96 protein-coding genes, 2 tRNA genes, 2 pseudogenes and 1 riboswitch (1 of these 101 running past the window's edge) are annotated in these 115,343 nt (G+C 62.5%); of the genes and pseudogenes, 33 read left to right on the top strand and 67 right to left on the bottom strand.

The features are described 5' to 3' along the window. On the bottom strand, window positions 1–52 hold the 5' end (the start) of the coding sequence (gene azu, locus FW789_RS15965) for an azurin (RefSeq protein WP_103435862.1). It extends 398 nt beyond the left edge of the window; only the first 52 of its 450 coding nucleotides appear in the window; the start codon lies at window positions 50–52; its stop codon lies off the left edge, out of view. A 346-nt stretch (window positions 53–398) separates the two neighbouring features. Here azu and FW789_RS15960 point away from each other — a divergent pair, with 346 nt between their 5' ends. Continuing rightward, window positions 399–986, top strand: a complete 588-nt coding sequence (locus FW789_RS15960; RefSeq protein WP_446431732.1) for an LOG family protein — start codon at window positions 399–401, stop codon at window positions 984–986. Between the two features lie 43 nt (window positions 987–1,029). On the opposite strand, the gene FW789_RS15955 is transcribed toward FW789_RS15960, so the two are convergent. The 8 genes from FW789_RS15955 to rnr form a co-directional block, all read right to left on the bottom strand. Continuing rightward, the gene (locus FW789_RS15955) at window positions 1,030–3,324 is read right to left on the bottom strand and encodes a YgiQ family radical SAM protein (protein WP_103435860.1); all 2,295 of its coding nucleotides are present in this window, start codon (window positions 3,322–3,324) and stop codon (window positions 1,030–1,032) included. 128 nt (window positions 3,325–3,452) lie between these two features. Then, complete coding sequence (dnaB, locus tag FW789_RS15950) at window positions 3,453–4,850, bottom strand: replicative DNA helicase (RefSeq protein WP_101315971.1); 1,398 nt, start codon at window positions 4,848–4,850, stop codon at window positions 3,453–3,455. 111 nt (window positions 4,851–4,961) lie between these two features. Next, window positions 4,962–5,408 (bottom strand): 50S ribosomal protein L9, encoded by a 447-nt coding sequence (gene rplI, locus FW789_RS15945; RefSeq protein WP_103435859.1) that lies wholly within the window; start codon window positions 5,406–5,408, stop codon window positions 4,962–4,964. Window positions 5,409–5,428: 20 nt separating this feature from the next. After that, on the bottom strand, window positions 5,429–6,319 hold the full coding sequence (locus tag FW789_RS15940; protein ID WP_103435858.1) for a hypothetical protein: 891 nt from the start codon (window positions 6,317–6,319) through the stop codon (window positions 5,429–5,431). A 33-nt stretch (window positions 6,320–6,352) separates the two neighbouring features. Beyond that, window positions 6,353–6,583 (bottom strand): 30S ribosomal protein S18, encoded by a 231-nt coding sequence (rpsR, locus tag FW789_RS15935; RefSeq protein ID WP_101315965.1) that lies wholly within the window; start codon window positions 6,581–6,583, stop codon window positions 6,353–6,355. 28 nt (window positions 6,584–6,611) lie between these two features. Continuing rightward, window positions 6,612–7,034: a 30S ribosomal protein S6 gene (rpsF, locus tag FW789_RS15930; protein WP_101315962.1), complete on the bottom strand. Its 423-nt coding sequence runs from the start codon at window positions 7,032–7,034 to the stop codon at window positions 6,612–6,614. A 256-nt stretch (window positions 7,035–7,290) separates the two neighbouring features. Next, complete coding sequence (gene rlmB, locus FW789_RS15925) at window positions 7,291–8,037, bottom strand: 23S rRNA (guanosine(2251)-2'-O)-methyltransferase RlmB (protein WP_101315960.1); 747 nt, start codon at window positions 8,035–8,037, stop codon at window positions 7,291–7,293. Continuing rightward, on the bottom strand, window positions 8,034–10,688 hold the full coding sequence (rnr, locus tag FW789_RS15920; RefSeq protein ID WP_103435857.1) for a ribonuclease R: 2,655 nt from the start codon (window positions 10,686–10,688) through the stop codon (window positions 8,034–8,036). Before rnr ends, rlmB begins: the two co-directional genes overlap by 4 nt. A 269-nt stretch (window positions 10,689–10,957) precedes the next feature. Between rnr and FW789_RS15915 the strand changes: the two genes are divergently transcribed. The 4 genes from FW789_RS15915 to FW789_RS15900 all read left to right on the top strand — a co-directional run bounded on the left by FW789_RS15915 (window position 10,958) and on the right by FW789_RS15900 (window position 13,972). Continuing rightward, window positions 10,958–11,044 (top strand) — tRNA-Leu (locus FW789_RS15915). An 80-nt stretch (window positions 11,045–11,124) separates the two neighbouring features. Beyond that, window positions 11,125–11,211 (top strand) — tRNA-Leu (locus tag FW789_RS15910). 182 nt (window positions 11,212–11,393) lie between these two features. Then, on the top strand, window positions 11,394–12,407 hold the full coding sequence (locus FW789_RS15905; protein ID WP_186700644.1) for an extracellular solute-binding protein: 1,014 nt from the start codon (window positions 11,394–11,396) through the stop codon (window positions 12,405–12,407). Then, window positions 12,407–13,972, top strand: coding sequence for an ABC transporter permease (locus FW789_RS15900; RefSeq protein WP_446431731.1), 1,566 nt, complete (start codon window positions 12,407–12,409; stop codon window positions 13,970–13,972). Before FW789_RS15905 ends, FW789_RS15900 begins: the two co-directional genes overlap by 1 nt. Before the next feature lie 48 nt (window positions 13,973–14,020). Here FW789_RS15900 and FW789_RS15895 read toward each other — a convergent pair. The 13 genes and pseudogenes from FW789_RS15895 to FW789_RS15835 form a co-directional block, all read right to left on the bottom strand. After that, a pseudogene (locus FW789_RS15895) lies at window positions 14,021–14,536 on the bottom strand (methyl-accepting chemotaxis protein); the annotation flags it as partial. A 390-nt stretch (window positions 14,537–14,926) separates the two neighbouring features. Next, window positions 14,927–15,139 (bottom strand): annotated as a pseudogene (locus tag FW789_RS15890) (methyl-accepting chemotaxis protein); the annotation flags it as partial. Between the two features lie 998 nt (window positions 15,140–16,137). Continuing rightward, window positions 16,138–17,430 carry an adenylosuccinate synthase gene (locus FW789_RS15885; protein WP_103435853.1) on the bottom strand — a complete coding sequence of 431 codons (1,293 nt, stop codon included), beginning with the start codon at window positions 17,428–17,430 and terminating at the stop codon, window positions 16,138–16,140. A 62-nt stretch (window positions 17,431–17,492) separates the two neighbouring features. Further along, window positions 17,493–18,680, bottom strand: a complete 1,188-nt coding sequence (locus FW789_RS15880; RefSeq protein ID WP_101315915.1) for an ATP phosphoribosyltransferase regulatory subunit — start codon at window positions 18,678–18,680, stop codon at window positions 17,493–17,495. Between the two features lie 267 nt (window positions 18,681–18,947). Beyond that, the gene (gene hflC / locus FW789_RS15875) at window positions 18,948–19,817 is read right to left on the bottom strand and encodes a protease modulator HflC (RefSeq protein ID WP_103435852.1); all 870 of its coding nucleotides are present in this window, start codon (window positions 19,815–19,817) and stop codon (window positions 18,948–18,950) included. Continuing rightward, complete coding sequence (hflK, locus tag FW789_RS15870; RefSeq protein ID WP_186700650.1) at window positions 19,817–21,007, bottom strand: FtsH protease activity modulator HflK; 1,191 nt, start codon at window positions 21,005–21,007, stop codon at window positions 19,817–19,819. Before hflK ends, hflC begins: the two co-directional genes overlap by 1 nt. 96 nt (window positions 21,008–21,103) lie before the next feature. Further along, window positions 21,104–22,405, bottom strand: a complete 1,302-nt coding sequence (gene hflX, locus FW789_RS15865) for a ribosome rescue GTPase HflX (RefSeq protein WP_101315909.1) — start codon at window positions 22,403–22,405, stop codon at window positions 21,104–21,106. Between the two features lie 13 nt (window positions 22,406–22,418). Then, window positions 22,419–22,679 (bottom strand): RNA chaperone Hfq, encoded by a 261-nt coding sequence (gene hfq / locus FW789_RS15860; RefSeq protein WP_060480687.1) that lies wholly within the window; start codon window positions 22,677–22,679, stop codon window positions 22,419–22,421. 93 nt (window positions 22,680–22,772) lie between these two features. Then, the gene (miaA, locus tag FW789_RS15855) at window positions 22,773–23,744 is read right to left on the bottom strand and encodes a tRNA (adenosine(37)-N6)-dimethylallyltransferase MiaA (RefSeq protein WP_446431730.1); all 972 of its coding nucleotides are present in this window, start codon (window positions 23,742–23,744) and stop codon (window positions 22,773–22,775) included. 1 nt (window position 23,745) lies between these two features. Then, window positions 23,746–25,629 (bottom strand): DNA mismatch repair endonuclease MutL, encoded by a 1,884-nt coding sequence (gene mutL, locus FW789_RS15850; RefSeq protein ID WP_186700654.1) that lies wholly within the window; start codon window positions 25,627–25,629, stop codon window positions 23,746–23,748. Continuing rightward, window positions 25,626–27,071 carry an N-acetylmuramoyl-L-alanine amidase gene (locus tag FW789_RS15845; RefSeq protein WP_181003766.1) on the bottom strand — a complete coding sequence of 482 codons (1,446 nt, stop codon included), beginning with the start codon at window positions 27,069–27,071 and terminating at the stop codon, window positions 25,626–25,628. Before FW789_RS15845 ends, mutL begins: the two co-directional genes overlap by 4 nt. Next, complete coding sequence (gene tsaE, locus FW789_RS15840; protein WP_101315901.1) at window positions 27,072–27,545, bottom strand: tRNA (adenosine(37)-N6)-threonylcarbamoyltransferase complex ATPase subunit type 1 TsaE; 474 nt, start codon at window positions 27,543–27,545, stop codon at window positions 27,072–27,074. After that, complete coding sequence (locus FW789_RS15835) at window positions 27,533–28,393, bottom strand: NAD(P)H-hydrate dehydratase (RefSeq protein WP_225913052.1); 861 nt, start codon at window positions 28,391–28,393, stop codon at window positions 27,533–27,535. The genes tsaE and FW789_RS15835 overlap by 13 nt, the downstream gene beginning before the upstream one ends. A 65-nt stretch (window positions 28,394–28,458) precedes the next feature. Between FW789_RS15835 and queG the strand changes: the two genes are divergently transcribed. Next, on the top strand, window positions 28,459–29,541 hold the full coding sequence (gene queG / locus FW789_RS15830) for a tRNA epoxyqueuosine(34) reductase QueG (RefSeq protein WP_103435847.1): 1,083 nt from the start codon (window positions 28,459–28,461) through the stop codon (window positions 29,539–29,541). A gap of 4 nt (window positions 29,542–29,545) precedes the next feature. Here the strand turns inward: queG and FW789_RS15825 are convergent, their stop codons facing one another. Beyond that, window positions 29,546–30,157: a trimeric intracellular cation channel family protein gene (locus FW789_RS15825; protein ID WP_101315895.1), complete on the bottom strand. Its 612-nt coding sequence runs from the start codon at window positions 30,155–30,157 to the stop codon at window positions 29,546–29,548. Between the two features lie 94 nt (window positions 30,158–30,251). After that, entirely contained in the window at window positions 30,252–30,794 is a 543-nt protein-coding gene (gene orn, locus FW789_RS15820) for an oligoribonuclease (RefSeq protein WP_103435846.1), read from the bottom strand. Window positions 30,795–30,980: 186 nt separating this feature from the next. Here orn and rsgA point away from each other — a divergent pair, with 186 nt between their 5' ends. Next, window positions 30,981–32,012 carry a small ribosomal subunit biogenesis GTPase RsgA gene (gene rsgA, locus FW789_RS15815; protein ID WP_181107304.1) on the top strand — a complete coding sequence of 344 codons (1,032 nt, stop codon included), beginning with the start codon at window positions 30,981–30,983 and terminating at the stop codon, window positions 32,010–32,012. Window positions 32,013–32,110: 98 nt separating this feature from the next. Here the strand turns inward: rsgA and motB are convergent, their stop codons facing one another. Together motB and motA are read right to left on the bottom strand one after the other, a co-directional pair. Next, window positions 32,111–33,133, bottom strand: a complete 1,023-nt coding sequence (motB, locus tag FW789_RS15810; RefSeq protein ID WP_186700658.1) for a flagellar motor protein MotB — start codon at window positions 33,131–33,133, stop codon at window positions 32,111–32,113. A 3-nt stretch (window positions 33,134–33,136) separates the two neighbouring features. Then, window positions 33,137–33,988, bottom strand: coding sequence for a flagellar motor stator protein MotA (motA, locus tag FW789_RS15805; protein ID WP_101315887.1), 852 nt, complete (start codon window positions 33,986–33,988; stop codon window positions 33,137–33,139). Between the two features lie 130 nt (window positions 33,989–34,118). Here motA and FW789_RS15800 point away from each other — a divergent pair, with 130 nt between their 5' ends. The 3 genes from FW789_RS15800 to asd are packed head-to-tail and all read left to right on the top strand — an operon-like array spanning window position 34,119 to window position 37,382. Further along, entirely contained in the window at window positions 34,119–35,654 is a 1,536-nt protein-coding gene (locus FW789_RS15800; protein ID WP_446431729.1) for an HDOD domain-containing protein, read from the top strand. A gap of 45 nt (window positions 35,655–35,699) precedes the next feature. Continuing rightward, window positions 35,700–36,509: a rhodanese-like domain-containing protein gene (locus tag FW789_RS15795; RefSeq protein WP_186700660.1), complete on the top strand. Its 810-nt coding sequence runs from the start codon at window positions 35,700–35,702 to the stop codon at window positions 36,507–36,509. 9 nt (window positions 36,510–36,518) lie between these two features. Next, window positions 36,519–37,382, top strand: a complete 864-nt coding sequence (gene asd / locus FW789_RS15790) for an archaetidylserine decarboxylase (RefSeq protein WP_186700664.1) — start codon at window positions 36,519–36,521, stop codon at window positions 37,380–37,382. A 91-nt stretch (window positions 37,383–37,473) separates the two neighbouring features. Here the strand turns inward: asd and serB are convergent, their stop codons facing one another. Continuing rightward, complete coding sequence (gene serB / locus FW789_RS15785) at window positions 37,474–38,688, bottom strand: phosphoserine phosphatase SerB (RefSeq protein ID WP_411562269.1); 1,215 nt, start codon at window positions 38,686–38,688, stop codon at window positions 37,474–37,476. A 135-nt stretch (window positions 38,689–38,823) separates the two neighbouring features. Between serB and FW789_RS15780 the strand changes: the two genes are divergently transcribed. Beyond that, the gene (locus FW789_RS15780; protein ID WP_103435841.1) at window positions 38,824–40,296 is read left to right on the top strand and encodes a histidine kinase; all 1,473 of its coding nucleotides are present in this window, start codon (window positions 38,824–38,826) and stop codon (window positions 40,294–40,296) included. Window positions 40,297–40,530: 234 nt separating this feature from the next. On the opposite strand, the gene FW789_RS15775 is transcribed toward FW789_RS15780, so the two are convergent. The 9 genes from FW789_RS15775 to FW789_RS15735 form a co-directional block, all read right to left on the bottom strand. After that, a complete protein-coding gene (locus FW789_RS15775) occupies window positions 40,531–41,241 on the bottom strand; it encodes a PqiC family protein (protein WP_186700666.1) in 711 nt (236 codons plus the stop codon). 173 nt (window positions 41,242–41,414) lie between these two features. Further along, window positions 41,415–43,673: a DNA topoisomerase IV subunit A gene (parC, locus tag FW789_RS15770; RefSeq protein ID WP_446431728.1), complete on the bottom strand. Its 2,259-nt coding sequence runs from the start codon at window positions 43,671–43,673 to the stop codon at window positions 41,415–41,417. A gap of 10 nt (window positions 43,674–43,683) precedes the next feature. Continuing rightward, window positions 43,684–44,202, bottom strand: coding sequence for a retropepsin-like aspartic protease family protein (locus tag FW789_RS15765; protein WP_103435839.1), 519 nt, complete (start codon window positions 44,200–44,202; stop codon window positions 43,684–43,686). Beyond that, a complete protein-coding gene (locus FW789_RS15760) occupies window positions 44,199–45,182 on the bottom strand; it encodes an esterase-like activity of phytase family protein (protein WP_446431764.1) in 984 nt (327 codons plus the stop codon). The genes FW789_RS15765 and FW789_RS15760 overlap by 4 nt, the downstream gene beginning before the upstream one ends. Beyond that, a complete protein-coding gene (gene parE, locus FW789_RS15755; RefSeq protein WP_101315871.1) occupies window positions 45,182–47,086 on the bottom strand; it encodes a DNA topoisomerase IV subunit B in 1,905 nt (634 codons plus the stop codon). Before parE ends, FW789_RS15760 begins: the two co-directional genes overlap by 1 nt. Before the next feature lie 35 nt (window positions 47,087–47,121). After that, window positions 47,122–47,730 (bottom strand): YqiA/YcfP family alpha/beta fold hydrolase, encoded by a 609-nt coding sequence (locus FW789_RS15750; RefSeq protein WP_207073748.1) that lies wholly within the window; start codon window positions 47,728–47,730, stop codon window positions 47,122–47,124. Window positions 47,731–47,864: 134 nt separating this feature from the next. Beyond that, window positions 47,865–48,674 carry a 3',5'-cyclic-AMP phosphodiesterase gene (cpdA, locus tag FW789_RS15745; protein WP_103435836.1) on the bottom strand — a complete coding sequence of 270 codons (810 nt, stop codon included), beginning with the start codon at window positions 48,672–48,674 and terminating at the stop codon, window positions 47,865–47,867. 85 nt (window positions 48,675–48,759) lie between these two features. Next, window positions 48,760–49,212, bottom strand: coding sequence for a DUF1249 domain-containing protein (locus FW789_RS15740; protein ID WP_101315865.1), 453 nt, complete (start codon window positions 49,210–49,212; stop codon window positions 48,760–48,762). Continuing rightward, on the bottom strand, window positions 49,203–49,820 hold the full coding sequence (locus FW789_RS15735; RefSeq protein WP_186700670.1) for an NUDIX domain-containing protein: 618 nt from the start codon (window positions 49,818–49,820) through the stop codon (window positions 49,203–49,205). The genes FW789_RS15740 and FW789_RS15735 overlap by 10 nt, the downstream gene beginning before the upstream one ends. 184 nt (window positions 49,821–50,004) lie before the next feature. Here FW789_RS15735 and FW789_RS15730 point away from each other — a divergent pair, with 184 nt between their 5' ends. Next, window positions 50,005–50,751, top strand: coding sequence for an RsiV family protein (locus FW789_RS15730; RefSeq protein WP_446431727.1), 747 nt, complete (start codon window positions 50,005–50,007; stop codon window positions 50,749–50,751). Here the strand turns inward: FW789_RS15730 and cytX are convergent. Continuing rightward, window positions 50,720–52,003 carry a putative hydroxymethylpyrimidine transporter CytX gene (gene cytX, locus FW789_RS15725; RefSeq protein WP_411562272.1) on the bottom strand — a complete coding sequence of 428 codons (1,284 nt, stop codon included), beginning with the start codon at window positions 52,001–52,003 and terminating at the stop codon, window positions 50,720–50,722. The two genes, FW789_RS15730 and cytX, sit on opposite strands and share 32 nt — an antisense overlap. A gap of 161 nt (window positions 52,004–52,164) precedes the next feature. After that, on the bottom strand, window positions 52,165–54,051 hold the full coding sequence (thiC, locus tag FW789_RS15720; RefSeq protein WP_446431726.1) for a phosphomethylpyrimidine synthase ThiC: 1,887 nt from the start codon (window positions 54,049–54,051) through the stop codon (window positions 52,165–52,167). A 155-nt stretch (window positions 54,052–54,206) separates the two neighbouring features. Beyond that, a riboswitch (TPP riboswitch) is annotated at window positions 54,207–54,313 on the bottom strand. 156 nt (window positions 54,314–54,469) lie between these two features. On the opposite strand from thiC, the gene FW789_RS15715 reads away from it, so the two are divergent. After that, on the top strand, window positions 54,470–55,906 hold the full coding sequence (locus tag FW789_RS15715; RefSeq protein ID WP_186700672.1) for a TolC family outer membrane protein: 1,437 nt from the start codon (window positions 54,470–54,472) through the stop codon (window positions 55,904–55,906). 43 nt (window positions 55,907–55,949) lie between these two features. Here FW789_RS15715 and waaA read toward each other — a convergent pair whose 3' ends face one another. Next, window positions 55,950–57,221 (bottom strand): lipid IV(A) 3-deoxy-D-manno-octulosonic acid transferase, encoded by a 1,272-nt coding sequence (gene waaA / locus FW789_RS15710; RefSeq protein WP_186700673.1) that lies wholly within the window; start codon window positions 57,219–57,221, stop codon window positions 55,950–55,952. A 133-nt stretch (window positions 57,222–57,354) separates the two neighbouring features. Here waaA and FW789_RS15705 point away from each other — a divergent pair, with 133 nt between their 5' ends. The 4 genes from FW789_RS15705 to FW789_RS15690 all read left to right on the top strand — a co-directional run bounded on the left by FW789_RS15705 (window position 57,355) and on the right by FW789_RS15690 (window position 60,750). After that, window positions 57,355–57,687 carry a DMT family transporter gene (locus FW789_RS15705; RefSeq protein ID WP_103435831.1) on the top strand — a complete coding sequence of 111 codons (333 nt, stop codon included), beginning with the start codon at window positions 57,355–57,357 and terminating at the stop codon, window positions 57,685–57,687. Between the two features lie 76 nt (window positions 57,688–57,763). Continuing rightward, on the top strand, window positions 57,764–58,939 hold the full coding sequence (locus FW789_RS15700) for an FAD-dependent oxidoreductase (protein WP_207073744.1): 1,176 nt from the start codon (window positions 57,764–57,766) through the stop codon (window positions 58,937–58,939). Next, entirely contained in the window at window positions 58,936–59,748 is an 813-nt protein-coding gene (locus FW789_RS15695; RefSeq protein ID WP_411562277.1) for an aldo/keto reductase, read from the top strand. The genes FW789_RS15700 and FW789_RS15695 overlap by 4 nt, the downstream gene beginning before the upstream one ends. Window positions 59,749–59,787: 39 nt before the next feature. Then, on the top strand, window positions 59,788–60,750 hold the full coding sequence (locus FW789_RS15690; RefSeq protein WP_446431725.1) for a metal ABC transporter ATPase: 963 nt from the start codon (window positions 59,788–59,790) through the stop codon (window positions 60,748–60,750). A gap of 182 nt (window positions 60,751–60,932) precedes the next feature. Here the strand turns inward: FW789_RS15690 and hldE are convergent, their stop codons facing one another. Together hldE and msbA are read right to left on the bottom strand one after the other, a co-directional pair. Next, the gene (hldE, locus tag FW789_RS15685) at window positions 60,933–62,354 is read right to left on the bottom strand and encodes a bifunctional D-glycero-beta-D-manno-heptose-7-phosphate kinase/D-glycero-beta-D-manno-heptose 1-phosphate adenylyltransferase HldE (RefSeq protein ID WP_207073798.1); all 1,422 of its coding nucleotides are present in this window, start codon (window positions 62,352–62,354) and stop codon (window positions 60,933–60,935) included. Window positions 62,355–62,481: 127 nt separating this feature from the next. After that, on the bottom strand, window positions 62,482–64,284 hold the full coding sequence (gene msbA / locus FW789_RS15680) for a lipid A export permease/ATP-binding protein MsbA (protein WP_103435826.1): 1,803 nt from the start codon (window positions 64,282–64,284) through the stop codon (window positions 62,482–62,484). A 113-nt stretch (window positions 64,285–64,397) separates the two neighbouring features. Here msbA and FW789_RS15675 point away from each other — a divergent pair, with 113 nt between their 5' ends. After that, the gene (locus tag FW789_RS15675) at window positions 64,398–65,036 is read left to right on the top strand and encodes a toluene tolerance protein (protein ID WP_186700677.1); all 639 of its coding nucleotides are present in this window, start codon (window positions 64,398–64,400) and stop codon (window positions 65,034–65,036) included. Window positions 65,037–65,189: 153 nt separating this feature from the next. Here the strand turns inward: FW789_RS15675 and FW789_RS15670 are convergent, their stop codons facing one another. The 9 genes from FW789_RS15670 to putP all read right to left on the bottom strand — a co-directional run bounded on the left by FW789_RS15670 (window position 65,190) and on the right by putP (window position 76,023). Then, window positions 65,190–66,353 (bottom strand): O-antigen ligase domain-containing protein, encoded by a 1,164-nt coding sequence (locus tag FW789_RS15670; RefSeq protein WP_446431724.1) that lies wholly within the window; start codon window positions 66,351–66,353, stop codon window positions 65,190–65,192. Then, window positions 66,346–67,113: a hypothetical protein gene (locus FW789_RS15665; protein ID WP_103435823.1), complete on the bottom strand. Its 768-nt coding sequence runs from the start codon at window positions 67,111–67,113 to the stop codon at window positions 66,346–66,348. Before FW789_RS15665 ends, FW789_RS15670 begins: the two co-directional genes overlap by 8 nt. Before the next feature lie 29 nt (window positions 67,114–67,142). Continuing rightward, on the bottom strand, window positions 67,143–68,099 hold the full coding sequence (locus FW789_RS15660) for a glycosyltransferase family protein (RefSeq protein ID WP_446431723.1): 957 nt from the start codon (window positions 68,097–68,099) through the stop codon (window positions 67,143–67,145). Continuing rightward, window positions 68,096–69,523 carry a PIG-L deacetylase family protein gene (locus tag FW789_RS15655; protein ID WP_446431722.1) on the bottom strand — a complete coding sequence of 476 codons (1,428 nt, stop codon included), beginning with the start codon at window positions 69,521–69,523 and terminating at the stop codon, window positions 68,096–68,098. Before FW789_RS15655 ends, FW789_RS15660 begins: the two co-directional genes overlap by 4 nt. 2 nt (window positions 69,524–69,525) lie before the next feature. Beyond that, window positions 69,526–70,422, bottom strand: a complete 897-nt coding sequence (locus FW789_RS15650) for an antimicrobial resistance protein Mig-14 (protein ID WP_103438682.1) — start codon at window positions 70,420–70,422, stop codon at window positions 69,526–69,528. Continuing rightward, window positions 70,422–71,552 (bottom strand): glycosyltransferase, encoded by a 1,131-nt coding sequence (locus tag FW789_RS15645; RefSeq protein WP_446431721.1) that lies wholly within the window; start codon window positions 71,550–71,552, stop codon window positions 70,422–70,424. The genes FW789_RS15650 and FW789_RS15645 overlap by 1 nt, the downstream gene beginning before the upstream one ends. Beyond that, window positions 71,536–73,293, bottom strand: a complete 1,758-nt coding sequence (locus FW789_RS15640) for a carbamoyltransferase family protein (protein WP_101315830.1) — start codon at window positions 73,291–73,293, stop codon at window positions 71,536–71,538. The genes FW789_RS15645 and FW789_RS15640 overlap by 17 nt, the downstream gene beginning before the upstream one ends. Window positions 73,294–73,556: 263 nt before the next feature. Continuing rightward, a complete protein-coding gene (locus tag FW789_RS15635; RefSeq protein WP_103435820.1) occupies window positions 73,557–74,393 on the bottom strand; it encodes a 23S rRNA (adenine(2030)-N(6))-methyltransferase RlmJ in 837 nt (278 codons plus the stop codon). 154 nt (window positions 74,394–74,547) lie between these two features. Further along, window positions 74,548–76,023 (bottom strand): sodium/proline symporter PutP, encoded by a 1,476-nt coding sequence (putP, locus tag FW789_RS15630; protein WP_103435819.1) that lies wholly within the window; start codon window positions 76,021–76,023, stop codon window positions 74,548–74,550. A 357-nt stretch (window positions 76,024–76,380) separates the two neighbouring features. Between putP and putA the strand changes: the two genes are divergently transcribed. Then, entirely contained in the window at window positions 76,381–80,334 is a 3,954-nt protein-coding gene (gene putA, locus FW789_RS15625; protein ID WP_411562281.1) for a trifunctional transcriptional regulator/proline dehydrogenase/L-glutamate gamma-semialdehyde dehydrogenase, read from the top strand. An 85-nt stretch (window positions 80,335–80,419) separates the two neighbouring features. Here the strand turns inward: putA and FW789_RS15620 are convergent, their stop codons facing one another. After that, the gene (locus FW789_RS15620) at window positions 80,420–81,316 is read right to left on the bottom strand and encodes a LysR family transcriptional regulator (RefSeq protein ID WP_446431720.1); all 897 of its coding nucleotides are present in this window, start codon (window positions 81,314–81,316) and stop codon (window positions 80,420–80,422) included. A gap of 105 nt (window positions 81,317–81,421) precedes the next feature. Here FW789_RS15620 and FW789_RS15615 point away from each other — a divergent pair, with 105 nt between their 5' ends. Then, window positions 81,422–82,294, top strand: a complete 873-nt coding sequence (locus FW789_RS15615) for an aspartyl/asparaginyl beta-hydroxylase domain-containing protein (protein WP_186700690.1) — start codon at window positions 81,422–81,424, stop codon at window positions 82,292–82,294. A 14-nt stretch (window positions 82,295–82,308) separates the two neighbouring features. Continuing rightward, a complete protein-coding gene (locus tag FW789_RS15610; protein ID WP_146047315.1) occupies window positions 82,309–83,202 on the top strand; it encodes a DMT family transporter in 894 nt (297 codons plus the stop codon). Between the two features lie 428 nt (window positions 83,203–83,630). Here FW789_RS15610 and FW789_RS15605 read toward each other — a convergent pair whose 3' ends face one another. Beyond that, window positions 83,631–84,002, bottom strand: a complete 372-nt coding sequence (locus FW789_RS15605) for a hypothetical protein (protein ID WP_146047314.1) — start codon at window positions 84,000–84,002, stop codon at window positions 83,631–83,633. Between the two features lie 62 nt (window positions 84,003–84,064). Continuing rightward, complete coding sequence (locus tag FW789_RS15600; RefSeq protein ID WP_146047313.1) at window positions 84,065–84,436, bottom strand: hypothetical protein; 372 nt, start codon at window positions 84,434–84,436, stop codon at window positions 84,065–84,067. A 224-nt stretch (window positions 84,437–84,660) separates the two neighbouring features. On the opposite strand from FW789_RS15600, the gene FW789_RS15595 reads away from it, so the two are divergent. The 7 genes from FW789_RS15595 to yccS all read left to right on the top strand — a co-directional run bounded on the left by FW789_RS15595 (window position 84,661) and on the right by yccS (window position 95,674). Next, a complete protein-coding gene (locus tag FW789_RS15595) occupies window positions 84,661–86,463 on the top strand; it encodes an acyl-CoA dehydrogenase (protein ID WP_446431719.1) in 1,803 nt (600 codons plus the stop codon). A 31-nt stretch (window positions 86,464–86,494) separates the two neighbouring features. Next, window positions 86,495–87,937 (top strand): TldD/PmbA family protein, encoded by a 1,443-nt coding sequence (locus FW789_RS15590; RefSeq protein WP_446431718.1) that lies wholly within the window; start codon window positions 86,495–86,497, stop codon window positions 87,935–87,937. Next, the gene (locus tag FW789_RS15585) at window positions 87,937–89,268 is read left to right on the top strand and encodes a TldD/PmbA family protein (protein WP_446431717.1); all 1,332 of its coding nucleotides are present in this window, start codon (window positions 87,937–87,939) and stop codon (window positions 89,266–89,268) included. The genes FW789_RS15590 and FW789_RS15585 overlap by 1 nt, the downstream gene beginning before the upstream one ends. Window positions 89,269–89,298: 30 nt before the next feature. Beyond that, entirely contained in the window at window positions 89,299–90,726 is a 1,428-nt protein-coding gene (gene mdtD, locus FW789_RS15580; protein WP_103435809.1) for a multidrug transporter subunit MdtD, read from the top strand. A 64-nt stretch (window positions 90,727–90,790) separates the two neighbouring features. Continuing rightward, window positions 90,791–92,176 carry an ATP-dependent RNA helicase DbpA gene (dbpA, locus tag FW789_RS15575; protein ID WP_103435808.1) on the top strand — a complete coding sequence of 462 codons (1,386 nt, stop codon included), beginning with the start codon at window positions 90,791–90,793 and terminating at the stop codon, window positions 92,174–92,176. A 72-nt stretch (window positions 92,177–92,248) separates the two neighbouring features. Next, complete coding sequence (locus tag FW789_RS15570) at window positions 92,249–93,430, top strand: NAD(P)/FAD-dependent oxidoreductase (protein ID WP_103435807.1); 1,182 nt, start codon at window positions 92,249–92,251, stop codon at window positions 93,428–93,430. A gap of 60 nt (window positions 93,431–93,490) precedes the next feature. Next, window positions 93,491–95,674: a YccS family putative transporter gene (gene yccS, locus FW789_RS15565; protein ID WP_340612615.1), complete on the top strand. Its 2,184-nt coding sequence runs from the start codon at window positions 93,491–93,493 to the stop codon at window positions 95,672–95,674. A 9-nt stretch (window positions 95,675–95,683) separates the two neighbouring features. On the opposite strand, the gene FW789_RS15560 is transcribed toward yccS, so the two are convergent. The 13 genes from FW789_RS15560 to tkt all read right to left on the bottom strand — a co-directional run bounded on the left by FW789_RS15560 (window position 95,684) and on the right by tkt (window position 108,846). Beyond that, complete coding sequence (locus FW789_RS15560; protein WP_186700700.1) at window positions 95,684–96,421, bottom strand: substrate-binding periplasmic protein; 738 nt, start codon at window positions 96,419–96,421, stop codon at window positions 95,684–95,686. Between the two features lie 187 nt (window positions 96,422–96,608). Further along, window positions 96,609–97,556, bottom strand: coding sequence for an ornithine cyclodeaminase family protein (locus tag FW789_RS15555; protein WP_340612616.1), 948 nt, complete (start codon window positions 97,554–97,556; stop codon window positions 96,609–96,611). After that, a complete protein-coding gene (locus FW789_RS15550) occupies window positions 97,553–98,527 on the bottom strand; it encodes a threonine/serine dehydratase (RefSeq protein WP_446431716.1) in 975 nt (324 codons plus the stop codon). Before FW789_RS15550 ends, FW789_RS15555 begins: the two co-directional genes overlap by 4 nt. A 116-nt stretch (window positions 98,528–98,643) precedes the next feature. Beyond that, window positions 98,644–99,279 (bottom strand): helix-turn-helix transcriptional regulator, encoded by a 636-nt coding sequence (locus tag FW789_RS15545; RefSeq protein ID WP_103435802.1) that lies wholly within the window; start codon window positions 99,277–99,279, stop codon window positions 98,644–98,646. A gap of 94 nt (window positions 99,280–99,373) precedes the next feature. Further along, entirely contained in the window at window positions 99,374–99,670 is a 297-nt protein-coding gene (locus FW789_RS15540; RefSeq protein WP_446431715.1) for a winged helix-turn-helix domain-containing protein, read from the bottom strand. An 11-nt stretch (window positions 99,671–99,681) separates the two neighbouring features. Next, window positions 99,682–100,182, bottom strand: coding sequence for a M48 metallopeptidase family protein (locus FW789_RS15535; RefSeq protein ID WP_101315795.1), 501 nt, complete (start codon window positions 100,180–100,182; stop codon window positions 99,682–99,684). Between the two features lie 39 nt (window positions 100,183–100,221). Further along, complete coding sequence (locus FW789_RS15530; protein ID WP_207073809.1) at window positions 100,222–102,342, bottom strand: putative bifunctional diguanylate cyclase/phosphodiesterase; 2,121 nt, start codon at window positions 102,340–102,342, stop codon at window positions 100,222–100,224. A 177-nt stretch (window positions 102,343–102,519) separates the two neighbouring features. After that, window positions 102,520–103,584, bottom strand: coding sequence for a class II fructose-bisphosphate aldolase (gene fba / locus FW789_RS15525; protein ID WP_101315791.1), 1,065 nt, complete (start codon window positions 103,582–103,584; stop codon window positions 102,520–102,522). Between the two features lie 97 nt (window positions 103,585–103,681). Next, the gene (locus FW789_RS15520) at window positions 103,682–104,011 is read right to left on the bottom strand and encodes an MliC family protein (protein WP_186700708.1); all 330 of its coding nucleotides are present in this window, start codon (window positions 104,009–104,011) and stop codon (window positions 103,682–103,684) included. A gap of 158 nt (window positions 104,012–104,169) precedes the next feature. After that, window positions 104,170–104,388 carry a hypothetical protein gene (locus FW789_RS15515; protein WP_103438681.1) on the bottom strand — a complete coding sequence of 73 codons (219 nt, stop codon included), beginning with the start codon at window positions 104,386–104,388 and terminating at the stop codon, window positions 104,170–104,172. A 32-nt stretch (window positions 104,389–104,420) separates the two neighbouring features. Further along, complete coding sequence (locus FW789_RS15510) at window positions 104,421–105,584, bottom strand: phosphoglycerate kinase (protein ID WP_207073810.1); 1,164 nt, start codon at window positions 105,582–105,584, stop codon at window positions 104,421–104,423. A gap of 12 nt (window positions 105,585–105,596) precedes the next feature. Beyond that, complete coding sequence (epd, locus tag FW789_RS15505) at window positions 105,597–106,655, bottom strand: erythrose-4-phosphate dehydrogenase (RefSeq protein ID WP_103435798.1); 1,059 nt, start codon at window positions 106,653–106,655, stop codon at window positions 105,597–105,599. Between the two features lie 193 nt (window positions 106,656–106,848). Continuing rightward, window positions 106,849–108,846: a transketolase gene (gene tkt / locus FW789_RS15500; RefSeq protein WP_446431714.1), complete on the bottom strand. Its 1,998-nt coding sequence runs from the start codon at window positions 108,844–108,846 to the stop codon at window positions 106,849–106,851. 239 nt (window positions 108,847–109,085) lie between these two features. On the opposite strand from tkt, the gene FW789_RS15495 reads away from it, so the two are divergent. The 4 genes from FW789_RS15495 (at window position 109,086) to FW789_RS15480 (ending at window position 113,562) form a co-directional block, all read left to right on the top strand. Next, entirely contained in the window at window positions 109,086–110,087 is a 1,002-nt protein-coding gene (locus tag FW789_RS15495) for an ArsR/SmtB family transcription factor (protein WP_446431713.1), read from the top strand. 12 nt (window positions 110,088–110,099) lie between these two features. Then, window positions 110,100–111,290 (top strand): methionine adenosyltransferase, encoded by a 1,191-nt coding sequence (metK, locus tag FW789_RS15490; protein ID WP_103435795.1) that lies wholly within the window; start codon window positions 110,100–110,102, stop codon window positions 111,288–111,290. 145 nt (window positions 111,291–111,435) lie between these two features. Then, a complete protein-coding gene (gene ligB, locus FW789_RS15485; RefSeq protein ID WP_446431712.1) occupies window positions 111,436–113,109 on the top strand; it encodes an NAD-dependent DNA ligase LigB in 1,674 nt (557 codons plus the stop codon). A gap of 60 nt (window positions 113,110–113,169) precedes the next feature. After that, a complete protein-coding gene (locus FW789_RS15480) occupies window positions 113,170–113,562 on the top strand; it encodes a DUF1090 domain-containing protein (protein ID WP_186700714.1) in 393 nt (130 codons plus the stop codon). Window positions 113,563–113,613: 51 nt separating this feature from the next. Here FW789_RS15480 and FW789_RS15475 read toward each other — a convergent pair whose 3' ends face one another. Then, window positions 113,614–114,060 carry a c-type cytochrome gene (locus FW789_RS15475; RefSeq protein WP_446431711.1) on the bottom strand — a complete coding sequence of 149 codons (447 nt, stop codon included), beginning with the start codon at window positions 114,058–114,060 and terminating at the stop codon, window positions 113,614–113,616. A gap of 115 nt (window positions 114,061–114,175) precedes the next feature. Here FW789_RS15475 and mltA point away from each other — a divergent pair, with 115 nt between their 5' ends. Further along, window positions 114,176–115,327 carry a murein transglycosylase A gene (gene mltA, locus FW789_RS15470; RefSeq protein WP_446431710.1) on the top strand — a complete coding sequence of 384 codons (1,152 nt, stop codon included), beginning with the start codon at window positions 114,176–114,178 and terminating at the stop codon, window positions 115,325–115,327. Window positions 115,328–115,343 lie beyond the last annotated feature (16 nt).

Genomic DNA, 115,343 nt, shown 5'->3' with positions numbered 1-115,343 from the left:
CAGAAGCGCTGGCGAGGGTCAGCAGGGATACCGCTACAGCTTTCGCAAACATCGTGAATCTCCTTGGCAGGGTTTATCAATTGCGAGTCTGCCTGAAAGCGGAACGAGCGTGCCTGATATGCATCAAGGCAGTGTTCGGCCGGCAGCCAGTAAATTTGTTCTATGGATTGTATACAACCAATCTAAGTGCACATCATGCCTGCATAACCGACGATGGGACAACCTCTCATTTAGGAGCAAACGACATGTCCCTTGGTAGCCTGATGAATAGCCTGCTCGCCGCTTACGCCCATGGCGCCACTGGCGCGGCCTGCGAGTTTTCCCGTCCCGAGTAAATCTGATCTTGGAAGCGACAGGCATGCGCTTTACCCTTGGACGTCTGTAAAGGGAGAGAAGCAATGCCTGTACGTTCAGTTTGTGTGTTCTGCGGCGCCAGTATCGGCGCCAACCCCGCCTACCGCGCAGCGGCCGTTGCCCTCGGCGAAGCGATTGCCCGGCGTGGCCTACGCCTGGTCTACGGCGGCGGCGCGGTCGGCCTGATGGGCGTGGTTGCCGACGCGGCGATGGCGGCCGGCGGTGAGGTGGTCGGGATCATCCCGCAGAGCCTGCTGGACGCCGAGGTTGGCCACAAGGCCCTGAGCCGCCTGGAAGTGGTCGACGGCATGCACGCGCGCAAGGCGCGCATGGCCGAGCTCAGCGATGCCTTCATCGCCCTGCCGGGTGGCCTGGGTACGCTGGAAGAGTTGTTCGAAGTGTGGACCTGGGGGCAATTGGGCTATCACGCCAAGCCGCTGGGGCTGCTCGATGTGAACGGCTTTTATACAAAGCTGGGCGACTTCCTCGACCATATCGTCGAAGAGGGTTTTGTCCGCCCACAGCATCGGGCGATGCTGTTGCTCGAGCAGCAGGCCGATGCACTGCTGGATGGCATGGAGCAGTTCGTCGCGCCGGTGGTGCCGAAGTGGGTCGACAAAGCGCCTGATTGACCTTGGTGCTTATTGGGGCCGCTTTGCGGCCCCATTCACCAAGTCAGCGCGGAACGGCTGGCTGACGCGGCTTCTTGACGCCGCCTTTGGCCGCTTCCTTACGCTCTTTGGCGGCCTGCTGGTTACGCGCAAATGCCTCGGCCTTGGCCTTCTCGCGCTTGTCCCAGGGCTTGCTTCCATCGCTGGCGCGTGGCGGCAAGCCGTTGTGCTGAGTCAGGATCTTCTGCTCTTTGCCGACCTTGTGGCTGCCGCTCGGCGTGGAGTTCTTGCGCCGTGCACTCTGGTAGCCGTCGGTCTGCGGCTGATGCAGCGGGATCAACTGGTGCTTGCCCGGGCCGATCAGGTCGGCGCGGCCCATGCGCTCCAGTGCTTCACGCAGCATCGGCCAGCCTTTCGGGTCGTGGTAGCGCAAGAATGCCTTGTGCAGCCGACGCTGCTCGTCGCTCTTGACGATCTCGACGCCTTCGCTCTTGTAGGTGACCTTGCGCAGCGGGTTCTTGCCCGAGTGGTACATCGCCGTGGCCGAGGCCATTGGCGACGGGTAGAACGCTTGCACCTGGTCGGCACGGAAGCCGTTGCCCTTGAGCCACAGGGCGAGGTTCATCATGTCCTCGTCGGTTGTGCCCGGGTGCGCGGCGATGAAGTACGGGATCAGGTACTGCTCTTTGCCCGCTTCTTTCGAATACTTCTCGAACATGCGCTTGAAGCGGTCGTAGCTGCCGATACCCGGCTTCATCATCTTGTCCAGCGGGCCACGCTCGGTATGCTCCGGGGCAATCTTCAAGTAACCGCCGACGTGGTGGGTGACCAGTTCCTTGACGTACTCCGGCGACTCGACCGCGAGGTCGTAGCGCAGGCCCGAAGCGATCAGGATCTTCTTCACCCCCGGCAAGGCACGGGCCTTGCGGTACAGTTCGATCAGCGAAGTGTGGTCGGTATTGAGGTTCTCGCAGATGCCCGGGAACACGCACGACGGCTTGCGGCAGTGCTTCTCGATCTCGGTGCTTTTGCAGGCGATGCGGTACATGTTGGCGGTCGGCCCGCCAAGGTCGGAGACCACGCCGGTGAAGCCCGGCACCTTGTCGCGCATCTCCTCGATCTCGTTGAGGATCGACTCGTGCGAACGGTTCTGGATGATGCGGCCTTCATGCTCGGTGATCGAGCAGAAGGTGCAGCCGCCAAAGCAGCCACGCATGATGTTCACCGAGAAGCGAATCATCTCGTAGGCCGGGATGCGCTCCTTGCCGTAGGCCGGGTGCGGCACACGGGCATACGGCATGCCGAACACGTAGTCCATTTCTTCGGTGGTCATCGGAATCGGCGGCTGGTTGAACCAGACATCCACGTCGCCGTGCTTCTGCACCAGCGCACGGGCGTTGCCCGGGTTGGTTTCAAGGTGCAGAACGCGGTTGGCATGGGCGTACAGCACCGGGTCATTGCGTACCTTCTCGAACGAGGGCAGACGCAGCACGGTCTTGTCGCGGGTCATGCCCGGGCTGTCGAGGATCTGCACCACCTTGGCTTCGTTCGGATCTTCGACCTCGCCCTTGGCTTGCTCGATGGCGCAGGCCTGGGTGTCTTGAGTATTCACGTACGGATTGATGATCTTGTCGACCTTGCCCGGCCGGTCGATGCGCGTCGAGTCGATTTCGAACCAGCCAGCCGGGGTGTCGCGGCGCACGAAGGCGGTGCCGCGCACGTCAGTGATCTGCTCGATGGTTTCGCCGTTGGACAGGCGCTGCGCGACTTCAACTACCGCACGCTCGGCGTTGCCGAACAGGAGGATGTCGGCGCAGGCGTCGATCAGGATCGAATGGCGGACCTTGTCCTGCCAGTAATCGTAGTGGGCGATGCGGCGCAGCGAAGCCTCGATGCCGCCGAGCACGATCGGCACATTCTTGTAGGCTTCCTTGCAGCGCTGGCTGTACACCAGGCTGGCACGGTCAGGGCGCTTGCCGGCCAGGCCACCAGGGGTGTAGGCATCGTCGGAGCGCATCTTCTTGTCAGCGGTGTAGCGGTTGATCATCGAGTCCATGTTGCCAGCCGCGACGCCGAAGAACAGGTTCGGCTCGCCAAGTTTCATGAAGTCGTCTTTGGACTGCCAGTTCGGCTGGGCAATGATGCCGACCCGGAAGCCCTGGGCTTCGAGCAGGCGGCCGATGATGGCCATGCCAAACGACGGATGGTCGACGTAGGCATCACCGGTCACGATGATGATGTCGCAGGAATCCCAGCCGAGCTGATCCATCTCCTCCCTGCTCATCGGCAGGAAAGGCGCTGGCCCGAAGCATTCGGCCCAGTACTTGGGATAGTCGTAAAGTGGTTTGGCTGCGTGCATGTCAGTGACCGGTTCTTGGTGTGCAGGGAAATCGCGGGCGCGGAATATAGCACAAATTTTGATCAAATCCGACGGTAATGGTCGGATTCATGATGAGGGCTCGGGCGGCGCAGCAGCACCGCCGGCTGTTACTCGTCGTCGTCGAAGTTGTACGCACCCGGGGCGAGGTTCTCGAAGCGGGTGTACTTGCCGATGAACGCCAGGCGGACAAAACCGATCGGGCCGTTCCGCTGCTTGCCGATGATGATCTCGGCGACGCCCTTGTGCTCGGTCTCGGGGTGATAGACCTCATCCCGGTAGACAAACATGATCACGTCGGCGTCCTGCTCGATTGCACCCGATTCACGCAAGTCGGAGTTGACCGGGCGCTTGTTCGGGCGCTGTTCCAGCGAGCGGTTCAACTGCGACAGGGCAATGACCGGGCAGTTGAATTCCTTGGCCAGGGCTTTCAACGAGCGGGAAATCTCCGAAATCTCGTTGGTACGGTTGTCACCACTGGAGCCCGGGATCTGCATCAGCTGCAGGTAGTCGACCATGATCATGCCGATCTCGCCGTGTTCGCGGGCCAGGCGGCGGGTCCGCGCGCGCATCTCCGAAGGGCTGATGCCGGCGGTATCGTCGATGAACAGCTTGCGGTCGTTGAGCAAGTTGACCGCCGAGGTCAACCGCGGCCAGTCGTCATCATCAAGCTGACCGGAACGCACCTTGGTCTGGTCGATGCGACCCAGTGACGAGAGCATCCGCATGATCAGCGATTCGCCTGGCATCTCGAGGGAGAACACCAGCACTGCCTTGTCGCTGCGCAGCACGGCGTTTTCCACCAGGTTCATGGCGAAGGTGGTTTTCCCCATCGACGGTCGGCCTGCAACGATGATCAGGTCGGCCGCCTGCAAACCGCTGGTCTTGCCGTCCAGGTCGGTATAGCCGGTGGAGATACCGGTGATGTCGCTGTCGGAGTTGAACAGCGTGTCGATGCGGTCGATGGCCTTGGCCAGCAGGTCGTTGACCCCGACCGGGCCGCCGGTCTTGGGCCGCGCCTCGGCGATCTGGAAGATCTGCCGCTCGGCATCGTCAAGAATCTCGGCGGCGTTGCGCCCTTGCGGGTTGAAGGCGTTGTCGGCGATATCGGTGCTGATGCTGATCAGCTGGCGCAGCGTGGCGCGCTCACGGATGATCGCCGCATAGGCCTTGATGTTGGCAACCGACGGGGTGTTCTTGGCCAGCTCGGCCAGATACGCCAGGCCGCCGACCTGGCTCGACTGGCCTTCGCGGTCTAGCTGTTCGTGCAGGGTGACCACGTCGAACGGCTGGTTGAGGTCAACCAGCTTGTGGATGGCACGGAAGATCAGGCGGTGGTCATGCCGATAGAAGTCGCCATCCGAAACCTGATCCAGCACCCGCTCCCAGGCTTCGTTGTCCAGCATCAGACCACCGAGCACGGCCTGTTCGGCCTCGATGGAATGCGGCGGCACTTTCAGCGCAGCGGTTTGCAGGTCGAGCTGTTCTGGATGGGTGATCTCGTTCATGGCCACAATAGAATTCTGGGTGATGAGAAAAACAAAGGGCACGGCCTGCAAAGCAGAGCCGCGCCCAATGTTAACCGGCTAGCCCACAGGGAGCCAGCCGAGTGCTACAGCTTAGGCTGCAACGACAACCACGCGAACGGTGGCTTCAACGTCGCTGTGCAGGTGCACGGCTACGTCGTATTCGCCAACGTTACGGATGGTGCCGTTCGGCAGACGAACTTCAGCTTTAGCCACTTCAACGCCGGAGGCGGTCAGGGCATCAGCGATGTCGTGGGTGCCGATCGAACCGAACAGCTTGCCTTCGTCGCCAGCGGTGGCAGTGATAGTCACTTCCAGCTCGGCCAGTTGGGCAGCACGGCTTTCAGCCGAAGTTTTCTTGTCGGCTGCAGCTTTTTCCAGCTCGGCGCGACGTTCTTCGAACGCAGCGACGTTGGCGGCATTGGCAACAGTGGCCTTGCCGAACGGCAGCAGGAAGTTACGGCCGTAACCGGCTTTAACTTTAACTTTGTCGCCCAGGTTGCCCAGGTTAGCGACTTTTTCCAGCAGGATCAGTTCCATTTGGTAAAACCTCTTAACTTTTAACCTTCACCGTTCGCGGAATCGTCACCCTGAGGCGACTTGCGACCGCGAAAATCAACCAGGCTATCGACAATGGCCAGGACCACGAGCAGCGGATAAGTCAGCTGCATGAACAGCACCAGCGTCACGTACAACCCGACCAGCCAGAATCTGCCCAGACGTTTCTGTGCCACCAACCCGTGCAGCAGGGCAAGCCCGGCAAACATGAGCGGTACGCTGCAAAGCGGCGTGAGCAGCGCCAGGGCAGAACCGAGGTTCGGACCCAACACCATGCACCCCAGCAATACCAGCGTTGGCACCAAGGGAATCCGTACCGCTTGAAACTCGCGGCCGAAACCTCCCGGGTTGTACAACGAGGCCTGCCAGTAGCGCCCCAACATCAGGGACAACACACTGACAACCTGCAGCAACGCCGCAATCAGGCCGTTGAGCACCGGTACGACAAGACTCCCAAGGCGTGCCTGCTCCTCTACCGATAACTGCTGGTAGAGACCGTCGAGCATCTGCGGCAGGGCTTTTTCAAGCGCTCGCGCCAGAGCTTCAATCGGTTCACGGAACACCGAACTGAGAATCAGGCCATACAACAGGCCCAGTGCAATGCTGGTCAACAGCACCCGGTTCCAGGAGTGCCCGGCGCGCAACAGCGCAGCCAGCCCCAGCGTACCCAGCAACACCATCAAGGTGCGCGGCTCGCCGAAGACCCACCAGACCAACGCCGGCAAAATGCCCCAGACGATGACCGAGGAAGCGTCCTTGAAGCCGCGCCGCAGGAACACCAGGCTCCCAGCGGCGGCACACAACCAGAACAACAGCGGCAATGCCGCACAACCGGCCACTACTACAGCGGCCTGCACGCGACCGCGCATGATGAAATCAGCTAACGCCCGCATGCTTATCCCTTGCTACTTGTCGAAAGCCAGGCCTCAGCGGCCGTGGCTGTCGGTGTAGGCAAGCAGGGCCAGGAAGCGGGCGCGCTTGATAGCGGTAGCCAGCTGACGCTGATAACGAGCTTTGGTACCGGTGATACGGCTTGGAACGATCTTGCCGGTTTCGGATACGTAAGCTTTCAGGGTGTTGAGATCTTTGAAGTCGATCTCTTTCACGTCTTCAGCAGTGAAGCGGCAGAATTTACGACGACGGAAGAAACGTGCCATGTAATAGGCTCCTCAAAAGGTCCGTGGATTACTCGTCAGCGCTATCGCTGGCGTCGCTGTCATTGCTGTCGTCGCCATCGGCGCCATCAGCTTCAGGACGTTCACGACGCTCACGGCGCTCGCTGCGGTTCTCTTCGGCCTTGAGCATCTCGGACGGGCCAGTAACGGCTTCGTCGCGACGGATGACCAGGTTACGGATCACGGCATCGTTGTAACGGAAGTTGTCTTCCAGCTCGGCCAGGGCCTTGCCAGTGCACTCAACGTTCAGCATCACGTAGTGAGCCTTGTGAACATTGTTGATTGCGTAGGCCAGTTGACGACGACCCCAATCTTCCAGACGGTGGATTTTGCCACCATCTTCTTCGATCAGCTTGGTGTAACGCTCAACCATGCCGCCGACTTGCTCGCTCTGATCCGGGTGGACCAGAAAGATGATTTCGTAATGACGCATGAATGCTCCTTACGGGTTAGAAGCCTGCCAGGGAATCTGGTCAGACAAGGAGTGAATGACACTGTATGACTTGCCTTGTGCAGAAGGCACATGCGTGCCTGCCTGCTGGGCAAGGGGCGCAATTGTAGAGAAGGCGGGACGCACAAGCAAGGTGATTGGCGATTATTTGAACAGGTAGAAACATATCCATAATAGATGCCAACTGAGCCGGCCTCTTCGCGGGTAAACCCGCGAAGAGGCCGGCTCAGGCAACAGCTCAGCGCTTCAGTTGGCGCTGACGTACGGCTTCGAACAGGCACACACCGGTAGCCACCGACACGTTCAGGCTGCTGACGCTGCCAGCCATCGGCAGCTTCACGAGGAAGTCGCAATGGTCACGGGTCAGACGACGCATGCCCTTGCCTTCAGCACCCATGACCACCACCAGCGGACCGGTCAGGTCCTGTTGGTAGATCTCCTTGTCGGCTTCGCCGGCAGTGCCGACCACCCACAGGCCGCGCTGCTGGAGCTTCTCCAGGGTACGCGCCAGGTTGGTCACGGCGACCAGCGGTATCACCTCGGCAGCGCCGCAAGCAACCTTGCGCACAGCCGGGGTCAGGGTCGCCGACTTGTCCTTGGGCACCACCACCGCAGTGGCACCGGCAGCATCGGCGGTGCGCAGGCACGCGCCGAGGTTGTGCGGGTCGGTAACACCATCGAGCACGAGAATCAGCGGCGGGGTTTCGGTGCGCTCGAGCAACTCCTCGAGCATCAATTCGCCCCACACCTGCGCCGGGCTGACTTCAGCCACCACGCCCTGATGCACGCCTTCAACCCAGGCGTCCATCTCGCGACGCTCGGCCTGGCCGACCGCTACGCGGTTTTCTGCGGCCAGAGCCAGCAGGGTTTGCAGACGCGGCTCACTGCGCCCTTCCGACAACCAGATCTGCTTGACCCGCTTGGGGTGGTGCTGCAGCAGCGCCTGCACAGCGTGCACGCCGTAGATTTTTTCCAACTGACTCATGACTTGTTCTTGCTCTTGCGTGGCGCGCCGGACTTGGGCGGCCCTTTACGGTGTTTGCTTGGCTTGTCGCTGGCGGACTTGCTCGAACTCTTGCCGGACTTGCTTGCCGTCGGCGCATTGCGGGCTTCGCCCATCAGCGCCTTTTTCACTTCACGGCTCTTGCGTACTTCGGCGTTGCGCTGCACGGCATCGCTCGGGAAGTAGGCATCCGAACTTTCGTTCTTGCGCCGACGCGGTGCTGGCTCGGCCTTGGCTTCTGGCTTGGCTTGCGACGTGGCCTCGCGCTTGCTGTCCTGCTTCACGTCACGCTTGCCGGTGCCTGCACCTTTGCCTGCCGGCGCGGACTTGCCCGCCGGAGCCGTGTCGGCGGCGCCTCGCTGCTTGCGGCCAACCGGCGCATTGACGGTGGTTTCGGACATTTCAAAGTCGATCTTGCGCTCGTCGAGGTCGACCCGCATGACCTTGACTTCAACCGTGTCGCCCAGGCGGAAGCTGCGGCCGGTGCGTTCGCCCGACAGGCGATGATGCACGGCGTCATAGTGGTAATAGTCGCCCGGCAGCGCGCTGACGTGGACCAGGCCTTCGACGTAGATGTCGGTCAGCTCGATGAACAGACCAAAACCGGTCACCGCGGTGATCACGCCCGGGAAGATTTCGCCCACACGGTCTTTCATGTACTCGCACTTGAGCCAGTTGACCACGTCGCGGGTGGCCTCGTCGGCGCGCCGCTCAGTCATCGAGCACTGCTCGCCCATCTGCTCCAGGGTGGCAACGTCATATGGGTAGATGCGCGCTTTGGGGATGGCCACGGCACCGGCACGCTTGACGTGCGGGGTGTCGATCTTGGAGCGGATCACGCTGCGAATGGCGCGGTGCACCAGCAGATCCGGGTAACGGCGGATCGGCGAGGTGAAGTGGGTGTACGCCTCGTAGTTCAGACCAAAGTGGCCATTGTTGTCGGTGCTGTACACCGCCTGGCTCAACGAGCGCAGCATCACCGTCTGGATCAGGTGGAAGTCCGGACGCCCGGAGATGCTCGCCAGCAGGGCCTGGTAGTCCTTCGGCGAAGGTTCCTTGCCCTTGTGCAGCGACAAGCCCAGCTCACCGAGGAAGGCGCGCAGTTTTTCCAGACGCTCCGGTGGCGGGCCGTCGTGCACACGGTACAACGACGGCACTTCGTGCTTCTGCATGAACGCAGCGGTCGCAACGTTGGCCGCGAGCATGCACTCTTCGATCAGCTTGTGCGCTTCGTTACGCACAGTCGGGCGAATTTCTTCGATCTTGCGGTTATCACCGAAGATGATCCGGGTTTCCTGGGTCTCGAAGTCGATCGCGCCACGGGTATGGCGCGCCGCCAGCAGGACCTTGTACAGGGCGTGCAGGTTCTTCAGGTGCGGCACGACCTCGCTGTACTCATCGCGCAGGGCCTTGCCTTCACGGGTGCGCGAGTGCTCGAGCATGCTGCTGACCTTGTTGTAGGTCAGCCGTGCATGGGAGTGGATCACCGCCTCGCAGAACTGGTAATCGACCATCTGCCCGGACTTGTTGATGGTCATTTCACAGACCATGGCCAGGCGATCGACGTGCGGATTCAACGAGCACAGGCCGTTGGACAGCTCCTCGGGCAGCATCGGGATCACCCGCTCAGGGAAATACACCGAGTTGCCGCGCTGCTGCGCTTCGATATCCAGGGCCGAGCCCAGGCGCACGTAGCTGGACACGTCGGCAATCGCCACGTACAGGCGCCAGCCGCCGGAGAACAGCCGCAGCTTGCCTTGCGGCTCACAATAGACGGCGTCGTCGAAGTCACGGGCGTCTTCGCCGTCAATAGTGACGAACGGCAGGTGACGCAGGTCGATGCGGCGTTCCTTGTCCTTTTCTTCGACTTCGGAGCGGAACTTGCGCGCTTCCTTGACCACTTCCTGCGGCCACACGTGCGGGATGTCGTAGCTGCGCAGGGCAACGTCGATTTCCATGCCCGGCGCCATGTAGTTGCCGATCACCTCGACCACATCACCCTGCGGCTGGAACCGCGGCGTTGGCCAGTGGGTGATCTTGATTTCGACGAACTGGCCGATCTTGGCGCCACCGTTACGCCCGGCAGTGACCAGCACTTCCTGCTGGATCTTCGGGTTGTCCGGGGTTACGTAGCCGATGCCGCCTTCTTCGAAGTAACGGCCAACCACGCTCTCATGGGCGCGGGAGATGATCTCGACCAGCACACCTTCGCGGCGACCACGTCGGTCAGTACCGGAAACCCGTGCCAGGGCACGGTCACCGTCGAACGCCAGACGCATCTGCGACGGGCTGAGGAACAGGTCAGCGCTGCCATCATCCGGGATGAGGAAGCCGAAACCATCACGGTGGCCAGACACGCGGCCGCAGATCAGGTCCAGTTTGTCTACCGGGGCATATGTGCCACGCCGGGTATAGATCAGCTGACCGTCACGTTCCATGGCGCGCAGGCGGCGGCGCAGGGCTTCGATCTGGTCTTCTTCGAGCAGGCCGAACTCTGCGGCCAGCTCCTCGCGCGCGGCTGGCTCGCCACGATCGGCAAGGCGCTGCAGGATCAGCTCACGGCTGGGAATAGGGTTGTCGTATTTATCCGCTTCGCGAGCGGCCTCTGGATCGAGGGATTGCCAATCGGCCATCAGGAGGGGTTCACCTTGGTATATATAGAGTAGAAGTTTGGCATAGGCCTATTGAAACCGGAAATGTCGTCGTTGGACAGCCCCCGTCTGACAGTCTTGTTGGCGAGGGAAGCTCAACAGAATCAACGTGTTGAGTTTTTTACTTTTTTTTTGATACGAGGGCTTTACAGCCCCCAATGGCGTCCGTATAGTGCGCACCACAACGACGGACACCGCCGTTGTAGTTGAGATAAGCGATGTTGTAAAGCATCCTTTAATCTTGACAGTGTGCCCAGGTGGCGGAATTGGTAGACGCGCTGGTTTCAGGTATCAGTGACCGCAAGGTCGTGGAAGTTCGAGTCTTCTCCTGGGCACCAAATATTTCGAAGCATAGATAGCAGGTCTGTCTGTGATTCAGCAAGAGATTCATCGCAGTACGCTGTAGATGTAAAGCTTTGCCCAGGTGGCGGAATTGGTAGACGCGCTGGTTTCAGGTATCAGTGACCGCAAGGTCGTGGAAGTTCGAGTCTTCTCCTGGGCACCAAATTAAAAACCCACTAGCTTGCTAGTGGGTTTTTTCTTGCCTGCGATTTGGTATGCCCCGCCACTCCCCCTGCTCCGCGGCTCGATAGCTGACTTATGAATTTCTCGTAATGCGGCCACATGAGAAACGATTTCGTTTACCATTGTTTCCAAATATGTAGCCGTAAGCGAGGAAGTACCCGCATGACGATCCGTCCGCAACCGCTGATGCGCACCCTGGCCGCCGCTGTTCTGAGCCTGGTGATTGGCGCACCGGCCGCCATGGCAGACGCGCCGGTCAGCCTGACCCTGTACAACGGTCAGCACAAGGAAATCGGCGAAGCCATCGCCAAGGCCTACGAGGCCAAGACTGGCATCCATATCAATATCCGCAAGGGCAGCAGCAACCAGCTGGCCAGCCAGATCATCGAAGAAGGCGACCGCTCGCCCGCCGATGTCATCTATACCGAAGAGTCGCCACCGCTGAACAACCTCGGCGAGCTCGGCCTGCTGGCCAAGATCGACGACGCCACCCTGAACATGCTGCCCAAGGAATACGTGGCCAGCAACGGCACCTGGATGGGCGTGACTGCGCGCACCCGCGTGGTGGTGTTCAACCCGAAGAAAATCGACGAAAAAGACCTGCCGCAATCGGTCATGGACTTCGCTGACCCTGAGTGGGATGGTCGCATCGGCTTCGTGCCTACCAGCGGCGCGTTCCAGGAGCAGGCGGTCGCCATCCTGAAAATGCACGGCCGTGAAGCGGCCGAAGAATGGCTGACCGGCCTCAAGGCGTTCGGCAAGACCTACACCAACAACATGGTTGCGTTGAAGGCCGTGGAAAAAGGCGAAGTCGCCGCGGTGCTGGTCAACAACTACTACTGGTACGCGCTTGAGCGCGAGCGCGGCAAGCTCGACTCCAAGCTGTACTACCTGGCCGATGGCGATGCCGGCGGCCTGGTGACCATTTCGGGCGCTGCCGCGGTGAAAGCCAGCAAGCATCCCAAGGAAGCCCAGGCACTGCTCAACTGGATGGCCAGCGAAGAAGGCCAGCGCGTGATCACCCAGACCACCGCCGAATACCCGCTGCACAAAGGCATGGTCTCGGACCGCGGCCTGAAGCCGTTCGAAGAGCTGCGCCCGCCGCAGATCACCCCCGCCGACCTGGGCAATGCCGAGGAAGCGCTGGAGCTGGAACGTGAGGTCGGTCTGCTCTGATGACTGCCGCCCTGCCCCAAGCGGCCCAGGCGCGTTTCGTGCCTCGCCGCAAGCGCCCGTCGATCTGGGTGCTGCTGCCGGTTCTGTTTCTGGTGGCGATGAGCTTGCTGCCGTTGCTGTACGTCGCCATGAAAGCCTGGGAAGCCGGTTGGCAGGAGGCATTGCATCTGCTTTGGCGGCCTTTCGTCTGGGGCTTGCTGCGCAACACCCTGTTGCTGATGGTTGGGGTCACGGCCTTGTGCATGGTGCTCGGCCTGGCGCTGGCCTGGCTGCTTGAGCGCAGTGACCTGCCGGGGCGGCGCATGTGGGGCGTGGTGCTGTGCCTGCCGTTTGCCGTGCCGTCGTTTGTCAGCAGCTTTACCTGGGTATCGCTGAGCTCGGACTTCGAGGGCCTCGGCGGGGCAATCATGGTCATGGCACTGTCCAAGTACCCGCTAATCTTCTTGCCGGTCGCGGCGACCTTGCGCAATGTCGACAGCTCGCTGGAAGAGTCGGCGAGGACCCTCGGCTGCAGCCGCTGGGGGGTGTATCGCAAGGTCACCCTGCCGCTGCTGTGGCCGGCGATGCTCGGTGGCGCCTTGCTGATCGCGCTGCACATGCTGGTCGAGTTCGGCGCCCTGTCGATTCTTGGCCTACAGACCTTCACCACGGCGATCTATCAGCAGTTCGAACTGGAGTTCAGCAACGCCAACGCGGCGATGCTCTCGGCAGTGCTGCTGGCGCTGTGCCTGATCATGCTCACGCTGGAACTTCGCGTGCGCGGCAAGGCGCGCCATGTGCGCATTGGCCAGGGTGTGGCGCGGCGCGCGCAGCCGATCAAGCTGGGCAACTTCACGGCTGTCGGCCAGTTGTTCTGCCTGGCGTTGGCGGTGCTCGGTAGTGGTATTCCATTGGCGATGCTCGGCTACTGGCTGAGTGTCGGCTCGTCGGCAGCGTTTCCTGTGGGCGAGATCAGCCAGGCGCTGCTCACCTCGCTGTCAGTGTCGCTGGGCGGCGCCGGGTTCTGCGTCGTGCTGGCACTGCCGATCAGTTTCCTGGTGGTGCGCTACAAGGGCCGCCTGGCGATCTGGGCCGAGCGCCTACCGTACCTGCTGCATGCCCTGCCGGGCTTGGTGATTGCCCTGACGCTGGTGTTCTTTGCCCTGCACTACGTACCGGCGCTGTACCAGACCACGGCGTTGTTGCTGCTGGCGTATGCCTTGCTGTTCCTGCCACTGGCCCAGGCGCCAGTGCGCACGGCGCTGAACAAGGCCTCGCCAACGCTTGAAGAGGCGGCTCGGACCTTGGGCGCGAGCAGCTTCAGCGCATTTTGTCGGGTCACCCTGCCGATCATCTTTCCGGCGCTGGCCGCAGCCTTTGCCCTGGTGTTCCTGGATGCCATGAAAGAGCTAACCGCGACCTTGTTGCTCAGCCCGACCGGGATGACCACCCTGGCCACCGAGGTGTGGGCGCACACGGCCAACGTCGAGTTCGCCGCGGCGGCGCCCTATGCCGCGCTGTTGATCGTAGTATCAGGCCTGCCGGTGTACCTGCTGACCACGCGGATGTACCTGAACCGGGCCTGAGCCCTGGATGGGCTGCGCAGGCAGCCCAGCCCCTCCCCTATAACCCCCTCACGCCCGGAACTGGCCAAGGCTGGCGCGCAGCTGCGCCGCCAGATCATCCAGCACCTTGCCGCTGGCGGTCGTCTGCATCACCACCTCGGCCGAGCGCTCGGCCTGGGCATGAATCGTCTCGACCCTGCCGCGCACCGCTTGCGCACCGTGCGCCTGCTGCTCGGCAGCGCGGGTCGCCAGGCCAATCGCTGCATGCACCTGCTCGACTGCCGCTTGCACCGACTGCTGGCGGCGCTCGCTATCACGCAGCACCAGCAAGCCTTCGCTGGCCTGGCGCCCAGCCTGGCTGATGGTTGCCACCGCCTGCTTGGCGCCTTGCTGCAGGGCAACGATATGCGCCTGAATGTCCCCGGTCGAACTCTGGGTCTTGCTTGCCAGCGCCCGCACCTCGTCGGCCACCACCGCAAAGCCACGACCGGTCTCACCGGCGCGGGCGGCTTCGATTGCCGCGTTGAGGGCGAGCAGGTTGGTTTGCTCGGCAATGCCGTGGATCACCGTCAGCACCACTTCGATCTGCTCGCTCTGCTTGGCCAGCCGCTCGATCACCTGCGAGCCGGCATCGACCTGGCCCGCGAGGTTTTCGATCAAGCCAGCAAGCTGGGTCGAGGTGCGGCTGTTTTCGTCAGTGGCCTGGCGGATGTCGACCACCTGCTGCAAGGCAGCCTGCATCGCATGGCTCTCAGCCTGGGCTTGGTCGGCCATGCCGGACAGGTCGCGCAAGCTGGCCGCCACTGCGTCACGCTGCAAGGCTGCGGCAGCGTCGGCACCGGCGCTGCGCTGGGTCATGACACCGATTTCGACGCCGGTGCGCTGGGCGACTTCACCCGCCTCGCGGACGATCGGCTGCAGCTTGTCGACAAAGCGGTTGACCGCTGCCGCCATGTCGCCGATTTCATCACGGCTGTCGAGACTGACCCGTTTGGTCAGGTCACCGTCGCCTGCGGCCAGGTCATTGAGTGCCGCGATCAGCAGGCGCAGCTTGTTGACCACGCGCCGGCCGAGTACCACTGCCACTACCAGCAGTACGCCAAGCCCCACCAGCACCAGGCCCAGGCCAATCCGCCAGCGCAGCTCGGCGGCCGCATCGCGGACGGTTTCGGCGGTGTTGGCCTGCATCGCAGTGGCGCTGTTCTGCGCAGCTTCCAGACGCGCACGCAGGGCCTTGCCGCTGTCTGCGGCGGCCGCCCCGAGGCTGTCGCCGACCAACTGCTCGCTGCTGCCGATCAATGCCGCGAAGCGTTCATCGAGGGCCTTCAATTCCTGTTCGACGGATGCGGTGGAAACGCCCATCAGCACCTTGCCGATCTCGGCACCGTTGGGGCTGATCGGTGCTTCGACGAAGTACACCGAAGGGTCCTTGCGCGCAGCGTTGAGCACTTTGTCCAGCGCCCGCTCACCTTCGCCCTTGTCCATCAGCGCCTGGTTGATCGGGTTTTGCCGGTTGAGGTAGCGCGTCAGGTGCTGGCCCTGAGCATCGTCATAGATCACGAACAATACATTGGGATTGCGCTGGGCACGGCGGGCAAAGTCGGAGAGCACCGGCACGTCGTTGTCCCAGATCGCTCGCGGGGCAACCGAGGCGAGCAACTCGGCCATGTCGTTGGCCGAGTCCCTGAGGTTCTTCTCCAGGGTGGCGCGCAATTGCTGCTGTTCGCTTTGCAGGCGCGTCGACAAACCGCTGCTCAAACGCTGCCGAGTGCTGCTGGAGAGGCTTTCAAGGCCGGCGCGGACGTCCTGCCCGGCTAATTCCAGTTCACCCGCAAGCTTGCGACTGTCGCTGCCCAGACGCTCGCCAAGATCAGCCTCAAGGGCCGTCACTGTGCTCCGGGTCAGCGCAACGGCCACCAGCACCTGCACCAAAAGGGCGATACCCAAGGCAACAAACACAGGCCGCAACAGGCGGCTTCGTAACAATGAAAGAATGGCAGACACGGTGAACCCTCGTGTTTCTGGCGCCACTATTTTGATGGCATCGACAAGGGCATTCTTACAGCAAGGGTTGTGCCGTCGCAGCAGGCATAAACGCCAAGTTTATTCACCGGCGATACAACGTGTGCAAAAAAACGCCGCGCTCCCTTGCGGGAACGCGGCGCTGGATCAGCCTGGCAGGCTAATCAGGCAAACGGATGACGCAGCACGATGGTCTCGTTGCGATCCGGGCCGGTCGAAATGATATCGATCGGCGCGCCGGTCAGCTCCTCGATGCGCTTGATGTAAGCGCGAGCCGCTTCTGGCAGCTCTTCGAGGGTCTTGGCGCCCAGGGTCGACTCGCTCCAACCTGGCATTTCTTCGTACACCGGCTCTAGGCCGATGTAGCTGTCGGCGTCGGAAGGCGCTTCGAGCACTGCGCCATTCTCGTTCTTGTAACCCACACAGATGTTGATGGTTTCAAGACCGTCGAGCACGTCCAGCTTGGTCAGGCAGATGCCCGAAATGCTGTTGACGTCGATGGCGCGACGCAGGATGACCGCATCGAACCAGCCGCAACGACGGGCACGGCCGGTAGTCGAGCCGAACTCGTGGCCACGCTTGGCCAGGGTTGCGCCAGTGTCATCGAACAGTTCGGTCGGGAACGGACCGGAACCGACACGGGTGGTGTACGCCTTGGTGATGCCGAGGATGTAATCCAGGTACATCGGGCCAACGCCGGAACCGGTGGAGATGCCGCCGGCGGTGGTGTTGGAACTGGTCACGTACGGGTAGGTACCGTGGTCGATGTCCAGCAACGAGCCCTGGGCGCCTTCGAACATGATGTCCTTGCCGGCGCGGCGCAGGTTGTGCAGCTCGGCGGTGACGTCGAGCATCATCGGCTTGAGCTGCTCGGCGTAGGCCATGCACTCGTCCAAGGTCTGCTGGAAATCGATGGCCGGCTCTTTGTAGTAATTGACCAGCTGGAAGTTGTGGTAGTCCAGCAGCTCACCGAGCTTGGCCGCGAAGCGCTCACGGTGGAACAGGTCACCGATGCGCAGGCCACGACGAGCGACCTTGTCTTCGTAGGCCGGGCCGATACCACGACCAGTGGTACCGATCTTGGCTTCGCCACGGGCCTTCTCGCGAGCCTGGTCCAGTGCTACGTGGTAGGACAGGATCAGCGGCGCAGCCGGGCTGATGCGCAGGCGCTCACGGACCGGTACACCCTTTTCTTCGAGCTTGGTGATTTCCCGCATCAAGGCGTCCGGTGCAACCACTACACCGTTGCCGATCAGGCACTGCACGCCTTCGCGCAGGATGCCCGATGGGATCAGGTGCAGCACGGTTTTTTCACCGTTGATCACCAGCGTGTGGCCGGCGTTGTGACCGCCCTGGTAGCGCACTACGGCGGCAGCATGTTCGGTCAGCAGATCAACGATCTTGCCTTTGCCCTCATCACCCCATTGGGTGCCCAGGACGACGACATTCTTACCCATAACACTTGTCCTCATTCACGCAAACTTGGTTGCCGGCCCTGATGCGGGCCGCGCGAGCTGTCTCAATGGGTCAGAGGCAGGATCTGCCAACGCCCTTCTTGCTGAATCAATTGCCGATCACAATCCGCCTCGAGGGCAGCACTCAGCGGCTGGCCAGGCAATGCCTGGACCACTCGCTGGCCCTCGTTGCGCAACTGGCAGACCATCTGCCAGAGGGCCGCGTCGCCGCTGTCGGGCATCCAGATGCCGCCAGAAGGCAATACGACCTCCGCTCGCCCCAGTGTGACCAGGGTCTTCAAATCCGTGGAGAAACCAGTGGCCGGACGCGCCCGGCCAAAGTCGGCACCGATGTCATCGTAGCGACCGCCCTGAGCGATCGACTGACCGACCCCAGGGACGAACACCGCGAACACCACACCGGTGTGATAGTTGTAGCCGCGCAGCTCGCCGAGGTCGAAGTACAGCGGCAGCTCGGGGAAGCGCGCTGCCAGCCGATCAGCGATCGCCAGCAGGTCATCCAGTGCAGCCAGGACGCTGGCCGGGGCACGGCCAAGACGCACACGCGCCTGAGCCAGCACTTCACGGCCACCGCACAGCTCAACCAGGGCACGCAGCATGCCGCCCAGGTCCTGCGGCAGGTCAGCGGTCAGTGCGTACACTTCATCGCGGGCCTTGCGCTGCAGCGCATCGAACAGCTGCTGCTCGACGTCGCCGGACAACCCGGCAGCACGCGCCAGACCACGGTAGATACCGACGTGGCCGAGATCCATGTGCACGTCCGGCACATCGGCCAGGCGCAGCATGGCCAGCATCAGGCTGATGACTTCGACATCGCTGGTCGGGCTGGCATCGCCATACAGCTCGGCGCCGAGCTGGATCGGGCTGCGCGAAGTAGACAGCTGGCGCGGCTGCGCATGCAGCACGCTACCGGCGTAGCACAGGCGGCTCGGACCTTCACGGCGCAGAGTGTGGGCGTCGATGCGCGCTACCTGCGGGGTGAAGTCGGCACGGAAGCCCATCAGTCGACCGGACTGCGGGTCGACCACCTTGAAGGTATGCAGGTCGAGGTCCTGGCTGGCACCGGTGAGCAGCGATTCCAGGTACTCGATATGCGGAGTAACGACCAGTTCGTAACCCCAACTCTGGAACAGGTCCAACACCTGCCGCCGCGCGACTTCAATGCGCGCAGCTTCAGGTGGCAGTACTTCCTCGATGCCATCTGGCAGCAGCCAGCGGTCTACCGTTGCCATTACGCCTTTTCCCCTTTGGTCCGAGCGGCCAACCCATAGGCGAGCCGTGAATACAGGCATTGGCACACAACAACAGGCAGCACTAATCCCAGCGCTACCGCCGTACCAACACCCTCGAATTACTAGCGTCGGGCTGACCCAATGCGAGCCAATCAACCTTGCAGACGCAAAAAAGCCGGGAAATTTCCCGGCTGACTCATCATACACCCCTTTTCCTTCGGGATGCACCCCGCCGGCAGTTTTACCTGCCAGGCGGGGCCTTGTCGCTTACGGCCGGCTCTTGTCCAGGTACCGGAAGAACTCGTTCTTCGGATCCAGGACCAGCACGTCGCTCTTGCTCGAGAAGCTCGCACGGTACGCTTGCAGGCTACGGTGGAACGAATAGAAATCCGCATCCTGGTTGTAGGCCTTAGCGTAGATGGCGGCCGCCTGGGCGTCACCATCACCGCGGGTTTCCTCGGATTCACGATAGGCTTCGGCCAGCAGTACTCGACGCTGACGGTCGGCATCCGCACGGATACCCTCGGCCAGCTCGTTACCTTTGGCGCGATGCTCACGGGCCTCACGCTCACGCTCGGTGCTCATACGATCGAACACGCTGCGGTTGACTTCCTTCGGCAGGTCGATGGCCTTGACGCGAACGTCGACCACTTCGATACCCAGCTCCTTGTTGGCCATGCGGTTCAGCGATGCAGTGATGTCAGCCATCAGTGCATCACGCTCACCGGATACCACCTCGTGCAGGGTGCGTTTACCAAACTGGTCACGCAGGCCGCTTTCCAGACGTCGCGACAGACGCTCGTCGGCGATCTGCTTCATGCCCGAGGTTGCGGTGTAGAAACGGTCGGAGTCTTTCACCCGCCATTTGGCATAGGCGTCGACCATTACCGCTTTCTTTTCCAGGGTCAGGAAGCGTTGCGTCGGTGCGTCCAGGGTCATCAGCCGCGCGTCGAACTTGCGCACCTGGTTGACGTACGGGATCTTCACATGCAGGCCGGGCTGAACATCAGCCTGAACCACACGACCGAATTGCAGCATTACCGCACGTTCGGTCTGGGACACGATGTAGAAGCTGTTCCAGGCCACGACAGCCAGCACGACTGCGGCGATCAGGGCGATCAGCGATTTATTGCTCATCAGCGGCTCTCCCTAGTACGCAGTGCCTGTTGTTGCTGTTGCAGGTCCTGCGCTGCGCGCACAGCTGCGTCGTTGACCGACGGCGACGCGCTGCTGCCAGCAGACGCCGACGTGTTGCGACCGCCTTCGACCATCTTGTCCAGCGGCAGGTAGAGCAGGTTGTTCTGCCCGTCCTTGGTTGCCACCATGACCTTGCTCGAATTGCTGTAGACCTCTTGCATGGTCTCCAGGTACAGACGCTGACGGGTTACGTCCGGCGCCTTGCGGTACTCGGTGACCAGCTTGGTGAAGCGATCGGCTTCACCCTTGGCGCGGGCAATCACTTCATCGCGGTAGCCGTTGGCGTCTTCGATGATGCGCTGTGCCTGACCACGGGCCTCTGGCACCACGCCGTTGGCGTAGGACTCGGCCTGGTTGCGCGCACGCTGCTCGTCTTCACGGGCACGGATCACGTCGTCGAAGGCTTCCTGCACTTCACGCGGGGCTGCCGCGCTCTGTACGTTGACCTGAGTCACGGTGATACCGGTACGGTAAGTGTCGAGGAAACGCTGCAGACGCTCGCGGATATCCACGGCCATCTGCTCACGACCTTCGGTCAGCACCTGGTCCATCGAGGTCGAGCCGACCACGTGACGCAGGGCACTGTCGGTCGCATGCTGCAAGCTCACTTCCGGCTGGTCGACGTTGAGCACGAAGTCCTGCAGGTTGGTGATCTTGTACTGCACGGTCAGCGGCACTTCAACGATGTTCTCGTCTTCAGTGAGCATCTGCCCCTGTTTGGTGTACGCACGCTCACGCGTCACGTTCTCCATGTACTTGCGATCGATCGGCGGGAAATAGATATTCAGGCCTGGACCCACGGTCTCGTAGTACTTGCCGAAGCGCAGCACAACCGCCTGCTCCTGCTCGTCGACAACGTACACGGCACTGTACAGCCAGATCGCAGCCAACACCGCCAGGCCTATGCCCAGCAGGCCGTAGCCGCCACCCTTGCCGATATTGCGGTCACCACCGCCGCGTTTCTTGCCGCCACCGAACATGCCGTTCAGGCTGTCCTGCAGCTTGCGGAAGGCCTCGTCGAGATCAGGTGGGCCTTTTTTGTCGCCACCGCCACCACTGCCGCCGCCGCCACGGCGACCGCCCCAGGGATCCTGGTCTTTCGAGTTGCCACCCGGCTCATTCCAAGCCATAGCGCTCTCCATCTGATAAAGCAAAGACGCGCCCACGGCGCGCCGTCCAATGCTACAGAATGCCTGTCACGGCTGCCCGGCGACCTCGACGGGCATTTATTGCAAAGTGTGTTGCGCGATAAACGTCTGCGGCTCGATGCCGGCACGGCTGACCAGGCGATTAAGCTCGATCATCGGCAGGCGCACGCTGAGCAGGCTGCTGCCCTCTTCATCATGTTCCTCGCTCTGCACCGCGCCCAGTTCGAACAGCTGCGCGCGCAAGCGAGCGAAACGCTGATCAAGGCGCAGGGTGGCGACAAACAGATCATCCCCCAGCAACTCGGCAATCGCCTGGCCAACCAGCTCCAGGCCACGTCCATCACGTGCCGACACCCAGACCCGTTCCGGCTTGCCATCGGCATCGCGCTGGATCTGTGGCTCGACATCTTCAAGCAGGTCGAGTTTGTTATAGACCTCGAGGATCGGCAAGCCTTCTGCGCCGATCTCGCCCAATACCGCCAGCACCTGCTCGATCTGCTCCATGCGCTCTGGCTCATGGGCGTCGATCACGTGCAGTAGCAGGTCGGAGTTGCTCGACTCTTCGAGCGTAGCCCGAAATGCCTCGACCAGCTTGTGCGGCAGATGGCGAATGAAGCCCACGGTATCGGCCAGCACGATCGGCCCCAGGTCGTCGAGTTGCAGACGGCGCAGGGTCGGGTCGAGGGTGGCGAACAGCTGGTCGGCCGCGTACACGTCGGATTGGGTCAGGGCGTTGAACAGCGTCGACTTGCCGGCGTTGGTATAACCCACCAGCGACACCGACGGGATGTCCGCACGTCTGCGCCCGCGCCGCGCTTGCTCACGCTGGCTGCGGACCTTTTCCAGGCGCGCCTTGATCTGCCGCAGGCGGACCCGCAACAGGCGCCGGTCGGTTTCAAGCTGGGTCTCCCCCGGACCGCGCAGGCCGATACCACCTTTTTGCCGCTCAAGGTGAGTCCAGCCGCGCACCAGCCGCGTGCTCATGTGCTCAAGCTGGGCCAGTTCGACCTGCAGCTTGCCTTCATGGGTACGCGCCCGTTGGGCGAAGATATCGAGGATCAGCCCGGTACGGTCAAGCACGCGACACTCGAACACACGTTCGAGGTTACGCTCCTGACTGGGCGTGAGGGTGTGATTGAAAATCACCAGATCGACATGCTCGGCACTGACCAGATCGCGTAACTCCTCGACCTTGCCACTGCCAATCAGGAATTTGGCACTGGGCTGATGCCGTGTCACCGTAGACAGCAAGACGATTTCAGCACCGGCCGACAGGGCCAGCTCCTGGAACTCCTGCGGGTCTTCGCGCGCCTCAGGGTTCTGACCTTCCAAGTGAACGAGCAACGCTCGTTCACCACCACCGTGGCGCTCAAAGAACAATGCAGGCTCCTAATCAGGCGTTGCCTGGCTCGCTGTCACCGTTCTCGGAATCGGACGGGCTTGGCAGACGAACCGGACGTGCAGGTACGACAGTCGAAATGGCGTGTTTGTAGACCATTTGGCTGACGGTGTTTTTCAGTAGAACTACAAACTGGTCGAAAGATTCGATCGAGCCCTGCAGCTTGATCCCGTTGACCAGATAGATCGAAACCGGGACCTTTTCTTTTCTCAAGGTGTTCAAGTAAGGGTCTTGTAGCGAATGCCCTTTTGACATATGCCGCACTCCTGTAAGGATAAATAATAAAAAACGAGAAAATTCTATGATTACGCCGCCCACTCGCAAGAGTAGACGGCAATTAGCAGGGACTCAGCTCAATATGGAGATGGCCCCAAGGTATTTCAAGGTGCGGGACAGATTGTCGCAGGCCAGGCTGTCCAGCCAGTGCACGTCGGACCAACCGCGCAACCAGGTGAACTGCCGCTTGGCCAGCTGGCGAGTCGCAATGATACCGCGTTCTCGCATCTCATTCTCATCTAGCTTGCCGTCTAGGAAATCCCAGACCTGCCGATAGCCCACTGCCCGTATAGACGGCAGCCCGGCGTGCAAGTCACTTCTGGCTCGCAGCTCTCGGACCTCATCGATGAAGCCCTGTTCCAGCATCTGTGAAAATCGTAACGCAATTCGCTCATGCAGAATGTGACGATCTGCAGGAGCAATCGCCAGACTGGCCACAGTATAGGGCAAATGGCCGGCCGCGCCTGCGTCTGCGCCGCTACTTTCGGCTGATTGGCGCTGGCGGTGGGCAGTCATGTTCTCACCACTCACCCGGTACACCTCCAGCGCACGAATCAAGCGCTGCGGGTCGTTGGGGTGGATGCGCGCCGCCGACACCGGATCGACCTCGGCCAGCTGGCGGTGCAATTCGCCCAGGCCCAGTGCGCTGGCCTGGGCTTCCAGCTCGGCGCGCACGGCCGGGTCAGCCGCCGGCATGTCGGCCAGGCCTTCAAGCAAAGCCTTGTAGTAGAGCATGGTGCCGCCGACCAGCAGCGGGACCTTGCCGCGTGCGGTGATCTCGGCCATGGCCGCCAGGGCATCGCTGCGAAACTGCGCCGCGGAGTAGCTCTCGGCGGGGTCGATGATATCGATCAAGCGGTGCGGGTACGCCGCCAGGATGTCTTTCGACGGTTTGGCGGTGCCGATGTCCATGCCGCGATAGACCAGCGCCGAATCGACGCTGACCAGCTCGCAGGGCAGCACTTTGCTCAACTCGATGGCGAGATCGGTCTTGCCCGCCGCAGTCGGGCCCATGAGAAAGATCGCTGGAGGTTTGCTGCTCATGTCACCGACCGCGCAGGAAGAGTTTGTCCAGATCGTCCAGGCCCATCTGGGTCCAGGTCGGTCGGCCGTGGTTGCACTGGCCGCTGCGCTCGGTGTTTTCCATGTCGCGAAGCAAGGCGTTCATCTCGGGGATGGCCAGGCGCCGGTTGGCGCGCACGGCGCCGTGGCAGGCCATGGTCCCGAGCAGCTCGTTGAGGTGCGCCTGGATGCGGTCGCTGGTTCCGTATTCCATCAGGTCAGCAAGCACGTCCTGCACCAGCCGATTGGCTTCGGCCTGTTTCAGCAACGCCGGGATCTGGCGAATCGCGACCGTCTCCGGGCCTAGCCGCTGCAGCTCGAAGCCGAGGCGCTGGAACCACTGTGCATGCTCTTCGGCGCAATCGGCTTCACGCTGGCTCATCGCCAGAGTTTCCGGCACCAGCAGCGGCTGGCCACTGAGGCCTTCGCTGGCCATGGCCACCTTGAGGCGCTCGTACATGATCCGCTCGTGGGCGGCATGCATGTCGACCAGCACCAGGCCTTGGGCGTTTTCGGCAAGGATGTAGATGCCCTTGAGCTGCGCCATGGCGTAGCCCAGCGGCGGTATATCGCCCTGGCCGTCGGGCAGCGCGACCGGCGCGGCGCTGCTCAGCGGCGCATAGAATTCGCGGTAAGCGGCCTGCGCTTCGGCCACCGGCAGTGGCTGCGAGGGGCGCGGCGTGTACTGGTACTGGTAACCCGCACCAGCGCCGGAGCCGGCTGGTGCAGGCTGCTGCTGTTCGAGCACAGGTGTGGCCAGGCGCATCTCGCCCTGAGGGCCGAACTCGCCAGCCAGCTGGCCACCAGCACGCACCAGCTCGGCGGCTGCGGCAGGCGCGGCCACCTGACCTTCCGGGCGCACATCGGCCAGCGCGCGATGCAGGGTGCCGTAGAGAAAATCGTGAACCGTACGCCCTTCACGGAAGCGTACTTCGTGCTTGGTCGGGTGGACGTTGACGTCGACGCCGTTAGGCTCCAGCTCAAGGAACAACACGAAGGTCGGATGGCGGCCGTTGAACAGCACGTCGCGATACGCCTGGCGTACTGCATGGGCCACCAGCTTGTCGCGCACCGCCCGGCCGTTGACGAAGAAGTACTGCAGGTCAGCCTGGCTGCGCGAGAAGGTCGGCAAGCCGACCCAGCCCCACAGGCGCAGGCCGTTGCGCTCAACGTCGATCGGCAGCGCCTGCTCAAGAAAGCCCGGGCCACAGATGGCGCCGACTCGGCGCGCCCGCGACACATCATCAGCGGCCTCGTGCAGGCTGAGGATGCTCTTGCCGTTGTGACGCAGGTGGAAGCCGACATCGAAGCGTGCCAGTGCCAGGCGACGGATGACTTCCTGCAGGTGATCGAATTCGGTTTTCTCGGCCTTGAGGAACTTACGCCGGGCCGGGGTATTGAAGAACAGGTCGCGCACTTCTACCGAGGTGCCGACCGGGTGCGCCGCAGGCTGTACCCGCGGGGTCATGTCGCGGCCTTCGGTCTCGACCTGCCAGGCTTCGCTGGCATCGGCGGTGCGCGAGGTCAGGGTCAGCCGTGCAACCGAACTGATCGACGCCAGTGCTTCACCGCGAAAGCCCAGGCTGAGTACGCCTTCAAGGTCTTCCAGCTCGCGAATCTTGCTGGTGGCGTGCCGGGCCAGGGCCAGCGGCAGGTCATCCGGGGAGATGCCGCTGCCGTCGTCACGCACACGCAGCAGCTTGGTGCCACCCAGCTCGACCTCGACATCGATGCGCCGGGCACCGGAGTCGAGGCTGTTTTCCAGCAGCTCCTTGGCTACCGACGCAGGTCGCTCGACTACTTCGCCGGCGGCAATCTGGTTAGCCAGCCGCGGGCTGAGCAGCTCGATCCGCGAACCACCGGTCATTGCTGCGACGCCAGGGTGGTACCCGGAATATCCAGATGCTGGCCGACCTTCAGCTCATCGGTTTTCAGGCTATTGCTGCTGCGCAGGGCAGCCACGCTGACCTGGTAACGCACGGCGATCATCGCCAGGGTTTCACCCGGACGCACGGTATGGTCACGCGGGCCTTGGGCAATCTTGCCGGCGTCACGCAGCCAGGCGATGTAAGTGCCAGGCGGCGGGCTCTGTTGGAAGTACTGGCGCAAGCCGGTGTGGATCGAGCGCGCCAGCGCCTGCTGGTGGCTCTTGGTAGCCAGCTTGGCGGCTTCGTTGGCGTTGGAGATAAACCCGGTTTCGACCAGGATCGACGGAATATCCGGCGATTTCAGCACCATGAAGCCCGCTTGCTCGACCCGGCGCTTGTGCAGCGAGGTGATGCGGCCCATGTTGCCCAGCACTTTTTGCCCGACATCCAGACTGGAGCTGAGCGTAGCGGTCATCGACAGGTCGAGCAGAACCCCGGCGAGCATGCGGTCCTTGTCGTCGAGGCTGACGTTGCCGGCACCGCCGATCAGGTCGGAGCGGTTTTCCGTGTCGGCCAGCCAGCGCGCGGTTTCCGAGGTAGCGCCGCGGTCAGACAAGGCGAACACCGAAGCACCAAAGGCGGCCTTCGACGGCGCGGCGTCGGCATGGATCGAAACGAACAGGTCTGCACCCTTCTTGCGGGCGATCTCGGTGCGTTTGCGCAGCGGGATGAAGTAGTCGCCGGTACGGGTCAGCTCGGCGCGGTAGCCTTTCTCGCTGTTGATCTGGCGCTGCAACTCTTGAGCGATCTGCAACACGATGGTTTTTTCGTGCTGACCGCGCGAGCCGGAAGCGCCCGGGTCTTCGCCGCCGTGACCGGCGTCGATGGCAACCACGATATCGCGCTTGCCGCTTGGTGCTGGCGGCAGCTTGATCGCCGGCTGGGTCGGCGTTACCGGGATGGCCGGCGTGGTGGCCGGCGGCTGCACCGGCGTCGGCGGGGGCGTCGGCGTAGTAGCCGCGATGGCGTCGGCTTCCTGATCGTACAGGTCGACCACCAAGCGGTTACCGTACTGGGCGTTGGGGGCCAGAATGAAGCTTTTCGGGGTGACGGCCTTTTTCAGGTCGATGACCACGCGCAGGTCGGTCGGCGTGCGTTGCGCCGAGCGGACACTGCTGATCGGGGTGTTGGAGGTGGCCACGTTGAGCGGCGCGCCGAGAGTGGCACCATTGATATCGATAACCAGCCGATCCGGTGCGCTAAGCGTAAACACGCTGTGCTGCACGGGCCCGGAGAGGTCGAAGACCAGTCGTGTGTTGTCCGGCGCGCGCCACAGACGCATGCTTTTTACTTGTGTGGCGGCCAGAGCGTTGACAGTCACTGCGCTGAGCAGCAGACCGACTACGGCGACCAGTGCGCGTATGCGCATACCTAACCCCATTTACTGTTGAATTTTGTTGGCCAGCGCGGTGCACCAGGCTTGGCCACGAGCGCCCTGCGGCAACAGGTTAAGCGAGCGTCCGCCCGCTTGCGGGCTTATGGTAATGGTCAGGTCGGGCTTTGGCAAAACGCCCGCACCTTTATCGGGCCATTCGAACAGGCACAGGGCGTCGCCTTCGAAGTAATCGCGAATGCCCAGGTACTCCAGCTCTTCCGGATCGACCAGCCGGTACAGGTCGAAGTGAAACGCCCGCACATCGCCGATTTCGTAGGGTTCGACCACGGTAAAGGTAGGGCTCTTGACCGGCCCGGTATGGCCCAGGCCACGGATCAGGCCACGCGACAGGGTGGTCTTGCCGGCGCCGAGGTCACCCTCGAGAAATATCACGCCATGACCGCCGGTCACTTCGGCCAGTCGCGCGCCGAAGGCCACAGTGGCTTCTTCGTCGGGCAGAAACAGGGTTACACCTGACACGCTGAATGCTCCTCCAATAATTCACGAATGACCGGCAGCAGATCACTGGCTGCCAGGCCCCTTCCCTTCACGCCCAGGCGCTCGCCAGCGCAGGCATGCAGCCACACGCCCAGGCATGCCGCCGACCAGCCATCCAGCCCCTGTGCCAGCAATGCGCCAAGCACACCAGTGAGCACATCGCCCAGCCCTGCACCGGCCATCGCCGGGTGGCCTCGCTGGCACAGGGCCAGCTGCCCGTCCGGATCAGCCACCAGAGTACCCGCGCCTTTAAGCACGCAGATGCTGGCGTACCTGCGCGCCAGCTTGCGCGCAGCGCCCGCACGGTCAGCCTGCACCGCCTCGGTGGAAATCCCCAACAAGCGCGCCGCCTCCCCTGGGTGCGGGGTGAGAATGCTCGCGCCGGGCACGGCCAACGGGCTGCTGGCGAGCATGTTCAACGCATCGGCATCCCATACTTGCGGCACATCGCTGTTGGCCACAGCCGACAGCAGGCTGCGCCCCCATGCGGCCTGGCCAAGCCCGGGGCCGACTACCAGCACGCAAGCGCGGGCCAGCACCTCGATCAGCTGATTGGCCGATGACACGCCCAGGCACATGGCCTCGGGCAGCCGGGTCAGCGCCGCTGAAACATGCTCAGGGCGCGTGGCGATGCTGACCAGGCCAGCACCACAGCGCAGCGCGGCCTCGCCACTGAGCAGCGCGGCGCCGCCGGTGCCGAGGTCGCCACCGACCACCAGCACATGGCCGAAGTCGGTCTTGTGCGCGTCTGCACGGCGTGCCGGCAGCCGGGCGAGGTTGCCTCGGCTGAGGGTTTTTACCGCGTTGTCGGGGTGTTTGGTCTGGGGCATGGGGTCAAAGGCTCCGATGTCTGGCAGAATTATACGCACCTGAGCCTGTAATGCCTTGCCCATCCATGTCCGTTTGTATTCCTGACCTCGCCGCGCTGGCCCAATCGATCAAGGATTGGGGCCGCGAACTCGGCTTCGCCCACGTCGGTATCGCTGGTGTAGACCTGGGCGAGCATGAACAGCACCTGGAGCGCTGGCTTGCCGCCGGCTATCACGGCGAGCTGGACTATATGGCCGCGCATGGCAGCAAACGTTCCCACCCCGAGCAGTTGATCCCGGGGACACTGCGGGTGATCTCGCTGCGCATGGACTACCTGCCCGGCGATACGCGCATGGCGCAGGTGCTCGCACAGCCGGAAAAAGCCTACGTGTCGCGCTACGCGCTGGGCCGCGACTATCACAAGCTGGTGCGCAAACGCGTGCAGCACCTGGCCGACCGCATTCAGGCAGACATCGGCCCGTTCGGCTTTCGTGCCTTTGTCGACAGCGCCCCGGTGCTGGAAAAAGCCATCGCGCAGGAGGCCGGGCTGGGCTGGATCGGCAAGAACACCCTGCTGCTCAACCGCAAGGCCGGCAGCTACTTCTTTCTTGCCGAGCTGTTCGTCGACCTGCCGCTGCCGGTGGATGAAGCCCAGACCAGCGAGCACTGCGGCCGCTGCCAGGCGTGCCTGGATGTGTGCCCGACCAATGCCTTCGTCGGCCCGTATGTACTCGACGCTCGGCGCTGTATCTCCTACCTGACTATCGAGCTGAAGCAGGCGATCCCGGTCGAGCTGCGCGCGATGATCGGCAATCGAGTGTTCGGCTGCGATGACTGCCAGATTGTCTGCCCGTGGAACCGCTTCGCCCGCCCCACCCAGGAAAACGACTTCAAGCCGCGTCATGGCCTGGACAATGCCGGCCTGGCCGAACTGTTCATGTGGGATGAGGCGACCTTTCTGGGCAATACCGAAGGCTCGCCGCTGCGCCGCGCCGGCTACGAACGCTGGCTACGCAACCTGGCGGTGGGGCTGGGCAACGCACCGTCGACCATTCCGGTGCTGGAGGCGCTGCAAGCACGCCGCGAGTACCCATCCGAACTGGTCCGCGAGCATGTCGAGTGGGCGCTGGCCCAGCACGCAGAACGGCAGGCGCAGCCAGCGAGCTGAGTGACTACTGCTGGTCGTTGTAGTGAAACTTGGGCATTTCCCAGTGGAAACGGATCGCCAGTAAACGCACCAGAAAACCACCAAACAGAGTCAACAGCGTGGCCTGCTCGGCCGGCAGATTGAAGTGCACGCAGCCCAGATAGAACCACGCCGCCGCAAACGACACGCTGGCATACAGCTCGCGGCGAAACACCAGCGGGATGTCGTTGCAGAAGATATCGCGCAGAATCCCGCCGAACACCCCGGTGATCACCCCACTGATCGACGCCACCAGCAGGCCTTGGCCCATTTCCAGCGCAGTCATGCAGCCAATCAGGGTAAACGCCACCAGCCCCAGCGCATCGAGCACCAGAAACAGCGAGCGCAGATGGCGCATCAGTGGCGCGATAAAGATCGTCAGCAGTGCAGCAAAGCTGGTCAGCACCAGGTACTCGGGGTGCTTCACCCAGGTCAGCGGATAGTGCCCCAGCAACACGTCGCGCACCGAGCCACCACCCAGCGCCGTCACGCAGGCGATCAGCACCACACCGAACCAGTCCATGCCGCGACGGCCGGCGGACAAGGCCCCGGTCATGGCTTCGGCGGTGATAGCGACGAGGTAGAGCATCAGCAACATGGTGCGAGTCCGTGCGAGAAAGGCGCGCAGTCTACCCAGTTGCACCCCGCACCAGAAGGGGGCGCGCCGACTATCGTCAGCCGGCGCAGCAGGCTCAGAACTTGATGAAGTGTTCGCGGTAGTGACGCAGCTCGGCAATCGACTCGCGAATATCGTCCAGCGCCAGGTGGGTGCCACCCTTCTGGAAGCTGTCGCGCACCTCAGGGGCCCAGCGTGCAGCCAATTCCTTGAGGGTAGAAACGTCGAGGTTGCGGTAGTGGAAGTAGCTTTCCAGCGACTTCATGTGGCGGTACAGGAAGCGCCGATCCTGGCAGATGCTGTTGCCACAGATCGGCGACTTGCCCTTCGGCACCCACTGCTGCAGAAACGCGATGGTCTGGGCCTCGGCTTCGGCCATGCTGATACGGCTGTCACGCACACGCTGGGTCAAGCCCGAGCCGCCGTGGGTACGGGTGTTCCACTCATCCATGCGCGCCAGCACTTCATCGCTGTGGTGAATGGCAATCACCGGGCCTTCGGCCAGGGTGTTGAGGTTGCTGTCGGTGACGATGGTCGCCATCTCGATGATGACGTCGCTGTCCGGATCCAGGCCGGTCATTTCCAGATCGATCCAGATCAGGTTCTGTGTGTTGTCCATGAAAGGCTCCTGAGATAGGCCGTCATAGTAGCTTAGTGGCTCGATCGGGTAATTGGCTTTGCTCGCTAATTCACTTTGTTCAACGATCCCACAGACACCGCGTCACCCAAGGTTAACGAATAGCCCACAACAGGAGCATGCTAAACTGTCAGCCGTTTTCCAACCGCAAGCCACCACGGAACATTCATGGCCAAACGCCAGCTCAATCGCCGCCAAAACTGGCGCATCGAAAAAATCCAGGGCGAACGCGCCGACCGCGCCGCCAAACGCGAGCAGCACGTCTTGCAGGAACTGGAAGGCGGCGACCTCGGACCCGAGCAATTCGGCCTGGTCATCGCCCACTTTGGCGTCCAAGTCGAAGTCGAAGCCCAGGACGGCGACACAGTTGGCCAGATCTTCCGCTGCCACCTGCGCGCCAACCTGCCTGCACTGGTCACCGGTGACCGCGTGGTATGGCGAGCAGGCAACCAGGGCATCGGCGTCATCGTCGCGCAACTACCGCGCTCGACCGAGCTGACCCGCCCCAACAACCAGGGCGTGCTCAAGCCGGTAGCCGCCAACGTCGATCTGATCGTGATCGTCTTTGCCCCCGCCCCTGAGCCCCACGCCAACCTGATCGACCGCTACCTGGTCGCCGCCGAGCACGCCGGCATTCGCCCGTTGCTGTTGCTGAACAAGGCCGACCTGATCAACGAGCAAAACGCACCGGCGCTGAATGCCTTGCTCGAGGTCTACCGCGACCTGGGCTACCCCCTGCTGGAGGTGTCGGCGCACCACGGCGACGGCATGCAGCAGCTGCAAAAAATGCTCGATGGCCACGTCAGCGTGTTTGTCGGCCAGTCCGGTGTCGGCAAGTCGTCGCTGGTCAACAGCCTGCTGCCGCAGGCGCACACGCGGGTGGGTGATCTGTCCGAGTGGTCTGGCCAGGGTACCCATACCACCACCACGGCGCGGCTTTATCACTTCCCCAACGGCGGTGACCTGATCGACTCCCCCGGTATCCGTGAATTCGGCCTGGTGCACGTCAGCCGCGATGATGTCGAAGCCGGCTTCATCGAGTTCAGCGAACTGTTCGGCACCTGTCGCTTTCGCGACTGCAAGCACGACCGCGAGCCAGGCTGCGCCTTGCTCAAGGCGCTGGACGAAGGCCGGATCAAGCCACAGCGTATGCACAGCTACCGCTCGATCATCGCCAGCCTGACCGAAGACAGCTATTAACAGCTGGTGCAGGCAAGTTGGGGCTGCTTTGCAGCCCCAATCGGCCTAACTGACCGGCATTACCGCATTGCGGCCATTTTTTGCTGTGCCGCAGGCGGTTATTCCTTCGGCTCGTCCATCTTCAAGGTACCGTCCTCGAAGAGATTGAGCTTCTGTCGCAGCTCGCGCGGCTGCATTGGCGCCTCGCCGGCACCAGCGGGCGCTGCTGCACCTGGCGCTGCCGAGCCTGGCGCCGCGGGTGCGTCAGATGCCGGCGGTGCATCCGGAGTGCCCTGCTCGCCCTCGATATTGCGCTGGGCCTTCTTGGTCAGAACGATGATATCGATGCGCCGGTTGACCGGGTTGAACGGGTTCTTGCGGTCAAACAGCGACGACGACGCATAGCCAACCACCCGCGCCACCTGGTTATCCGGATAGCCGCCCGCCACCAGCGCACGTCGCGCGGCGTTGGCACGGTTGGCCGACAGCTCCCAGTTGCCGTAGTCACCGCTACCGGCATAGGCCTTGGCATCGGTGTGGCCGCTGACGCTGATCTTGTTCGGCACCGCCTTGATGGTGTCGGCCATGGCCAGCAGGATGTCCTCGAAGTACGGCTGCAAACGCGCGCTGCCGATGTCGAACATCGGCCGGTTCTCGGCATCCATGATCTGGATACGCAGGCCGTCCTGGGTGATCTCGAACAGGATCTGATCCTTGAACTTCTGCAGTTGCGGATTTTCTTCGACCTTGTTCTGCAGCTCCTGCAAGAGCAGGTTCAGGCGTTCCTTTTCAACCTGCTCGGCCATGGTCTCGACCTGATCCTTGTCCAGCTGCACGCTGGTCTCGGGCGTCGGATCGGACTTCACCTCAGGGTTGATGGTCTTGTCCGGCGCCAGCTCAGGCGAACCGCCCAGATCAATCACATAGGGCGTACCGCTTTCGGAGAAGCCGATCGGGTCCTTGAAGTAGCCGGCGATGGCGATCTTTTGCTCTGGGGTGGCCGTCGACATCAGCCACAGCACCAGGAAGAACGCCATCATCGCCGTCGCGAAGTCGGCAAAAGCGATCTTCCAGGCGCCGCCATGGTGACCGCCGCCAAAGCGCTTGACGCGCTTGATGATTATCGGCTGATTGTTTTCCATGAATCAGCGACCGCGAACTGCTTGTTCCAGCTCGGCGAAGCTCGGACGGTGCTTGGGGTACAGCACCTTGCGCCCGAATTCCACGGCCAGCGACGGCGGCATGCCCGAGGCCGAAGCCACCAGCGACGCCTTGATCGACTCGTACAGATTGACCTCTTCCTTGGCATCGTGAGCCAGGCAGGTGGCCAGTGGGCCGAAGAAACCGTACGCAGCAAGAATACCGAAGAAGGTACCCACCAGCGCCGCACCTACGTGCATGCCGATGGCAGCCTGGTCACCCTCACCCAACGAGGCCATGGTGACGACGATACCCAGTACCGCCGCAACGATACCGAAGCCAGGCATGCCGTCGGCGATACCGGTGACCGCGTGCGAAGGGTGGTCGAGTTCTTCCTTGAGGCTCAGCAGCTCCATGTCGAACAGGCCTTCGAGCTCGTGCGGAGCCATGTTGCCGGTGGACATGATGCGCAGGTAGTCACAGATGAACGCAGTCATGCGCTCATCACCCAGCACTGCCGGGTACTTGGCGAAGATCGGGCTGGCCGAGGCGTCTTCAATATCGCCTTCGATCGCCATCATGCCTTCGCGGCGGCTCTTGTTGAGGATCTCGTAGACCAGGCCCAACACCTCCAGGTAGAAGGTATGGGTGAAACGTGAGCCGAACATCTTCATCGACTTCTTGATCACGTGCATGGTCATGTAGCCAGGGTTGGCCTGCAGGAACGCGCCAAACGCAGCCCCGCCAATGATGAGCACTTCGAACGGCTGGATCAGCGCCGCAATCTTGCCGTGGGAAAGCACGTAGCCTGCGATCACGCTCGCGAAGACGACGATGATGCCGATAATTTTAGCCATAGGTTCAAAGCACTTGAAGTCGAGGTCAGGGTCGGGGACGGGAGCTTGAAAACTCTTCTTCTACTTATCGGCAGAACTGCGCCAGACTATAGCCACTCCAAGTGAAAAGCCAGTTCGGACTGATGTCAAAATGCCAATTGAAACCAAGGTACCAAGTCAGACGCCACGCACTTTAGACCGCTGGATAAAACTGCTGGATGACGTGCGCCTGCCCGTGCCCAAGGAAAGCCACGACCGGGTACTGGCGGCCATCAATGACAACCGTCGGTCATTGCGCGACATCGCCGAACTGATGCAGGACAGCCCCGCCTTGGTGCTGTCGGTCATGCGTGAGGCCAATCACTCGGCCAACGCCAGCCAGGCCGAGCCGGCCGAGAGCCTCGAAGTTGCCCTCAATCGACTCGGACTTGAGCGCAGCGCACAGCTGCTGGCGCGCCTGCCGGCCTTGCCCGGCGATGACATTCCGCCGGTACTGCGCCAGTTTTTGTTGATTAGCCAGCATGCCGCGCAGCAGGCCAGTGGCCTGTTCGCCAGCCGCCTGGCGCGGCTGTGGCAGGAGATTCACTGGGGTAGCCTGCTGTTCCTGTCGCCGCTGTGGCCGATGGCCGTGACCTACCCCAAGCTGCTCGACACCTGGGAGCTGCGGGTTATCCACAAGGGCGAAAACGCTGCCGAGGTCGAGATCGAGCTGTTTGGCGTACGCCTGATGGAGCTGTGCCAGGCGGTCGCCCTGCACTGGCGCCTGCCGGAGTGGGTGACCCAGGGCTACCGCCTGCTTACCAGCGAACGCGAACAATTGGCTCAGGTATTCAACATTGCCCGCGAGACGGACAGCCTCGAGCAGCAGCATCGGCTTGATGAAGAACCAGGCCTGCGCCGCTGGTTCAACCAACCGGCCAACACCGTATTGCTGGCCAACGGCCTGGCGCTGGCGGCCCAGGTCGGCTGGGACAACCCGCACCTGCTGCGCTGGCAACTGCTGACCGCGCTGTACTTGCAGACCTCGCTGGACGACGTCCAGCAGCAGGTTCACCAGCAAGCCGCCGCGAGTGCCCGCCATCACGCCCGACACGCCCTGTTCCACCCGGCCGAAGCGTTGATATGGCCATGGCAGCAGCGCCGCCCGCACCCGGACATGCTCACACCACCGCCGCCGCCTGCAGAAAACCTGGAGCGCTGGCGCACGCTGTGCGCCGAAATGCTGGCCCAGCCCAGCCGCTTCAGCAATGCCGTGCACCTGGCCACTCATGCCCGCGATGCACTGCTCGCCTGCGGCATGCAGCGGGTACTGCTGCTGACCTACGACAAGGCCACTGACGCCTTGCGCGTGCAGCAGACTGCCGGGCTGCCCAAGGAAGCAGCTGCGCTGAACCTGGCAGTCAAGCAGAACAAACTGTTACAGCGCTTGACCAGCCAGGCCGGGCAACTGCGCCTGACGCCGGACAACCACGCCCAGTTCGCCGCCCTGCTGCCAGCGCCGATCAATGCCATGTTCCCCAGCGAGCACCTGCTGCTGCGCTCGCTGGCGGTCAATGGCCAGGTAATCATGCTGCTGCTTTCCGATCAGGCGGGCCGCCCGCTGGCCGACGTCAGCGTGCAGGCACTGGGCAAGACTGCACAGTGTATCGAGCGCGCTCTGGCTACCTTCGCCACCCGCAGTAGCTGAGCCTTACGCTACAATCGCCCCTCGCGTTCCACCTGGAGACTGTGGATGACTGATTTTTCTGGCTTGCCGCTGGTTATCGAAGCGCAAGACCTGTTGCCACGCCTGGGCTCGCCCGCACTGATCGTGGTCGACCTGACCAGCGCCAACCGCTATGGCAGTGGCCACGTACCCGGTGCGCGCTTCGTCGACCCCAAGCGTACCCAGCTGGGCCAACCGCCGGCGCCTGGGCTACTGCCGGCGCGCGCCGACCTGGAAAAGCTGTTCGCCGAACTCGGCCATCGTGACGATGCCGTCTATGTGGTCTACGACGACGAAGGCGGTGGCTGGGCCGGGCGTTTCATCTGGCTGCTGGATGTCATCGGTCATGCGCAGTACCACTACCTCAACGGTGGTATTCAGGCCTGGCCGGCTGATCAGCTGTCGACCGAGACGCCCGCCAGCGCCACCGGCTCGGTCAGCCTGACCATAAACGACGAGCCGACCGCCACCCGCGAATACCTGCAGAGCCGCCTCGGCGCTGCCGACCTGGCCATCTGGGACGCTCGCGCGCCGGGTGAATACCGGGGCGAGAAAGTGCTCGCGGCCAAAGGCGGGCACATCCCCGGCGCCGTCAACTTCGAGTGGACCGCAGGCATGGACATGAATGACCACCTGCGCATCCGCAAGGACATGGCCGAAGTTCTGCAAAATCTGGGTATCACTCCCGACAAGGAAGTGATCACCCATTGCCAGACCCATCACCGTTCAGGCTTTACCTATCTGGTGGCCAAGTCCCTCGGCTACCCCCGGGTCAAGGCGTACGCCGGCTCGTGGGGCGAATGGGGCAACCATCCGGACACGCCCGTAGAGGTTTAAGGAAATTCAATGAAATCGCGTTTGTTCATCATCAGTCAGTACCTGCTGCCGCACCATCTGCTGTCACGCCTGGCCGGTTGCGTTGCCGAGTGCCGCGCGCGCTGGTTCAAGAATGCCTTCACCGCCTGGTTCGCCAAGCGTTATCAGGTCGACATGTCCGAAGCGCTGGTCGAAGACCTCAGCGCCTACGAGCACTTCAACGCCTTCTTCACCCGCGCCCTGAAGCCAGGTGCACGCCCGCTGGATGAGACTCCAGGGGCCATTCTGTGCCCAGCCGATGGCGCCGTCAGCCAACTCGGGCCGATCGAGCACGGCCGCATCTTCCAGGCCAAGGGCCATGGTTACAGCGCGCTGGAGCTGCTCGGCGGCGACCCGGCGCTGGCCGCACCGTTCATGGGCGGCGAGTTCGCCACCATCTACCTGTCGCCGAAGGACTACCACCGCGTGCACATGCCGCTGGCCGGCACCCTGCGAGAGATGGTCTACGTGCCAGGCCGGCTGTTCTCGGTCAACCAGACCACTGCCGAAAACGTACCGGAGCTGTTTGCCCGCAACGAGCGCGTGGTCTGCCTGTTCGATACCGAGCGCGGGCCGATGGCGGTGGTGCTGGTCGGGGCAATGATCGTGGCTTCGATCGAAACCGTCTGGGCCGGGCTGGTGACGCCGCCCAAGCGTGAGCTGAAGACCTTCCGCTACGACGAAGCCAGCCGCACACCGATCCACCTGGAAAAAGGCGCCGAACTGGGCCGTTTCAAGCTGGGCTCCACTGCCATCGTGCTGTTTGGCCCGGAACAGGTGAAGTGGGCTGAAAGCCTCGGTGCCGGCTCTGCCGTGCGCATGGGTGAACTGCTGGCGGTGCCGACCGCAGTCTGATCCGCCGCCTACTACAAGGCCCCGCATGGCGCAAACCATGCGGGGCCTTTTCGTTTGTCGGGGCCGCTCTGCGGCCCCTTACGGCCTCAGTTCAGCCGCGAGCGTCGCGGTCGCGCAAGCCGAGCAGATACAGCACACCATCCAGACCCAGGGTCGAGATCGCCTGTTTGGCCGACTGGCGCACCAGTGGTTTGGCGCGGAAGGCCACGCCCAGCCCTGCCAGCGACAGCATGGGCAGATCGTTGGCGCCGTCGCCTACAGCGATGGTCTGTGCCAGTTGCAGGCCTTCCTTGCTGGCCAGCTCCTGCAACAGGTCAGCTTTACGCTGGGCATCGACAATTGGCTCGATGGCCACGCCTGTGACCTTGCCGTCGACCACTTCCAGCTCGTTGGCGAACACGTAGTCGATACCCAGCCGCGCCTGTACCTGCTTGGCGAAGTAGGTAAAGCCACCGGACAGGATGGCGGTCTTGTAACCCAGGCGCTTGAGCTCGGCGAACAGGTTTTCGGCACCCTCGGTCAAACGCAGCGATGCGCCAATCTCGTCCAGTACCTTAACGTCCAGGCCTTTGAGCAATGCCATGCGCTCCTTGAAGCTGGCGCGGAAATCCAGCTCGCCGCGCATGGCCCGCTCGGTAATGGCGGAGACCTGCTCGCCGACGCCGGCGGCCTTGGCCAGCTCGTCGATGACTTCGGCTTCGATCAGCGTCGAATCCATGTCGAACACCGCCAGCCGGCGGTTGCGGCGGAACAGGTCATCCTTCTGGAAGGCGATATCCACGGCCAGCTCTTCAGACAACGTGAAGAACGCGGCACGCAGGGCCTGAGCATCACTCGGCTCGCCGCGTACAGAAATCTCCAGACACGCTTTGCCATGCTCGCTGTCGGCGTTCAGCGCCACCCTCGCCGACAGGCGTTCGATGCGCTCGATGGTCAGGCCATACTGACTGATGATCGCACTGACCCGCTGCAGCTGCTCGGGGGTGACCTTGCGGCTGAGCAAGGTGACAATCTGCCGGGCGTCGCCCTGGCCATCGGCCCACTGCTGGTAGTCAGCCTCGGAAATCGGCGTGTAGCGTGCCTGCAGATTGAGCTCGTGGGCCTTGCTCTGCACGCTGTGCAGCAACTGCGTGGCGACTTCGTTATCCGGGATATCGACGAGGATGCCGAACGACAAAGTGCCGTGCATCACGGCCAGGCCGATGTCGAGAATGTTCACACCGCCCTGGAGCAGGACGCCGGTGATGGCGGCAGTGAGACCTGGGCGGTCTTCACCGGTGATGTTGATCAGAACGATTTCGCGCACAACCTGGCTCCGACTTCGATGAAAAATGCGCATTCTACCGACTTTCGGTGACTATCGGGCGCCACTTGCACTTTGCCGACAAATGCCGGGTCGCTATACTGCGCAGCACTTTCTCGTCATAAAGAGCCGCGCTCTGTGAACCGGCCCACGCCAGTTAAATCCGATAACTTCTTCCTGATGCTGTTCCATGCTCTGCGCCAACGCCGCGTACCCTTGGCATTGCGTATCGCCAGCACCAATATTTTCCTGGTGGCCATGGCGCTGGTGATCTATGCCTGCGTGATGGGCCTGCAGTTCAAGCAGGCCATGCATGAGCAGGCGGACGCCCTGGGGCAGAGCCTGACCATCCAGACGGCCACCTCGGCGACCGAGCTGCTGGTGTCCAACGACATCCTCAGCCTCAACGTGCTGCTGGGCAATCTGGTGAAGAACCCGCTGGTGGCCCACGCTGCCATCTACAGCGTCGACAACCGCATCCTCGCCGAGGCCGGTCAGCGCCCGAAAAACACCCTGCTGGGTGAAGCCGAAGGCCTGTACCAAACCAAGATCACCTTCCAGGACGTGACTGCCGGGCAACTGCGCATCAGCCTGGACATGAGCGAGTTCCAGCAACCGATGCTGATCAGCTTGCAGAGCATGGGTATTCTGGCGGGGATCCTGCTGGTCTTGGCCCTGACCCTGAGCCTGCGCCTGGGCCGCTACATCTCCACGCCGCTGCTGCAGCTGCGGGTCTGGCTGCGTGATCCGCACCCGTACACCCCGGCCATCGATCGTCAGGACGAGATCGGCGACCTTGCCCGTCAGTTGCATGCCCGCCTCGCGCCACCGCCGCCACCTGAGCCGGAAGAAGAGGAAGAACACGACGACGAGCATGACTTCGCCGACCTTGATCACGCCCCGGCAACCACCAGTGTCGCTGCCCGCAGCCGGGCTATTGCCCAGCAGGATGAGGAAGACGATGAAGCCTTTGCCGGCCTGATCGACGTCGAGCAGAGCAGCGCCAAGCCGGTTGTGGCCGCGCCCGTCTCGACCGAACCGCAGTACAGCGCCGTACTGGCCGTACAGCTGGGTTCCCAGGAGCAACTGCGCCGCCTGCCGCGCACACGCCTGACCGAGCTGCTCGAGCGTTATCGCGACTGCCTCGAACAGGCTGCTTCGCTGTATGAAGGTGAAACCTTCACCCTGACCGACGGCAGCACATTGCTGCTGTTCCACAGCCGCGAAACGGGTGAAGACTACCTGACCAATGCCATCTGCTGCGGCGAGCTGCTGCGCGCCCTGGGCCATGCCCTGCAGATCGAAGTGGCCGATAGCGGCATCACCTTGCAGCTGCAACTGGGGCTGACCGTGGGTGATGACCTGCAAGGGCTAGAGCAGGTCGATCTGCTGATGACCGAAAAAGCTCAGGATGCCCTGGCCTTGTCGCAGCACAGCCGCAACCTGCTGTTGGTCGAGCGCAAGATCACCGATGATGCGCTGGTCCGCCAACGCGCCCGCATCCGCCCGATTGCCAGCCCTGAGGGTGCGTGCTGTGTCGAGCGGTTGATGGAGCCGTACCCGTCGATGCTGGAGCGGCAGCTGGCGCGCATGCACGAGCGCCGGGTCTGAAGATCCGCTGAGGGTGCTCTTGCGCGGTCCGTGTAGGAGCGGCCTTGTGTCGCGAAAGGCCAGCGTAGCTGGCCCGGCGATGTCAGCGGCGAAGCTGAAACCGTGGGGCCGCTCCGCGACCCTTTCGCGACACAAGGCCGCTCCTACACCGACCCGCGCAAGACCATCGCAAACGAAAAGGCCGCCCCCACAGATCTCTGCAGGGGCGGCCTTTGCAAGCGCCTCAATTCAAACTCAGAACCTGAACACTTCCATATCGGTACGCACCGGCGAAGCAATCGGGATCTTCGACTTCTCTGGGGTCTTCTTGACCTGCACCGGCGCCGCCGGCTTCTTGCGGGTTTCTTCAGCCAGGGCCGGCTGATTGGCCAGCGGCTTGACCGCGCTGCTCAACTGCTCGGCCAGCTTCTGCAACAACTGCCCTTGCGCCTGCACCTGGGAAGACTCGCTGCCCTCATGCGGTTGCTCAAGGTGCACTATGCGGTTGTCACGCACGTTGCCGCGGCGATCCAGCAGGCGCCACTGGGCATCCAGAATGGCCGGCTGATCCTTGCCCGAATCCAGGCGAGTGATCGACAGCAGCACCTGCACGTCCGGCGCAAAACCACTGCTCGCCGGCGCCAGCACCACCCGTTGGCTATCCAGGCGCCAGGCCAGCTGGCGCACCAGCAGTTGGTCAATATCCGAAGACAGGCTTCCCGCCCAGCGACCGTCCGTCGCCGAAGTCAGGCTGCCGTCTGCCTGGCGCTGCAAAAAGGTCTCGCGCTGCAGGTAGTCAGCCACCGAAACCGGGCCCAGCACCACAGCCATACCGGCACTCTGCGAAGGCTGGCCAGGTTCACCACTGTCCAGCTGATACAGGGCTACCGGCTGGTGCACACTGCACCCGCCCAGGCCCAGCAGGCCGGTCATCAACAGCGCAAATGGAAAGCGCGGAAATTTCATCATCCCATCCAGGCGGCAGCCATTCGGCACACCGCAGTGATACACATGTAGAGTCTTTGGGGCGCTCGGCCACGCCGGCGCCGCGAGCGCCTATCATCCGCGAAAAGGTCGTCCGACTCCAGTAGTTCCGCCGCGAACAACGCCGAAAGTGCCGGTTCAGACGACTCGCCTGGTTAGCTCGAAGCTTCCACCAGCAGTCCATCGACGCGCTGGAAGCCGCGGGGCAGCTTGCTGCCTCGCCGACCGCGTTCGCCCTTGTAATGCTCCAGATCATCTGGCTTGAGCGACAGGGTACGCTTGCCAGCCTGCAATACAAGGGTCGAACCCTCGCTGATGACGGCCAGGTCGGTGACATACTCCTCGCGACTGGCAACCCGGTCGCCCGGTACGCCAATGATCTTGTTGCCCTTGCCCTTGCCCAGCTGCGGCAGGTCGGCAACCTTGAACACCAGCAAGCGGCCTTCGGTGGTCACCGCTGCCAGCCAGTCCTGCTCGCGGTTGCTCACCGGCCGCGGCGGGATCACCTTGGCGCCGTTGGGCAGGCTGAGCAAACCCTTGCCGGCCTTGTTCTTGGCCTGCAGGTCTTCGCCCTTGACCACGAAGCCGTAACCCGCGTCGGAGGCCACCACATACAGGGCGTCGTCCTCGGGCAGCAGCACGCACTCGAAGGTCGCCCCCGGCGGCGGTGTCAGCCGCCCGGTCAGCGGCTCACCCTGGCCACGGGCCGAGGGCAACGTGTGCGCGGCCACCGAATAACTGCGCCCGGTGGAGTCGATCAGCACGGCAAACTGGTTGGAGCGCCCCGCCGCAGCGGCCTTGAAGCCGTCACCGGCCTTGTAGGAAAGCCCGGTGGCATCGATGTCATGGCCCTTGGCGCAACGCACCCAGCCTTTTTCCGAAAGCACCACGGTGACCGGCTCGGTCGGCATCAGCTCGTTTTCCGAGAGTGCCTTGGCTTCGCTGCGCTCGACAATCGGCGAACGGCGGTCGTCGCCATACTTCTCGGCATCTTTGATCAGCTCGCTGCGCACCAGCTTTTTCAGCTTGGCGTCGCTACCCAGCAGGGCTTGCAGCTTAGCCTGCTCTTTAAGCAGTTCGTCCTGCTCACCGCGGATTTTCATTTCTTCCAGGCGAGCCAGCTGGCGCAGGCGGGTCTCGAGGATGTATTCGGCCTGGATCTCGGTTAGTTCAAAGCGGGCAATCAGCGCCTGCTTGGGGTGCTCTTCGGTACGGATGATGTGGATAACTTCATCCAGGTTGAGAAACGCCGTGAGCAAGCCGTCCAACAGGTGCAGGCGCCGCTCGACCTTGTCCAGGCGGTGCTGCAGGCGCCGGCGCACGGTGCCGACGCGGAACTGCAACCATTCCTGCAGCAACAGCAGCAGGTTTTTCAGTTGCGGCCGGCCGTCGAGGCCGATGATGTTGACGTTGACCCGGTAGCTGCTTTCCAGATCAGTGGTGGCGAACAGGTGCTGCATCAGCTCGTCGGCATCGACCCGATTGGAGCGCGGGATGATCACGATCCGGCATGGGTTCTCATGATCGGACTCGTCGCGCAGGTCAGCCACCATTGGCAGCTTCTTGGCCTGCATCTGCGCAGCGATCTGCTCGAGCACCTTGGCCCCGGAGACCTGATGCGGCAAGGCGGTGACGACAATGTCGCCATCCTCGACGCGGAACACCGCACGCATGCGGATCGAGCCTTTGCCGCTCTCGTACATCTTCAAGATGTCGGCACGCGGCGTGATGATCTCGGCTTCGGTCGGATAGTCCGGGCCTTGAATGTGCTCGCACAGCTGCTCGATGGTCGCTTTCGGCTCGTCGAGCAGGCGCACACAGGCGCTGGCGACTTCGCGCAGGTTGTGCGGCGGCACATCGGTGGCCATGCCCACAGCAATACCGGTGGTGCCGTTTAGAAGGATATTCGGCAGCCGCGCCGGCAGAACCGACGGCTCCTGCAGGGTGCCGTCGAAGTTGGGCACCCAGTCGACCGTGCCCTGGCCGACTTCGTCTAGCAGCACTTCGGAATAGCGCGACAGGCGCGCCTCGGTATAACGCATGGCCGCGAACGACTTCGGATCGTCCGGCGCACCCCAGTTGCCCTGGCCGTCGACCAGGGTATAGCGGTAGCTGAACGGCTGCGCCATCAGCACCATGGCTTCATAGCAGGCCGAGTCGCCATGGGGGTGGAACTTGCCGAGCACGTCGCCGACGGTACGCGCTGACTTCTTGTGCTTGGAATCGGCGTCCAGGCCCAACTCGCTCATGGCATAGACAATGCGCCGCTGCACAGGCTTGAGGCCGTCGCCGATATGCGGCAGAGCGCGGTCCATGATCACGTACATGGAGTAGTTGAGGTAGGCCTGTTCGGTGAAGTCAGCCAGGGAACGGCGCTCGACGCCGTCGAGACTGAGTTCCAGTGAGTCGCTCATGCGGGCCTCGTCATTTCAGGTTCTGGCGCAACAGCATGCTGCCGCCGCGCTGGGTAAATTCAAGTTGTTTGAGGGCGCTCATGCCGAGCAGCACGGTTGTGCCGTCAAGGCCGGGCACCACCAGGGCGCGTACGCCCTGCAGGCGGATATCACCCAGTTGCAGGCTGTCCAGACGGGTCCGGTAGCCTTCAGTACGACCATTGGCGGTACTCACCAGCACAGGCGCACCGCGTTGCAGCTCAAGGCCTTTGGCCAGCGACTCGGGGATGGCGACATCGGTCGCGCCGGTGTCGAGCATGAAGTGCACGGTCTGGCCGTTGATCGCGCCGTCGGCGACGAAGTGGCCCTGACCATTGCTCAGCAAGCGAACTTCGATGAAACCATCACCATGGGCCGACTCGGGTTGCGCATTGGGGTTGCGCTGCTGATCCTCCCAGACGCCAAAAAAACGCGTGGCAAGAAACATCGCCGCCGCCCAGGCGAGAATCATCAGCACCCTGCCCGCGCGCTTGCCGGCCGGCTGGCTCATGGTTTGCCACTCCAGCCGCCTTGTGGCGCAGCAAAGCGCCAGACGACCGGCCGTACTTCGCCATCGCCGCGGGCGCCGTTGTTGTTGTCCACGCCAATCCAGGCGCCCTGATCATCGATGATCAAGGCTTCGGCGACGCCAAACAGCTGGTCATAGCGGCGCGCATCGGTCAGCGCATCGGCGGCAAACGACCAGCAGCGCTCGACGGCGCCGCTGTCCGCGTCGCGCCGGCATACCCGGTAGGCATTACGCTCCAAGGTAAACAGCTTGCCGGCATACAGCGCCAGGTCAGCAAAATCGCGCGACACCGGCCGCGGCTTGTCCACTTGCGGCGGCTGCATCTCGACCCCGGCCTCGCTGAACAGCACACAGCTGCGCACGCAGGTCCACAGCGACTGCTGGCGTTGCAAGGCAACCAGGCCGCGCCGTTCCCGTTCGGCGGCCAGCCATAGACGATCGCCCGCCGGGTTGATCACCAATCCCTCGAACAAGCCATTGAAGCGCAGCAGCATGCCGCTGGCACGCGCCCGGCCAACCATCAACGGGTCGATCTTCAACCAGTTCGGCTCACCTTGCAGCGGCACCTGCAGCACCGCCGCATGGGATTCGCTGACCAAGTAGAAGTTACCCGCCTGATCGCAGCTGATACCTTCAAAGTCCAATTCACCACCGCGCACTGCGGCGACCGCCCAACTGCGCACCTTCAAGCCTAACGGCAAGCCACTGTCAGGCACCGGCGGCGCGCTGAAGGGCATCGCTTCGGCCTGCCAGGCGCCATCGCGCTGCTCGAAGCGGTAGATCCGGTCGTCATCGCGGTCGGATACACCCCACAGCGCGCCACGGCACATCGCCAGGCCCGAGAGATTGCCGCTGGGCATGCCGTCAATAGCGTGCTCGCTGCTCAGCTTCAGCTCCGGCCAGTCGCTCGCCAGACTCGGCAAAGCGACCAGGGCCAGTACTGCGGCAAGCAACCGAACAATCAAACCATGACCTCAGCCAGGTTGCCTTTGGTTTCCAGCCAGCTCTTGCGATCACCGGCGCGCTTCTTCGCCAGCAGCTTGTCCATCAGCTCGCAGGTGGCCTCGACGTCATCCAGAGTCAACTGCACCAGGCGCCGGGTGTTCGGGTCCATGGTGGTTTCGCGCAGCTGCGGCGGGTTCATCTCACCCAGGCCCTTGAAGCGGGTGACCTGCGGCTTGCCACGTTTTTTCTCGGCGACCAAACGGTCAAGAATGCCGTCACGCTCCGCTTCATCGAGGGCGTAGTAGATCTCCTTGCCCAGGTCGATGCGGTACAGCGGCGGCATGGCGACGTAGACGTTGCCCGCCTCGACCAACGGCCGGAAGTGCTGCACGAATAGGGCGCAGAGCAAGGTGGCGATGTGCAGGCCGTCGGAGTCGGCGTCGGCGAGGATGCAGATCTTGCCGTAGCGCAGCTGCGACAGGTCGGTGGCACCCGGATCGACACCGATGGCCACGGCGATGTTGTGCACTTCCTGGCTGGCCAGCACTTCGCCGCCGTCGACTTCCCAGGTATTGAGGATCTTCCCGCGCAGCGGCAGGATGGCCTGGAATTCCTTGTCCCGCGCCTGCTTCGCCGAACCGCCGGCGGAGTCACCCTCGACCAGAAACAGCTCGGAGCGCATCGGGTCCTGGCCAGCGCAGTCGGCCAGCTTGCCGGGCAGTGCCGGGCCCTGGGTAATGCGCTTGCGCTCGACCTTCTTGCTCGCCTTGAGGCGGCGACCCGCGTTGCTGATGGCAAGCTCCGCCAGCTGCATGCCCAGTTCAGGGTGCGCGTTGAGCCACAAGCTGAAGGCATCCTTGACCACGCCGGAGACGAACGCCGCCGCCTCGCGCGAGGACAAGCGCTCTTTGGTCTGGCCGGAGAACTGCGGCTCCTGCATCTTCATCGACAGGACGAAGCTGATCCGCTCCCAGATGTCTTCCGGGGCCAGCTTGACCCCACGCGGCAGCAGGTTGCGGAACTCGCAGAACTCGCGCATGGCATCCAGCAGACCTTGGCGCAGGCCGTTGACGTGGGTACCCCCTTGCGCCGTCGGGATCAGGTTGACGTAGCTTTCCTGCACGCTGTCGCCGCCCTCAGGCAGCCATAGCAATGCCCAGTCGACCGCTTCCTTGTTACCGGCCAGGCTGCCGCAGAACGGCTCGTCGGGCAGCCGCAGGAAGTCGCTGACCGAATCGACCAGGTACGAGCGCAGGCCGTCTTCGTAGTGCCACTCGACTTTCTCGCCACTGGCCTTGTCTTCGAAGCTGATCGACAAGCCCGGGCAGAGCACGGCCTTGGCCTTGAGCACATGCTTGAGGCGGCTGATGGAAAACTTCGGCGAGTCGAAGTACTTCGGATCAGGGCTGAAATACACGCTGGTACCGGTGTTGCGCTTGCCGACCGTACCGATCACTTCCAGCTCGGTGGCCTTGTAGCCGTCGGCGAAGGTCATCTGGTATTCGTTGCCGTCACGCTTGACCCGCACCCGAACCTGGGTCGACAAGGCGTTGACCACGGAGATACCAACGCCGTGCAGACCACCGGAGAACTGGTAGTTCTTGTTCGAGAACTTGCCGCCGGCGTGCAGTTTGGTAAGGATCAGTTCGACACCCGAGACGCCCTCTTCGGGGTGGATGTCGACCGGCATGCCGCGGCCATCGTCGCTGACTTCCAGCGAGTGGTCGGCATGCAGGATGACCTGCACCGAGCGGGCGTGGCCGGCCAGGGCTTCGTCGACACTGTTGTCGATGACCTCCTGGGCCAGGTGGTTGGGCCGGCTGGTGTCGGTGTACATACCGGGCCGTTTACGCACCGGATCGAGGCCGGAGAGGACTTCGATGGCGTCGGCGTTATAGGCGCTAGCGCTGGGGTTGGCCATGGGTTCTCGTCGTCAGTCTGGTGAATGCGAAAAAATCAAAATACAGAAAAATCGAGCGCCGCATATTGCTCGCGGGCAATGCCGGCAAAAGCCAGCAACGCCGGCAGGCGCTTGGTGAAGCCCTGGAAACTATGGTCGCCACCGGCTTCGATACGCAGCGCGCAGGCCTGGTAGTAGGCAGCGGCGTGGCGGTAGTCGAGGGTTTCATCGGCAGTCTGCAACCACACCTGGTAACGCGCGGCATCGGTTGGCGGCGCCCCTTCGAGCTCGGCCAGCGCCTGCACGTGGTCCAGGGTCAGCTCCCAAGGCTCATCGGTATACAGGTTGCGCTGGGTGCCCAGGTAGCCGTCGAACAAGCGGTGCGGCGCTACCGCCGGGTTGATCAGCAGGGCCTTGAGGCCATGCCGCTCGGCCAGATGGGTCGCATAGTAGCCGCCCAGCGAACTGCCTACCAGCAAGGGCGCGCCCAACTCGGCAATGGCGGCTTCAAGCTGGCCAATCGCCTCACGCGGGTGATGGTGCAGCGCGGGGATGCGCAACTGGCCAGCCAGGCCCAGTTGCTGCATCACCGCCTCAAGCTGGCGCGCCTTGGTCGACAGCGGCGAGCTGTTGAAGCCGTGGATATAAAGGATGGAACCCGACATGCTGCCCCCGGTGTCTGCTGCGGCGCGCCCGCCAGTTGGGGCGCAGGGACGCGCAGTGTAGCGTGTTCGCCGAGCATTGGCGCTGCTTCGGGATTTTCGTAATAAATTGCTCAAAGTCGCTGAGGGCTGCGCGCTCAATAACCGGGGCTGTTGAAATCCAGCTGCAGCACATAATCCAGCGCCCGCTCTACGCCTGTTTCCAGCTGACCGTCTGCGTGCAGGCGCAGCCAGCGGTATCCCGGCAATTCTTCACTGACCTTGAAGTCGACGCTACCCGGGGCGAACTGGATGCAGGTCGACGGTGTTGCCATGTAGCGCACGCCGTCACGCGTCTGCTCGAAGGCTTGGTGCACATGCCCCCAGAGCACCGCGCGCACCTGCGGGTGAGCCTGCACCCGTTGCAGCAACTCATCGCTGTTGCGCAGGCCGATCGGCGCCATCCAGGCGCAGCCGATATCCACCGGCTGGTGGTGACAGCAGATCAGGCTATGGCGCTGGGAGGCACTGTTCAGGGCTTGATCGAGGACGGCAAGCTGCGCCGGCGCGAGCAGGCCATGGGTCGCGCCCACCACTGCCGAGTCGAGCATGATGATGCGCCAGTTGCCCACATCGGTTACCGACTGCAATAAATCCGTACCTTGCGCCACCTCGGCCATCACTCGCGCCTGATCATGGTTGCCCGGCAGCCAGCGGGCTGGCGCGCGCAGCGTCGCCGTCATCTCGGCAAAGGCGCGATAGGCCGTCGCGCTGGCATCCTGCGACAGGTCGCCGGTGCACAGCAGCAAGTCGATTGCAGGCTGTTCGCGATGCACCTGGTCGATCACATGCTGCAGACTGCCGCGGGTATTCAGGCCCAGCAGGGTGCCCGCCGGATCAGCAAACAGATGGGCGTCGGTCAGTTGCACGACGTTGATCGGTGCATGGGGATGGTTGGGCTGCGGCAACGGCCGTCTCCTCGAGCGAGTTCTTCGCGATTATCGCCGCTGACAGCTTTCACGCAAGCCGGCGAAGCCGACTCGCATCACATTTTCAGCGTACTGCCGCCAATTCATGGCCGCAGGCCAGGCAGTGGCTCAGCCATTCGCCGAGAAACAGGTTGAGCTGGGCCTTCTCGTCGGGCTGGTGCATGGCTTCGTTGGGGTACGGGTAGATGCTGCGAAAGCGCCGTGCATGCTCGGCGCTGACCACTTCGGCCATGCGCGCATCGTGGTACACCTGCACTTCCAACTGCGGCACCGGCAGCCAGGGCAGGCTATGTTCCTGACGCACGCGCAGGGTGGTGGTGTATGGGCACGTCAGCAGCACGTCCAGCACCAGCACGCCAAGCATCTGGTCGCCCTGGGTCATACCGATGCGCCGCGAGCTCTGGGTAGTACGCATGTCCGGCAACAGGCGCATCAAGCGAGCGTAGTTGGCCTCGCAGGCACTTTGCAGCCCGACCAGATCGACCCGATAACGCTCGCGCAGCAGGTTCACTTCCACATCCCCCGTACTTCGTCGCGGTTCAGCGCCAGCCATTGCAGGCCGATGATGCTGGCCGCGTTGCAGATGCGCCCGTCACGTACCGCCTGCAGGGCGTCCTCGAACGACCAGACGCGCACGCGGATATCCTCGCCCTCTTCCTCCAGCCCATGCAAGCCGCCGGCACCTTCGCTGACGCAGCGGCCGAGAAACAGATGCACGAACTCGTCGCTGCCGCCCGGCGATGGGAAGTAGCGGGTCATCGGCCACAGGGCCGAGAAGGTCAGGCCGGCTTCTTCTTCGGCTTCGCGATGGGCAACCTCTTCAGGCTGCTCGTCCTTGTCGATCAGGCCCGCGACCATTTCAATCAGCCAGGGATTGGCCACCTTGCCCATGGCGCCAGCGCGGAACTGCTCGATCAGCACCACCTCGTCGCGCAGCGGATCGTACGGCAGCACGCACACTGCATCGTGGCGCACGAACAGCTCGCGGCTGATCTCACGGCTCATGCCGCCGGCGAACAGCTCATGGCGCAGGTGCAGCTTGTCGAGCTTGTAAAAGCCCTGGAAGCAGTTCTCGCGCTTGACGATCTCAACCGTCTTGGGCACCGAATTGGACGTGTCTGTCATGGAAATCCTCATTACCTCAACTACCGCATCGCGCCATCCTACTCTGCGTTTGACCGGGTTTCACCCCTTTCCGTTGACCGTTCAGGCTGCTGGAAGCGGGTGCGTCATGTCTGTTAGCTTAGTGGCGAACCGACGGCTTTGCCGACGGTCCAAGGCCGACTATCCAAGTTCTGCAAGGATCATCATGACGCTAGTCAAACTGACTTCCGTGGCTGTGCTGGCGGTGGCACTGAGCGCCTGCCAGAGCCTGTTCGCGCCCAATTGCCGGGCCCCGCTCGAGGTCAAGCGCGATGCCTGGGAGCACGTCAAGCCGGGCTGCAGCGCCAGCGACTGCCCGTTGGTGAACATCGACACCGTGCACTTCCCGGCGCTGCCCAAGCTCGACGCCATCGTCGAAAGCCGCCTGCTGCAACTGACCACCGACAACGCCCGCAGCAGCGCGCCGACCTCGCTCAAGGCCTACGAGGATCAGTACCTGGCCAGCGCCGACAAGCGCAACAGCAGCTACCTGCAAGCCAAGGTACGTGAACAGCATGACGGCTTGGTGATCATCGAGCTGTCCAGCTACCTCGACAGTGGTGGCGCCCACGGCATGCCCGGCCGCGCGTTCATCAACTACTCGCGCAAGCAGGACAAGGTCCTGACCCTGCAGGACATGCTGGTGCCAGGCCAGGAAGACACCTTCTGGAAAACCGTCGAAGAGTCGCACCGCGCCTGGATGATCAGCACCGGCATGGACAAGGACGCCGAATTCGTCAAGACCTGGCCGTTCAAGAAGTCCCCGCACATTGCCCTGACCTACGGTGCGGTCGTGGTGAAGTACGAGGTGTATGCCATCGCGCCCTACTCCATGGGCCACATCGAGCTGAAAATCCCCTACCCGCGCCTGAATGGCGTGATCAAGCCTGAGCTGTTTCCCGGCCGCGGCTGACACTCAATAGCCCGTACAGCAGCCCTGCCAGCATCAATGCCGGCAGTGTTGCGCCGAACTCCGGGGCCAGATTGGCAATGCCATGATAGGCCGCGACGCCCAGCGCCCAGGCCAGCAGCGCCTGCCAGTGCAAACCCTCGACACGGGTCGGCAGCTGGCGCCGGCGGATCACGAAGTGATCCATCAGCACCACGCCGAACAGCGGCGCGAATACCGAACCGATCAACAGCAGGAAGTTCTCGTACTGGGCCAGCGGCGCCAGGCAGGCGATCAGCGTGCACAGCAGGCCGATCGCCAGGGCCAGGTGTTCGACCTTGATCGGCAGCAGCAAGCCGGTGGAGACCGCGCCGGAATGGATATCGGCAAAAGCGTTCTCGGTCTCATCCAGCAGAATCAACAACAGCGGGATACCCAAGCCGGCGCCGGCCAGCGCCAGCAGCAGGGCATTGGCCTCACCGCTTGGCGCAAAGGCCAGGGTGTAGGCAACGCCAAGGCTCATCAGCCAGGCATTACCAAGCAGATAACCGAGCACGGTGCCACTGAACACGCGGCCCGCATGCTGGGCGAAGCGGGAATAGTCGGCAATCAACGGCAACCACGACAGCGGCATGGCGATGACGATGTCAAAACCCACCGCCAGCGACATCGAGCCATCGCCCGCACGCTGCCAGATAGCGCTCAGATCGGCCTTGGCAAACAGGTTCCAGGTCAGCCACAGGCAGGCGCCGATCAATAGCCAGATACCCCACTTGCGCAAGATCTTGCGCACGAAGGTCAGCGGACCGCAGATTGCCAGCAGCGTTGCCAACGCGCCAAAGCACAGCGTCCACAGCAGCGGGCTGGTCCAGGCACTATCGGCTCCGAACGCCCGCGCGCCGAGCAGGCTGGCGGCGTCGCGCATGACGATGATTTCAAACGAGCCCCAGCCAATCAGCTGGAGCAGGTTGAGCACTGCCGGCAGGCGCACGCCGTGCCGGCCAAGGCTCAAGCGCAAGGTGCCCATGGCCGACAGGCCGGTGTCACTGCCGATCACCCCGGCGGCAGCCAGCAGCAGCACGCCAACCGCAGTGCCGAGCACGATTGCCAGTATCGCGCCGGCCAGACCCAGACCGGGCGCGAGCATGGCGCCGACCTGCAGCACCATCAAGCCAGTGCCAAGGGAGAACCACAGGACAAACAGGTCCCGCCCGCCAAACAGGCGCTGGCTGGCGGCGATCGGCTGATCGGGGGAGAAGTTGCTGGGGGTAGTCATAGTTGATGCTCGCCGGAGTTATTGTGGAGATGCGAGGTCTTCGCGCTCGTTCGCGGGTAAACCCGCTCCCACAAGGTTTTGCAGCGCCGCCTAAACCTGTGGGAGCGGGTGTACCGGGACGCCGGACCGCCGCGAAGGGCCGCAAAGCGGCCCCAGTTGCATCACACCTTCTGATACAGCTGGCTGCCGGTCTGACGGAAGCGCTCGGACTGCTCGCGCATGCCCTCCTCGACCGACATGTCGACCGCCTCGATACGCTGATTGGCAGCGTACTCGCGCACTTCCTGGGTGATCTTCATCGAGCAGAACTTCGGCCCGCACATCGAGCAGAAGTGAGCGACCTTGGCCGATTCCTTGGGCAGGGTCTCGTCGTGGTAGGCACGGGCGGTGTCCGGGTCCAGGCCAAGGTTGAACTGGTCCTGCCAGCGGAACTCGAAGCGCGCCTTGGACAGCGCGTTGTCGCGGATCTGCGCGCCGGGGTGGCCCTTGGCAAGGTCGGCGGCATGTGCGGCGATCTTGTAAGTGATGATGCCGGTCTTGACGTCATCCTTGTTCGGCAGGCCGAGGTGCTCCTTGGGCGTGACATAGCAGAGCATGGCGCAGCCAAACCAGCCGATCATCGCCGCACCGATGCCCGAGGTGATGTGGTCGTAGCCCGGCGCGATGTCAGTGGTCAGCGGGCCGAGGGTGTAGAACGGCGCCTCGTCGCAGCATTCCAGCTGCTTGTCCATGTTCTCCTTGATCAACTGCATCGGCACATGGCCGGGGCCTTCGATCATGCACTGTACGTCGTGCCTCCAGGCGATCTTGGTCAGTTCGCCCAGGGTCTCCAGCTCACCGAACTGGGCGGCGTCGTTGGCATCGGCAATCGAGCCCGGACGCAGGCCGTCGCCGAGCGAGAAGCTGACGTCGTAAGCCTTCATGATTTCGCAGATTTCATCGAAATGGGTGTAGAGGAAGTTCTCCTGGTGATGCGCCAGGCACCACTTGGCCATGATCGAACCACCACGGCTGACAATGCCGGTGACGCGCTTGGCGGTCAGCGGCACGTAGCGCAGGAGCACGCCGGCATGGATGGTGAAGTAGTCCACGCCCTGCTCGGCCTGCTCGATCAAGGTGTCGCGGAACAGCTCCCAGGTCAGGTCTTCGGCAACGCCGCCGACCTTTTCCAGTGCTTGGTAAATCGGCACGGTGCCGATCGGCACCGGCGAGTTGCGGATGATCCACTCGCGGGTTTCATGGATGTGCTTGCCGGTGGAGAGGTCCATGACCGTGTCCGAACCCCAGCGGATGCCCCAGGTCAGCTTGGCCACTTCTTCTTCGATGGACGACCCCAGCGCGCTGTTGCCGATGTTGCCGTTGATCTTCACCAGAAAGTTACGGCCGATGATCATCGGTTCGAGTTCGGTGTGGTTGATGTTGGCCGGGATGATCGCGCGGCCACGGGCGATTTCGTCGCGGACGAACTCTGCGGTGATTTCCTTGGGCACACTGGCGCCGAAGCTGTGGCCGGCGTGCTGCTGCTCAAGCAGGCCGGCAGCGCGGGCCTCTTGCAGCTTCATGTTTTCGCGGATGGCGACGTATTCCATCTCGGCAGTAATGATGCCCTGCCGCGCGTAGTGCATCTGCGTGACGTTGGCGCCGGCCTTGGCCCGGCGCGGATTGCGCACGTGGGCAAAGCGCAGCTTGGTCAGCTCGGCATCGCTCAGGCGCTGCTGGCCGAAGTTCGAGCTCAGACCCTCCAGGCGTTCGGTGTCGCCCCGCGCGTCGATCCAGGCCGAGCGGACATCGCCCAGGCCTTTGCGCACATCGATGCTGACAGCGGGGTCGGTATACGGGCCCGAGGTGTCGTACACCAGCACCGGCGCATTGGCTTCGCCGCCAAAGTCGGTAGGGGTGTCATCCAGGCTGATTTCGCGCATGGGCACACGGATATCCGGGCGCGGACCCTGGACATACACTTTGCGCGAACGGGTGAAGGGTTGCACAGACTGCTGATCGACTTGCGCCGATTCGCTGAGGTTGATCGCTTTTTCTTGTTTGCTCATCACAGGCTCCAGACAGCTTCCTAGCGGCGGAATGTCGGGGAGAACCTGAATGACGCGGACACACCCTTGATGGATGCAGTGCCGGATACCTGGAATGCCAATGCGCGGCTGCGCTGCTCGACAAATCCCGGACCTGACACAAGAGACTCGCCGGGAAAGCGAGAAATCTTGTTCCCTACGCAGGCGCTAACCTGATCAGGTTCAACGGGATCCGGAAACTTCCGATCTCAGCCTTTGCATCAAGGCACCCCGACAAGAACATGCGCAGTCTAGACTGGAGTTGCGCGCAAAGCCAAGGGTGCTTGCAGCGCGGCGATCAAAGGCGCCAATCAGCGATTGTTGCCGGCCGTGCGCAGCCTTACACTGGCGCACCGATACTCAACGGTTCAGTAATTAAAACTCGTACAAGGATTGCCCTATGCTGCGCAAACTTTCACTGGCGGTTGCCGTGTCTTGTGCGTCCAACGGAGTGGTCTGGGCGGCTGATCTGCCCGCGCCAGTGAAGACCGACCTGATCAGCGTCTATCAGGAAGCGGCCAGCAACAATGCCGACCTTGCCGCTGCCCGCGCCGACTATGGCGCACGCCGCGAAATCGTGCCGCAGGCCCGCGCCGGGCTGCTGCCGAACCTGTCGGCGGGTGCCGAAATGATGAACACCCGCACCAAGCTCGACGAGCCGGCGATCACCTCCAATCGCAGCGGCAATTCGTGGAGCGCGACCCTGTCGCAGCCGATCTTCCGCGCCGATCGCTGGTTCCAGTTGCAAGCCGCCGAAGCGGTCAACGAGCAGGCGGCGCTGGAGCTGTCGGCCAACGAGCAGAACCTGATTCTGCAGACCGCCGAGAACTATTTCTCGGTACTGCGGGCGCAAGACAATCTAGCCTCGACCAAAGCCGAGGAAGCCGCCTTCAAGCGCCAACTGGATCAATCCAACGAGCGCTTTGACGTCGGCCTGTCGGACAAGACCGACGTGCTCCAGTCGCAGGCCAGCTACGACACGGCGCGGGCCAACCGGATCATCGCCGAACGCCAGGTAGCAGATGCCTTCGAGGCATTGGTAACGCTGACCAACCGCGACTATGGCTCATTGCAGGGCGTGGTCCACAGCCTGCCGATCCAGGTGCCGATGCCCAACGATGCCAAGGCCTGGGTCGAGACCGCGGCACGGCAGAACCTCAACCTGCAGGCGACCAACTACGCTGTCGATGCCGCCGAAGAAACCTTGCGCCAGCGCAAGGCCGGCCATGCCCCGACGGTCGATGCGGTGGCGCGTTACCAGAAGGGTGACAACGATGCGCTGGGCTTTTCCAACCCGGCGCCGCAGCCCGGCGTGCGCTACGGCGGCGACGTCGAACAGACCAGCATCGGCCTGCAGTTGAACATCCCGCTGTACAGCGGCGGCCTGACCAGCTCGCAAGTGCGCGAGGCCTATCAGCGCTTGAGCCAGAGCGAGCAGCAGCGCGAAAGCCTGCGCCGCCAGGTGGTGGAAAACACCCGCAACCTGCACCGCGCGGTGAACACCGATGTCGAACAGGTGCAGGCGCGCAAGCAGTCGATCATCTCCAACCAGAGTGCGCTGGAGGCGACCGAAATCGGTTATCAGGTCGGCACCCGCAACATCGTCGACGTGCTCGATGCGCAGCGCCAGCTTTACACCTCCGTGCGTGACTACAACAACAGCCGCTACGACTACATTCTGGATAACCTGCGCCTGAAGCAGGCTGCCGGCACCTTGAGTCCGCAGGACCTGTCCGACCTGGGCCGTTATCTGAAAGCCGATTACAACCCGGACAAGGACTTCCTGCCGCCGGATCTGGCAGCAGCGGCGGCGAAGAACTTCGAACGCCGGCCTTGATCTGCGACTGCGGCGCCGGGCTCGCCCGCGCCGCAGTCAATCGCTAGCCCAGCAGCCGAGCCAGGCCATCCAGCAAGTGCTGCAACGCGCCCTGATTGGCCTGCATCACCGCCCTGCCCGCTTCGCCCATGCGCTTCGCGTCCAACGGCAACTCGACCAGCCGCTGCACGGCGGCAGCCAATGCCTGACTGTCGTCAACTGACTGCAACGCGCCGGCATCTTTCAGCATTGCGCTGATATCGAGGAAGTTGAACACGTGTGGGCCGCTGATCACCGGCAGGGCCAGCGCAGCCGGCTCCAGCGGGTTGTGGCCGCCTGTTGGCATCAGGCTGCCGCCGACGAAGGCGATATCGGCCAGCGCATAGAGGAACAGCAACTCGCCCATGGTATCGCCGAGCAGCACCTGGGTTGCGTCGGTGACCAACTCGGCGCTGGAACGGCGCACGGTGGCGAACTGTTCAGCACACAACGCATGCACGGCGTTGAACCGCTCAGGGTGACGCGGCACCAGAATCAGCAGCGCATCGGCATGCACCTGGAGCAGGCGGCGGTGCGCCTCCAGCACCTGCGCATCCTCGCCTTCATGGGTGCTGGCTGCGATCCAGACCGGGCGTTGGCTGGCCTGCCATTGCTCGCGCAATTGGCGGGCACGGGGCAGCAGCTGTTCGTCGAGCTTGAGGTCGAACTTGATCGAGCCGGTCACCTGCACGCATTCAGGCCGCGCGCCGAGGCTGCGAAAGCGCTCGGCTTCGGTTTCGGTCTGCGCCGCGATCAGGCTCATCTCGGCGAGCATTGGCCGGGTCAGTTTGGCGAAGCGGCCATAGCCGCGCGCCGACCGCGCCGACAAGCGCGCGTTGGCCAGCGCCACCGGGATGCCGCGCTTGGCGCACTGGTGGATATGGTTGGGCCACAGCTCGGTTTCCATGATCACGCCCAGCCGCGGCCGCACATGGTCGAGAAAGCGCGCCGCCGCCCAGGGCAGGTCGTACGGCAGGTAGCAATGCTGAATGCGTGGCTCATCGGCAAACAGCGCGCGAATCCGCTCCGAACCGGTAGGGGTCATGCAGGTCACAGTGATCGGCAGCTCGGGGTAGGCCTTGAGCAATGCGCGCACCATCGGCGCCGCCGCGATGCTCTCGCCGACAGACACTGCATGCACCCAGATGCCGCCCTGACGCATCGGTGGCAGCTTGATGGCAAAGCGCTCGGCGACGCGCTGGCCGTAGGCCGGCGCCTTGCGCGCACGCAGGAACAGGCGCAGCGCTACCAGCGGCAGGCCCAGGTGAAACAGCAGGGTATAAAGGGTTCTGTTCATGGCGGCGCAGTTTACTAGGAACTGCCTGAAAAGGCCTGCCCATGTCCGCCCAAGCCATAAAAGCGGCGGACACAGCGTGAAAGCTGCCAAGCGGATCGCCTAGAATGGCCGACAATCAATCGAGGAATGCAGCGTGAACGCATATGTTTATCTGGCCATCGCCATTTGCGCCGAGGTCGTCGCCACCGCTTCGATGAAGGCGGTCAAAGGCCTCAGTACGCCGCTGCCGCTGTTGCTGATGATCGCCGGCTACACCGTGGCGTTCTGGATGCTGACCCTGGTGGTACGCAGCATTCCGGTAGGTATTGCCTACGCCATCTGGTCGGGGCTGGGCATCGTCCTGATCAGCATCGCCGCTTGGCTCATCTATGGGCAGAAACTGGACCTGCCGGCTGTGCTTGGCATGGCCATGATCGTCGGCGGCGTGGTGGTCATTCAGGTATTTTCCAACAGCAGCGGGCACTGACCGCTGCGTTGCGCGGTCAACGGCAAAGACATCAGCCTGTATACTGCTGGCCTGTCCCTGTCTTTGAGGTGCCCGCATGCCATCTGCCATTTCCACTGACGTACTGATCGTCGGCGCCGGGGTCGCAGGCCTCTGGCTCAATGCCCGGCTGCAGCGCCTGGGCTATTCGACGGTGCTGGTGGAACGCGCAAGCCTGGGCGGCGAGCAGACCATCAAGTCGCAGGGGATCATCCACGGCGGCATCAAGTACGCTCTGCACGGCAGCCTGACCGGCGCCTCCGAGGCGATCGCCGACATGCCGCGGCGCTGGCGCGAGGCGCTGGCAGGCAGCGGCGAGCTGAACCTGGACAAGGTACGCTTGTTGTCCGATGCACATTACCTATGGTCGCCGGGCGGCCTGTTTGGCAATGTCACCAGCTTTTTTGCCAGCAAGGCCATGCGCGGCCGGGTCGATCAGGTCAAGGGCGAACAACTGCCGCCTGCCCTGCAAGACCGCGCCTTCAAAGGCAAGGTCTATCGCCTCGCCGAGCTGGTCATCGACGTGCCCAGCCTGCTCGCCAACCTTGCTGCGCTGGCCGGTGACAGTTTGCTCGCCGGCGAGCAGATCGAGCCGTTGCGCGAAGGCGATGAACTGGTCGGCCTGCGTGTCGACGGGCGCGAGATTCACGCCCAGCGCATCGTGCTGAGCGCCGGTGGTGGCACCGCCGAGCTGCTTCAGGCCCTCGGCCTGGACCAACCGGCCATGCAGCGCCGACCGTTGCACATGGTTCTGGCCAAAGGCCCCAACCTCAAGCCTTTGTACGCGCACTGCCTCGGCGGTGGGCCCAAGCCGCGCATCACGGTCACCACTCATCCCGGCGCGGATGGGCAGTGGGTGTGGTACCTGGGTGGTGATTTGGCTGAAGCCGATGGCGTTGCCCGCGAGCCAGCGGCGCAAATCGCTGCCGCGCAGAAAGAAGTCGCCAGCCTGTTGCCATGGGTAGATCAAAGCCAGCTGCGCTGGGCCACCCTGCGGGTTGATCGAGCCGAGCCAGCGCAGTCTGGCCAAGTGCGGCCGGACAACGCCTTCCTCGCCGAAGAGCAGCGCCTGCTGGTCGGTTGGCCGACCAAACTGGCGCTGGCGCCGGACTTCGCCGATCACGTGCTGGCCAAGCTCGAACGCGATGGTATTCGCCCTCAAGCCAAGCCTGACTTGTCCTGCCTGCCCCGGCCTGCGCTCGGCGTACCGGCCTGGGAGCAACTGCTGCCATGAGCCTGCTCGATCTGCATGACCTGCATCGAGCGCTGGGCAGCACTGGCCTGATGGTTTCACCGCTGGGCCTGGGCACGGTCAAGCTGGGCCGTGATCAGGGCGTCAAATACCCCAGCGGGTTCACCATCCCAGGCGACGACGAGGCACGCATGCTGCTGGCCCAGGCGCGTGAACTGGGGATCAACCTGATCGATACCGCGCCGGCCTACGGTCGCAGTGAAGAGCGCCTCGGGCCGCTGCTGCGCGGTCAGCGTGACGAGTGGGTGATCGTCAGCAAGGTCGGTGAAGAGTTCAACGATGGCCAGTCGCACTTCGACTTCTCTGCCGCGCACACCCGGCGCTCGGTCGAACGTAGCCTCAAGCGTCTTGAAACGGATCGAATCGAGCTGGTGCTGGTCCATTCAGATGGTAATGACCTGGCGATCCTCGAGCAGGAAGAGGTCTACCAGACCCTCGCCGCGCTCAAGCAGGAAGGCAAGATTCTCGGTTTTGGCTTGTCTGGCAAGACCGCGGCAGGTGGGCTCAAGGCGTTGCAGGAGGGTGACTGTGCGATGGTTACCTTCAACCTCAACGAGCAAACCGAACGCCCGGTGCTGGACTACGCCGCCGAGCATGGCAAAGCCATTCTGGTGAAGAAAGCCCTGGCCAGCGGGCATGTCTGCCTGGCGCCGGGGGTGGACGCGGTACAGGCCAGCTTCGAGCTGCTGTTTGCCCACCCGGGCGTGAGCAGTGCTATCGTCGGCACCATCAACCCGCTGCATCTGGCCCATAACGTGGCCACTGTTGCCCGTATCTTGAGGCAGCAATAAGGCCGCTGGCACGGCAACACAAGCGCAAGGAGGAGCCTCGTGGCACGTACGCTGATCCGCAAGAACCCGAGCAACTTCAAAACGCTGCCGCTGCATGTCGAAGCCACTGCCGAGGGCCTGAGTTATCAGACCATCGGCATGCCGCTGAACTTCGCCCAGACCCTGCAACGACGCAAGGCGGTGCAGGTGGCCGACAGCGAGCGCTTCGTGGTTGAGCTGGCCAACCTGGGCGTGTCGGTGCGGCTGACGCTGCAGTGGCAGAACCGCGAATACTGGGTGCTGGTGCGTCAGCGCCGGCAAGACCGTGGCGATGTGGTGCTCAAGCTGATTTCCGGCTATGTGCCGGCGCAGGAGCTGAACCTGCCGCTGCATACCGCGATTCAGGAGGTAGCCGAAGAGTGCCTGCTGGAGACGCCAGAGGGCTGGCTGGGCGGGCGCTTCAACGATACCTGGCTGCCCGCGCCCTACGCGGCGGCGCTGCATTATCGGGAGGCATTGCCGTTTGTGCTGACCTCACAGGCCACGGCGGCGCGGCCGGTGCAGTCGGGCAACCTGGTGTTGATCGAAAAGCCGCGGGCCTATGTACATTTGCCTACAGCGTCGTTGCAGCTGATCTATGACTTGCGCTTGCAGGTGCCACGGGAGGCCAAGTCGCTGAGTCTGTTTCATGTGGATGAGCGGCTGGAAGGGGATCAACTGGTGGCGCGGCTTAATCGCAAGCGGCCTGATCTGTACTTGATGCCGTTGGTGGATGGGCGGCCTACGGCCGAGCTGTTCACTCTGAAGAAGGACACTTTGGTGCCGGCCAGTACCCGTGGGATCTGGCTGGCCGAGAGTTTTGCCCGGCAGGAAGGCTGGGTGGTGCGTGACGAGCGAGTGCGCTGGAAGGATTGGCTGCGCCAGCAGGGGCTGGTGGAGCCTCGGCTGGCTTCACGGTTGCAGCGGCTGACGGGCAAGGCGCGGGCTCTGCTGGCTCGGGCTCGCACATCGCTGCATAAATAAACACACGGACTAATTTTTGTAGGAGCGGCCTTTTGTCGCCAAAGGCCCGCAAAGCGGGCCCGGCTATTTCGGCGGCGAAGCTGCGATCTGGGGCCGCTACGCGCCCCTTTCGCGACACAAGGCCGCTCCTACAGAGGATTGCGTCATGCCAGGAATGAAAAGGGCCGCTAAGCGGCCCTTTTTCAGTTCTTGCGGATCTTTTCTACTATTGCAGTAGTTGAGCTGTTTTCCACAAGGCCGAGCACTTTCACCGTCCCGCCGTAGCTGGTAACGATGTCGGCGCCAACCACTTGATCGATGCCGTAGTCGCCACCTTTGACCAGAACATCAGGCTTGACCTGGCTGAGCAGGTTTTCTGGGGTGGCTTCCGGGAAGCTGATGACCCAATCAACTGCACCCAAACCAGCAAGTACTGCCATGCGCCGGTCGACGCTATTGATCGGGCGGCCAGGACCCTTCAGGCGACTGACCGAAGCGTCGTCGTTGACGGCAACGATCAGGCGATCACCTTGCGCGCGGGCTTGCTCCAGGTAGGTCACGTGGCCGGCATGAAGGATGTCGAAACAGCCGTTGGTGAACACGATCGACTCGTTGTGCGCGCGCGCATCGTCGATCGCCAGCAACAACTGTTCGATGGTCAACACGCCGCGCTCCGAACCTTCTTCGCGCTGAATCGCACGGCGCAGTTCAGGGGCGCTGATCGCCGCAGTACCGAGCTTGCCGACCACGATGCCGGCGGCAAGGTTGGCCAGGGCCACGGCATGGGGCAGGTCTTCGCCAGCAGCGATAGCGGCGGCCAGGGTCGAGATGACCGTGTCGCCGGCACCGGTGACGTCGAACACTTCACGGGCCCGGGCCGGCAGGTGCAGCGCCGGGTGGTCGGCGCGCAGCAGGGTCATGCCATGTTCGCCACGGGTCACCAGCAATGCACCCAGGTCCAACTCCTGCATCAATTGCAGGCCCTTGCCGACCAGGTCGGCTTCATCGACGCAGCGGCCGACAATGGCTTCGAACTCGCTCAGGTTGGGCGTGATCAGGCTCGCGCCGCGGTAGATCGAGAAGTCCTTGCCTTTGGGGTCGGCCAATACCGGAATACCGCGGGCACGCGCCGCCTGGACCAGGCTCTGGTGGTTTTTCAGGGCGCCCTTGCCGTAGTCGGACAGGACCAGCACCTTGACCCCATCAAGCAGCTTTTCAACCTCGACACCCAATGACAGCGGGTCGGTGGCGAACGGTTCTTCGAAGTCGATGCGCAGCAGTTGCTGATGACGGCTCATGACCCGCAGCTTGACGATGGTCGGCTGGTGGGCAATGCGCTGGAAGATCGAGCGTACGCCCGCAGCCTGCAAGCTGTTGCTCAGGCTCTCGGCCGCTTCGTCCTGGCCAGTCACACCGACCAGCGAGGCCGGCGCGCCCAGGGCGGCAATGTTCAAGGCCACGTTGGCCGCGCCGCCGGGACGGTCTTCGATCTGTTCGACCTTGACCACAGGCACCGGCGCCTCCGGGGAAATACGTGAAGTACCACCATGCCAGTAGCGGTCGAGCATGACATCGCCGACCACCAACACCGGGGCTTGATCGAAACTCGGCATGGACAACTTCATGGGCAACCCATATGGAAAAATTAACAGGGGCAGGATATTAGCACAGGCCAGACGATGGCTTTAGCGCCAAGCCGGCCTGGACAATTCCGGTGACAATCGGGGCCGGATCGGCCCCGAAACAGCCGACTCAGGTGATATCGACTTTCTCTGGCTGATCAAGGCCCATCGCGTGCAGGCGGGCATAATGGCCATTAGCCTCGAGCAGTTCGGCGTGAGTACCGCGTTCGACCAGACGGCCTTGGTCCATGACCAGGATCATGTCGGCCTTTTCGATGGTCGACAAGCGGTGGGCGATGACCAGCGTGGTGCGGCCTTGCATAACGTGATCCAGCGCGGCCTGGATGTGCCGCTCCGACTCGGTATCGAGCGCCGAAGTGGCCTCGTCGAGAATCAGCAGCGGGGCGTTTTTCAGCAAGGCCCGGGCAATCGCCAGACGCTGGCGCTGGCCGCCGGACAACAGCACACCGTTCTCGCCGACTTCGGTATCAAAGCCCTTGGGCAACTGATCAACGAATTCCTTGGCGTAGGCGTCGGCGGCGGCAGCCTCGATGGCCTCGCGCGGCGCACCAGCTAGATCGCCGTAGGCAATGTTGTTGGCGACGGTATCGTTGAACAGGGTGACGTGCTGGGTGACCTGCGAGACATGCCGGCGCAGGTTGCGCAACTTGTACTCTTCGATCTCCACGCCATCGAGCAGAATCTGCCCTTCATTGTGGTGATAGAAGCGCGGGATCAGCGCTGCCAGGGTCGACTTGCCACTGCCGGAGCGACCAACCAGGGCGATCATCTGTCCAGGCTCTGCGGTGAAGCTGATGTCGTTCAGCACCTGGCGCTCGGTACCGGGGTAGGTGAAGCTCAGGTTGCGCACCACCAGACGACCCTCGACGCGGTCCTTTTCAACCGTGCCAGCGTCCACTTCGGCAGGCTCGTCGAGCTGCTCGAAGATACTCTCGGCGCCGGCCAGGCCTTTCTGGATGGTCGAGCTGACTTCCGAAAGCTGACGAATCGGCTTGGGCAGCAGGCCAGCAGCAGTAATGTAGGCCACAAGATCGCCGGCCGAAGCGTCGCCGCGCAGGAACAGCACGAGGAACATCAGCGACGCCATGGCGGTGTAGATCACCAATTGCAGCGCCGGCGTGTACAGCGCGCCAGTCTTGGTCATGCGCAGCTGTTTGTCGGTGTTGCTCTGGCTGGCCGCGTTGAAACGGCGCTGCTCGTAGGCTTCGCCACCGAAGCTGCGCACCACACGGTAGCCTTGAATGGTCTCGGAGGCGACATGGGTCACATCCCCCATCGCGACCTGGATCTTCTTGCTCTGCTTGCGGAATTTCTTGCTGGCAGTACTGACCATCACCGCGATGATCGGCAGGATCGCCAACATCACCAGGGTCAGTTTCCAATTCATCCACAGCAGGTAGGCGAACAGGAACACCACCGTCAGGCCTTCACGGATCACCACCTTGATTGCATCGGTGGCAGCACCGGTGACCATGGTCACGTTGAAGGTGATGCGCGAGATCAGGTGACCCGAGTTGTGGCTGTCGAAATAGCGGTTGGGCAGCACCAGCAGCTTGTTGAACAGCTCGACGCGCAGGTCGTGGACCAGGCCCAGCGAGACCTTGGCCAGAAAGTAGTTACCCAGAAACGAACCAAGGCCCTGCCAGGCGGCGATCAGAATGATCAGCAGCGGCACTGCCTGCAGCAGTTTCAGGTCGCGCAGGTACGGCACGGAGGGGAACAGCACGGCTTGAGAATCGCTCAGGCCGTCGACGAAATACTTGAGGATGCCGGCCAGCATGGGCTGGGTCGAAGCAAAGATCACGAAGCCGAGAATGCTGAGCATGAAGATGCCGAGATAGGGCTTCACATAGCTGAGCAGGCGGAAATAGATCTTCAGGCTCGAGGGCGCGGACGATTCGGGAACTGTCATGACAATCCGTCGGGTGAAAAAGAGTCGGGATTATACCACACGCGGTGTTGCCGACCGCCTGCTGCAGGTAAGATAGGCGGCTGCCCTGCCCTTGGCCACACTCTGGAGACTTGATGCAAGCGCTTGAACAGGCACGTTATCTCGCACTGCGCGAAGGCGCCACTGTGCTCGAAGCCGATGGCACCGGCGACAAGGTCCTGCGCCTGATCGATGGCAGCATGCTCAAACTGTTTCGTCGCAAGCGCCTGCTCAGCTCTGCTGCGTGGTATCCGTATGCGCAGCGCTTTGCCGACAACTGTCGGCATCTGCAGGAGCGGCAGATTCCGTGTCCAGTGGTGAAGGCGGTATACCGTATCGGCGCAATCGAGCGCGATGCCGTGCACTATGCACCGCTGCCTGGGCAGACCTTGCGCCAGGTGCTTGAAGAGCCTGCCGATCACGACCAACTGCGTGCGCAACTGGGCCGGTTCATTGCGATTCTGCACGAGCGCGGGGTGTACTTCCGCTCGGCGCACATGGGCAATGTGGTGCTCACGCCTGAGGGTGAACTGGGCTTGATCGACATCGCCGACCTGCGCATCTTCCGCCGGCCGCTGCGCAAGTCGCAGCGGCTGCGCAATTTCAAGCACATGCTGCGCTATCCGCAGGATCGTCAGTGGCTGCTCGACGCCGGCGACAGCAGCTTTGTCGATGGCTACCTGGCCGCTCAGCAGCTGTGCAGTCGCGAAGAACTGGCCAAGGTGCTGGCCTGAGACCGGGGCTTTGTAGGAGCGGCCTTGTGTCGCGAAAGGGCCGCGCAGCGGCCCCACGGCTTCAGCTTCGCCGCTGACATCGCCGGGCCAGCTACGCTGGCCTTTCGCGACACAAGGCCGCTCCTACAGGGACCGCGCAAGCTTTCTAATGCGTTACCAGCGCTTACGCTGTTGTTGCTGGACAACCCTGCCCAACACCATCGCTGCCGGCAACAACACCAGCGGCCAAAGCTCATCCGGGTTGCCGATCAGCTTGCTGCCATCGAAATTGAGCATCACCAGCGCGCACGCCAGGTACATACCCCACGGATCGCGCAGGCGAATCGCCTCGATCAGGGTCATGGCCATGACAATCAGGAACAGCACCAGCGAAATGCCACCGGTGTACAAGCCCATCGCGACGAAGATGTTGTGCGGATGCTGAATGACCATCACCCCGCTGAGCAGCTTGTCGGTGTGGAACTCCACCCCGCAACCCAGCAACCACCCGCAGTTGGCCCATTCGCCAACCATCACCTGGAACAGCTCGATCCGATATGAATCGCCGCGAGCAAACAGGTTATGGAACCACTGGGCATCCTTGATAACCCACAGCACGATGCCGCCCATCACGGCAAACGCCAGCAGCCAAGGGCCGGCAACGCGCGGGAAGCGCCACAGCGCGTAGCACGCCCAAGCGCTGAACAGGAACGCCGCACCCACCAGCGCTGTCCGTGTCTGCAGCACAAAACTGACCGCAACCACCGACAGCACTACAGCTGCAAATGCCTCGATCCAGCGGCGATTACGCACCCATGCAGGCATGGCCAGGGCCAGCGCGCAGAACAACCAGATGCTGGCATAGATCACGTTTTCCATGCGCGCCGGCAGAATCCCTACACGCCCGCCAAAGCGGAATTCGCCCGTCTGGTAGCCATATGCGGCGCAGGCATAAATGTAGAGGCAAATGACCCAGAACAGCGCCCGACCGAACGTTTCCGAGCGGAAGAACTCAGGATTGAGCAAACCGCCGACAATGAACACAAACAACGCCACGTAGAGGATGTGCTTATAGAACTGGCCATCCCCGGCTATCGCCGCCGGCACCAGGAACCACAGCAGAAACACCACCCAGGCCCAGCTCAGTTTGTGCGAAAACAACCCTGCGCCGCGCTCCTTTATCAGGAACACCAGCCCAGGCAACGCAACAAACACGTAGAAAATATTGTTAGTCCACTTCGAAGACGCCATCAATACATAGCTGAGCAGGAATATGATCACTGCCGCAGCGAAGTATTGTCTGCTTACCGCGCCCACCTTGCCTATCTTTTCAAACATCCTTCAATACCCATCCAACCAGTAGTCCAATAACGAGCGCAGCCATCAATTTGATGCGCTCCATGCGCTTGCGCCGAAGCTTCTTGACCTTCTCTTCGGGCATTTCCACGTGCTCACCGAAACCGGTGTGCAATACAGCGTCGTTTTCAAGAATCAGTGCGTAGCGGTTGGCGTCGGCATACAGCCGCGACAGGCTCTTCTCGCCCGAATGCGAGGCATACGGCGCGTGCGCCTGGTAATCAGCCAGCCGGCGCAGGCCCGGATTGAAGGAAAAGCCCTGCCATTCCGGTTTGTTCGAACCCAGCTGGTAGAACGGGATGCCGGCGTGCACCTGACGCTCGTGCAGGAACACATACGGGCTGTGCACCTGCAGGTCATGGGCAAAGCTGCGCAGCCAGACCTGCAAGGCCTGTGGATCAGCTTCAAGCAGGGCCATGGAGTCTTCGATGAAGCCCGGGCGGTAGAACGCCCAGTCATCTTCACAGTGGAACACCCAGAACGTCTTGATCTGCGCGTACGCGGCGTCAACCGAACGCAACTGGCCCAGCTTCGGGTTGTTGACGATAAAGGTCGTGTGCGCACGCCAGTGTTCGGGGATGCATTCGCGCACGGCTTCGTCGCCGGCGTCTTCGGTGATGAACACCTCGCGGATGGGAGCGGTGTTGAAGCGGTCGAAGGTCTCGAGCGTGCGCTTGAGCAGATCGAACCGACCGCAACTGGTCACCATCAGCGTGATCTCGCTGCTTTCACTGAAAAGCATGGTTGTCCTCGATGGTTTAGGGTCGGGCGTTATAGACCCAGGGCGCGACGCAGACGTTGCCACGGGCCCGGGTTGTCACGCTGACGCAAAGGGGGACGCATGGCCTCGACGATCGCCTGGCCGATGGCGTGGAAGCTGAAGCGCTGCTCTGCCAATGCCTGACCATTGCGGGAAATACGCTCGGCCAGGGCGCTGTCGGCACGCAGCACCGCGAGTTTTTCGCGCAATTGCGCAAGGTCGCGGTACAGCACGATGTTGTCCATGTCGACAAAGCCCAGGGCGCGGTTTTCTTCATCACCCTGGTCGTAGGCGAACAGCACACAGCCACAGGCCATGGCTTCGAAGTTCTTGATCATGTACTCGCCCATGCCGACATCGGCACTGACGAAGTAGCGAATGCGGCTGAGGGTCTGGCTGTACTCTTCGCCGGACTTGGTGCGGGTGATGACCAGGTTTTCCACCTCGGCCAACGAGTCGAGCATGGCCTTGCGCCCGGAATAGGCGACGCTGCGCAGGCTGCCGACAAACGCCAGTTCGATATCGCGCTCGCGGTTCTCGTTGCGCAGCAGCGCCTGGTCATAGCCCTTGGGCACGAACACCGCGTCAAAGCCTTCGTCCTGCAGACGGCGGGTGACCACCGCACCAGAGGTGATCACCCGCACCCACGGCAGGCGGCGGTAATGCGCGCTGAACTTGCCGGTGTACTTGCAGGGGATGTAGTTCTGGTAGGCATCGTGCTCAAGGATGACCAGATTGGGTATCTGGCTGATGCAGCGAACCTGACGGATCTCCTTTTTGAAGCGCAAGAAGAACAGGATGCGGTCGTATTGTTCGACCTGCACATGCTGCTTGAAGTAACCGCGCAGGTCGTCCTGTTCGGCGTCGGTCAGCCAGCGGATATCACACTCGCAACTGGCGGCGATGCCTTCATACAGCCGATCAAGGATGGCGCGCTGCTCTTTCTGGACCAGAAACAGGACTTTCACTGTGGTTTACTCTTGTCGACCAGTGTCTCGACCCAAAACAGTTCGTGGCGACGCACTGCCTTACGGAAGAACTCGTTTTTACCAAATAGCGGCCAACGGCGACCTGCCAGATACTGTTGCAGCAAGCGCCGAACCCGTCTTTTGAGCGGCGCCGACGGCTGCAGGTCGTGCATCATAGCCAAAGACATGGCCTTTTGCCTCTGTCGCTCAGGGGAGACTTGCAGTGCCCACGGGCACATCCCCGGCTGCGCCTCGAACAACGGCGGCAAGGCCACGCCGTCACCCGCCTCGCCCATCGGCCAGCGGTCGTTGTCATGAAGGTGGTTGGCGTACAGCAGCAGGGTCTGCGGCTGCCACTGGCACGCGGCCAGCGCCTCGCGCAGTGCATCGTGGGCGCAGATGTGATCGGGGTGCGGGTCGAGCTGCGGATGCGGCAGCACTACGGTGTCCGGTCGCGCGCGCTCGATCAGCTCGCACAGATCAGCCACCAGGGCCTGCCAGGTCGGCTGACCGTGTGTATCACTCTGAAGAGTGCATTCGTTGAAGCGGCGAAACGGACGCGTATCGACCAGATCGGCCTCACGGGACGCCACTACTGCTTGCGGATTGGCCTGCATCGCGCTCAATTGCATGCAGAAGTAACCGAGCTGCACACTCTGCGCCGATGGCACCCCGGCCCAGCGCGGCACGGCGACGCTGTCCCAACTGCGCAGCTCGCCCTTGAGCCGGGCTGCCTGCACGGTGTCCAGGGCCAGTGTGTCGCGGTAGTACTCATTTTCAATTTCGCCAGCGGTCAGGGTGACGATCCAGCTCTGCTCGGCCTGGGCATACGCTGCAAAGGCCGCCAGCTCGGCATCATCGGCATGCGGCGCGATCACCATCAGGGTGCCCGCAAGGTAGTCGGCGTGGCCGATAACCAGCAGCTCCATTTCATCTGCCAACCGGCAGTGGCGCCCGCGCAAACGCAGTTGCCCAGCTGCCAATGCAGCCTCCTGACCACTGAGATTGAGGTAGCGCACACCCTTGGCGCCGCGCTCGAAGGTTTGCTTGTCGACGTTGCCGCCTTCGATGACAACGGCAGGGTCAAACAGCCGACCCAGCAAGCTGGCGCGCAGTTGCACTCGCAGCAGCAGGGTCTGGCTGGCATCCAGTACGCAATCTGCAGGCAGCGTCAGCAGGCCGTCGCGGCTGTGCAGCGGGTAGCGCGCGCAGCCTTGCAGGTCGTACTCGTAATCACTGGCAGCCACGTAGAACAGGTGATCAGAAAACCAGGCTTCATGGCCGACCCACAGCAGCAGCGCGAGTACCGGCGGCAGCCACCACAGCCACAAGCCCGACAGCAAAAGAACGCACAACAGCACCAACACAACCAGCCGTTTGCGCTTGCGATGACGATTGAGTAACTGCTGCTTGCGTGCGCTCATGGTCAGACCTGATACACCGGCACCGGCGTGCACCAACGCTCCTTGTACTCCCGGTCAGCACGACCGAAGGAGAACCGCAGGGCCTTGTTGCGCGCGCGGGCATCTTCCCAGGCGGCCTGGGTATTGAGGAAACTCAGCACGCTGCCGGGGCTGAACGCCTTGGTCTCGGGGTCGACGCCACCGTTGACGTACTCGACGCTGACCCACTCTGGGGCCTCGACACGGTAGATCAGCTGGATGGCAATCGGTGCACCTTCAAGCAATACCACCGAACCGATCAACAGCTCGCGCAGGCGCTCCAGCACTTCAGGCATATGCTGCGCGCCGGTGGCAGCGAAGCCCCAGCGGCGCTGGAACAGGTCGCAATACATGCTGGCGATCTGCGCCGAGGTAAAATCGCTGATCGGCTGCACCTGCCCGCCGGCTTCTTCCAGCAGGCGCAGTTCGCGGCGCTGGTTGTAGCGAAACTTCTTCGACAGGTCTTCCGGCGCGCGGGCCATGGCCAACTGTTCAGTTTGCGCCTGCAGGCCGCTGAAGCGCCCGTGGTTGAGCTCTGACAGGTAGCGCCCGGCATGCCGCAGCGGCGCCTCGGCAGTGCTGGACGCCGGCAGAATCAGTTCGGCATTGCCCAGGTCGAACAGACCCTTTTTGCCGTGACGCTTGAGCACGTCCTTGGACAATGCCAGGTGGCGACCCCAGGTCGGAATGGCCGCCTGTAAATCACCGCCCTGCTCCCACCCCAGATAGCGGACCGGGATCTGCGCAAGCTCAGCCAACTGTTCGAGCACCCGCGGATGGGTCGCGACGCTGCCGCCGAAGCGCTGCCAGGTCTCGGCATAGGCCGCGGCATCGATGACTTTCCAGCCGCGCTCGCGCACAGCCGGGATGCGGTTGAAGATCACGGCTGCACCGCCAACGCCTGCGCTTGCGGCAACTGCCAGAAGGTCTCGGCGACGGCCTGATCACTGAAGCGCTCGCGCAAGCGTTGCAGCATGTGCTCGGCACACGCCTGACGCTGCTGGTCGTCCAGCCTGGCCATATGTTCCAGGCCCTGGGCCAACTGCCCGGCATCGCCCAGCGGGAACAGCATGCCAACGCCCTCGACCACTTCGCGGGCACCGCCACAGGCCGTGGCCAATACCGGAACGCCGGCGACCATAGCCTCCAGCAGGACCATGCCGAACGGCTCGTGATCCGAGCTCAGCGCAAATACATCGAACGCCTTGAAGTAGCGCCGCGCATCCGCCACCTGGCCAAGAAAGTCGACCTGAGCAGCAATACCCAGCTCGACCGCCAGGGCCTTGAGCTGTGGCTCCAGGCGGCCAGTGCCGAGGATCGCCAGGCGAGCACCGGCAGGCAGACTCGGCAGCGCCTGGGCAAATCCTTTGAGCAAGGTCGCCTGGTCTTTGTCCGGGTGCAGACGGCCAACATTGCCGACAATCCACGCCTGTGGGTCGAGGCCAAGTACGCGCCGAGCTTCCGCAGCCGGCACCAGGCTGGCCTGCAGTGCATCGACGTCGATGCGGTTGTACAGGGTTTGAATACGTTCGGCCGGCCACTGCGTCAGGCAGCGGCGCATATCGTCACGCACCGCGTCGGACACGCCGAGCAAGCTCAGGCGCTGGCGGAACAGATTGGCGAAAAGCCGGCGGCTGTTGCGCTGATAGTCGCCGAACGCGTGGTGCACGCCGATCACCGGCAGATCGGTGCCGAGAGAGGCGACATAGATCGGCTTGAAGCGGTGGGCGATGCACAGGGCAAAGTTGCGCTCGGCAGCGATCCGCCGCAGCGCACGTATCGCCCCCAGCTTCAGGCCGCGCACGGCCTTGGAGCTGAATTCGAGAAACAGCACTTCGTCCGAAGCACAGCCCGCGGCTACCTGCGGATCGGCCTTGCCGGTGAGAAACACCGTGGTGACCTGATAACCGCGCCCCTGAAACAGGCTGGCGTACTGACGGGCGCAGTCGAGAAACGGCCCGTCATAACCATGGCAGAACTGCAGAATGCGCGGTTCAGAGCGGCTGGTCATAAGGCGCAGCGCCATCCTTCACGACCAGGATGTCTTCCATGATCAGGTACTGCAGGTCCGAGCCGAAGAACATGTTCAAGGCGTCGGTCGGCGAGCAGATCATCGGCTCGCCACGACGGTTCAGCGAGGTGTTCAGCGACACGCCGTTGCCGGTCAGGTCTTCCAGCGCTTTCATCATGTCGTAGTAGCGCGGGTTGTATTCGCGCTTGAGCACCTGGGCACGCGAAGTGCCGTCCTCGTGGACCACTTCCGGTACACGGGTTTTCCATTCATCCGACACTTCGAAGGTGAAGGTCATGAACGGCGCAGGGTGATCGATCTTGATCATCTGCGGCGCAACGGTGTCGAGCATCGACGGGCAGAAAGGCCTCCAGCGCTCGCGGAACTTGATCTGGTGGTTGATCCGGTCGGCAACCCCGGCAACGCTTGGGCAGCCGATGATCGAACGGCCACCGAGCGCGCGCGGGCCAAACTCCATGCGGCCCTGGAACCAGGCCACAGGGTTGCCATCGACCATGATCTTGGCGATCTGCTCGGGCATGTTGTCCAGCTTGCGCCACTGCGGCTGGCTCGGATGGCGAGCGCAGGCGGCAATCACGTCTTCGTTGGAATACGACGGGCCGAGGTAGACGTGTTCCATCTTCTCGACCGGGACGCCACGGGCGTGCGACACGTAGGCAGCAGCGCCGACCGCAGTACCGGCGTCACCGGAGGCCGGCTGCACGAACAGCTCCTTGACGTCCGGGCGGGCGATGATCTTCTGGTTGAGCTTGACATTCAGCGCGCAGCCGCCAGCGAAGGCCAGCTTGCCGGTCTGCTTGAGGATGTCGCCCAGGTAATGGTCGATCATCTGCAGCGCAAGCTTCTCGAACAGCGCCTGCATGCTCGCCGCGTAGTGGATGTACGGCTCGTCGGCGATATCGCCTTCGCGCTTGGGACCCAGCCACTCGATCAGTTTTGGCGAGAAGTAGAAGCCCTTGCCCTTTTCTTTATAGCGACGCAGGCCGATGACGTTGGCGTATTCGGTGTTGATCACCAGTTCGCCGTTTTCAAAGCTGGCCAGGCGTGAGAAGTCATATTTGCTGGCATCGCCGTATGGCGCCATGCCCATGACCTTGAACTCGCCGTCGAGCATTTCGAAGCCGAGGAACTCGGTGATCGCGCCATACAGGCCGCCGAGCGAGTCCGGATCGAAGAACTCCTTGATCTTGTGGATCTTGCCGTTTTCACCGTAGCCAAAGAAGGTCGTGGCGTATTCGCCCTTGCCATCAATGCCGAGGATCGCGGTTTTTTCTTTAAAGCCCGAGCAGTGGTAAGCACTGGAGGCGTGCGCCAGGTGGTGCTCGACCGGCTCGATCTTGATCTTTTTCGGATCGAAGCCCAGTTGCTCGAGGCACCAGACGATCTTGTTGCGATAGCGCTTGTAGCGACGGTTGCCCATCAGCAGCGCGTCGAGGGCGCGGTCCGGGGCATACCAGTAGCGTTTGGCATAGTGCCAGCGGGCCTTGCCGAACAGGCTGATCGGGGCGAAGGGTATGGCGACCACATCGACGTCCGACGGCTTGATGCCGGCCTGCTCCAGGCAGAACTTCGCCGATTCGTAGGGCATGCGGTTCTTCGCATGCTTGTCACGCACGAAGCGCTCTTCTTCGGCGGCGGCAATCAGTTTGCCGTCGATGTACAGGGCCGCGGAAGGGTCATGGCTAAGGGCGCCGGACAGGCCAAGAATCGTCAATGCCAAGGGTCTAGCCTCTTCATTCGGTAGAGATGCGCGGTCGGCCTCACGGCGGACGGCGGCTAAAGGGCGGGATTATAACGCAAAGCTCCATCGCGCACCGCCCCTGTGTAGGAGCGGCCTTGTGTCGCGAAAGGCCAGCGAAGCTGGCCCGGCGGTATCAGCGGCGAAGCTGAAAATGTGGGGCCGCTTCGCAGCCCTTTCCGACCGGTCCGGCGCTCCGGCAAGGCCGCCCCTACAGGGATCTGCACAGCATCAGGGCACTGTGACTACTCAGCAATCAGCCAATCCAGGCGCCAGCTACCGTCAGTCTGGGCCAGCTCTTTGGCCAGCAGCGGCAGCAACTCGCGCAGCTCTTCTTCCAGACCCCATGGCGGGTTGGCAATCGCCAGGCCGGAACCGTTCAGACCCTGCGGGCTGTCCTGATGATGCACATACAGCTCGGCGCGCAGCAGCTTCGGCGCGCCGGTGCTGGTCAGGTCCTGATAGTAGCGAGTCAGCAAGCGCTGGTCCTTGATCGGGTACCAGATCACCGCCACCGTCTGGCGCATGCGCCCGATCGCTTCCTTGACTGCAACGGTGCAGCGCTTGAGCTCGTCGGCCTGCTCGAACGGCGGATCGATGAGCATGATCGCGCGTTTTTCCTGCACTGGCAGCAGCGCCCGGGGCACATGCCAGCCTTCACCCAGATGAACGGTGACGCGCGGGTCCTTTTTCATGTTCTCGCGCAGCAATGGGCCGTCTTCCGGGTGCTTTTCGTTGAACAGCGCACGGTCCTGCTGACGCATCAGCCGGCGCGCCAACTCGGGCGAGCCCGGGTAATAGCGCAGCTCACCTTCTGGATTCAGGCGCTTGATCACGCGCAGGTAGTCGGCGGTGATCTCGGGCAGATCGTCACGGCCCCACAGCCGGGCAACGCCCTCCAGGTACTCACCGGTACGGCTCGCCTGGTCGCCGTGCAGGTCGTACAGACCGAGGCCGGCGTGGGTATCGATGTAAGCGAACGGCTGCTCCTTGCGCGACATCAAGGCGATGAGGCGGGTCAGCACGATGTGTTTGAAGACGTCGGCATGGTTGCCGGCGTGGAAGGCGTGACGATAGTTCATGGCAACTCCTGCGCAGGCGGCAAGTTTACCTTGTCAGGCTGGAGCCGTCAGGCCTGCGTATGCGCCAGGCGACTGCAGGCCTGCCTTGCAGCGGGCAAGAAAAAGCCCGCACCTAAACAGGCGCGGGCTTTTTCATACAGCGATCAGGGCAACATTACTTACCGATGTGGTAAGCCTCGTCAGCCTTCTCGAAGCGCGAAACCATGCTCGAGGTCGGCGCGCCCAGCTTGCTCACCAGCACGATGGCGATGGTGGCAAACAGGAAGCCCGGAATGATTTCGTACAGGCCGGTGTCCAGCTGCTTCCAGAAGATCACGGTCAGTGCGCCAACTATGATACCGCTCAGCGCGCCGTTGCGGGTCATACCCTTCCACAGTACCGACAGCAGGACTACCGGACCAAACGCAGCACCGAAGCCAGCCCAGGCGTACGCCACCAGGCCAAGCACGCGGTTTTCCGGGTTGGCTGCAAGGGCGATGGCGATCAGTGCCACGGCCAGGACCATGATCCGGCCGACCCAGACAAGCTCGACCTGGGAAGCGTTTTTACGCAGGAAAGTCTTGTAGAAGTCTTCGGTCAGGGCGCTGGAGCAGACCAACAGCTGGCAGCTCAGGGTGCTCATCACCGCCGCCAGAATGGCCGACAGCAGCACACCGGCAACCCACGGGTTGAACAGGATCTTCGCCAGCTCGATGAACACACGCTCGTGGTTCTCGGTAACCGGGCCAGCCAGATCAGGGTTGGCCGAGAAGTAGGCGATACCGAAGAAGCCCACGGCGCAAGTACCAGCCAGGCACAGGATCATCCAGGTCATCGAGATGCGACGAGCCTTGGCGATCGACTTGACCGACTCGGCAGCCATGAACCGCGCGAGGATGTGCGGCTGGCCGAAGTAGCCCAGGCCCCAGCCCATCAGCGAGATGATGCCGATGAAGGTCGCCCCCTTGAACATGTCGAAGTTGGCCGGGTTCTGCGCCTCGATGGCGAGGAAGGTGGTGTCGAAGCCGCCCGTCGAGATCAGCACGATGATCGGCGTCAGGATCAGCGCGAAGATCATCAGCGAGGCCTGCACGGTATCGGTCCAGCTCACTGCCAGGAAACCACCGACGAAGGTGTAGGCGATGGTCGCAGCAGCGCCGGCCCACAGTGCGGTTTCGTACGACATGCCGAAGGTGCTTTCGAACAGGCGAGCACCCGCCACGATGCCCGAGGCACAGTAGATGGTGAAGAACACCAGAATGACTATCGCAGAGATGATCCGCAGCAGCCCGCTTTTGTCTTCAAAGCGGCTGGCAAAGTAATCCGGCAGGGTCAGCGCGTCGCCGTTGTGCTCGGTCTGCACACGCAGACGGCCGGCCACGAACAGCCAGTTCAGGTAAGCACCAACGGTCAGGCCGATGGCGATCCAGGCTTCGGACAAGCCGGACATGTAGATGGCGCCTGGCAGGCCCATCAACAGCCAGCCGCTCATGTCGGAGGCACCTGCGGACAGCGCGGTGACAACGCTACCGAGGCTACGTCCGCCGAGAATGTAATCGGAAAGGTTGTTGGTGGAGCGATAGGCGGCGAAGCCGATAAGTACCATTACTGCGATGTAGACCACGAAGGTGATCGTCAGTGGATTGCCCATGGTTGTGCCCTGGCGTTTGTTTTTATTTCATGCAACCAGCCGACAAAGCGGTTGCACCCAGGCGGCGCATGCTATGCAACAACATGAACCGGGTGCAACCATTTTTCATTTGCCAGTTGCACCCTGAAATGCGTTTACACACAAAACGTCGCTTTTAGACACTTTTGTCGCAAACGCCGCGTTTATCAAGGGAAAACGCACCATAATCGAGCAGCGCGACGACCTAAAACCACGTGCCAGACGAGTTGCACCTCAAACATTAAAAAAACGGGTTGCACCAGGTTGCACCCGCAATTGGCTAGCGCTAATCTTGGCCTCAGCTAAAGCCACAGCAAGTGGCAATAATGAGGACAAGAAATGGCGACTACCACCCTTGGGGTCAAACTCGATGACCCTACCCGTGAGCGACTCAAGGCAGCTGCGCAGTCGATTGACCGTACGCCGCATTGGTTGATCAAGCAGGCTATCTTCAATTACCTGGAGAAGCTCGAGGGTGGCGCGACCCTGCACGAAATCAATGGCCATGGTGCCAACCTCAGTGACGACGCCGGCGAGGTACAGCCTGAGCATAGCCATCAATGCTTCCTCGAGTTTGCTGAAAGCATCCTGCCGCAATCGGTACTGCGTGCTGCCATCACTTCGGCCTACCGTCGCCCCGAGCAGGAAATGGTGCCGATGCTGCTGGAGCAGGCGCGCCTGACCACTGCCCAGGCCGAAGCCACCAACAAGCTCGCCTCGGGCATCGCCGAGAAGCTGCGTAACCAAAAGAGCGCCAGCGGTCGTGCCGGTATCGTTCAGGGCCTGTTGCAGGAGTTTTCGCTGTCGTCGCAGGAAGGCGTTGCTCTCATGTGCCTGGCCGAAGCCCTGCTGCGCATCCCCGACAAAGGCACCCGCGACGCGCTGATCCGCGACAAGATCAGCACCGGCAACTGGCACCCGCACCTGGGCAACAGCCCGTCGCTGTTCGTCAACGCAGCAACCTGGGGCCTGCTGCTGACCGGCAAGCTGGTCTCGACCCACAACGAATCCGGCCTGACCTCGTCGCTGACGCGCATCATCGGCAAAAGTGGCGAACCGATGATCCGCAAGGGCGTCGACATGGCCATGCGCCTGATGGGCGAGCAGTTCGTCACCGGCGAAACCATCGCCGAAGCCCTGGCCAACGCCAGCCGCTTCGAGTCCAAAGGCTTCCGTTATTCCTACGACATGCTCGGTGAAGCCGCACTCACCGAGCATGACGCACAGAAGTACCTGGCCTCCTACGAGCAGGCGATCCACTCGATCGGCAAGGCCTCCCATGGCCGCGGCATCTATGAAGGCCCGGGCATCTCGATCAAGCTTTCCGCCCTGCACCCTCGCTACAGCCGCGCGCAATACGAGCGGGTGATGGACGAGCTGTACCCGCGCCTGCTGTCGCTGACCTTGCTGGCCAAGCAGTATGACATCGGCCTGAACATCGACGCCGAAGAAGCCGACCGCCTCGAGCTGTCGCTGGACCTGCTCGAGCGCCTGTGCTTCGAGCCATCGCTGACTGGCTGGAACGGTATCGGTTTTGTCATCCAGGCTTATCAGAAGCGTTGCCCGTACGTGATCGACTCGGTCATCGACCTGGCCAAGCGCAGCCGCCATCGCTTGATGATCCGCCTGGTCAAGGGCGCCTACTGGGACAGCGAAATCAAGCGCGCCCAGGTCGAAGGTCTGGAAGGCTATCCGGTCTACACCCGCAAGGTGTACACCGACGTTTCCTACATCGCCTGCGCACGCAAGCTGCTGTCGGTGCCAGAAGCCATCTACCCGCAGTTCGCTACCCACAACGCCCACACCCTGTCGGCCATCTACCACATCGCCGGGCAGAACTATTACCCGGGCCAGTACGAGTTCCAGTGCCTGCACGGCATGGGCGAGCCGCTCTACGAACAAGTGGTGGGCAAAGTTGCCGATGGCAAGCTGAACCGTCCGTGCCGGGTGTATGCCCCGGTCGGTACCCACGAGACGCTGCTGGCCTATCTGGTGCGACGCCTGCTGGAAAACGGCGCCAACACCTCGTTCGTCAACCGTATTGCCGACCACTCGATTTCGATTCAAGAGCTGGTCTCCGACCCGGTCGCCAATATCGAGCAGATGGCGGCCCAGGAAGGCAGCATCGGCCTGCCACACCCGCGCATCCCGCTGCCGCGTGACCTGTATGGCAGCGAGCGGGCCAACTCGGCCGGTATCGACCTGGCCAACGAACATCGCCTGGCGTCGTTGTCCTGCGCGTTGCTGGCAACCGCTCACACCGAGTGGAAAGCCGCACCGATGCTGGGTTGCGCTAGCAGCCAGGAAGTGACGGCAGCGGTGATCAACCCGTCCGATCATCGCGACGTCGTCGGTCATGTGCAGGAAGCCACCGTCATTGATGTCGACAACGCCATCCAGTGCGCGCTGAACGCTGCGCCGATCTGGCAAGCGACGCCACCAGCCGAGCGTGCAGCGATCCTCGAGCGCAGTGCCGACCTGATGGAGGCCGAGATCCAGCCGTTGATGGGCCTGCTGGTGCGTGAAGCCGGCAAGACCTACGCCAACGCCATTGCCGAAGTCCGCGAAGCGGTGGACTTCCTGCGTTACTACGCGGTACAGGCCCGCAACAACTTCAGCAACGACGCCCACCGCCCATTGGGCCCGGTGGTGTGCATCAGCCCGTGGAACTTCCCGCTGGCGATCTTCAGCGGCCAGGTTGCTGCGGCCTTGGCTGCCGGTAACCCTGTGCTGGCCAAGCCTGCCGAGCAAACTCCGCTTATCGCTGCGCAAGCGGTGCGCTTGATGCTTGAAGCCGGCATACCTGAGGGTGTGCTGCAACTGCTGCCAGGCCGCGGTGAAACCGTCGGCGCCGGTCTGGTCGGTGACGAGCGGGTCAAAGGTGTGATGTTCACTGGTTCGACCGAAGTCGCCCGCCTGCTGCAACGCAATATCGCTGGCCGCCTCGACGCTCAAGGCCGACCGATCCCGCTGATCGCCGAAACCGGCGGGCAGAACGCGATGATCGTCGACTCGTCGGCCTTGACCGAGCAAGTGGTGATCGACGTGGTTTCCTCGGCATTCGACAGCGCCGGTCAGCGTTGCTCGGCCCTGCGCGTTCTGTGCCTGCAGGAAGACTCCGCCGACCGCGTGATCGAAATGCTCAAGGGCGCCATGGCGCAAAACCGCCAGGGCAACCCGGAGCGCCTGTCGGTGGACATCGGCCCGGTAATCGACGCTGAAGCCAAGGCGGGTATCGAGAAGCACATCCAGGCCATGCGCGAAAAAGGCCGCGCCGTGTATCAGGTGGCCATCGCCGATGCTGCCGAATGCAAACGCGGTACCTTCGTCATGCCGACCTTGATCGAGCTGGACAGCTTCGACGAACTCAAGCGCGAGATCTTCGGTCCGGTACTGCACGTAGTGCGCTACAACCGCCGCAACCTCGACCAATTGCTCGAGCAGATCAACGCCTCCGGCTACGGCCTGACCCTGGGCGTACACACCCGCATCGACGAAACCATCGCCAAGGTTGTGGATACCGTCAACGCCGGCAACATGTACGTCAACCGCAACATCGTCGGTGCCGTGGTCGGCGTGCAGCCGTTCGGTGGTGAAGGCCTGTCCGGCACCGGCCCGAAAGCCGGCGGCCCGCTGTACCTGTACCGCCTGCTGTCGACCCGCCCGGTCGACGCCGTGGCTCGCCAGTTCAAGGAGGCCGATGCTACCAGCAAGGTCGACAGCGTCCTGCGCGATCAATTGATCAAGCCGCTGCACAGCCTTAAAGCCTGGGCCGAAAGCAACCAGCTGAGCGACCTGGCCAGCCTCTGCGAGCAGTTCGCAGAGCAATCACAGAGCGGCATCACCCGCCTGCTGCCGGGCCCGACCGGCGAGCGCAACAGCTACACCATCCTGCCGCGCGAGCATGTGCTGTGCCTGGCAGACAATGAAGCTGACCTGCTGGCTCAATTGGCTGCAGTACTGGCTGTAGGCAGCTCGGCGGTATGCGTCGACGGCGAGCCGGCCAAGAGCCTGCGTGCGCGCCTGCCTAAAGAGCTGCAAGGCAAGGTCAAGCTGGTAGCTGACTGGACCAAGGATGAAGTAGCGTTCGATGCTGTTATCCACCACGGCCACTCAGACCAACTGCGCGCCGTATGCGAACAGGTAGCCAAGCGCGCCGGGGCGATTGTCGGTGTGCACGGGTTGTCCAGCGGCGATCAGCAGATTGCCCTGGAGCGTTTGGTGATCGAGCGCGCAGTGAGCGTCAACACCGCTGCGGCGGGGGGTAACGCGAGCTTGATGACGATCGGCTGACACCGACACGGCAGTAAGCAAAAAGGAGAGCTTTGGCTCTCCTTTTTTTATGACTTTCAGAATGGTGCGTTAACCGACGAACAGATCACTGGGACTGTACCGCTTTGGGTTCCACCAAAAGACCGCTTGCGCTCATGGAACCAAAGTAACTTCTGGAAATATCGGCAAAGGCACTGGAAAGCGAGCCTTTGGATTTATCATGATAAGCAAGCGTGATATCCAGGTTACCTATCACTGGGAAGCCATCAACCCCTGTCAAGACTTGAAAGTCTTCGTCAAGCGTACTCATCAAGACCGCAGACACGTAGAACCCGGATGCCAATGCCGCGACAATACCTGCATAACTGGTGCTGTTGTAACTTACTCGATAGGCCTTTCTAACACGCTGCAGAGCTTGCAGTATCAAGTCCCTGTCGCCGCAGCCCTTAGTAAAAAGTGCCAAGGGCACCGGACTTTGTGCCAAGGCATTGCTGCCCTTAGCGCAGACCCACTTAAGCTCTTCAGAATGGAGAAGCTCAGATGACACCGCCGGAGGCCTACCCTGCGTCAACACTACATCCAGTTCACCGGACAGATAGCGCTCCCAAATCTGGCTACTGTAACCACAGTGCACTTCAATCTCCATGTCAGGAAAACGCGCAGCACACCGCTTGATAATATCCGAGAAGAAACTGGAGACGTAGGCGTCAGACGTCCCAACCTTGACCTGCCCCTTGTAGCTCATGTCGGTCATCGTGGCGACGGCTTGATCATTCATCTCCAGGATTCTGACAGCATGAACAAGCATCTCGTCGCCTTTGGCCGTCAACGCCAACGCTTTCTTGCCCCTGACAAACAGGTCAGCGCCTAGATGAGCTTCAAGCTTCTGGATCTGCTGGCTTACGGCTGACTGGACGCGACACAGTTTTTCCGAGGCTCTGGAAAAGCTCTTTAATTCCGCCACGGTAACGAATGTGCGCAGCTGATTCATATCAAGGTTCATTCGAAGCTCTATCATCACATTCCGAGATGGGTTGCATCATAATTATTAGCGATCACTTGATCAAACAATGACTTAGCATGCGAGCTTCTCAAATGGAGCCATAGCATGCCATCTAGAATCATCGGGAAAATCGACCTCCGGGACTACAACTTAACCAGGGACATCGAGCATCTCAATTCCGTAACCAAGCAGCCTGAAGAGTACGATGAATTTGGACAAGGCCATTGGAAAAACCTATCCATCTATAATGCGAGCGGCGACGCTTCCGACACTCAGTACAGGAGCACAGACCACTGTTTACCTACTGAGCATGCATTGGCATGCTTGCACCTTCGCGAGTTCATCCATACACATTTTAAGTTCGATAACCTCCAAATGGTTCGCGCCAGGAGCCTCGTTGACGGACTGGTGATACCGCACCGCGACTTCGTGGAACTTGGCCAGAAAACCAAATATTTCAGGGTCTTTGTTGCCCTTGAGGACAATGACGAATCCTTCCACTCTGACGAGCACGGTGTGTTCCAGATGAGGGCAGGCGAAGTCTGGTACCTCGATGCAGGAATAAGCCATGCAGCAGTAAATTTTGGATTACACAGCCGTATGTTTCTCTGCTTGGACTTCATGTTTGAAGATGCCTTTGTCGACACCGATATTTTTGGAGCTCAAGCCGCTATTGACTTTGATTGCCACACCACCTATATCGAGCGCCAACCGCTACACACAACGCACGTATCGGAGATCATTTCCGCCACATCAAAAATCATAAATCGCCACACCTTCAAAGACATTGTATTCGCATTATCAAAGTACCATTTTATCTATGACCTTCCAGTCTCATCCTGCTATGACTGGATCATCAGCGCCGCTAGGCAAGCCGACAACCTAGAAATAATTGACAAGGCTGTCGGGCTGCGCCGCTATCTCATCGAACAGAGAGATATTGGTCAGCGCTATGCAATAAACGACTGGAACGCCTGATCGTGAGCTCCGCTATGACCACAGCAGAAAAATATTACCCCCTGGCTTTTTTACTGATGTGGAGCAGCGGAGCTATCTTCGTAAAGCTCGGCCTCGAGGATGCGTCAGTCTCTGTTTTTCTTACAATTCGCTCTGTTGGCGCAGTGCTGGCCTTGCTCATTGCTTGCTGGCTGACCGCGCCGCACTACAAGCTGAAAGAGAGCCTGCTATTACCAAAAGCCCTTTTGATTCGAGTGATGGGTGTCGGTGTACTTTTACAAGTAGCCTATCAAGCAGCCTACTTCTTTGCCTTGAACCATCACATGTCGCCGGGGGTACTTGCACTGATCCTCGGGTTCCAACCTCTCCTCACCCCAATTTTTGCCAGCGAACGGATTGGCAGGGCTGGCAGCCTATATCTTTTGTTGGGGTTATCAGGCCTGACGATCGCGCTACTCGGCGCCCGTGAACTAGGATCGATAACTGCCATAGGACTATGTTTTGGTTTGGGGTCGGTGCTCGCCATAACGGCCGGTGCGGTCCTGCAGAAGAACACCACGATCAATCCCGTGACCGCCGCTTTTTATCATGCGCTCATTGCTTCGATTACCTTCCTGGCGGTGCTGCCGTTTACGGATATACGACTGAGCTTGACGCCTACGTTTGTCGTTTCGGCACTATGGATGTCCACGGTTGTATCCACGCTCGCTGTTGTCCTGCTATTCAAGATGCTCGCCAGAAACTCCGCCAGCAAGGTGGGTGTTCTCTTCTATATGGTCCCCGTCATAACCATGGCAATGGACTACCTTGCATTTGGCAACAAGATTAATTGGTTAACCCTGTTGGGGGCTTGTTTGGTCATGGTAGCGGTAAAGGGCTTTGGAGCGACGCAAGCTAAGCCGGATACACCCACAATCGAAAAACAATAGTTTCTGCTCTTCTTCAAGCCCGCCACCCGATCGTAGTTCGCAACGCAACTCGTCGCAATGGCCTGAGGCATCTGAGCGCCGGTTTGGGAAATGGACTACACAGTAGAGGGAAAATCCGAGACATCAGATCAAATAAAACTGATTGTGCGCCACAGGCAGCACATTAAGGTCACGTGGCATCAACACCTGCTGACTACTGAGTAGCAAATTCAACCTGGTGACTACCGGCTGATTCCAGGTCGACGTCGCCTGTAATTGGGGCCGCTTCGCGGCCCCAAAACCAGCAGCAGCTACACCAATCCGCGCCTGGCCACCGCCCACTTACGCAACGCCAGCGCAATCACCGCCGCACTCCCGACTCGGCGTCATCAATGCCCAATGACGCACGAAGCACCAATTCTAGCCCCCACTCACCGACACCAAATTAATCACGTCCGGTTGCGCCATAGCCACCACAGGCTCCAGCCTTTGATTGCCTCGAAAGCTAAAAAAATCACCATCCAAAGCCAGGCATTAATACCTGGAATAACGAGGAGTAGGGAAAACGAGGGGATCGCAAACATCAACCTACCTGGGAATTGGATAACTGCGAGATATAAAGCGTACGTTCTTCCAGCAAGGAACAACACGCACGTCACGATAACTGAGATCTGGACTGCAGCGCCGAGCCATATTAAAAACTCCAGCCCACCACCCCAGCACTGCATACTTTCTAAACCAGAATAAAAATCACCCAAGATCGGAACTCTGCCGCGTTTCAAACTGCCATACACAAGGAACGCTACATAAAGCGCATCCATCCCTCCCCATAGCATTTGAATCAACCGTATCTTCCGACCTGACGAGATCTGTAGACGACTTGTCATTTCAGTTCATATACCTCGTCTGCAATTACACGGCGCCAATACCACACGCTGCCCGACACCTCCCACGCATCGTCTCCCTGTACATAAATTTGCACTGTTTCTTTGACTTCTCCACACTTATATATCGCCGAGGACGCCGCAATATAAAGCTCCTCATCGCCTAGAGGCACCCATTTTTGCGTCACGACCCTCGTAGTGTTCGCATAGTCTTTTCCATCGCTCAAGAACACTCGCCCCTCATCACTAAGCGACGCCAGAAAATTTCCAAAAAAAGCTGCACCTGAAGCTATTTTCCTTCTACGCACATCCATTATCTTCCACTTCCCAGGACCAAAACTCAGCGATCCAGCAGGAGATCTTCTTTCCACACATCATTCCAGCGAATCAATCTGTCCATATTTCCCCCTACAAAGGGACAATATCTACAACTTGTGAGGCGTTTCTGTCTCGCCAAGAAATCCGAGAAGCATGTAGGAAGTTTCCGATCGCCCTCCCCCCACTCTGTGATGCCCCATCACTAGGACCTATTGTTCTAGTGCCACGGCAAATTCACGCATAGCCTTGCACCAACCCCATCACTGGACCCGCCAGCATGTCCGAAACCCTGCTCAGCTCCCGCAACCTGGCTTTCGAGCTCTACGAAGTTCTCGACGCCGAGGCCCTGACCCAGCGCCCACGCTTCGCCGAGCACAGCCGGGAAACCTTCGATGCGGCGTTGGCCACTGCGCGCACCATCGCCGAGAAGTACTTCGCCGGGCACAACCGCAAGGCCGACGAAAATGAACCGCGCTACGTGGATGGCCGGGCCGAGTTGATTGCCGAGGTGAAGCCTGCGGTCGATGCCTTTTTGCAGGCGGGTTTCCTCAATGCCAACCGCGATTTCGAGGTCGGTGGCATGCAGTTGCCGAGCCTGCTCTCGCAAGCCTGTTTCGCGCACTTCCAGGCCGCCAACGCGGGCACTACGGCCTACCCGTTTCTGACCATGGGCGCCGCCAACCTGATCGAGAGTTTCGGCAGCGATGAGCAGAAGCGCTTGTTCCTGCAGCCGATGATCGAGGGGCGCTACTTCGGCACCATGGCCCTGACCGAACCCCATGCTGGCTCGTCACTGGCGGATATCCGCACCCGCGCCGAACCGGCTGGCGATGGCAGCTACCGGATCAAGGGCAACAAGATCTTCATCTCCGGCGGCGACCATCAGCTGTCGGAGAACATCGTCCATCTGGTGCTGGCCAAGCTGCCGGATGCGCCCGCCGGGGTGAAGGGCATTTCGCTGTTTATCGTGCCCAAGTACCTGGCCAATGCCGATGGCAGCCTGGGCCCGCGCAACGATGTGCTGCTGGCCGGGCTGTTCCACAAGATGGGCTGGCGTGGCACCACCTCGACGGCACTGAATTTCGGCGATCAAGGCAACTGTGTCGGCTACCTGCTCGGCCAGCCGCATCATGGCCTGGCCTGTATGTTCCAGATGATGAACGAGGCGCGGATCGGCGTCGGCATGGGCGCGGTGATGCTTGGCTATGCCGGTTATCTGTACTCGCTAGACTACGCCCGCCAGCGCCCGCAAGGGCGCCTGCCGGACAACAAGGACCCACTCAGCGCGGCGGTGCCGATCATTGCCCACAGCGATGTGAAGCGCATGCTGCTGACGCAGAAGGCCTACGTCGAAGGCGCCTTCGATCTGGGCTTGTATGCCGCACGTCTGTTCGACGATACCCACACAGCGCCCAGCGCCAGCGAGCGCCAGCAGGCCCAGGCATTGCTCGACCTGCTGACGCCGATCGTCAAATCCTGGCCCTCGGAGTTTTGCCTGAAGGCCAATGAGCTGGCGATCCAGATTCTTGGCGGCCACGGCTATACCCGCGAGTACCCGGTCGAACAGTACTACCGCGACAACCGTCTGAACCCGATCCATGAGGGCACGCATGGCATTCAGTCGCTCGACCTGCTCGGGCGCAAGCTGGCGCACAACGGCGGCGCCGGGCTCAAGCAGCTGATTCGGCTGATGGCTGCCACCGCCGAACGCGCCAGCCATCACCCGGCGCTGGATGAGCTGCGCCAGCCGCTCGAGCAGTTGGTCAATCGGCTGCAGGCCGTCACTCTGGCTTTGCTGGGTGATATGGCCGCTGGCAAGGTCAGCCTGGCGCTGGCCAACTCGGCGCTGTACCTCAAGGTATTTGGCCATTGCGTGATTGGCTGGCGCTGGCTGGAGCAGGCGCTGCATGCCGAGCGCGGGCTGGTCAACGGCGCGGCGGCCGACCACGACTTCTATCGTGGCAAGTTGCAGGCGGCGCGTTATTTCCTGACTTGGGAAGTACCGGGCTGCCATACTGAGCTGGCACTGCTCGAGGCCCGCGATGACACCTGCCTGAGCATGCACGAAGGGTGGTTCTAGGGGGAGCCGCCGCGTTCACGGAGTTCTGCCCATGTTCGATTCCAGCGCCCTGCTGCGTCAGCGCTTTGCTGCGCTGCGCAGTACGGCCGAGGTGTTTTCGCTGCGCCACGTCAAGCAGTCCTATCAAGGCTTGGCGGTGCGCCGCAATGTTGCCCAGCCACCGTTCTTCAATCAGGACGAAGGCGCCATGCTCACCGTGCGCATCAACGGTGTGGAGGCCTACGCGGCCACCGCCGATCTTTCGCAAAGCGGCTTGCAACGGGCGCTGGAGCAAGCCGAAGCGCTGGCCCGGCAGATCGCCCGGCACAGCCTGCTGGACTTGAGCACGCAAGCGGTGCCGAGCGAGCGCCATGACCATGTCTCCCCCAACTTCATTCAGCCGCTGCCAAACCTGGCCGATTGCCTGGGCCTGCTCGCCGCCGAATCGGCCAGCGTGCCGACGGACAACCGCCTGGTCGACTGGCAGGCGAGCCTGGGTATCAGCGAAGTCGAACAGACCTACCTAAACTCGGCCGGCGCCGAACTGCGCCACGCCCAGCGCTTTTTGTTTCCGGGCATGGGCGTCACTGCCAGCGACGGCCAGGACAGCCAGAGCCGCAGCCTGGGCCGGGACAATTTTGGCCAGCAGGGCGGTTTCGAGATCATCGAGCGCTGCGGCCTGATCGGTGCCGCGACGCAGGTTGCCGATCAGGCCTTGCAACTGTTGCTAGCGCCCAACACGCCGAGCGGCAAGCGCGACCTGTTGCTGATGCCTGACCAGATGATGCTGCAGATCCACGAGTCGATCGGCCACCCGCTGGAGATGGACCGAATTCTGGGCGACGAGCGTAACTACGCCGGTACCAGTTTCGTCAAAGCCAGCGACTTCGGCCAGCTCCAGTATGGCTCGAACCTGCTCAACGTGACCTTCGACCCGACCATCGCCGAAGAGCTGGCCAGCTACAGCCACGACGATGACGGCACGGCCGCCAGCAAGCAGTTCCTGATCTGTCAGGGCAAGCTGTTGCGCCCGCTCGGGGGCGCGCTGTCGCAGTTCCGCTCCGGGCTTGATGGGGTCGCCAACAGCCGCGCCTGCAGCTGGAACCGCGCGCCGATCGACCGCATGGCCAACCTCAATATCGAACCCGGTGAGCAGTCGCTGGCGCAGCTGATTGGCGGTATCGAGCGGGGCATCCTGATGCGCACCAACCGCTCGTGGTCGATTGACGATGCGCGCAACAAGTTTCAGTTTGGCTGCGAGTGGGGCCAGTTGATCGAAGACGGCCAACTCAAGGGCGTGGTCAAGAACCCTAACTACCGCGGTATTTCGGCGCAGTTCTGGCGCGACCTGTCGGCAGTCGGCGACCGTAGCACTTTCGAGGTGCTCGGCACCCCCAACTGCGGCAAGGGCGAGCCCAATCAGGTGGTGCGGGTCGGCCATGCGTCGCCGGCCTGTGTGTTCAGCCAGATCGATGTATTCGGAGGAGACGCCTGATGCGCGCCACACCCCAGGAGCAATTCCAGCAGCTGCTGCAGACCTTGCGTGCAGCCCTGCGCGACGGCGAGCAGTTCACCCTCGGTTTCAGCGCCGAGCAGTCGCAGTTCATTCGTTTCAACCATGCCAAGGTGCGCCAGGCCGGTGTGGTCAGCCAGGCCAGCGCCCAGCTCCGGCTGGTCGACAATGGCCGCCAGGCCGAGCAGCAATTCACCTTGTGTGGCGATGCCGAGCTTGACCAGCAGCGCCTGCACGATGCCCTCAAGCAATTGCGCCAGACCTTGCCGCTGCTGGCCGTCGACCCGTACCTGAGCCTGGACGAGAGCGCCTGGCAGTCGCACAGCCTGCAACAACAGGCGCTGCCGGACCCAGCCGAGGTGCTGGCGCTGGTCGAACGCGAAGCTGCCGAACTGGATTTGGTCGGCATCTACGCCGCCGGCCCGATCTGCCGCGGCTTTGCCAGTTCGTTCGGGGCGTTTGGCTGGCATGAAGCGGTCAGTTTCAACTTCGACTGGAGCCTGTTCCACGCCAACGGAGAGGCAGTCAAAGCCAACTATGCCGGCCAGAGCTGGGACGCCGCTGCCTTTGTCGAGCGTTTGCGCCTGGCCCGCGAGCAACTGGCCTATCTGGGCCTGCCTGGGGTGCTGCTCAAGCCCGGCAGCTATCGCGCTTACCTGGCGCCAGCGGCCATGGATGATATCGCCGGCATGCTCTGCTGGGGCGGTTTTTCCGCGCAGGCACTGGCCACCGGCAACAGCGCCTTGCAGCGGCTGTACAGCGGCGATGCGCAATTGAGCCCGCTGGTGAGTATCAGCGAGCAGGTCAGTGGCTCGCTGAGCCCGGCGTTTTCCGACGAAGGTTCGCAGCGCCAGGACCTGCAACTGATCGCCGAGGGTCGCGGCCTGCAGCGCTTGGTCAGTGCCCGCAGCGCAGCGGAGTTCAAGCTGGCCGCCAACGGCGCCGACAGCTACGAGTCACCCTGCGCGCTGAGCCTGGCGCCGGGCGAGTTGGCCACCGCCGACATCCTCCAGCGCCTGGGCACCGGCCTGTACATCAGCAACCTGTGGTACCTGAACTACTCTGACCTGCCAGCAGCACGGATGACCGGCCTGACCCGCTTTGCCACCTTCTGGGTCAAGAACGGCGAGATTCAGGGACCGGTCAGCACCATGCGCTTCGACGATACCCTGTACAACCTGCTCGGCCAGCAGCTCGAAGCCTTGACTGCCGAGCGTGAGCTGATCCTTTCGACCAGCACCTACGGCCAACGGCAAACCGGATCGAGTCATTTGCCGGGCGCGCTGGTCAAAGCGATGACCCTGACTCTGTAACACCGCCGCCTGGAAGGATTTGAGGCCGCCATGACCGATCGCGCACCGCTTGACCCTGTCACCGCCCGCTGGATCCCGTGGGTGGTGGCGATTGCCTTTTTCATGCAGTCACTCGACGGCACTATCCTCAACACTGCGCTGCCGGCGATGGCGCGCTCGCTCGAGGAAGACCCGCTGCGCATGCAAGGGGTGATCATTGCCTACATGCTCACCGTGGCCTTGCTGATCCCGGCCTCGGGCTGGATCTCCGACCGCTTTGGCACCAAGCGGATCTTCTTCAGCGCGATCCTCTTGTTCAGCTTTGGCTCACTGCTGTGCGCCCTGGCCAACAGCCTCGGTTTCCTGATTGGGGCGCGGATCGTTCAGGGCCTGGGCGGTGCCTTGATGCTGCCGGTCGGGCGGCTGGTGGTGCTGCGCGCCTACCCGCGTTCAGAGCTGGTGCGGATCATGAGCTTCATCACCATCCCCGGCCTGCTCGGCCCGCTGCTGGGGCCGACCGTTGGCGGCTGGCTGGTAGAAATCCTCAGCTGGCACTGGATCTTCTTGCTCAACCTGCCGGTGGGTGCGCTGGGCTGTTGGGCGGTGTGGAAGTTCATCCCCGACCTGCGCGGCAGCGAGCGCACGACCTTCGATACACCTGGGTTCCTCCTGTTTGGTGCAGCGATGGTGCTGATCACCATTGCCATGGAAGGCCTGGGCGAGCTGCACATGCCGCACCTGCGGGTGATGTTGCTGCTGTTTGCCGGCATGGCATGCCTGGCGGCCTACTGGCTGCGTGCCGGGCGCGATCCCGAGCCGCTGTTCTCGCCCAGCCTGTTCCGCGTGCGCACCTTCGCCATCGGTATTCTCGGCAATCTGTTCGCCCGTCTGGGCAGCGGTGCCCTGCCCTTCCTGGTGCCGCTGCTGCTGCAGATCGCCCTGGGCTATTCGCCGTCCCAGGCTGGCATGAGCATGATCCCTCTGGCAGCAGCGGCGATGGTTGCCAAGTCGGTGGCACGGCCGCTGATCGAGCGGCTCGGCTACCGCATCATCCTCACCGGCAATACCGTGCTGCTGGGCATCCTCCTGGCGAGCCTGGGCCTGGTCGATGAGCAGACGCCGTATGCTTTGTTGCTGGTGCAGCTGTCGTTGCTCGGTGCAGTCAACTCGCTGCAGTTCACCGCGATGAACACGGTGACCCTGATCGATCTCGACGATGCCAGCGCCAGCAGCGGCAACGGCTTGCTTTCGGTGGTTGCGCAACTGGCCTTGAGCCTGGGCGTGGCCTGTGCCGGTGCCCTGCTCGGCGGCTTCACCGCGGCTGGTAACGGCGATGGCGTTGAGAGCGTGCTGGGGGCCTTCCAGCTGACCTTCTTCACCATCGGCCTGATGTCGATGCTGGCAGCGGCGATCTTCCTGCAACTGGCGCCAAGCGACGGCAGGCGTGCCCGTCGTCCGGAAGCCGAGATCGAACCTTAGGGGGAATGGCCACGAGGCTGGTAGACTATCGGGCATTTTTCGCTTTGCTACCCAGGCCCGCCTCGTGACCACCGAATCCACCGCATTTGCCTCTTTGCCCTTGTCTGCCGCCATGCTGGCCAACCTGGAGGCGCTCGGCTATGCCGCGATGACCCCGATCCAGGCCCAGAGCCTGCCGGTGATCCTGCGTGGCCAGGACCTGATCGCCCAAGCCAAGACCGGCAGCGGCAAGACTGCTGCCTTCGGCATCGGCCTGCTCAATCCGCTCAACCCGCGCTACTTCGGCTGCCAGGCACTGGTCCTGTGCCCGACCCGCGAGCTGGCTGACCAGGTGGCCAAAGAACTGCGCCGGCTGGCCCGGGCGGAAGACAACATCAAGATCCTGACCCTCTGCGGTGGCGTTTCGCTCGGCCCGCAGATCGCCTCGCTGGAGCACGGCGCGCACATCATCGTTGGCACTCCGGGCCGGGTTCAGCAGCATCTGGACAAGGGCACGCTGGTCCTCGACGGGCTCAACACGCTGGTGCTCGACGAAGCCGACCGCATGCTCGACATGGGCTTCTTCGACGCCATTGCCGCGATCATCGGCAAGACGCCGTCGCGCCGGCAGACCTTGCTGTTCTCGGCCACCTACCCGAGCGGCATCGAGCAACTGGCCGCTGACTTCATGCGCAAACCGCAGCAGGTCAAGGTCGACGCGCTGCACAGCGAAACCCAGATCGAGCAGAGCTTCATCGAGATCGACCCGCAGCAGCGCCTTGAAGCGCTGACCCGCGTGCTCGCGCACTACCGCCCTGAATCGTGCGTGGCGTTCTGCTTCACCAAGCAGCAGTGCGACGAGGTGGTCAACCACCTGACCGCCAAGGGCATCGTTGCCCAGGCGCTGCATGGCGATCTGGAGCAGCGTGACCGCGACCAGGTGCTGGCGATGTTCGCCAACCGTAGCATCTCGGTGCTGGTTGCCACCGACGTTGCCGCGCGCGGCCTGGATATCGACGGCCTGGACATGGTCATCAACGTCGAACTGGCGCGTGATGCCGAAATCCACGTACACCGTGTCGGCCGTACCGGCCGTGCTGGCGAAAAGGGCGTCGCCGTCAGCCTGGTCGCTCCCGCCGAAGGCCATCGCGCCCAGGCGATCGAGCAGCAACAGAAGCGCCCCCTGCGCTGGGAACAGCTGGACAACCTCAAGAGCCAGGGCGGCGAGCCGCTGCTGCCGGTAATGGTCACTCTGTGCATCGGCGCCGGGCGTAAAGACAAGCTGCGCCCGGGTGACATTCTCGGTGCACTGACCGGCGACGCCGGCATCCCTGGCAAGCAGGTCGGCAAGATCGCCATCTTCGACTTCCAGGCCTTCGTTGCGGTCGAGCGAGCATTGGCCAAGCAGGCCGTGCAGCGCCTCAACAGCGGCAAGATCAAGGGCCGCGCGCTGAGAGTGCGTATCCTCTGATAGCTGCAGCAACCCTGTGCCGGCGGCACAGGGTCGGCCTCACCCTCGTTCAACTGATTCCAGGTAACCCCCGTGCACTCCACCGACGTGATCATCCTCGGCGCTGGCGCCGCCGGCCTGATGTGCGCTCAGCTCAGCGCCAATCGTGGCCGCCGCGTGCTGCTGCTCGACCATGCCAACAAACCGGGCAAGAAGATCCTCATGTCGGGTGGCGGGCGTTGCAACTTCACCAACATGTACACCGAGCCGAGCAACTTCCTCTCGAACAACCCGCACTTCTGCAAATCGGCGCTGGCCCGCTATACCCAGTGGGACTTCATCGAACTGGTGGCCAAGCATCAGGTGCCGTATCACGAGAAGAAACTCGGTCAGCTGTTCTGCGATAACAAATCCAGCGACATCCTCGACCTGCTGCTGGCCGAGTGCAACGCCGCAGGGGTGGACCTGCGCATGGACACCAGCATCGAGACCATCGAGAAAACCGCCGAGGGTTATCGGCTGCAGACCAGCGCCGGCCCGTTCGCCTGCCAGTCGCTGGTGATCGCCACCGGCGGGTTATCGATCCCGACGTTGGGCGCCAGCGGCTTCGGCTACCAGGTAGCGCGCCAGTTCGGCCACACCTTGCTGCCAACCCGTGCCGGGCTGGTGCCGTTCACCATCACCGAGCCGCAGCTCAAGGCCATGTGCACCGAGCTTTCGGGCACCTCGCTGGACTGCACCGCCAGCTGCAACGGCAGCAGCTTTCGCGAGAACCTGCTGTTTACTCACCGCGGCCTGAGTGGCCCGGCGATTCTGCAGATTTCTTCGTTCTGGGAGGCCGGCGACAGCGTCGAGATCAACCTGCTGCCTGACCGTGACGCGCTGGACTGGCTGCAAAGCCAGCAAATCGAGCGCGCCAACAGCGAGCTGAAGACCGTGCTCGGCGAGGTGTTCACGCGCAAGCTGGCAAACCTGCTGGCCGAGCAGTGGTTCGAATCAAAGCCGATGAAGCAGTACACCCCGGCCGAGCTGGCACAGATCGCTGACAAGCTGGCCTGCTGGCAGGTAGTGCCGGCCGGCACCGAAGGTTATCGCACGGCCGAGGTCACCCTGGGCGGCGTCGACACGCGCGAAGTGTCGTCCAAGACCATGGAGTCGCTGAAAAGCCCTGGGCTGTATTTCATCGGTGAAGTGCTCGATGTCAGTGGCCATCTCGGCGGATTTAATTTCCAGTGGGCCTGGGCTTCTGCCAACGCCGCGGCGCAGTTCGTGTAATGTAGAATCCTTTCAGCAATGCCCTGAAAGGTTCTCATCGATCACTGCCAGCAGGCCACTATGTCATCGAGCTCGTTTCGTCATTCTCTGCGTCGTTTGTGGGGCCAGGACAAGTTCAGTTATGCCATCCGGGTGACCATCGCCCTCACCGGCAGCATGGCCTTGTGTTGGTATCAAGATGAAATGAAGCTGTTGATCCCGCTGTTTCTGGGGATCATAGCCAGCGCCCTGGCCGAGACCGACGACGGCTGGCAGGGCCGCCTCAGCGCCCTGCTGGTGACCCTGGCCTGTTTTGCCATCGCCGCGCTGTCGGTCGAGCTGCTGTTCCCCTACCCCTGGATTTTTGCCTTCGCCCTGGCCCTAGCGGCGTTCTGCCTGACCATGCTCGGCGCCTTAGGCGAGCGCTATGGCGCGATTGCCTCGGCGACCTTGATCCTCTCGGTGTACACCATGATCGGCGTCGACCAGCGCGGCGGCGAGGTCACCGACTTCTGGCACGAGCCCTTGCTGCTGGTGGCAGGCGCTGCCTGGTATGGGCTGCTGTCGGTGCTGTGGCAGGCGCTGTTCTCCAATCAGCCGGTGCAGCAGAGCCTGGCCAAGCTGTTCTACGAGCTGGGCCGCTACCTCAAGCTCAAGGCCAACCTGTTCGAGCCAATTCGCAACCTTGAAGTGGAATCGCGACGGCTGGAGCTGGCCCAGCAGAACGGCAAGGTGGTCGCAGCCCTCAACGCCGCCAAAGAGATCATCCTGCACCGGGTCGGCAACAGCCAACCCAACTCGAAGGTCAGCCGCTACCTCAAGCTGTATTTCCTGGCCCAGGACATTCACGAGCGCGTGAGTGCCTCGCACTATCCGTACAACGCTCTGGCCGAGGCGTTTTTCCACAGCGACGTGATGTTCCGCTGCCAGCGCCTGCTGCGCCAGCAAGGCTCGGCCTGCCAGCAGCTGTCGGAATCGATCCGCATGCGCCAGCCGTTCGTCTACGGCAGCGGTTTTGCCGAGGCGCTGGAAGACCTGCACGCCTCCCTGGAACACCTGCGCATCCAGAGCAACCCAGCCTGGCGCGGCCTGCTGCGCTCGCTGCGGGCGCTGGCTGGCAACCTCGCCACGCTGGACCGCCTGCTCGCCGACGCCAGCAACCCGGATGGCCTTGCCGATGCCAGTGACAGCAGCCTGCTGGACCGCTCGCCGCGCAACTTCAAGGACGTCTGGAGCCGCCTGCGCACGCAGCTGACGCCGACTTCGCTGCTGTTCCGCCATGCTCTGCGCCTGCCGCTGGCGCTGTCGATCGGCTATGGCATGGTGCATCTGATTCACCCGACCCAGGGTTACTGGATCATCCTCACCACGCTGTTCGTCTGCCAGCCCAATTATGGCGCGACGCGGCGCAAGCTGGTGCAGCGGATTTTCGGCACGGCGATCGGCCTGACGGTCGGCTGGGCGTTGTTCGACCTGTTCCCCAACCCGGTGGTGCAGTCGTTGTTCGCGGTGGTTGCCGGGGTGGTGTTCTTCGTCAACCGCACCACCCGCTACACCCTGGCCACGGCGGCAATCACGCTGATGGTGCTGTTCTGCTTCAACCAGATCGGCGACGGTTACGGCCTGTTCCTGCCGCGCCTGTTCGATACCCTGGTCGGCAGCCTGATCGCCATTCTGGCGGTGTTCCTGTTCCTGCCCGACTGGCAGGGGCGGCGGCTGAACAAGGTGCTGGCCAATACCCTGACCTGCGCCAGCGAGTACCTGCGCCAGATCATGCAGCAGTATGCGTACGGCAAGCGCGACGACCTCGCCTATCGCCTGGCCCGGCGCAATGCGCACAACGCTGACGCAGCGCTGTCGACTACTCTGGCCAACATGCTGATGGAGCCTGGCCACTTCCGTAAGGAAGCCGATGTCGGTTTCCGCTTCCTGGTGCTCTCGCACACCTTGCTCAGCTACCTGTCAGGACTAGGTGCGCACCGCGATACGGCGCTGCCGCCAGAGGTCCACGAGCAACTGATCGACGGTGCCGGGGTCAGCCTGGCCAACAGCCTCGACCAGATCGCCAACGGCCTGGCCGCGCGCCTGCCGGTGGCGATTCACAGTGATCAAGAAGAAGCCTTGGCCAATGCCCTCGAGCAGATGCCGGAAGAGCTGGATGAGCATCAGCGCCTGGTGCAGACGCAGCTGGCCTTGATCTGCCGCCAGCTCGGCCCGCTGCGGACCATGGCCGCGCACTTGATCAAGGAAAGTGCGCCGAGCTGAGCCAAGGTTCTAGAAGCCATGCTGGCGCAGCAGGCGCTGATAGCTGCCATCGGCCTTCATGGCCGCAATCGCGCGCTCGAAGCGCTGCACGATCTGCCGATGTTGCGGGTGCTGCAGGCTGACCAGAATGTGCAGGCTGTTCTCAGCCAGCGGCGGATCGACAAAACTGACCGAGTCACGTACTTGCTGCGGCTCGCGCTGCAGGTTGTAACGTGCAACATACTCGTCTTCCACTGCCAGCTTGACCCGCCCGGCCGCCAGCATGCGCACAGCTGAGGAGAAATTGCGCACCTGTACCTTGCTCAGGCGGCTGTCATCGTCGAAGCTCGGCGAATAGGCATAGCCGCGCACCACGGCGATGCTGTAGGGGTACAGGTCAGCCTGGCGCTGATAAGTGAAGGCCTCACCCTGACGCTTGAGCAAGCGGATACGGTTACCCAGGTAGGCACTTGAAAACTGCCCGATCTGGGTGCGCGATTCGTTGTACCAGGCGTTGACCAGCACGTCGTAACGTCCTTCGCCCAACCCTTTCAACGCCCGCGCCCAAGGCACTTCTTCGTATTCACTGGTAAAGCCTGCGCGCATCAGCGCCGTGGTCACCAGGCTGGTCGCTAGGCCACCGCCGGGCATGCTGGCGTCGGTGAACGGCGGCCAGCTGTCGGCAACCAGACGCAGTTTTTGCTCTGCAGCTGCAGGCGAGGCCAGCAACGCCAGCAACAGCCCGGCAAGGCACAGCAGTGGCCGCATGCACGAATCCTTTTGGCAATGGGGGGCTCCCGCGGATGACGGCAACATGTGCTCCGTCATACTGAGCAGAATACAGATCCGCGGTGCTGCCGACAGCGGGCAATGATGTCAAATGGCCTCTATTTTGGCCAAGGCGGCAGATTACTTGCCAAAGCAATAATCAGGCCTCGTTGCGAGGCCCAATTGGTCAGCGTTGCAGCACCTCCAGCACGCAGCGGGCAATCTGCGCATCCTGCACCGCAACGCCGGTCAGATCGGCGAGGGTCAGTTGCCCGTCGTGTTCGCGCCCGGTCGTGTGCCCTGCCAGCACCTCGCCGAGTTCGCTCAGCTGGCTTGGGGCTATCAAACCGGCCTTGAGCGCATGAGACACCTCGCCGTACTGGCTACATTGGCGGCGCGAATCGACAATGATCCGCTGAGCACTGGCGACCAGCTCCACCGCCAGTTCCTGCTTGCCTGATGCATCGGCACCGACCGCGGTGATATGGCTGCCGGGCAGCAGCCATTCACGTTGCAGCAGCGGCTCGCGGGAAGGCGTGGCGCAGACCAGCAGGTTGGCCGCCTCGGCCACTAGCCGCGGTTGCTCGACACAGCGCACAGTGCAGCCCAGCGCCTCGGCAAACGCCCTGTAATCGCGCCGCGCGGCGTCACTACGACCCCACACCAGCACCTCGCGGCAGGCGGTGACTGCCAGCAACTGCTCCAGCTGCAAGCGCGCCTGCATGCCGGTGCCAAGGATGCCGATCGCTTCGACCCGGTTCGGCGCCAGCAACCGTGCCGCGATGCGCCCAGCCAAGGCGGTGCGCATGCAGGTCAACCAACCCTGATCAGCCAGCAGCGCCAACGGCTGGCCGGTGCTGGCACTGAGCACCAGCATCAGCCCGTCGTTGCTCGGCAAGCCCTGCTGCGGGTTGCTGTAGAAACCAGTGGAAACCTTGACCGTGAAGGTCTCACTGCCCTCGACATAGGCCGATTTGATACAGCAGTCGCCATTTGCCTGAGGGAAGCCGAATGCCTGCACCGGTGGCACCTGCACCCGGCCTGCGGAATAAGCGACAAAGCCCAGTTCGATGGCGCACATGGCCTGATGGACATCCAGCGCGGCCATGATCGCCGGCAGCTCGTAGACCTTCATGCGATAGCCTCGAGGTATTTCTCCAGCACGATATTGCGGCCGCACAGCACGACTGCGACTTTCTTGCCGCGATACTCCTCGGCCAGCGCCAGCATGCCGGCCATCGCCACGCCTGCGGCGCCCTCGATGATCCAGCGCTCGCTGGCGGCGACCTCACGCATGGCAGTCTTGATCTGCGCCTCACTGACCAACACACTCTGACTCAACAGCCGTTGGCACAGGCCGAGGGTAACGCTGTCGGGTTCGACGCCGCCGGCGGTGCCATCGGAGATAGTCTCCTCCTCGTCGACCTCGATGATCCGCCCTGCTGCGAGTGAGGCATGCAGGGCTGGTGAGTTGGCTGGCCAGCAACCAACGATGCGGGTTTTCGCCGACAGGCCATGCAGGGCCGTTGCAATACCGCTAATCAGACCACCACCGCCCACAGCCACGAACACCGCATCCAGCTCCGGCTGCTGCTCAAACAGTTCCATTCCGACCGTTCCCTGACCGGCGATGATCTGGTAGTCGTTGTACGGCGACACGTACGGTTTGCCTTGCACCTGCGCCTGGCGCCCGGCTTCCAGTTCGGCGCCGAGCGGATCGAGATCAAGGCTGATGACCTCGGCGCCCAGTGCGCGCATTGCTTCCAGCTTGTAGCTGGAGGCCTGCGTGGTGGTGTAGACGCTGACCGGCACGCCCAGTGCCTGGCCGGCCAAGGCAAGGCCCTGGCCGTGGTTGCCGGAGGACGCGGTGATGACGCCACGCTGGCGCTGGGCCGGGTTAAGCAGGCGCAGCTTGTTGCTGGCACCGCGGTATTTGAACGAGCCGGTGTGCTGCAGGTGCTCGCACTTGAGGTAAACCTCACAGCCGCTCAGAGCACTCAGGCGGCTGCTCAAGGTCAACGGCGTGACCGCGACCTGCGGGCGCAGCGCGGTGTGGGCTTCAGTGATGGCCTGCTGCAGGGAGCGCAGTGCTTGGTCGTCGATCATCAGTAATGCTCTCGGTGGCAGAGCGCCACCCAGGCAGCGCACTAATATGGAAATTAAATCTACGATAGATTTTATTTCCACGTCACGCAAGCACCAGCGAGCAGGCCGACAGGTGATCAGCTTTCGCGAGCGAGCTTCACGTACTTGTAGACGGTCGCCCGGCCCATGTTCAGCACGTTGGCCACATAGTCATAAGCGCTCTTGCCGCGGAACGCCCCTTCGCCATGCAGAGCCTCGATCAGCTCGCGCTTGTGCTCGCGCTCCAGCGTATTGAGGCTCTGGCTACGTTCGGCCAGCCAGCTGTGCATGAAGGTGTTGATGCGCTCCTGCCAGTCATCACGAAACAGCACTTCAGGCTGCGGCAGCAGGCGGCTGGCCTGGAAGAACACATCCAGCGCCTGCCTGGCCTGCTCCAGCAGCGATACGTTGAAGTTGATGCACAGCAGCGCTTCGGGCTGACCGTTGTCATCGAGCATCACACTGCTGATCGAGCGAATTTTCTGGCCGTCCCAATTGAGCTTTTCGTACGGACCGAGCCGGGTGGCGCCATTGAGGTCGGCAGGCAAGTCGTGCAGCGCCGAGTCGTCGCCCAACTGGCGCTTGGAGATATTGTTGGCGATGTGCACGATGGTCTGGCTGCGCAGGTCATGCACCACCACTTCAGCATGCGGAAACAGCAGCGTGGCGACGCCGTCGGCCATGGCGGCGTAGTTGCTGAAGCGGGGGCTGAGCGCCGGCCGGGGTGCAGACATCGCAAGCATTCCTGAGGGTAAAGCGCGCCATGCTAAGCCAGGCACGCGCGGCAGGGAAAGTGCAGCGGCCGCGAGCGACCCGCTGCAGGTTGATTCAGGGGTAGCCCAGCACCTTACGGATGTGCGCCAGATGCGCGCCGATCCACTGCTTGTCGATCGCGCCCCAGTCGCGGATGCGGTACTGCCCGGCATGGTTGCGGGCGCCGCTCTCCTGCTCGAATTCGCAGATGATGTCGAGGTCGACCAGCGCAGCGATGGTGTCTTGAGCGGTGCGCCGGGGCATGCCGGTGGCTTCGGTCAACGCCGGCACGCTGGCGGCGGTCTGGCTGTCGATCAGCCAGGCGACGTACAGGCGGCGGTAGAAGCTGCTCTTGGTCTTGCTCACTTCCATGCTCGGGGTCCTTAGGATTGATTGGGCAGTTCCTGGTAGGTCAGGTAAACGCGCAGGTCGAATTCCAGTTGATGGTAATCCGGCTCCATGTGCTGGCAGAGCTGGTAGAACGCCTTGCTGTGGTCGCGCTCACGCAGGTGCGCCAGCTCATGCACGACGATCATGCGCAGAAACTCTGGCGCGGCGTCCTTGAACAAGGCCGCGATGCGGATTTCTTTCTTGGCCTTGAGCTTGCCGCCCTGCACCCGCGACACAGCTGTATTCAGACCCAGTGCGCGGTGGGTCAGGTCGAGGCGGTTGTCGAACAGCACCTTGTCCAGGTTCGGCGCACTGCGCAGATAGCTCTGCTTCAGTTCCTGAGCGTAGGCGTATAACGCCTTGTCATTCTGCACCTGGTGACGCGCGGGATAGCGCTGGCGCAGGTACTCGCCCAGGCGGTCGCTGGCGATCATCTGCCGCACCTGCTCTTGCAGGTGCGGTGGGTAGGCTTGCAGGTAACGTAGGTCGGTCATGGCACGGCGGTCGATAAAAGCACACGCGATTCTAGCCAATCATTGCCCGGGCCAGTGGAAAAACAACGGAAAGCCGCTCGCATCGGCAGCAGTCATCGGCCGTGCCACCAAAAAGCCCTGCACATAACAGCAGCCGTGCGCCTTCAGCCAGGCCGCCTGGGCTTCGGTTTCCACGCCTTCGGCAATGACCGTGATCGCGTAGTCGGCGCACAGGCCAATGACGCTGCGCACCAACGCCGCATCGCTGGCTGAGTCGGGCAGACGCGCGACCAGATGGCGGTCAAGCTTGAGTGTGTCGATGGGCAGATCGCGGATCATCCGCAGCGAACAGCTGCCGGCGCCGAAGTCGTCCAGCGCTACTCGCACGCCAAGCTCACGCAGGCGGTTGACCTGCTTCACGGCGGCGTCGATGTTGTACATCAGCGAGGTTTCCGCCACCTCGACCTCAAGCTGCGCCGGGCGCAAGCCGTGCGCCTGGATCACCGCCTGCAGTTCATCGACCAGATTGGGCATGGCGAACTGGACCCGGCTCAGACTGATCCCCAATACCAGGTCATCGGCAAAGCCCGCGCGCCAAGCCTTGCGCTGGGCAGCACCCTGATCGTAGATCCAGCTGGCCAGGCGGCTGATCAGCCGGGTCTCTTCCAGCAACGGGATGAACAAGCCCGGCGGTACATCACCGACGCTGGGGTGCTGCCAGCGCAGTAGCGCCTCGAAGCCACGCAGCTGGCCACCGGCAAACGCCACCTGCGGTTGAAACACCAGGCTGAAATCCTTTTGCTCGATGGCGCTGCGCACGCCGTCTTCGAGCATCAGCCGCGACCGCGCACGGCCGTTCAGCTCCTGATCGTAAAACCGGTATTGCTGACGGCCAGCATGCTTGGCGGCGTACATCGCCGTGTCCGCCGCGCGCAACAGGCCCTCGAAAGTGCCGCCGCAGTCGGGATAGGTGGCGATACCAATGCTGACGCCCAGGGACACATCCACGCCGTCCACCTGGTGGCTGATCGACAGGCGTTCGAGCACCCGCTCGGCGAAGCGCCCGGCCAGCTCTGGATACGGCAGGCCGTCGAACAGGGCCGTGAATTCGTCACCGCCCATCCGTGCCAGCAGCGCCTCGCTGCCCAGGCACTCCTTCAGTTGAGACGCGACCCAGTGCAGGATCTCGTCGCCCGCCTCGTGCCCGAGCGAATCATTGATCCGCTTGAAGCCATCAAGGTCCATGTACATCAGTGCCTGGACCTTCTCCGAGTGCTCGTTGCGCAGCAGCGCAGCTTCGGCAGCCTGGTAGAAGCCGCGCCGATTGAGCAGGCCGGTGAGCGGGTCGGTGACCGCCTGCTGTTCCAGCTGCTGGTGCAGGCTGCGCACCACTGACATGTCCAGCAGGGTAATCACCATGGCGTGCTGCTCGCTCGGCAGCGGCGCGCAGGACAACGCCACCGGCACCAGTTGACCGTCGGCGGTGCGCAACTGCGCATCGTGCACGCGGAAGATCTGCCGTTGCTGGTACGCCTTGAAGAAGTCCGACTCGCGCCACAGGCTGGGTATCGCCAGTTGCAGCAGGTCAAGCACGTGAGCGCCCTGGAGCATCTGCACCGGGGTATCCAGCAGGCTTGAGATCGCCGGATTGGCAAAGCTGATGGTGCCGCTCTCATCCACCACCAGGATACCTTCGGCGGCGTTTTCCAGGATCGAGGCATTGAAGGCCCGCGCCGCTTCAAGTTCGCGGGTCAGGCGCTGCAACATGCGTCGGTTGCGCTGCTGCTCGAGCAGGGCCTGCACCTTGGGCTTGAGGATCTGCGGGTCGAAGGGTTTGAACAGATAATCCACGGCGCCGGCGGCGTAACCCTTGAGCACGGCATCCTGCGACTGCTCGTTGGCAGTCAGGAAAATGATTGGAGTGAGTCGAGTGCGCTGGCTGCCGCGCATCAAGCGGGCGACTTCAAAGCCGTCCATCTCGGGCATCTGCACGTCGAGCAAAACCAGATCGACTTCATGGCGGAGCAGCGCGCCGAGCGCCTCGGTGCCCGAACAGGCAGTCAATACCTGCCAATCCTGACGGGACAGCAGGGCGCGCATGCTGATCAGGTTCTCTGGGTAATCGTCGACAACCAGCAAGACGGACTTGCCGTCCGTTGCAGTGGGTTGAGCTTCATCCATGCTGCTTCTCTTGTAAGAGCGACTGCTTCCTACCCGTCTACTCTAGACCGCAGTTGGCGGGGTGCAATGGAGTCAGAACGCTATCACCGAATTTAGTTTCCCATGCCGACTAACGGTCATCTCGCAGACATAAAAAAACCCGCATCGCTGCGGGTTTTTTCAAGCATACAGCCCTGATCAGTTGACCTTGGCAGCCAGCTCACCTTTCAGGTAACGCTGGTACATGCCTTCGAGGGAGATCGGTTTGATCTTCGAGGCATTGCCGGCGGTGCCGAAGGCTTCGTAACGGGCGATGCACACGTCACGCATGGCCTTGACGGTTTCGCCGAAGAACTTGCGTGGGTCGAACTCGCTCGGGTTGGTCGCCATCAGACGACGCATGGCACCGGTCGAGGCCAGGCGCAGGTCGGTGTCGATGTTGACCTTGCGCACGCCGTACTTGATGCCTTCGACGATTTCTTCAACCGGTACGCCGTAGGTCTCTTTGATGTCGCCGCCGTACTGGTTGATGATCGCCAGCCACTCTTGCGGTACCGAGGAAGAACCGTGCATCACCAAGTGGGTATTGGGGATGCGCTTGTGGATTTCCTTGATGCGGTCGATTGCCAGCACGTCGCCGGTAGGCGGCTTGGTGAACTTGTAGGCGCCGTGGCTGGTGCCGATGGCGATGGCCAGGGCGTCGACCTGAGTCTTCTTGACGAAGTCGGCGGCTTCTTCCGGATCGGTCAGCATCTGGCTGTGATCGAGTACGCCTTCGGCGCCGATACCGTCTTCTTCACCGGCCATGCCGGTTTCCAGCGAACCCAGGCAGCCCAGCTCGCCTTCTACCGAAACACCGCAGGCGTGGGCCATGGCGACGGTCTGCTGGGTGACGCGGACGTTGTAGTCGTAGTCGGTTGGGGTCTTGCCGTCTTCGCCCAGCGAGCCGTCCATCATCACCGAGCTGAAGCCCAGCTGGATCGAGCGCTGGCAAACGTCAGGGCTGGTACCGTGGTCCTGGTGCATGCATACCGGGATGTGTGGGAACTCTTCGATTGCCGCCAGGATCAGGTGGCGCAGGAAGGGTGCACCGGCGTATTTGCGAGCACCGGCCGAGGCCTGCACGATGACCGGAGAGTCGGTCTTGTCGGCGGCTTCCATGATGGCGCGCATCTGCTCGAGGTTGTTTACGTTGAAAGCTGGAACGCCGTAACCGAACTCGGCGGCGTGGTCCAGCATCTGGCGCATGCTAATGAGTGCCATTGTGTATCTCTCTCCCGACAAGCGTCGTTGTTTCGTGCAAACCTGCCATAGGGCGGTTGCTGTTCATGTTATGTGGGCCGCCGAAGCGACCCGGCCATCACGGTGCCTTGCAGCCCCGCCCTATCAGATCATTGGTTGCTACCCAGTACACCAGGCCTTCTTCGCCGCGCAGATGCAGGGCCAGAACGCCATCGCTGTACAGCGCGCCAGAGGCGCCCGGCTCGGACTTGAGCCGGTAGACCTGGTCATTACCGCCAAGGCGGACATCGACCGAGTCCTGGCTGGCATCGGCGAAACGCCAGGATACTTCGGTCTGTGTATCACAGACCCAGCGCGTCCAGGTGTCTGCCGGCGCAGCCGGTGCCGGCTGCAGCAGTGAGCAGCCTGCCAGTGTCGCCAGGGCCATCAGGGCCAATAGCGCTTTCATCCGAAACCCTCGTTATGGGTCCGCTATGCGGCCCTTCGCGGGTAAACCCGCTCCCACAGGTTGGGTGCACGTCTGTGGGAGCGGGTTTACCCGCGAAGGCCGTGAAGCGGCCCCTAATCCAAGACCACAAAACCCGGTTTAGGTTGCCCGCCAATCCATCACGGGCAACCGGGCGCCTTGCGCTGGTGCTCGTCGTCGTACTTTTCCAGGCCGTCCGGACCCAGCCGCTTGTTGATCACCGGCACCGTCTCGGCCTGCCACTGCGACTGGTAACAGCCGCCCGGCACCGCCTGCGACGGCTCGCCATCGGCAGCCGGCCCGCTGGAGCAGGCGCCCAGCAGACAGGCCACGATCATCACCGGCAATTGCTTGAGCATCCGCTCGCTCCCTGCGCCAGGCGCCTTCATGCTCAGGCCTTGGCTCGTTGTTCCAGGATTTCCACGGCAGGCAGAACCTTGCCCTCGACGAACTCGAGGAACGCGCCGCCACCGGTAGAAATGTAGGAGATATCGCTGCCAACGCCATATTTATCGATGGCCGCCAGGGTGTCACCACCGCCCGCGATGGAAAACGCGTCGCTGCCGGCAATGGCCTGGGCCAGTACTTTGGTGCCGTTACCGAACTGATCGAACTCGAACACGCCGACCGGGCCGTTCCACAGCACGGTCTTCGACGACTTCAGCAACTCGGCGAACTGCTCGGCAGTTTGCGGGCCGATGTCGAGGATCATGTCGTCGTCGGCAACCTCGCTGATCAGCTTGACGGTAGCCACGGCGCTCTCGGCGAACTCCTTGGCCACTACCACGTCGACCGGCAGCGGCACGTTGACCTTGGCGGCGATGGCCTTGGCGGTGTCGACCAGGTCAGGCTCGTACAGCGACTTGCCGACTTTGTGGCCAGCGGCGGCGAGGAAGGTGTTGGCAATGCCGCCACCGACGATCAGCAGGTCGCAGACGCTGCTGAGGCTGTTCAGTACATCGAGTTTGGTCGACACCTTGGAGCCGGCAACGATGGCAGCCATTGGCTTGGCAGGCGCTTTCAGGGCCTTGCCCAATGCGTCCAGCTCAGCAGCCAGCAGCGGGCCGGCAGCGGCAACCTTGGCGAACTTGGCCACGCCGTGGGTCGAGCCTTCGGCGCGGTGGGCGGTGCCGAACGCATCCATCACGAATACGTCGCACAGGGCAGCGTACTGCTGCGCCAGCTCGTCGGCGTTTTTCTTCTCGCCCTTGTTGAAGCGCACGTTCTCGAACAGCACCAGCTCACCGGCGGCAACTTCAACGCCGTCGAGATAATTGGCCACCAGCGGTACTTCACGGCCGAGTGCCTTGCTCAGGTAGTCAGCCACCGGCTTGAGGCTGTTTTCGGCAGAAAACTCGCCTTCGGTTGGCCGACCGAGGTGCGAGCAGACCATTACCGCGGCGCCTTTTTCCAGGGCCAGCTTGATGGTCGGCAGCGCCGCCAGGATACGCGCATCGCTGGCAACCGCACCGTCTTTGACAGGCACGTTGAGGTCTTCGCGAATCAGTACGCGCTTACCTTGCAGGTCGAGGTCAGTCATCTTCAACACGGTCATGAATGCAGTCCTTCAGGGCTGTTTGCTGCGGGTTTGGTGGACGACGTGCAGGAAATGATCAGCAACGTCGAGCATACGGTTGGCAAACCCCCATTCGTTGTCGAACCAGGCCAGCAGGTTCACCAGGCGGGGGCCGGAAACGCGGGTCTGGCTGGCATCGACGATGGCCGAATGCGGGTCATGGTTGAAATCACAGCTAGCGTGCGGCAGCTCGGTGTAGGCCAGCAGCCCTCGCAGCGGGCCGCTCAGGGCTGCATCACGCAGCACCTGGTTGACCTCGGCAGCGGTGGTGTCACGGGCGGTCTGCAGGGTGATGTCCAGGCACGACACGTTGACAGTGGGCACACGCACCGCTTTGGCCTGAATTCGCCCGGCAAGTTCCGGCAGCAGCCGTTCGATGCCACGCGCCAGACCAGTGGACACCGGAATCACCGACTGAAACGCCGAGCGGGTGCGGCGCAGGTCTTCATGGTGATAGGCGTCGATCACCGGCTGGTCGTTCATCGCCGAGTGAATGGTGGTGATCTGCACGTACTCGATGCCGAACGCCTGATCCAGCACGCGCAGCAGCGGCACGCCGCAGTTGGTGGTGCAGGAGGCATTCGACACCAACTGCTCGGCACCGCTCAGGCAAGCCTGGTTGATGCCATAGACGATGGTGGCGTCGACGTCGGCCTCGCTGGCCATCGGCTGCGAGAACAGTACCCGTGGCGCGCCGGCGTCGAGAAAGCGCTGGCCATCGGCGCGGGTGTTGTAGGCACCGGTGCATTCGAGCACCAGGTCAACCTCCAGCGCGGCCCAGTCGATGCCTTCCGGGGTGGCACTGCGCAAAACCTGCACGCAGTCGCCGTTGATATGCAGACAATCGCCATCGACCTTGACCTCGCCGGGGAAGCGGCCATGGGTGGAGTCGAAACGTGTCAGGTATTCCAGGCTGGCCTGATCGGCCAGGTCGTTCAAGGCAACGATCTCGAAGCTCGCAGCCGCCCCCCGCTCAACCAGCGCGCGCAGGACACAGCGGCCAATGCGGCCGTAACCGTTGAGTGCAACTTTGTAGGGACGCTGGGGCATTCGGAGCTCACTAAAGCTTTAGGGCCATTTGGGGCCGCTGCGCGGCCCAATCGCGACACAAGGCCGCTCCTACAGGCACCGCGCTGCCTTATCGACGGCGACGTACCTGTAGGAGCGGCCTTGTGTCGCGATGGAGGGCAAAGCCCTCCCCTTGTCACGACATGGCGGGCATCACTGCCCACCCTGTTTTACATCAGTCTTCCAGCAGCTCTTCAGCAGTACCGAGGATGTTCTCCAGGGTAAAGCCGAATTCCTCGAACAGCGCCGAGGCCGGAGCCGATTCGCCGTAAGTGGTCATGCCGATAACGCGACCCTCGAGGCCAACGTACTTGTACCAGAAGTCGGCATGGGCAGCCTCGATGGCGATCCGTGCACCGACCTCAAGCGGCAGCACAGCCTGCTTGTAGCTGGCGTCCTGGGCATCGAACACGCTGGTGCATGGCATCGAGACGACGCGGACCTTGCGGCCTTGCTCGCTCAGTTGATCGAACGCCTGTACAGCCAGGCCCACTTCGGAACCGGTAGCGATGAGGATCAGCTCAGGCTCGCCAGCGCAGTCCTTGAGCACGTAACCGCCGCGCTCGATGTCGGCGATCTGTTGCGCATTGCGCTGCTGATGTTGCAGGTTCTGACGCGAGAAGATCAGCGCCGAAGGGCCGTCCTTGCGCTGCAGCGCGTGCTTCCAGGAAACCGCCGACTCGACCGCATCGGCCGGGCGCCAGGTGTCCAGGTTCGGCGTGCTGCGCAGGCTGGTCAGCTGCTCGATTGGCTGGTGAGTCGGGCCGTCTTCGCCCAGGCCGATCGAGTCGTGGGTGTAGACGTGGATGACGCGCTGCTTCATCAGAGCCGACATGCGCACGGCGTTGCGGGCGTATTCCATGAACATCAGGAAGGTCGCGCCGTAAGGCACCAGGCCGCCGTGCAGGGCGACGCCGTTCATGATCGCGGTCATGCCGAATTCGCGCACGCCGTAGAACACGTAGTTGCCGCTGGCATCAACGGCGTCGACGCCTTTGCAGCCTTTCCACAAGGTCAGGTTGGAGCCAGCCAGGTCAGCCGAACCGCCGAGGAACTCGGGCAGCAGCGGGCCGAAGGCGTTCAGGGCGTTCTGGCTGGCCTTGCGGCTGGCGATAGTTTCACCCTTGGCAGCAACTTCGTTGACGTAGGCCTGAGCCTTGGCCGAGAAGTCGGCAGGCAAGTCACCGGCCATACGACGTTTGAACTCGGCAGCCAACTCTGGGTGAGCAGCGGCGTAAGCTGCAAAGCGCTGGTTCCACTCGGCTTCTGCCTTGGCACCGGCCGCCTTGGCGTCCCACTCGGCATAGATGTCGGCCGGGATTTCGAACGGGCCGTAGTTCCAGTTCAGCTCTTTGCGGGCCAGGGCGATTTCGTCATTGCCCAGCGGCGCGCCGTGGCAGTCTTCCTTGCCCTGCTTGTTCGGCGAACCGAAACCGATGATGGTCTTGCAGCAGATCAGGGTCGGACGATCGCTCTTGCGCGCCGTCTCGATGGCCATCTTGATTTCTTCGGCATCGTGGCCGTCGACGTTGCGGATCACCTGCCAGTTGTAGGCTTCGAAGCGTGCTGGGGTGTTGTCGGTGAACCAGCCGTGGACTTCGCCATCGATGGAGATGCCGTTGTCGTCGTAGAACGCTACCAGCTTGTTCAGGCCCAGAGTGCCGGCCAGCGAGGCGACTTCATGGGAGATGCCTTCCATCAGGCAGCCATCGCCGAGGAACACGTAGGTGTTGTGGTCGACGATGTTGTGGCTGTCACGGTTGAACTGCGCCGCCATGACTTTTTCGGCGAGGGCGAAGCCGACCGCATTGGCCAGGCCCTGGCCGAGTGGGCCAGTGGTGGTCTCGACGCCCGGGGTGTAGCCGAACTCCGGGTGGCCCGGGGTGCGGCTGTGCAGCTGACGGAAACCTTTGAGGTCTTCGATCGACAGGTCGTAGCCGGTCAGGTGCAGCAGCGAATAGATCAGCATCGAGCCGTGGCCGTTGGACAGCACGAAGCGGTCACGGTCGGCGAAGCTCGGGTTGCTCGGGTTGTGCTTCAGGTAGTCGCGCCAAAGCACTTCGGCGATATCCGCCATGCCCATTGGGGCACCGGGATGGCCGCTGTTGGCCTTTTGCACGGCATCCATGCTGAGGGCACGAATGGCGTTGGCACGATCACGACGGCTGGGCATCGCTAAGTCTCCTGGGGGCTTGAATAAGTAATGAAGCGCAAAAAAGACGACCATTTTCCCCCACAGTCGGCTCCGGGGCAATGACGGATGGTCGCAGTTGGGTGTTTTTCCTGTGATTGATGAGCGATTCGCGAGAATAGACGGTGGTTCGGACTGACTCGGGCTACCCATCGTCCAATATCAAAACTTTTTGATATTGCCCTTGCGAGGGCAACCTTGCCTGTCTAGACTGCCGCGCTATGAATCTTCCCGCGCAACCATTGGCCCTGCAACGCAGCGACGACCTGGCAGCTTTATGCAAAGCCAGCGGCGACGAGCTGCGCCTGCATGTATTGCGCGCGCTGGCCAGTGACTCGTTCGGCGTGCTCGAACTGGCGCAGATCTTCGACGTCGGCCAGTCTGGCATGAGTCATCACCTCAAGGTGCTGGCCCAGGCCGAACTGGTGGCCACGCGCCGCGAAGGCAACGCCATCTTCTATCGGCGCGCCCTGCCTGACAGCCTGCGCCCCGGTGGCCGGCTGCATACGGCACTGCTTGAAGAGGTCGACGACCTCGCGTTGCCGGCCGCAGTGCAGGCGCGCATTGCCCAGGTGCAACAGCGCCGGGCCGCTACCAGCCAGGACTTCTTCCTGCGTGTGGAAGAAAAGTTTCGTGCCCAGCAGGACTTGATCGCCGGCTTGCCGCAGTACCGCGAGAGCCTGCTGGCACTGCTCGACAAACTCAGCTTCGGCGCTGACGCCAGTGCCCTTGAAGTCGGCCCGGGTGACGGTGGTTTTCTGCCCGACCTGGCCCGGCGCTTTGCCAGCGTCACGGCGATGGACAACAGCCCGACCATGCTCGAGCTGGCGCGCCAGGTCTGTGAACGAGAAAGCTTGAGTAATGTAAACCTGCAGTTGGCCGATGCATTGGGTGCAACGGATGTGACAGCCGACTGCGTAGTGCTGAACATGGTCTTGCACCATTTCAGCGATCCGGCCCAGGCCCTGCGCCTGCTGGCCAAACGGGTAAAGGCAGGCGGCAGCCTGCTGGTCACCGAACTGTGCAGCCATGATCAGCATTGGGCCCGCGAGGCCTGCGGCGATCTCTGGCTGGGCTTTGAGCAGGATGACCTGGCCCGTTGGGCCCGGGGAGCAGGGCTGGCTCTCGGAGACAGCCTGTATGTGGGCTTGCGTAACGGTTTCCAGATCCAGGTCCGCCATTTTCAGCGGACGGCTGGCGACATCACCATCGGTAAATTTTAGGAACCCGTCGAGATGAGCGAATACTCCCTTTTCACCTCCGAGTCCGTGTCTGAAGGACATCCGGACAAGATCGCCGACCAGATTTCGGACGCGGTCCTGGACGCCATCATCACCCAGGACAAGTTCGCCCGTGTGGCCTGCGAAACCTTGGTCAAGACCGGTGTTGCCATTATTGCCGGCGAAGTCACCACCTCGGCCTGGGTCGACCTCGAGCAGATCGTGCGCGACGTCATCGTCGATATCGGCTACAACAGCTCCGACGTCGGCTTCGATGGCGCGACCTGCGCGGTGATGAACATCATCGGCAAGCAGTCGGTCGATATCGCCCAGGGCGTTGACCGCTCCAAGCCTGAAGATCAAGGCGCCGGCGACCAGGGCCTGATGTTCGGCTACGCCAGCAACGAAACCGACGTGCTGATGCCAGCACCGATCTGCTTCTCGCACCGTCTGGTCGAGCGCCAGGCCGAAGCACGCAAGTCCGGTCTGCTGCCATGGCTGCGTCCGGATGCCAAGTCGCAGGTCACCTGCCGCTATGAAGGCGGCAAGGTTGTTGGTATCGACGCAGTCGTGCTGTCGACCCAGCACAACCCTGAAGTCTCGCAAAAAGACCTCAAAGAAGCTGTCATGGAGCTGATCGTCAAGCACACCCTGCCTGCCGAACTGCTGCACAAAGATACCCAATTCCACATCAACCCGACTGGCCAGTTCATCATCGGTGGCCCGGTGGGCGACTGCGGCCTGACCGGGCGCAAGATCATCGTCGACTCCTACGGCGGCATGGCCCGTCACGGCGGCGGCGCGTTCTCCGGCAAGGATCCATCCAAGGTTGACCGTTCGGCGGCCTACGCCGGTCGTTACGTCGCCAAGAACATCGTGGCTGCCGGCCTGGCCGAGCGTTGCGAGATTCAGGTTTCCTACGCCATCGGTGTTGCTCAGCCGACCTCGATCTCGCTGAATACCTTTGGTACCGGCAAGATTTCCGATGCCAAGATCGTCCAGCTGGTGCGTGAGTGCTTCGACCTGCGTCCTTATGCAATCACCACCATGCTCGACCTGCTGCACCCGATGTATCAGGAAACTGCGGCCTACGGTCACTTCGGCCGTACCCCTGAGCAGAAAACCGTGGGTGACGACACCTTCACCACCTTCACCTGGGAACGCACCGACCGCGCCCAGTCGCTGAAGGACGCTGCTGGCCTGTAAGCTTTCTTACAGCCACAGACGAAAGCCCCTGCCGAGTACTCGACAGGGGCTTTTTTGTGACATATCGCCTGACAAACTGGCCCAGCGTTGGTCCGCTTACGCGCTTAGGCTGAGGGTTCCGAATCGCCTGGCAAGGATGCTGGCCATGATGCTGAAACTGCTGCTGTATTTGCTGTCGCTGTTGTACCTGTCGGGTGCTCAGGCCGCCGCTTGCCCCGCCTGGCCTGGCGAGCGGGCGCAACAAGAGGTCGAACAGTTGCGCCAGTCACTGGCAACGTGGGATGACCACTACCATCGCCAAGGTATCGCGCTGGTCGATGATGAACTCTACGACCAAAGCCGGCAGCGCCTGCTGGACCTGCAACAGTGCTTTGCCATCAATGCCAGTGACGACCCGCTGGCCAGCGCGCGCGGCCCGCTGGCGCACCCGACTGTTCATACCGGCGTCGCCAAGCTGCGTGATGAGCAGGCCGCCGCACAATGGCTGCGCGGTAAACAGGCCGTGTGGATTCAGCCCAAGGTCGATGGGGTGGCGGTCTCGCTGGTTTACCGACAAGGTCGGTTGGTGCAATTGCTGAGCCGCGGTGACGGCGTCCACGGGCATGACTGGAGCCGGCACCTGCCGTACCTCTCGGGCATCCAGCGCGAACTGCCACGCGCCCTCGATCTGGCGCTGCAGGGCGAGCTGTACCTGCGCCTGGACAACCACGTGCAGGCAGCCGCCGGTGGGCGCGGCGCACGTGGGAGTGTCGCCGGCCTGATGGCGCGCAAGCAGCTCAGCGCGCAATTGGGCGCGGATATCGGCCTGTTCGTCTGGGATTGGCCCGAGGGGCCAGCTACACAGGCAGAACGGCTCAGTGCACTGACTGCACTAGGCTTCAGCGACAGTCAGCAGTACAGCGTCGCCATCGATACCTTCGAGCAGGCCGCTCACTGGCGCCAGCACTGGTATCGATCAGCCCTGCCGTTCGCTACTGACGGAGTGATCCTGCGCCAGGATCAGCGCCCCGCCGCAGAGCGTTGGCAGGCCAATGCGCCGTACTGGATTGCAGCCTGGAAGTATCCGCTGCGCCAGGCACTGGCCGAAGTGCGTGAGGTGCAGTTCAAGGTTGGCCGCACCGGGCGCATCACGCCTCTGTTACAGCTGAAACCGCTGCAGCTGGATGATCGCCAGGTCAGTCAGGTCAGCCTCGGGTCGCTGGCACGCTGGCAAGCGCTGGACATCCGCGCAGGCGATCAGGTGGCAATAAGCCTGGCCGGCTTGACCATTCCGCGGCTGGAGTCCGTGGTGCACCGCAGCAGCCAGCGTGCGCCGGTACAGGTCCCGGAACCGGGCCGCTACCACTCGCTCAGCTGCTGGCAGGACAGCCCCGCCTGTCGCCAGCAGTTTGTCGCCCGCCTGCACTGGCTGGGCGGCAAGCAAGGCCTGAACATGCCTGGGATGGGCGCGGCAACCTGGACTCAGTTGGTCGACAGCGGCCTGGTCAGTACGCTGGACGATTGGCTGAACCTGGACCGGGAGCAGTTGCTGGGTGTTGCGGGCATCGCTGAAACGCGCGCCGAACAGCTGCTCGAGGCGTTCACCCAAGCCCGCCAGCAACCCTTCCAGCGCTGGCTACACGGCCTGGGTATGCCTGCGCCGCGCCGCCTTGAGCCAGGCCCTGACTGGCAGGCCTTGGCGAGCAAAACCGCACGAGAATGGCTGCAGGAGCCCGGCATCGGCAACGGCCGTGCCGAGCAGTTGCAGGCATTTTTCAGTGACGACGCAGTGCAATTACTGGCCGCGCAGTTACGCCATCACACAATCAAGGGTTTCTAATTTTGCCGGATCAGGGCAGCATTTCCCTTTTCGCTGCCCTGCACCCGACTGGAGTCCCCGATGAAACTGATCTCTACCCTCGCCCTGTCCGCCTTGCTTGGCCTCACTGCCCACGGCGCGCTGGCTGCCGAGCAGACCGAGCTCAAAGGTTGCGCCGCCAAGAAGCAAGCGATCAGCGAACAGATCGAGCAGGCACGTGCCCACGGCAACAGCAACCAGCAGGCTGGCCTTGAAAAAGCCCTGAGCGAAGTGACGGCCAATTGCACCGACAGCAGCCTGCGCAAAGAGCGCGAGCAGAAGGTGCTGGATGCGCGTCACGAAGTGAACAAGCGCACCAAGGATCTGGACAAGGCCATGAAGCGCGGCGACTCCGAGAAGATCAACAAGCGTAAAGACAAGCTTGCCGAATCGAAAAAGGAGCTGCAGGAAGCGCTCGACGATCTGGAAAAGTGACCACTCCGACGCCACGCTGAACCGTGAGCGCGCTGCCGGCGTCAGCGCGGCCTAGTGGTTACGAAATTCGGTGTGGCAGGCCTTGCAGGCCGCTTCGACCTTGTCCATAGGCGCTTGCAACTGCGCTGCGTTCAGCGGTTTGTTGCTGCTCGCGGCAACCAGTTTGCCGGTCACGCCTTCCAGTTGCCGGGCCAGCTCCTCGAAGCGCGCCTGGCGCTGCCAGACCTCGGCCCGCGCACTGCTGTCGCCGCCGTCCTGAACCTGCACAAAATGCTTCCAAGGGGCATGCGCCAGGCCATCGAGCTTGATGGCACCGGCAGCGAACTTGTCGCCATCGAACGGCAAGCGTCCGCGCAGCATGCCGCCAAGGTCTTCGCTGGTGTTGAGCATCTGTTTGAAGATCGCCTTGCGCTGCCCGAGCGGTGAGTTAGGATCGACACGGTCGCAGCCCAGCAGGGCCAGGTTGGCTACCAGCAGCACGGTGAAACATTTGAACATCACGGTCACATTGGCATCGGGAGAGGGCCGACAGTATCCTCGCCTGCTCGACAAAGACCAATACCCTTACAGAAAACAGGGGCAGCCACGCCGCCGCCCGCTCAAGGATTCAACCATGAAATCTGCTCTGCGCCAGCTCGCCTGGGCGCTGCCAGCCCTGGCCCTGCTGGCCGGCTGCAACGGCGGTGACAGCACCAAGCCTGAGCCCCACGCCATTGCCACCTATGCCCCCGCCACCTGGAAAGACCTACCCAGCGTCAGTGATGCTGATCTGTTGGCGGGCTTTCAGGCCTGGCGCGTCGGCTGCGAGAAGCTCAAGCGCGATACGGTCTGGGCGGCGACCTGCGAGGCGGCGCTGCGCATTCCTGACGATGCCGCCCAGGCCCGCGCGTTTCTCCAGCAGAACCTGCAGGTGTACGGCCTGCGCTCGGCCGAGAACAACGCTACCGGGCTGATCACCGGCTATTACGAGCCGGTCTACCCGGGCAGCCTGACCCGCACTGCGGCTGCCCAGGTGCCGGTATATGGCGTGCCGCAGGACATGATCGTGGTCGATCTGGCGAGTATTTACCCTGAGCTCAAGGGCAAGCGTCTGCGCGGGCGCCTGGAAGGCCGCGTGCTCAAGCCCTACGACACCTCGGAAAGCATCTATCGTGATGGCGTCAACGCACCTGTGCAGGCCTGGCTGACGGACCCGATGGACCTGCAATTTCTGCAGATTCAGGGCTCTGGCCGGGTTCAGTTGGAAGACGGGCGCCAGTTGCGCCTGGGTTACGCCGACCAGAACGGCCACCCGTATCGGCCGATTGGCCGCTGGCTGATCGAACAAGGCCAGTTGAAGAAAGAAGATGTCAGCATGGGCGCGATTCACGCCTGGGCCCAGGCCAACCCGCAGCGGGTACCGGAGTTGCTGGCGAGCAACCCCAGTTACGTGTTCTTCAGCACCCGGCCGGACAGCAACGAAGGCCCGCGCGGCTCGTTGAACGTGCCGCTGACCGCAGGGTACAGCGTCGCCATCGACCGCAAGGTGATCCCGCTGGGCAGCCTGCTGTGGCTGTCGACCACCCGCCCGGATGGTTCACCCGTGGTGCGCCCGGTCGGCGCGCAGGATACCGGCGGGGCGATCACCGGCGAAGTACGTGCCGACCTGTTCTGGGGTACCGGACCGCAAGCCGGTGAGTTGGCCGGCAACATGAAGCAGCAAGGGCAGATCTGGATGCTCTGGCCCAAAGGTCAGCCATTGCCTGAGCTACCCAAAGTCCCCTGACACCATCGCCTCCCCC

The sequence above is a fragment of the Pseudomonas sp. 1121_17 genome (assembly GCF_052850745.1).
The sequence above is the reverse complement of the archived record's forward strand: the minus strand, read 5'-3'. Positions and strand labels throughout refer to the sequence as shown.

What these genes read in the sequence shown, in the direction of transcription:
- FW789_RS15960 (WP_446431732.1), top strand. Translation starts at nt 399, where the DNA reads ATGCCTGTACGTTCAGTTTGTGTGTTCTGCGGCGCCAGTATCGGCGCC.
- FW789_RS15955 (WP_103435860.1), bottom strand. Translation starts at nt 3,324, where the DNA reads ATGCACGCAGCCAAACCACTTTACGACTATCCCAAGTACTGGGCCGAA.
- dnaB (WP_101315971.1), bottom strand. Translation starts at nt 4,850, where the DNA reads ATGAACGAGATCACCCATCCAGAACAGCTCGACCTGCAAACCGCTGCG.
- rplI (WP_103435859.1), bottom strand. Translation starts at nt 5,408, where the DNA reads ATGGAACTGATCCTGCTGGAAAAAGTCGCTAACCTGGGCAACCTGGGC.
- FW789_RS15940 (WP_103435858.1), bottom strand. Translation starts at nt 6,319, where the DNA reads ATGCGGGCGTTAGCTGATTTCATCATGCGCGGTCGCGTGCAGGCCGCT.
- rpsR (WP_101315965.1), bottom strand. Translation starts at nt 6,583, where the DNA reads ATGGCACGTTTCTTCCGTCGTCGTAAATTCTGCCGCTTCACTGCTGAA.
- rpsF (WP_101315962.1), bottom strand. Translation starts at nt 7,034, where the DNA reads ATGCGTCATTACGAAATCATCTTTCTGGTCCACCCGGATCAGAGCGAG.
- rlmB (WP_101315960.1), bottom strand. Translation starts at nt 8,037, where the DNA reads ATGAGTCAGTTGGAAAAAATCTACGGCGTGCACGCTGTGCAGGCGCTG.
- rnr (WP_103435857.1), bottom strand. Translation starts at nt 10,688, where the DNA reads ATGGCCGATTGGCAATCCCTCGATCCAGAGGCCGCTCGCGAAGCGGAT.
- FW789_RS15905 (WP_186700644.1), top strand. Translation starts at nt 11,394, where the DNA reads ATGACGATCCGTCCGCAACCGCTGATGCGCACCCTGGCCGCCGCTGTT.
- FW789_RS15900 (WP_446431731.1), top strand. Translation starts at nt 12,407, where the DNA reads ATGACTGCCGCCCTGCCCCAAGCGGCCCAGGCGCGTTTCGTGCCTCGC.
- FW789_RS15885 (WP_103435853.1), bottom strand. Translation starts at nt 17,430, where the DNA reads ATGGGTAAGAATGTCGTCGTCCTGGGCACCCAATGGGGTGATGAGGGC.
- FW789_RS15880 (WP_101315915.1), bottom strand. Translation starts at nt 18,680, where the DNA reads ATGGCAACGGTAGACCGCTGGCTGCTGCCAGATGGCATCGAGGAAGTA.
- hflC (WP_103435852.1), bottom strand. Translation starts at nt 19,817, where the DNA reads ATGAGCAATAAATCGCTGATCGCCCTGATCGCCGCAGTCGTGCTGGCT.
- hflK (WP_186700650.1), bottom strand. Translation starts at nt 21,007, where the DNA reads ATGGCTTGGAATGAGCCGGGTGGCAACTCGAAAGACCAGGATCCCTGG.
- hfq (WP_060480687.1), bottom strand. Translation starts at nt 22,679, where the DNA reads ATGTCAAAAGGGCATTCGCTACAAGACCCTTACTTGAACACCTTGAGA.
- miaA (WP_446431730.1), bottom strand. Translation starts at nt 23,744, where the DNA reads ATGAGCAGCAAACCTCCAGCGATCTTTCTCATGGGCCCGACTGCGGCG.
- mutL (WP_186700654.1), bottom strand. Translation starts at nt 25,629, where the DNA reads ATGACCGGTGGTTCGCGGATCGAGCTGCTCAGCCCGCGGCTGGCTAAC.
- FW789_RS15845 (WP_181003766.1), bottom strand. Translation starts at nt 27,071, where the DNA reads ATGGGGTTAGGTATGCGCATACGCGCACTGGTCGCCGTAGTCGGTCTG.
- FW789_RS15835 (WP_225913052.1), bottom strand. Translation starts at nt 28,393, where the DNA reads ATGCCCCAGACCAAACACCCCGACAACGCGGTAAAAACCCTCAGCCGA.
- queG (WP_103435847.1), top strand. Translation starts at nt 28,459, where the DNA reads ATGTCCGTTTGTATTCCTGACCTCGCCGCGCTGGCCCAATCGATCAAG.
- FW789_RS15825 (WP_101315895.1), bottom strand. Translation starts at nt 30,157, where the DNA reads ATGTTGCTGATGCTCTACCTCGTCGCTATCACCGCCGAAGCCATGACC.
- orn (WP_103435846.1), bottom strand. Translation starts at nt 30,794, where the DNA reads ATGGACAACACACAGAACCTGATCTGGATCGATCTGGAAATGACCGGC.
- rsgA (WP_181107304.1), top strand. Translation starts at nt 30,981, where the DNA reads ATGGCCAAACGCCAGCTCAATCGCCGCCAAAACTGGCGCATCGAAAAA.
- motB (WP_186700658.1), bottom strand. Translation starts at nt 33,133, where the DNA reads ATGGAAAACAATCAGCCGATAATCATCAAGCGCGTCAAGCGCTTTGGC.
- motA (WP_101315887.1), bottom strand. Translation starts at nt 33,988, where the DNA reads ATGGCTAAAATTATCGGCATCATCGTCGTCTTCGCGAGCGTGATCGCA.
- FW789_RS15800 (WP_446431729.1), top strand. Translation starts at nt 34,119, where the DNA reads ATGCCAATTGAAACCAAGGTACCAAGTCAGACGCCACGCACTTTAGAC.
- FW789_RS15795 (WP_186700660.1), top strand. Translation starts at nt 35,700, where the DNA reads ATGACTGATTTTTCTGGCTTGCCGCTGGTTATCGAAGCGCAAGACCTG.
- asd (WP_186700664.1), top strand. Translation starts at nt 36,519, where the DNA reads ATGAAATCGCGTTTGTTCATCATCAGTCAGTACCTGCTGCCGCACCAT.
- FW789_RS15775 (WP_186700666.1), bottom strand. Translation starts at nt 41,241, where the DNA reads ATGAAATTTCCGCGCTTTCCATTTGCGCTGTTGATGACCGGCCTGCTG.
- parC (WP_446431728.1), bottom strand. Translation starts at nt 43,673, where the DNA reads ATGAGCGACTCACTGGAACTCAGTCTCGACGGCGTCGAGCGCCGTTCC.
- FW789_RS15765 (WP_103435839.1), bottom strand. Translation starts at nt 44,202, where the DNA reads ATGAGCCAGCCGGCCGGCAAGCGCGCGGGCAGGGTGCTGATGATTCTC.
- parE (WP_101315871.1), bottom strand. Translation starts at nt 47,086, where the DNA reads ATGGCCAACCCCAGCGCTAGCGCCTATAACGCCGACGCCATCGAAGTC.
- FW789_RS15750 (WP_207073748.1), bottom strand. Translation starts at nt 47,730, where the DNA reads ATGTCGGGTTCCATCCTTTATATCCACGGCTTCAACAGCTCGCCGCTG.
- FW789_RS15735 (WP_186700670.1), bottom strand. Translation starts at nt 49,820, where the DNA reads ATGACAGACACGTCCAATTCGGTGCCCAAGACGGTTGAGATCGTCAAG.
- FW789_RS15730 (WP_446431727.1), top strand. Translation starts at nt 50,005, where the DNA reads ATGACGCTAGTCAAACTGACTTCCGTGGCTGTGCTGGCGGTGGCACTG.
- cytX (WP_411562272.1), bottom strand. Translation starts at nt 52,003, where the DNA reads ATGACTACCCCCAGCAACTTCTCCCCCGATCAGCCGATCGCCGCCAGC.
- thiC (WP_446431726.1), bottom strand. Translation starts at nt 54,051, where the DNA reads ATGAGCAAACAAGAAAAAGCGATCAACCTCAGCGAATCGGCGCAAGTC.
- FW789_RS15715 (WP_186700672.1), top strand. Translation starts at nt 54,470, where the DNA reads ATGCTGCGCAAACTTTCACTGGCGGTTGCCGTGTCTTGTGCGTCCAAC.
- waaA (WP_186700673.1), bottom strand. Translation starts at nt 57,221, where the DNA reads ATGAACAGAACCCTTTATACCCTGCTGTTTCACCTGGGCCTGCCGCTG.
- FW789_RS15700 (WP_207073744.1), top strand. Translation starts at nt 57,764, where the DNA reads ATGCCATCTGCCATTTCCACTGACGTACTGATCGTCGGCGCCGGGGTC.
- FW789_RS15695 (WP_411562277.1), top strand. Translation starts at nt 58,936, where the DNA reads ATGAGCCTGCTCGATCTGCATGACCTGCATCGAGCGCTGGGCAGCACT.
- hldE (WP_207073798.1), bottom strand. Translation starts at nt 62,354, where the DNA reads ATGAAGTTGTCCATGCCGAGTTTCGATCAAGCCCCGGTGTTGGTGGTC.
- msbA (WP_103435826.1), bottom strand. Translation starts at nt 64,284, where the DNA reads ATGACAGTTCCCGAATCGTCCGCGCCCTCGAGCCTGAAGATCTATTTC.
- FW789_RS15675 (WP_186700677.1), top strand. Translation starts at nt 64,398, where the DNA reads ATGCAAGCGCTTGAACAGGCACGTTATCTCGCACTGCGCGAAGGCGCC.
- FW789_RS15670 (WP_446431724.1), bottom strand. Translation starts at nt 66,353, where the DNA reads ATGTTTGAAAAGATAGGCAAGGTGGGCGCGGTAAGCAGACAATACTTC.
- FW789_RS15665 (WP_103435823.1), bottom strand. Translation starts at nt 67,113, where the DNA reads ATGCTTTTCAGTGAAAGCAGCGAGATCACGCTGATGGTGACCAGTTGC.
- FW789_RS15655 (WP_446431722.1), bottom strand. Translation starts at nt 69,523, where the DNA reads ATGAGCGCACGCAAGCAGCAGTTACTCAATCGTCATCGCAAGCGCAAA.
- FW789_RS15645 (WP_446431721.1), bottom strand. Translation starts at nt 71,552, where the DNA reads ATGACCAGCCGCTCTGAACCGCGCATTCTGCAGTTCTGCCATGGTTAT.
- FW789_RS15635 (WP_103435820.1), bottom strand. Translation starts at nt 74,393, where the DNA reads ATGAACTATCGTCACGCCTTCCACGCCGGCAACCATGCCGACGTCTTC.
- putP (WP_103435819.1), bottom strand. Translation starts at nt 76,023, where the DNA reads ATGGGCAATCCACTGACGATCACCTTCGTGGTCTACATCGCAGTAATG.
- putA (WP_411562281.1), top strand. Translation starts at nt 76,381, where the DNA reads ATGGCGACTACCACCCTTGGGGTCAAACTCGATGACCCTACCCGTGAG.
- FW789_RS15620 (WP_446431720.1), bottom strand. Translation starts at nt 81,316, where the DNA reads ATGAACCTTGATATGAATCAGCTGCGCACATTCGTTACCGTGGCGGAA.
- FW789_RS15615 (WP_186700690.1), top strand. Translation starts at nt 81,422, where the DNA reads ATGCCATCTAGAATCATCGGGAAAATCGACCTCCGGGACTACAACTTA.
- FW789_RS15610 (WP_146047315.1), top strand. Translation starts at nt 82,309, where the DNA reads ATGACCACAGCAGAAAAATATTACCCCCTGGCTTTTTTACTGATGTGG.
- FW789_RS15605 (WP_146047314.1), bottom strand. Translation starts at nt 84,002, where the DNA reads ATGGATGCGCTTTATGTAGCGTTCCTTGTGTATGGCAGTTTGAAACGC.
- FW789_RS15595 (WP_446431719.1), top strand. Translation starts at nt 84,661, where the DNA reads ATGTCCGAAACCCTGCTCAGCTCCCGCAACCTGGCTTTCGAGCTCTAC.
- FW789_RS15590 (WP_446431718.1), top strand. Translation starts at nt 86,495, where the DNA reads ATGTTCGATTCCAGCGCCCTGCTGCGTCAGCGCTTTGCTGCGCTGCGC.
- FW789_RS15585 (WP_446431717.1), top strand. Translation starts at nt 87,937, where the DNA reads ATGCGCGCCACACCCCAGGAGCAATTCCAGCAGCTGCTGCAGACCTTG.
- mdtD (WP_103435809.1), top strand. Translation starts at nt 89,299, where the DNA reads ATGACCGATCGCGCACCGCTTGACCCTGTCACCGCCCGCTGGATCCCG.
- yccS (WP_340612615.1), top strand. Translation starts at nt 93,491, where the DNA reads ATGTCATCGAGCTCGTTTCGTCATTCTCTGCGTCGTTTGTGGGGCCAG.
- FW789_RS15560 (WP_186700700.1), bottom strand. Translation starts at nt 96,421, where the DNA reads ATGCGGCCACTGCTGTGCCTTGCCGGGCTGTTGCTGGCGTTGCTGGCC.
- FW789_RS15555 (WP_340612616.1), bottom strand. Translation starts at nt 97,556, where the DNA reads ATGAAGGTCTACGAGCTGCCGGCGATCATGGCCGCGCTGGATGTCCAT.
- FW789_RS15550 (WP_446431716.1), bottom strand. Translation starts at nt 98,527, where the DNA reads ATGATCGACGACCAAGCACTGCGCTCCCTGCAGCAGGCCATCACTGAA.
- FW789_RS15545 (WP_103435802.1), bottom strand. Translation starts at nt 99,279, where the DNA reads ATGTCTGCACCCCGGCCGGCGCTCAGCCCCCGCTTCAGCAACTACGCC.
- FW789_RS15540 (WP_446431715.1), bottom strand. Translation starts at nt 99,670, where the DNA reads ATGGAAGTGAGCAAGACCAAGAGCAGCTTCTACCGCCGCCTGTACGTC.
- FW789_RS15535 (WP_101315795.1), bottom strand. Translation starts at nt 100,182, where the DNA reads ATGACCGACCTACGTTACCTGCAAGCCTACCCACCGCACCTGCAAGAG.
- FW789_RS15530 (WP_207073809.1), bottom strand. Translation starts at nt 102,342, where the DNA reads ATGGATGAAGCTCAACCCACTGCAACGGACGGCAAGTCCGTCTTGCTG.
- fba (WP_101315791.1), bottom strand. Translation starts at nt 103,584, where the DNA reads ATGGCACTCATTAGCATGCGCCAGATGCTGGACCACGCCGCCGAGTTC.
- FW789_RS15520 (WP_186700708.1), bottom strand. Translation starts at nt 104,011, where the DNA reads ATGAAAGCGCTATTGGCCCTGATGGCCCTGGCGACACTGGCAGGCTGC.
- FW789_RS15515 (WP_103438681.1), bottom strand. Translation starts at nt 104,388, where the DNA reads ATGCTCAAGCAATTGCCGGTGATGATCGTGGCCTGTCTGCTGGGCGCC.
- FW789_RS15510 (WP_207073810.1), bottom strand. Translation starts at nt 105,584, where the DNA reads ATGACCGTGTTGAAGATGACTGACCTCGACCTGCAAGGTAAGCGCGTA.
- epd (WP_103435798.1), bottom strand. Translation starts at nt 106,655, where the DNA reads ATGCCCCAGCGTCCCTACAAAGTTGCACTCAACGGTTACGGCCGCATT.
- tkt (WP_446431714.1), bottom strand. Translation starts at nt 108,846, where the DNA reads ATGCCCAGCCGTCGTGATCGTGCCAACGCCATTCGTGCCCTCAGCATG.
- FW789_RS15495 (WP_446431713.1), top strand. Translation starts at nt 109,086, where the DNA reads ATGAATCTTCCCGCGCAACCATTGGCCCTGCAACGCAGCGACGACCTG.
- metK (WP_103435795.1), top strand. Translation starts at nt 110,100, where the DNA reads ATGAGCGAATACTCCCTTTTCACCTCCGAGTCCGTGTCTGAAGGACAT.
- ligB (WP_446431712.1), top strand. Translation starts at nt 111,436, where the DNA reads ATGATGCTGAAACTGCTGCTGTATTTGCTGTCGCTGTTGTACCTGTCG.
- FW789_RS15480 (WP_186700714.1), top strand. Translation starts at nt 113,170, where the DNA reads ATGAAACTGATCTCTACCCTCGCCCTGTCCGCCTTGCTTGGCCTCACT.
- FW789_RS15475 (WP_446431711.1), bottom strand. Translation starts at nt 114,060, where the DNA reads ATGTTCAAATGTTTCACCGTGCTGCTGGTAGCCAACCTGGCCCTGCTG.
- mltA (WP_446431710.1), top strand. Translation starts at nt 114,176, where the DNA reads ATGAAATCTGCTCTGCGCCAGCTCGCCTGGGCGCTGCCAGCCCTGGCC.